Here is a 115,343-nt window from a genome sequence, read left to right as displayed (position 1 = left end):
GTCCCAAGAGCGGACGCAGAGCGTCCATTGAGGCATTCCCACGCGGAGCGTGGGAACGATCATCGGCCAGGCTTCACCACCGCATCCGCACCCCCAAACTGCCAATCAACCCGTTCAAATCATTGTCATCCACATCGCTGCTGTAATCGGCGCTGATGTACAGGCTGACCAAAGGCGTCACTCTGGCTACCAGCCCCAAACCCACATCCACCGTCGAGGATTTGCGGCTGCTGCTGATTTTGTCGACCTGATCCAGACTCACGGTATTACCGGTGTATACCGTGTGCCACACGTTGGTGCGCACATAGGGTTCGACCGGCAGGCCATTGATATCGTAACTGCCTTTCAAGCGTGCACCGACCCGACCGCTCCAGGACGACATATCGCTGGAGGAGCCGTTGCCGGAGCCGGCATAGGGCGTATCCAGCGTAATGCGTTGATTGATTAACTGCGCCTGGGGTTCGATCACCCAGTTATTACCCAGGCCAATCGGGAAACCACCTTCCACCGACAGCGTCACCGCGCTGCCTTCGGTGGCTTGTCGCGCGCCTTGGTCATTGCGACTGTAGCCGTTGACCCGGCCGCCGCTGGCGCTCAAGTCTACGTGCCAGCCTTGCGGTCCGGTCAGGCTCCAGTAGGCGCCGAGACTCTGGCCTTGAAGGTTGAGCGTGTCATGGCCGGGATCGGCGAGGGCGCGACTGGTCAGCAGACCGTTGTCATTGCCCTGGAATTGGGTAGTGCCGCCGATCAGTCCGACCCGCTGGGTATGGCCGCTGTTGCTTTGCACGGTCAGCAGCGCCGGGCCTTTGAATTCGCTGGCGCCGGGGATGGAAGAACCCTGGGCCAGATAGTCGGTTTGGGCCTGCCGTGAGGTCTTTCCATAGACGTGGTCCCAAGCCGAAGGCGCGGCGTCTTCGACCGTCAGGCGTGAGCTTTGTAAGTCTGGATTGACGCGAGAACGACCGGGATACGTGGCGGAGCCAGTGGGCAAGGTAAGGGTCGGCAGTGCCTGGTTATACCAAAGCGTTGGTTCATCCTCGGCAGACGAGGCCCGCACCTCCATGGATGAGCACAGCAGGAGTGAACCTGTGACCGTGCAAAAAGTGATTTTGATCTCTTGTGAGGTGAATGAAGTTTTCATGGGGGTCTACCTTGCAATCGCATGCGTATCTCGCTTTGGCGTCTCTCCTACCCCGAATGAGGGGCGACCGAATGGATTGAGGCAAGGTCAGACCCGCCCGTTTTTACAGGAGTCTGGTGGCTTGCCCCTGATGGATTTCCGGGGGTAGTAAGCACTAGCTAAGAAGACTGCTGGCGCTGCGTCAAGAAAGTGGCCGATAAGCGGTATGGCTATTTTAGGTGTTGTAAGTGACTGATTTTTGGCGCGTATATAAGTTGTTGTTTGTGCGAAAAATCATCCAGAAAGGCGCGGGCCAGACGCGTTGGGTAGGGGGCTATCGGTTGTTTGGTGGATGATCCAGTGCAGGATAAACAAACGGCGTCGGCGCGCCATTGCTGTCATTTTTTCTGTCAGAGTTGGCAGTCCTTGGCGACTGTCATTTGACGGTGTTACAGGCGCACTTCCACCGCCAGCGGCAAATGGTCCGACAGATGCGTCCAGGGTTTGTGGCCAAGTATTCGCGGTTCATGACTGCTGGCGTTACGCAGGTAGATCCGGTCCAGGCGCAGGAGGGGAAAGCGTGCCGGGTAAGTTTTCGCCGGTCGGCCATGATGGCGTTCGAAGGCTTCATGCAGGTAGTCGCGTCGGGCGAGGGCTGCGTTGCCTTGCAACTGCCAGTCGTTGAAATCGCCGGCAATAATCACCGGGGCGTCATCGGGCAACGATTCGAGCAACAGGCAGAGCAACTGCAGTTGCAGTTGTCGATGGCTTTCCAACAGGCTCAGGTGCACGCAAATGGCATGCACTTCGGCATGCCCTGGCACATCCAGTACGCAATGCAACAACCCGCGCCGCTCGGGGCCGGTAATCGAGACGTCGAGGTTGCGAAATTCGCGGATCGGGTATTTCGACAGCAGGGCATTGCCGTGGTGGCCGTCGGGGTAGACCGCGTTGCGACCGTAAGCGAAATCGCTCCACATGCTGTCGGCCAGGAACTCGTATTGCGAGGTCTGTGGCCAGTCGTTGTAGCGGGAAGAATGCCGGTCGTGCTCACCGACCACTTCCTGCAGAAACACCAGGTCTGCCGACGTGCTGCGTACCGCTTCACGCAACTCCGGGAGGATGAAACGCCGGTTGAGGGCAGTGAAGCCTTTATGGGTGTTGACCGTCAGCACTCTGAGTCGATGAACCGCCGCAGGCGTGTTCGGTGGCATAGATTCGACGGCCTGTCGTTCGGCATCGCTGGTCACGTTCACTCCTCTGAATCAGGCTGATGTATGCATGCGACTGGTGCATGGGCGTGCAGTTCAGTTTGAGCGACGCCAATCCAATGTGGGAGCGGGCTTTTGTGGCGAGGGGGCTTGCCCCCGTTCGGCTGCGAAGCAGTCGCAAAGCTTTTGGGGCCGCTTCGCGACCCAACGGGGGCAAGCCCCCTCGCCACAAAAGCCCCCAGCCACAAAAGACATTCCTCGAATGATTCAGACAAACACAATTTCATACGGCAAACGCATGCGCTCCAGCAGTACCCGGGGCACTGACGGGGAGGCGCCGATTATCGGCTCACCGTCGAGTTGGCTGGCGTAGGCGTAGGTGGCATGGCTTTTACGCGCGACGGTCCAGGTGTCGAGGCGTACCTTGCGCGCGCGATGCCAGGGGATCAGCCCATGGTCACGTGTCGGCCAGTGCCAGGCCCAAACCGGTATTTCGTTGAGCGTCGCACCGACCAGCGCTGCGGCCCTGGCGCTGGCGCAGCCGACGGCGTCGTGGTCCAGGTGGCCGTCTTCGCGCCAGGTGGTGAACACCACATCGCCGGGGCGCAGGTAGCGGACGATGAATTGGGTCAGTTCAGACTCCCGTTCGGCCAGCCCGCTGTCGGTGAAGCCGGCGCGAATCCACTTCAGGCTGTGCATCGGCACTCCGAGCCGGCGCAAGGCTTCGACGCTTTCCTGGGGGCGGAATACGCTCAGGCGTTTCTGTGACCACTGTCGCGAACCAAAATGACTGTAGCTACCGTCGGTGATCGAGATCAATTGCAGAGGATGACCAAGGGCGCACAGCTGTTGCAGGAGGCCGCCGCAGGTCACCACTTCATCGCCAGGATGCGGCGCGATCACCACTGCGCGAGCGCCGGCCGGGACCAGGGTTTCGGTATCGATGACAGGGATGTTGTCCAGTTGCTGGGCGCTGTTCCAGATCTGCGCGGGCAGACCACTTTCGCTGATGGAAACCGTTTTCATAGGCGCTACGTCCTTGTTCTGTCTGGCCCTCAGTCGTGCGCAATGCTTGCGAGGGCGCAAGCCTGGCAGACCCGTGAAGGCGGGGTAAATAGCAATTGCAGCGCTCCGAACCCTGGATTGCCGCGGGCAGAGTATTGCTCATGGATCGCTATTCGTCGCCTCAGTCTTTGGTCTGATGCGGTTTTTTTAACCCAGGCTGTGTCAGGCTTCGCAAATAATCAGCGAAACCGTCCCTACGGATTTCATTACGGCTTGCCCCCGAGAGCCCCGTTCACTCTTCTTCTTCGCGCTGCAATTCGAACAGCAGCAGCGAGCGACCGGTGACCGAATATTGGTGACCGAACTCGAAGCGTTCCTGGCCCCGAATCGACGGTTGATTGGTGTCGATCATGCAGGTCCAGAAACCGCCGTCAGGCACTTCCGGGAGCAGGAAGTTGACGATGTCATGGTGGGCGTTAACCACCAGCAGCAGGGTCGCGTCGGCGCCCTTGCGGCGAATGCCGGTTTCCTGGGCGCGGCCATCGAGCAACATACCCAGGCAACGACCGTGGCCTTCTTCCCATTGTTCGATGGACATTTCGCTGCCGTCCGGGGCCAGCCAGGTCACGTCCTTGACGCCGATGTCTTCGTTGTAGTTGCCCACCAGGAAGCGCCCGCGACGCAGAATCGGATAGGTCAGGCGCAATTTGATCAGGCGTTTGACGAACTTGAGCAGAGCCTTGCCGTCTTCGCTCAGGTCCCAATTGACCCAACCGATCTCGCTGTCCTGACAGTAAGCATTGTTGTTGCCTTCCTGGGTGCGGGCGAATTCGTCGCCAGCCACCAGCATCGGCGTGCCCTGGGACAGCAGCAACGTGGCGAAGAAGTTGCGCATTTGCCGCTGGCGCAGCTCATTGATCTCGGGATCGTCGGTGGGGCCTTCGACACCGTGGTTCCAGGACAGGTTGTTGTTGCTGCCGTCCTGATTATTCTCGTCGTTGGCTTCGTTGTGTTTGTCGTTGTACGACACCAGGTCGTTGAGGGTGAAACCGTCGTGGGCGGTGACGAAGTTAAGCGACGCATACGGCCGGCGCCCACGCTGGTTGAACATCTCACCGGAGGCGGTCATGCGGCTGGCGAAGTCGGCGAGTTGGCCGTCGTCGCCTTTCCAGAACGCACGCACGGTGTCGCGGAATTTGTCGTTCCATTCGACCCAGCCCGGCGGGAAATTCCCGACCTGATAGCCGCCGGGGCCGCAATCCCAGGCTTCTGCGATCATCTTCACCTGGCGCAGCACCGGGTCCTGGCGGCAGGCCACGAGAAAGCTGTGACGCTCGTCGAAACCGTCGTGATAACGGCCAAGAATGGTCGCCAGGTCGAAACGGAAGCCGTCCACGTGCATTTCCGTGGCCCAGTAACGCAGGGAGTCGGTGACCATTTGCAGCACGCACGGGTGACTCAGGTCCAGGGTGTTGCCGGTCCCGGAATCGTTGATGTAGTAGCGCTTGTCGTCGGGCATCAAGCGGTAGTAAGAGGCGTTGTCGATGCCGCGCATCGACAGGGTCGGGCCTTGTTCGTTGCCCTCGGCGGTGTGGTTGTAGACCACGTCGAGGATCACTTCCAGATTGGCCTCGTGCAGGTGCGCGACCATCTCCTTGAACTCGGCGATCTTGCCGCTGGCCAGGTAGCGCGGGTCCGGGGCAAAGAATGCAATGCTGTTGTAACCCCAGTAGTTGGTCATGCCTTTGTGCAGCAGATGCTGGTCATTGACGAAGGCATGAATCGGCAGCAATTCGACGGTCGATACACCGAGCTTGCGGATGTGTTCGAGCACGTCATCGACCATCAACCCGGCGAAGGTGCCACGCAGGTTCTCGGGGACGGAGGGGTGACGCATGCTGAAACCGCGTACGTGTGTTTCATAAATGATCGTTTTGTCCCACGGCACGCTGACGCGATGGTCATGACCCCAGGTGTGAGCCGGGTCGATCACTTTGCATTTGGGCACGAAGGGCGCGCTGTCCCGTTCATCGAAACTGAGGTCGGCGTCAGGGTGGCCGATGGTGTAGCCGAACAACGCTTCAGACCATTTCAATCGACCGACCAATTGCTTGGCGTAGGGATCGATCAGCAGCTTGTTGGGGTTGAAACGATGACCATTGGCCGGGTCGTAAGGACCGTACACGCGATAGCCGTAGATCAACCCCGGGTGGGCGTCAGGCAAGTAGCCGTGGTAGATCTCGTCGGTGTATTCCGGTAACTCGATACGCTCGAGTTCCACCTCGCCGGAATCGTCGAAGATGCACAGTTCGACCTTGGTCGCGTTAGCTGAAAACAGCGCGAAATTGACCCCCAGGCCATCCCAGGTCGCGCCTAGCGGGAAGGGCAAGCCTTCACGGATTCGCGAAGCCTCGGCACGAGGTTCGGGCGCGGTTTTCTTTGGACTGCTCATAGTTGCTCCTGCATGGGGTGACGGTACTCGGCTGCGATGAACCGTGGCTCTGGTTTTTTTCGAGGGCGAGCGCGCCCTCGGTGGCGAGAGAGACGCCACAAATCAAGCGAGGCAAGGCGATAAACGCGTCAGGTCGTTGGCGGTTTGCGCGCAGCGCGTGGCTTTTTCTCGACGTTTTTTTCGCCAAGCGGGGTCACTGTCGAAGCAGAGGGTTTGGCTTTGGCTTTGGCCTTGGTTTTGGGTTCGACGCCTTTGGCATTGAGCTTGCCGTCGGGCTTGCCGACCGCGGACTTGGCACCGATGCTTTTGCTGCCAGCTTTCGATGACTTGCCGGGCGCCAGCGCTTTGGCTTGGGCTTCAGCGTCGGCCAGTTTGCAGGCCATCTCCCAATGGCGTTTTTCCTGGCCCGTGGGTTTTCCTTCGGATTCCCAGATTTGATAGGCAAATTCGCGGATGCGTTTATCGTCGGTACTCATCGCAATGCTCCTGAACTGAACTCAAGCTTGGGTCGTTTGGATAAAGAGATTGACCGGGAAATTCCCCAGCGCGGTGCTGACCAACAGTTCCCTGTGTTTTGTGACTATGACGCTTGTAAAAAGTCCCTTCAGATTTTCTTCAGGGGCGGCGAACGGCAACTTGACCCGTGTATCGCCCCAGAGCGGCGCATCAATCTGTGGTTCGGCACTGTTTTCCAGCAGTTCGGCACAGCGGATCGGTACTACCACGATAGCCCGTTTTCCCTGCCATTCACGAGCAAACGCCAGTACCCGGTGAGCCTGGCTGCCAAGGACTTCAAGGGCTTGATAAGTCCCTTTTTGAAACAGCCCTGCATGCTCGGCACGCCGGTGTAACGTCTGGGCGATCAGGGTTTGTTTGATGCGCCCGTCACGCCAGTTCACCAACAGATCGGGCAGGTCCAACCGTAGGTTCATGGCCTGCTGACGGCTGGCGTAATCCACCGGCCGACGGTTGTCCGGATCGACCAGTGTGAAGTCCCAGAACTCGTTGCCCTGATAGAGGTCCGGTACCCCCGGCACAGTCATTCGCAGCAAGGTTTGCGCCAAGCCATTCAATGCACCCGGTGCGGCGATGCTCTGCGCCGCCGCACCGATGGCCGTGCGCAGTGGCTGGCCTTCGGGGCTGAGCAGCAAGCGTTCGAGAAACCCATGGGTCGCCTGTTCATACCCCTCGTTTGGCGCACTCCAGCTGCTTTGCAACTTGGCTTCGCGCAGGGCTTTCTGTTGCCACTGCCAGAGGCGTTTGGCGTAGTCCTCGAGCGCCACTTGATCGTTGCTGTGCAGCTCCAGCGGCCAACTGCCGAGGATCGCTTGATAAAGAATCAGCTCGTCACCCGCCGAAGGCGCGCCGGGTTCAATGCGCAACTCATCGGCCAGGGTTCGCCAGTGTTCGACCTGTTCGGCATACCAGGCGCTGCGTTCGCTCAACACCGCCAGCCGCGCGCGGGTGTCTTCGCCGCGTTTGTGGTCGTGGGTCGCGGTGGCCAGCAGGTTGTCGGGGAACTCGGCGAGGCGATTGACGCAGGCAGCATGGAAGTCAGCTACCGGAGCGCTGAATTGCTCGGTGTTGTAGCCGACATCGTTGCGCGACAGCAGCACCGCCGAGCGATAAAGCGCGGTGTCTTCCACTGCCTTGGCCGCCGCCGGTGAGGTCAGTTGCTGGAAGCGCACGCAGGCATGCTTGAGCAGTTTGCGTGGGCGGCCCACCGGGTGTTTGCGCCAGGGTTGACCGCCGAGCCAACCGGACAGGCAATCGAGCACGGGCCAGTCGGCCTCGCCGAGGGTTTGCCTTGCACCGTCCATGGCCTGCTGGAAAAACACCTCGTCCTGGGCGCAGTTTCGGCCCAGCGGGCTGATGTAAGTGCGATACACCGGGAAGTGCACGATCAGTTCCTGCAAGGCCCGACGAATCGCGCCGAGGGTCAGGTCCCGGGTCATCAGATCGTCCCGGGCCACTTGCAACAGAGCGTGGGCGACACTTTCGAAATCCCCGGCGAGGGAGCCGTTGAGAATCTGCTGGCGCGCCAGTTGCGCTTCCTGACGAAAATCGGCGGGCCGTTCGCTGTGCCGGCTCCAGAGTTCACCCAGGGTCTGGGCGCCTTCGGGGTCGTGTTGCAGCAATGACAACTGGTTCATGAATTCGTAACCGGTGCTGCCATCGACGGACCAGTCGCGGTGCAAGGTTTCACCTTCGCCGAGGATCTTCTCGACGTAGATCGGCAGGTGCCTGCCCGGTGCCAGGCTATCGACTCGACGGCGCAATTTGCGGCAGTAACCACGCGGGTCGGCGAGGCCATCGATGTGATCGATGCGCAGCCCGTCGACAAGACCCTCGGCCACCAGCTCGAAGATTTTTGCATGGGTCGCCTCGAACACCGCCGGACGTTCGACGCGCAGGCCGCCCAGTTCATTGATGTCGAAAAAGCGCCGCCAGTTGATGTCGTCCGCCGCGGTGCGCCAACTGGCCAGGCGATAACTCTGGCGCTCCAGCAGGTTATGCAGGCGCTGGAAACCTTCGGGGGTGAGCGAGTCGTACGTGCCGAGCGTGTGCTGGATGGCGTGAAGAATCGCCGGATCGCTGGCGAGTTCATGCAGCTCGGTTTTCAGCGCAATTGCCAGGCTGTGCGCGTCGGTCTGGTAACTCAAGGTACTGAAGCGGTCTGCCAGGGATTTGAGCTGCTCGACCTGCTCGGCATTCAATTGATCATCGGCTTTGAGCAATTCGCCGTAGTTGGCGGGGCAAATCGGGAAGTGATGTTCGTAGTGCTCGACATAAAAAGCGCCGCGCCGGGCATCGAAACGCAAGGGAAGGGTGCCGTCCTGCAAGGCGATGCCGTAATCGCTGCCCAAAAAAGGCAGCAGCAATTGGCCCTCCATCAACGGGTCGGGCGAGTGCCATTGAATGTCGAAGAACTCGCCGTAAGGGCTCAGTCGCCCCCATTCGAGCAAGTCGAGCCACCAAGGGTTGTCGCCACCGCCGACGGCCATGTGATTGGAGACAATGTCGAGGATCAGCCCCATGTTCTGTTCGCGCAATGCAGCGACTAAACGGCGCAATGCAGCTTCGCCACCCAGTTCAGGGTTGACCGTGGTCGGGTCCACCACGTCGTAGCCATGCATGGACCCTGCGCGGGCGGCGAGCAGCGGCGAGGCATAGACGTGGCTGATGCCCAGGCTGGCGAAGTACGGCACCAGCGGCACCGCCTGATCCAGAGTGAAACTTTTATGAAATTGCAGCCGCAGAGTCGCCCGCAGCGGTTGGTTGAACAGTTGATTCATTGGTCACGCTCGGCCGCCTGAAGTCGCGCACAGGCGAGCAGTTCCAGGCGCCGGGCGGCGTCCGGATCATCGAGCAGGGCTTCGCTGTCGCCGGGCAGCCTGCGGGACCAGTTGGGATGGGTGTCGGTGGTGCCGGGCAGGTTGGCCTGCTGTTCGATACCCAAGGCATCTTCCATTGGCAACAGTACCAGCGGCGCGCGGGTATGGCCGAGGAAGCGGATCGCGGCGTCGAGCACCTGATCGGTTTCGTGGGACTCTTCGCGGAAATTCTGCGGGTCCTGGCTCAGCACCCGGCGCAAACCTTCGCGCTCGCGTTCACGGTGTTGGCGCCATTCGATTTCCCCTGGGGCGTCGACCAGATTCAAGCGCGCGCTCCAATCGATATCGCGGCCATGCCACCAGCCATTGAGCGTCGGCAGGTCGTGGGTGCTGGTGGTTGCCAGGGCGTTGTCCGGCCATTCGAGAATCGACTTGAAGTGAGTGTTGTCCTGTTCGAACAGCAGCACGCGCATGCCGAGAATCGAGCGCGCGATGAGTTTCTCGCGCAGCCCCTCGGGCACGGTGCCGAGGTCTTCGCCGAGGACGATGGCCTGATGTCGATGGGATTCGAGGGTCAGCAAGCGCAGCAGGTCGTCCACCGGGTAATAGAGGTAGGCACCGTCGCGGGGTTGTGCGTCGTTGGGGATCACCCACAGTCGTTGCAGCCCCATGACGTGATCGATACGCAGGCCGCCGGCATGGGCGAAGTTGGCCCGCAGCATTTCGATGAACGCGCGAAAGCCGTTGCGCACCAGGCCTTCGGGGGAGAACGCGGAAATACCCCAGCCCTGGCCGGAACGGTTGAGGATGTCCGGTGGCGCACCCACGGTCAGCGAGGTGAGCAATTCGTCCTGACGACTCCAGGCCTGGCTGCCGCCGCCGTCGGCGCCCACCGCCAGGTCGGCAATCAGGCCGATGCCCATGCCGGCACCGCGGGCGGCGGCTTGGGCGCGTTCCAGGCTGCGCGCGATCAGCCATTGGCAAAACGCGTAGTAGCCGATGCGGGTCGAGTTTTCTTCGGCAAAATGCGCCAGGGCGGTGCTGCGCGGGTCACGCCATTGTTCGGGCCACTCGCGCCAGTCGAGGCTTTCACCGCGCCTCGCACGGGCTTCCTGGATGGCTTCGAAGCGGCAATGATTTTCCAGCGCTTCGCCACCGGCATGGCGGAAGCTGCTGAAATCCGGGTGCAAGGGGTGTTCGCCGTGGGTGAATCCTTCATACAAGGCTTCAAGCAAGCGATGCTTGGCTTCGGCGGCGGTGGGCCAGTCGATCAGCGGCAGTGCTTCAAGGTGCTTGAGCTCAGCGGCAAGGCCGGTGGCGTCGATCGCGGTGCGCAGGGCACGCTCACCGAGAATCGCACCGGGCGCCGCGTACAGGCTATTGAGGAACAAGCGGCTGGAGGGCGAGTAAGGGCTGTAACGCTGGGTGTCGCCGCTGAACATCGCATGCAGCGGGCTGATCGCCAACGCTTCGGCGCCTCGTTCCCCGGCCACCCGGGCCAGATCTTCGAGGGCCTGGGTATCGCCGAAACCGCCATCGCCGGGACGGCGCAGCGAGTACAGCTGCACGCTCAGGCCCCAGGCGCGGGGGTTTTTACTATCAACCGCGTCGCCGACGCTGTAGCAGCGCTGGGGTGCCACCGCCAGGGTGAAGGATTGATCATCGATGCTGACGTGCTGATAACCCACCGGCACCAGCCCGGGCAACACAGCGTTGTCATCGAGCTTCAAGTTGATCCGTGAGCCGTCTTCGAGATGGATTTCACACGGGGTTTGCGGTTCGAAGTAGTGGGCCAGGTCCAGGCCGACGCCCACATCGCAGGTCAACAGCGGTGGCAGGTGCCGGGTTTGTTGCACTTCCTGCAATTGCAGCAGGCTGGCGTCGATCTCCTGGGCAGTGTTGGCGGGATGGCCAAGCCCGCTGAGCACCGAGCGCAACACCGCCGGGGTGACTTTCTGTGGACGGCCATTGGCATCGATCCAGTCGACGGCCAGGCCTGCTCGGCTGGCCAGTATTTCCAGTTGCGCATTGCTCATGGGCGCTCTCCATCCGGGGGTAGCAAAGGGGCTGCGGCCGTGAGGCTGACTAGCGCGCAATACGGGGCAAGTGTGCCCTGATTCAACAGACCGGCCGATTGTGGCGGGTGTTCGAACAGCAATGTCGCGTCGGCCTGTGGGGTGTGGACCACGGGCGCATCGCTGAGGTTCAGGTCAATGCGCAACTGACTGCCATCGCCCAACCGCCAGCGCGCCGACACCGCGCCCGCGGCCAGTACCTGCGCACCCAGCGCCTGGGCGCCGGGCAGGTGCGGGATGATGTGTTGATGGCGGATCTTCAGCAGTTGGCGATACAGCTCATAAACCGGCGATTGGCGGCTGGCGCTCAGTTTCGGCCGTGAAGCTTCGAAGGTCTGCGTCGCGTTCGGGTCGGGAATCTGCTCGCGTTTGTGCGGATCGGCAAAGGCGCTGAACGCCGCGAATTCATTGCGTCGTCCTTCGCGCACCAACTCCGCCAGTTCACCGTGGTGGCTGGTGAAAAACAGGAATGGTTGCTCGGCGGCGAATTCGTCGCCCATGAACATCAGCGGGATCATCGGCGACAACAGCAGCAACGCGGTGGCGGCGTAAAGGGCATCAGGATGGGCCAACTGATGCAGACGCTCGCCAAAGGCGCGATTGCCGATCTGGTCGTGGTTCTGCAGGAACAGCACGAAGGCCGTGGGCGGCAAGTGACCGCTCGGCTCACCGCGCGCCGTACCGTGGCGGGTGATGTGGCCCTGAAACACGAAGCCCTGGCTCAGGCAACGGGCGAGCTGTTCGGTGGGCTGCCGGGCATAGTCGGCGTAATAGGCATCGGTTTCACCCGTGAGCAGAACGTGCAGGGCGTTATGGCCGTCATCGTTCCACTGAGCGTCGAAACCTTGCTCCAGCAGGCTGGCCTGGTTGTGTTCGTTTTCCGCCATGAGCCACACGTGTCGCGCCGGATCGGTTTGCCGCCGCACCCGTTGCGCCAGCTCCTGAAGGAAGTCCGGGTCTTCGATGGCATGCACCGCGTCCAGACGCAGGCCGTCGAAGCGGTACTCCAACAACCACATCAGCGCGTTGTCGATAAAGAAGTCGCGCACCTCGCGCCGCCGGAAGTCGATCGCCGCGCCCCACGGGGTGTGTTTGTCTTCGCGGAAAAAGCCTTCTGCGTAGCGATGCAGGTAATTGCCGTCGGGGCCGAAATGGTTGTAGACCACATCGAGAATCACCGCCAAACCATGGCCGTGGGCCGTGTCGATCAGGTGTTTGAGTTGTTCGGGCGAGCCGTAGGAGGCTTGAGGCGCATAAAGCAAAACCCCGTCATAGCCCCAGTTACGTTCGCCGGGGAACTGCGCCAGCGGCATCAGTTCGATGGCGGTAATCCCCAACTCAACCAGGTGCGCCAGGTGTTGTTCGACCTCGCTGAAGCCGCCGAGTGCGCCGACGTGCAATTCGTAGATCACCGCCTCATTCCACGGTCGACCTTGCCAGGCGCTGTGTTGCCATCGATAGGCGAGGGGATCGACCACCACGCTGTGGCTGTCGATATCGCCCGCCTGGGCGCGGGACGCCGGGTCCGGCACCGTAAGCTCGCCATCGATGTTGTAGCGGTAGCGGGTACCCGCGGGGCAGCGGGTCTTGATCACAAACCAGCCATCGGCCTGAGGCAGCAGTGGCAGGGATTGTCCATCTTCCAGTTCGAGACTGACAAAAAACGCATCTGGCGCCCACAAGGCAAAACGCGTGTGTTCTGCGTCCAGCATGATTGCGCCGTGGGGCCAGGTCTCAAGGGTCCGTAACGGCATCGTTGAAAGCCTCTTACTGTTTGCCCGATTTTCCCAGCGCTTTAGCCACCAGTTGTTCGTAGAGTTCGGCGTAGGGTTCGACTGCCTTGCACCAGTTGAACGGCGCCGCCATGGCTCGGCAACGCATCGCGTTGAGCAGGCCGGGGAAGGCGAACACCTTGAACGCGCGGCTCAAGGCTTCGCGATAACTTTCCACCGTGGATTCGTCGAAGAGGAAACCGGTCACGCCGTTTTCAATGGTGTCGGCCAGGCCGCCGGTATTGCGGGCCACCGGCAATGAGCCGAAGCGCTGGGCGTACATCTGGCTCAGGCCGCAGGGTTCATAACGCGAAGGCATCAGCAGGAAATCGCTGCCGGCGAACATCCGGCGGGCGTCGGTTTCATTGAAGCCGATGTGCACGCCGACTTGCCCGGGGAAGCGCAGCGCCAGTTCACGCATGGCTTGTTCTTCTTCCGGTTCGCCACGGCCGATGATCGCGATCTGCCCGCCGTTGGCGACAATGTATTCAGCCACTGCTTCGGTCAGGTCCAGGCCTTTCTGGTAGACCAGCCGCGAGACCACGGCGAACAGCGGACCTTCGGAGTCGTCGAGGTCGAACAGCCGGCGAACATGCGCGGCGTTGACTGCTTTGCCGTCCCAGTCGCCGATGCCGAACGGGTGGAACAGGTGCGGATCGGTCGCTGCATCCCAGCTTTCATCGATGCCATTGGGAATCCCGCTGAGCAAGCCTTGCTGGGTCTTGGCGGCGAGAAAACCGTCGAGACCGCAGCCAAAGGCCGGCGTGGTGATTTCCTGGGCATAGGTCGCGCTGACGGTGGTGATGTGGCTCGAGTAGGCCATACCGGCCTTGAGGAACGACATCTTGCCGTAAAACTCCATGCCTTCCTGTTGCAAGGCATGCATGGGGATACCGAGTTCCGGGCACGAACCGAGGCTGGTGACACCTTGGTACGCCAGGTTGTGAATGGTGAAAAGGGTCGGGGTGCGTTGGCCACGCCAGTGCATATAGGCCGGCGCCAGGCCCGCGGGCCAGTCGTGGGCGTGCACCAGGTCCGGGCACCAGTGAATTTGGGCGAGGTTGGCGGCGATATCGGCTGCTGCGAGGCCCAGTCGGGCGAAACGAATGTGGTTGTCCGGCCAGTCGCGGCCGTTGTTGGCGCCGTAAGGTGAACCTTCGCGCTCGTACAATTCAGGGCAGATCAACACGTAAATGACCAGGCCATCGGGCATGTCCATGCGCCCGATCTTGCAGGGCGGCAACGCTGCGTGCCCGCCCAGTTCACCGATGATATGAATCGGGTTTTCGCTGTTCATCACTTGCGGATAACCGGGGATCAGCACACGCACATCGTGCAGATGCGCCATCGCCCGGGGCAGTGCGGCGGAAACGTCGCCAAGACCTCCGGTCTTTACCAGGTCGGCAATCTCCGAGGTGACGAACAGGACTCTCTTCTTGTTGGGATTCTGACTGACTACCGGTGCCAGTGTCTTGGGGACCGGCGCTTTGACCGATTTGGCATTGAGGACACCGACGGTGCTCGTTTCCCCGACCTGCTGATGAGCACGTTCTCCCTGGATATCTAAAGCCGCACTGATCATATGAATCTCCCGTGTTGTTGATCTAATTCTAGGCCTGGCACAAACGGTGTTCGTGGCCAAATCCTGTGGCCGGGCGCAAACGCGCTACGCATCGGTGAGCAAGTGCTGCCCATGCGCTGAAGCAGAATGGGTGAAGTGGCTGTTGCAAGGAATGCACCAGTCGCTGTGGCCCTACCTTTAACCTGACACGAGGCCAGCACCAAAAGTTTCTATTTTTTTCACCGAATGACCAGCCGGTTTTACTCCGCGAAAATCAGTCTAGGCCAGAACTTAGAGCGGGGGCGGCCAACGGGTGAAATTGTTCGACAATCGGTCAAAAGAGGGTACAGGCATAGCGCTTTGCGGGGAGGCGCACCGACGAAGGGCAGGTTTATTTTCTGGTGCGGGTCAAATCGGGACCAGGAAGTTCTGGCGATGGGCACGGAGGGGTAGGTGTTTGCACCGTTGTGGTGCGTGAAATTTAGGGGGAGGTGGTGGGTTTGAGGGCCTCATCGCGAGCAGGCTCGCTCCCACATTTGGATCTGCTTCGTCACACATTCTGTGTACACCCAAGATCCAATGTGGGAGCGAGCCTGCTCGCGATGAACGATAACTCGGTTTCAGCCCAGCAGCCGGATCGGCGCTCCCGCCGCCCAAGCTTGAATGTCCTCGATCATTTGCGAAAAGAACAGTTGGTAGTTCTGCCGGCTGACATACCCGATATGCGGCGTGGCCAGCACATTGTCCAGCGTTCTGAAAGGATGATGGCGGGGTAACGGTTCGTGCTCGAACACATCCAGCGCCGCGCCCGCCAAGCGTTTTTTTTGAAGAGCCTTGATCAATGCCGACTCATCGACAATGGGCCCGCGGGCAGTGTTGACCAACCATGCCGTGGGTTTCATCCAGTCCAGTGCCTGAGTGTCAACCAACCCTCGGCTGCGCTCGCTGAGCACCAGATGGACCGACAGCACATCGGCCTGCTCGAACAGTTCCTGTTTGCTGACATAGGTGACGTCGACCTCGGCAGCCCGTTCGGCGGTCAGGTTTTCGCTCCAGGCAATCACCCGCATGCCGAACACCTGCCCGAACCGGGCTACCCGTTGACCAATGCTGCCCAGACCGAGAATCGCCAAGGTCTTGCCCTGCAGGTCGCCGCCCAATCCTTGTTGCCATTGACCGGCGCGCAAGGCGTTGGCTTCGGCCACCAGGTTGCGGGTGGCGGCCATGATCAGCGCCCAGGTCAGTTCGGGGGCGGCGTGTTTGTAGCTGTCGGTGCCGCACACCTGAATGCCCAGCGCGGCGGCGGCTTTCAGGTCCAGGGCGGCGTTGCGCATGCCGCCGGTGACCAGCAGCTTGAGTGTGGGCAAGCGGCGCAGCAGGTCTTCATCGAACCGGGTGCGCTCGCGCATCACGCAGATCACCTCGAATGCGCCGAGCCGTTCGGCCAGGGTTTCGTTGTCGGCCGGGTAGTCATGGATAAAACTCACCTGGCCGATGCTGTCCAGCACCGACCAGTCCACCACATCGCGAGCCACGTCCTGCCAATCATCGATCACCGCAATCTGCACCGCCATCAGCCTTACCTCATCAACGAACGGGATTTGTTTTGTTTAGCCAGTCGAGTAAAGCCTGATGGAATTTGGCCGGTTCCTCCATCTGCGGCGCGTGGCCAAGGCCCGGGAATTCAATCAGTGTCGACCGGGGAATCAGTTTCGCCACTTGCTTGCCGAGTACGTCGTAATGACCGATTTTCGCCTTGACCTCGGGCGGTGCGATGTTCTTGTTGATGGCCGTGGTGTCGCGGGTGCCAATCAGCAGCAGGGTCGGCACTTTCAGGTCCTTGAACTCGTAGTACACCGGTTGGGTGAAGATCATGTCGTAAATCAGCGCCGAGTTCCAAGCCACCGCTGTTTTTCCTGGCCCTTTGGCCAGGCCCGCGTACATGTTCACCCAACGATCAAACTCCGGCTTCCAGCGGCCGTCGTAATAGGTGTTGCGTTGGTAGTCGTGGATACCCTGCGCCGTGACTTTCAGCTCGCGCTCATACCATTGATCAACCGTGAGATAGGGCACGCCAAGGGCTTTCCAGTCCTCCAGGCCGATTGGATTGACCAGGGCCAACTGTTCGACTTGATCGGGGTATTGCAACGCATAGCGGGTCGCGAGCATGCCGCCGGTGGAGTGGCCGAGCAGGGTGGCCTTCTGGATGCCCAGGGTTTTGAGCAGTTGCTGGGTGTTGGCTGCCAGTTGCTGGAAACTGTATTGATAGTGGTCCGGTTTGCTGGAGGTGCAAAAACCGATCTGGTCCGGCGCGATGACCCGGTAACCGGCCTCGCTCAGCGCCTTGATCGAGCTGTCCCAGGTCGCGCCGCAGAAGTTTTTGCCGTGCATCAGCACCACGCTGCGTCCATTGACCTTGCCTTGGGCGGCAACGTCCATGTAACCCATCTGCAGGGGTTTGCCTTGGGACTCAAAGTCGAAGTACTTGATCGTGTAGGGGTAATCGAAGCCCTGAAGTTGCGGGCCGTATTCCGGCGTTTCGGCCTGGTTCTGGTTCTGGTTCTGGGCGTGAGCGAGAACGGGCAGAGCCGCTGTCAGCAGCAGGCCGGGTAACCAGCGGGAGAGGATGGGCGACATGGGTAAAGCTCCACAGGAAATCCGCCGATGCTGGACCGGCATGATTAGGGTGACATTAAACATAGGTCATGGCCGCAATGCCGAGCGAAATCCATGTGGGAGCGGGCTTGCTCGCGAAGGTGGTGTGCCAGACAACATTAATGTCGACTGACACTCCCTCTTCGCGAGCAAGCCCGCTCCCACAGGTTCCGCGCCGCCATGGCCCTGATCATTCAACCCATCCATCCCAGCGTAGCCACGGCCAACACACCATAGCGGGCGCCCTTGGCGAGTGTCACGATCACCAGGAAACGCCCCAGCGGTTCGCGCATGACGCCAGCCACCAGCGTCAGTGGATCGCCGATGATGGGCACCCAACTGAGTAGCAACGACCAATGGCCATAACGCTGGTAGTGCTTTTGGGCTTGCTCGAGATGGCGAGGGCTGACCGGAAACCAGCGCCGCTCGCGAAACCGCTCGATGCCGCGCCCCAGCCACCAGTTCAGTAACGAGCCCAGCACATTGCCCAGCGTAGCGACTGCCAACAACGACCAGAGCCAATCCTGATTGCTGAGCAACAACCCCACCAGCACTGCTTCGGATTGCAGTGGCAGCAGCGTCGCGGCACCGAACGCCGCGAGAAACAGCCCGATGTAGGCGCCGAACATCAATGGGCGGGGTAGTCCGCCACCACCACGTCAGTGCCGTCCTTTTTCAAACCGATCACTTGATAGGCATCACTCATGCCGTCCATTTCCATGCCGGGCGAGCCCATGGGCATGCCGGGTGCGGCAACCCCCAACAAATCGTCACGCTTGCTCAAGGCCAGTACTTGATCGGCCGGCACGTGGCCTTCGACGAATTTGCCGTTGATAAGGCCGGTGTGACACGACGCGAGCCGAGGTGGCACACCGTGTTGTTGCTTGAATTGGCTCATGTCGGCTTCAACATGGTCTGCGACCTTAAAACCGTTGGCTTCCAGATGGCTGACCCATTTTTTGCAGCAACCGCAGTTGGCATCGCGATGAACTTCGATGGGAATCAGCTCAGCAGCCTGGGCCAGGGAAGAGATGAAAAGGGCGCTCAGGGCGGCCAGACGCAGGTGGGTTCGCATGGGGATCTCGTCTCGGGTTGTGGCCAAAAAGATGCATTTTGACCATTTTCTCTCGCGAAGAGGAGGCGGATTGTTTCGAAGTAATACAGCATGAGTAACGCATTGTGGCGAGGGAGCTTGCTTGCGCTTGGCTGCGAAGCAGTCGCAAAACCAGACGCTCGTATTCGATCCGGATCCCCACGTTGGCAGATTCGGGGCCGCTGCGCCCCAGCGGGAGCAAGCTCCCTCGCCACAGGTACGATGTTTCTCTGGCTGGCATCAGGGCAAGCCCCTCACCGAAGGGCATGCCTTGCTTTTGCGATCAACGAACCTTGAAACGCCCCATGATCGTGCTCACCCGGTTATTGGCTTCCAGCAGTTGCTGAGTGTTGAGCTCACTGGCCTGGCCGCTTTTCACCAGCTCATCGACCATATGGCGGATCTGCACCATGCTGCGATTGATCTCTTCGGTCACGGCGCTTTGCTGCTCGGCGGCGGTGGCGATCTGGGTACTCAGACTGTTGATGTGGCTGACGGAGCCGGCCATTTCATCCAGGCCGGAGTTGACCCGGGCCGTGGCGTCGGCAGCCGACTGACAGCTGACCTGGGTGTTTTCCATGGCGCTGACCGACGAACTCACGCCTTGGGTCAGGCGGGTTAGCATTTCGTTGATTTCCGAAGTGCTGGCCTGGGTGCGGGCGGCGAGGGCGCGGACTTCGTCGGCGACCACCGCGAACCCGCGGCCTTGCTCACCGGCCCGGGCTGCTTCGATCGCGGCGTTCAGTGCCAGCAAATTGGTTTGCCCGGCGATGGCGCCAATCACCCCGAGAATTTCGGTGATGCGTTGGGCGTCCTGTTGCATGTTTTCGACTTTATGGGTGGCACTTGCTACTTCATCGATCAACGCCACCACACTGCTCGACGCTTCGCCGACCACCACGCGGGAGCGATCCGCGTGCTCGTTGGCGCGTTGCGTGAAAGCGGCGGTTTCGGCGGCGTTCTGCGCGACGCTGTCGGCGGTCGAACTCATCTCGGTAATGGCGGTGACGGTCTGATCGGTTTCCGAAGCATGACGCACCAGAATCTGGCTGGTGTGAGCGGAAGTCCGTTGCAGATTCTCCAGGCTCGACGCCATTGCGCCCGTCGCCTGAGTAACTTCGCCGATCATATTCTGCAAGTAGGCGATAAAGGTGTTGACCGAATGACCGATGGCGCCGAGTTCGTCTTCGGCGCGGATGGTGATGCGCTTGGTCAGGTCGGCATCACCCGTGGACAAGGCGTCGATATTGGCTTTCAGGGCTTTCATGCGCTGGATCAGTTGGCGGATGGCATAGACCTGCAGCAACACCAGCAGAATCACCATCGGAATCTGCAACAGGCTCAACGTGTTGAGCACATCGTCACGCTGGGCCGTGATCAGTGTGGTCGGCAGGGCGGTGGCGAGGAACCACGGCGTACCTTCGATCGGGCGCATGAAGAAGGTGCTGGTTTCGCCGTTGTTATCGAACTCGACCCGTTGCAGCGATTGGTCCCGCTGTGCCAGCCCGGCCTTGACCTGAGCGGCAAACGGCGACTGGCCGGCCAGTTCAGCGATGTTTTTCAATACGATCGGCCCGCTGATTCGCGAGCTGTTGCTGATGATCTTGCCATCGGCCTCGACGATCAGCATCTCGGCACCCAGGTCTTTTTCCTTGCGCGCCACCAAGTCATTGAAGAAGCCTAGTGTCACGTCAATGGTCGAGACACCGTACGCCGCGCCATTTTTCTGAATGGCCATGGCGCAGTTGGTGCGCGGTTCGGCGCTGGCGTCATCTTTATAGGCGGCGGCCCAGGCACATTGGCCGCGCGGAGTCTGCATACCGCCCTTGTACCAGGTCTGGTCGTAATAGTTGGGCGCGGCGTCGCTGTTCCAGAACGTATTGACCGCCAGTTTTCCCGAGGCATCGCGGTGCCAGAAGGTGCTGAACTTATTGCGCCCGGCTTCGCGCTGACCGGGCAATGGCCAGATCCCGCCACCGAAGACTTTCAGTTCACCGTACTGATCAACCAGGCCCGGCAGGACCGTGTCGATGGCGGCGCTGTCGAGCAGGGGAATGGTTTGAGTGATGCTGCGCTGCTGGGCTTGCACCTTGTTCAGTTCACCCTGGATCTGCTCGGCCACTTCGGCGATGCGATTGAGGGCTACCTGTTCTTCGGTATGACGCAGTTTTGGCGCGACCAGCTGACTGATGCCAACCACGGTCAGGACGGATAAAAGCAGGATGAACAGGACCAGAAACAGCGTGTAGCGAGCCTGAATGGTACGAAATGCGGGCATGGGACCGGTCCTTGCGCAGCGTTTTTATTATGGGGGTGTGGGTTTGAAAATCGGGGCATCGAAAGGGTATCGGCTCACGAATGTCGAGCTTTAGGTACGATCGTGCAAGATTTGCCTGGGGTGACGAACGGCGGGAAGGGACGTGTCCATATCGATACAAACAAACTAACCAAGACGTGCATAAGGGCTTGATTAGTTATCTGCGCCAATATCGAAAAGTTCGTATTGGCCAATGAAACAAGGGGCTTTTTGGTATGTGTCGTAAATGTACAAGAATTGTAAAAAGCGGAAATATTTGTTGGTGACGCTGAAGCGTGCATCGATACTCGCCCGCACTTAACTCGGATAAACAAGGAACTTTTATGGTCGCCTCACAAGGACGTCTGTGTGTTTTGGATGATCGGCATCCCGTCACGCAGTCGGGAGCCCGGTCATGACAATCGGCTATACAGGCGCATGGACGAGCAAGGCAGGTTTACTGGTCAAGGATACCGGCAGCGGCAAGCCTGTTACCCACAGCGCCAGGGTCAAGCAGATGCTGGCATTGGTGGGAAGCAATCCCAATGCGCTGAATACGGCGAAAATGGATGAACAGAAACTGCACAGGAACATCAAGGGCTTCGATCCGGAAAATGTATCCGCCAAGCAACTGGGCAATCTCAGTGCCTTCTTGAGAGGCAAAGGCCTGATTTCCGATATTACTTCGATGACCTTGCTTAATGCCGGTGACAAGTTTGATCGTTTTGGCGTACAGAAAGACCCGGATGCGAAGTTCAATGCGCTGGAGTATTTCGCCACGCAACTGGACACCATTCAGAACAACAGTATCAAGGGTGACAAGTACGCCGTTGGCCTGATCCCTGAATACAAGACGGCGATCTACGTACTGCAGAACTTGCAAGCTTACGGCAAGGGCAACGGTACGACGGTTCCTAATGACAAGGGCGTTAACGCCAAGGCGTGATGTTTGGCAGCGCTGGCCCGCTCTAACCATCGAACGGGCCGGGCACCTGTTATCGGTCAAGCAACTTCATGACTTCTTCCGGATAACGCAGCCCTGCCGTGGCATTGGCCGGGAATATCGCTTCCAGGGCCTGCAACTCTTCGCGGCTCAGCTTCACGTCCAGCGCGGCCACATTTTCTTCCAGGTATTTACGCTGTTTGGTGCCTGGAATCGGGATCAGGTAATCCCCTTGGGCCAAGACCCACGCCAACGCCAGTTGTCCCGCCGTCACACCTTTGTCAGTGGCCAGGGTCTGCACTTGCTGCACCAGCAACAGGTTTTTAGCGAAGTTTTCCCCTTGAAAGCGTGGACTGAAGCGACGGTAGTCGTCGGCTGCGAAATCATCCGGACTTCTTAGAGCACCGGTCAAAAAGCCCCGGCCCAACGGACTGTAAGGCACAAAAGCAACACCCAGACGCTGGCAAGCTGCCAGGCAGCCGTTCTCCTCTTGGTCGCGGCTCCATAGCGAGTATTCACTTTGCAGTGCGCTGATCGGGTGAACCTTGTTCGCTCGCTCCAGCGTGGCGGCCGATGCTTCACTCAATCCCAGGTAACGCACCTTGCCGGCCTTCACCAGTTCTGCCATGGCGCCGACGGTTTCCTCGATGGCCACCTGCGGATCGATGCGGTGCTGGTAATACAAATCCAGGGTCTCCACACCAAGACGTTTGAGGCCGCCTATTACCCGCGTTGCGTGCGGCTGCTGGCGGATCTGGAGGAAACCGAAGCGGTGTTTTCCGCTGCTCGCCAAAACCCCAAAGGTCTGCTGCGAGTGGATATGCCTGCGGGAGTGGGACGTTTGATCGTGATTCCGGCATTGCCGCAATTCACTGCCCGGTATCCCTTGATCGAACTGGAAATCGGGTTGAATGACCGGCCAGTGGATCTGATCCGCGAAGGTGTCGATTGCGTGTTGCGGGGTGGCTCGGCCCAGGACGATTCTCTGGTGGCAAGGCCGCTGGTCATGATGGACCAGGTCACCTGCGCGAGCCCGCAATATTTGCAACGTCACGGAACGCCTCAGTGTCTGGCCGATCTCGACGGCCACCAGATGGTGGAGTATTTCTCCAGCAGCACCAGCAAGCGTTACGGGCTGGAGTTTGTGGTTGATGGTCAGGTGCAGCCGATCGATCTGCCCAAACAGGTTTCGGTCAACAGCGCCGATGGATATCTCGCCGCTTGCGAAGCGGGCTATGGTCTGGTCCAGACCCCGTATTATCACGTCGCCCGACAACTGGACGAAGGCCGTTTGTGTGAAGTGCTAAAGGCAGTGCCGCCACCGGCGTTTCCGTTGACGGCGCTCTATCCACCGCACCGCCAGTTGTCTCGACGGGTGAGGGTGTTTGTCGATTGGCTGGTGGAGCTTTGCGCGCAGCCGAGCGGTGACTTTTATAGAAAACACTCAAGCGGCTGAGCGGGAACCGATACGGGCGTTGACGTACCGGTGGGGTCTCGTGGCATTTGCGTTTTGCTGTAAGTCGTCATGCAATCGTTGCATGTGCGCGCAGTGCAGGTTGAGGGGGCGAGACTGGACGCCTCGATGAAACAGGGCGAACCAGCCATTATCATCTGGCGTGGGCATCAAGCCGGTGAAGGCGAAGCCCAGAGCCGAAAAACTCAGCATGTCCCGGGCAAAGTGCCGGGACAGTTCCAGCCGTGCCGAGATCAGCCAGTGCAGGGGTAATTGGCTGATCTGCTCAAGCAAACGTCTGTTCAAACGCTGAATGACAATGTCGAACCGATGCTGATGTTGTTTGATTTGCAACGGCATCGCGGGTCGTGACGCCTTGTCCTGGCAGGTTCCGAACACCGAGCACAGGTGCTGCATGAATGCTCGGCAGCTTTCAGGCCAGGGGATATCGGGGAGCGGGCGCGTGTGTCCTTCGATCATGTGACTGCCCATCACGATGGTTTCCGGGAGCGATTCACCGAATGGCGAAGGGACGTAATCGGGAAGCAGTCCAGTGCTGTGAAAACCGATATTCTCTGCCATGCGTTGAGTGTAGGGATGGTGGGTCACTTGCTTGATCGATACGCTCCGGATCCCCAGAGAACCCGACAACATCAATAACTCTCGGCTCAGGCGCGTCGCGATATGCTGTCCCTGGGCGACGGGATGCACCACGCTGAGGGCCAGTTCCGCGGTATTCGAAGCCGTGTCGTGGCACAACGCGGCATGCCCGAGTACGCGAGCGTCATCCACGGCCAGCATGGATTGCCAACGGCCTTCGGTGTTGTGCTGACTGATCATGTCCGGCAGGTAAACATCCGGCTGAGCGTAAAGATCGCCGTAGACCTCTCGAAACAACCGGCTCAGGGCATCTGCGTCGGAAGGACGGTAGGGGCGAAGTATCAACCGGGTCATTGCGCGGGCTCCTGCGAGCAAACGTCATACACTCGCAAATCCCGCACTCGCAATTGTTTGCCCGAGCGAGGGTGAAGCTGCAGGTCTGTGGCTGCGCAGGAAAGTACTCGAAACTCCAGCAGACCCTCGCGGCTCAGGTCGTCGATGGCAGGGTAGTGGGCAAGCAAAGCTTCACGCAATGCGCGCAGTACCGGCTCGACGGTTTGTGACTGAGGTTCGGGCACCCACTTCACGCTCAACAGATCCTTGGAGCCGGTCTGTTCGATCAGCAATTGCCATTGCTCGCTGTGCGCTATGCGCTGAATGATCTCGTGTATTTCTTCGGTAAACAGCGACAGCACGCCGACTCGTACCCGCTGACTGTGGGCGCTACGCCCCTTTAGGGCGAATTTACGCCTCGGGGTTGCGGTCGGCTCACGCCAACATGCACGGTCGCCCACCGGGTACCGCAGCAGCGGCATGAGCCGGCGTGTCAGATTGGTCTGCACTAGCATTCCGATACGATCGCATTCTTCAATCACTTCACCGGTGTGTTCATCGATGATTTGCAGCAAGGTTTGCTGTTCGAATACCCGATGCTCGCCCAATGCGCAGTCGCGAGTGCTGGCCCCTATGAGCCCGGCGTCTACGCTGGCGTAGCCGATAGAGGCAATACGGGCGTTGGGGAATACTTCACCGAGGATTGCCAGCTGCGGGGCAAACAGGCTTTCGCCGCCATACAGCAGCGTCTCGACCCCGCACAGCACACGCCGATGCTGCGTCAGGTAGGCCGCGAATCGAAGCAACTGTGCGGGCACCCCGGCCAGAACATTGATTCGATGTCGTGCGATCGCATCCGCCAGTACGTCCGGTTCGATGTCTCCGGTAAACGGAAACTCACAGATGGATCGTCCGACATGGGCCAGGGAATCGTGGACAAACAGAAAACTGGCGTAGAGATCCCCTGAAAAGAACAGATTGGCGACGCGGTCGCCATTGTTCAATTGAGAAGAGAGACTGTTTCCGAATGTACTGACCAGTGTTTGCCATTCCTCGTAGGAGTAAACCGCAAGTTTTCCCTGGCTGGTCGAACCTCCGGTTTTAAACACCAACGCATCATCAACATTTCCCGTCAAGACCGACCAATGATTCAAGTCATTGCTGCCGGTCCAATAGTTGGTCACATTGGTTAACGGTAAATCTTTTAAAGTAATACCTGTGGTGGGTAAATGTTTCAGATGCGCGCTGTAGTAGTTTGAGTGTTGTCGTACAAAAGACACGAGTTGTTCGAGCGAATGAATTGATTTCACTGGATTCTCTTTCTAATCAGGCATTTTGGTTTGAAAAGCACGGCCGTTGAAACGTTCTGTTTTTATATTCTTCGATCGACAATCAGTGGGACTTTTCCGCTGTGCTTGTTTTGTATGAATTCATGTTCAGCACATGCGATTACTTCAACAACTAACAGGGCAGCGGCTATGGCATTTGCCAATGCTTCATGGGTCAGCAATTTTTCTCGTACCCAAGTGATATCGGCATCCGTTCGAACTTGCATTCGTTCGACGCCACTGGCGGTGTAATCCAGAACAACTTGAATGGGGACTCCTACGCTGTGTTCCAGCGCCGAAGGTGAGATGAACTCCGTGCCAATTCGCACCAGTTTGCCGTGCCGCTGCAGCAGTTCGAATCGCGGCGTTTCCAGTCCACAAGGGCAGGCTCCGGGGAGCCAGCGGCCGGTATCGCCGATGTCATATCGGTGAACGCGCTGACCTTGCCGGGCGCGGGAGGTAAATAGCAGACGGCCGATCTCATTGGCTTGCACCGGCACATCCTGTTCGAACTGAACGATCTCCAGATACTGGGTTTCGCACATCAAGTGAAACACGCCGTCTGCGGTAGCCCGGCAGGCATGACCCAGTGGGCCTGCATCGACGGATCCGTAGAGAGCAGAACGAATCGTCGACACTGCGCAACTTTCCATCAAGCTTCGACTGGCCTCGCCCGGATGCTCGCCGCCAAGGAGTACTTTGCCAATACCGGCATAGTCGCGAAGTCGGGCCTGCTCCTTGAAAAACAGGCGATGCAGCGTACTGGGCATGCCAATCAGCACGGTGACTCGTTGCTCCACGATCAGTCGGGCGATTTCGCTGAAGTCGTCGTCCTGGGGAGCCCCCATAGGCAAATGTGCAACGCCCATCTGTTCAAGAATGCTCGAAAAGCTGAAAAAACCACCGTACAGGTTCCCGCCATAGAACAGGTTCATCACCCGGTCCTGTGACGGATCGAGCCCGACAGCGAACATGCCATCAGCCGCGGCGCGCATTTGTCGTTGGAAGTCTCGGTAGCTGAAACCTGCCAGTGCCGGAGTGCCGCTGCTACCGCCGGAGCGAAAATACAGCTGTGCCGTGGGGCTGATCGGCTGGGTCGTGAAGGTGTCTTTGTCCATGATCGGGCCACGGGCTGTGTCAGGGGCAGGCGGCACCGGGTCGAGCGTTGAGCGGCCAATCGAGACATCAGCGGCCAGGCTCACTGAGAGGCGGCGACTCAGACGCGACAGCGCATAAACACCATCGTGAGGCTCGCCAGCGTAGCCATCATGAATCGTCTCGCAAGGAGCAATGCGAGTGACGCCGGCGTTGACCAGTGTACGAACAAGCTCGGGTGTCCCTGCCGGGGAGGCTATCAGTGCGCAGCTTTGCAGGACGTTTCGCCAGGGCAACAGTGATTCGGCAAGCAAGTGCTGTGGGACTGGCTTGAGCAGTACTGTACGAAACAGAGGCGATGGCGCGAGCGTCTGATGATGCTCCCAGATGACACGCCACCCGGAGCCGGTCCACACCTGGCCGGTCTGATGGGTAAAGCACTGATCAAGCTGCGCCATGGCAGTGCGTGTGGTGATTTCCGAAGCTTCCTGATCTGTCGGCATTAGCGCCGGCCACTGTGGGGCGCGACGTTTGAAGGCTTCGGCCAGACGCTCTCCGAGGTCGTGCAGGACCGCCGGATCGTTGCTGTCCACCAACACCCATTGAGGGCTGGAGCACGCTTGTTGATCCAGCCGACAGACTTCATCTGCCAAGGCATCGAGCGCGGCGGGCTCTGCCGCTTCAGGTGACAGATAGGCGAAGCTGATCTTGTGCCCCCAATCGATCCAGCGGCATCCCGCAGGAATCTGCTGACGAATCGCCTTGAGCGCTGCTACACCACCCCAGGCCGATACTCCGTCTGCCGTGGCGCAAAGTTGAGCTATCCGTGAGGTGTCAACCGGCAGTACTGCTACGAATTCGGCCAGCCTGCCGCTGCTGTCGCATTGCACAAGGGCGGCCAGCAACTGTGCGGTCAACCCCTGATCGCTGGCACTGGGGCGCAACCAGTTGATATTGCCGGCCAGCAGGCTTTCGAGTATTGCGCAGAACGCCAGTAACGGCGCATTGCCTGGGGTGATATGCACCACCAGTCCTAATGGATGCCAGCTTTCGAAACATGGCTGTCGATAGTCGATACGTCGCAGCGAACGCGGTTGCAGGCCCAGCTCTCGCTCAAGTTTTGTGTTCAGGTTGCTGCGCTGGCAGAAATCGATCAGCCCCTGATATTGCTCATCGTCAAGGGGCAGATCCTGGCTACGAGATTGCAACTTCGTGGCGAAGCGGACAGCAGACTCGATAACGGTCTCACTATCGATCGGTGAAGAAAGCAACCGGGGCAATGGTTTTTTAAGGAGTTCGAGGGCACTTTCCGGGGTGATGTCATCACGCAACTGGCCATTGATCAGGTACATATCAAGCGCCTCCGATCAGTTCGGAAGCGGCCATGGCACAACTGCGACTGGCGGAGGTGCCGGCACGGCCATGGAGCTCGAACCAATCGGTTGGCAGACCGCATCCGCAACTGGTGCCAGGATGTAATGTTGCCAGATCGCCCATGACCACGGCATGGGCAGGGCTCGACGAAATGTACGGCGAGACGAATTCCAGCAAGCCGCGCTGGCCGTATGGCTGGACAGTGAAATCGGATGGGTTACGCACGAAAACCTTCGAATAGATCGGTACATGAAAATGATGGTGGGCACACTGGATATAAGGCACTGCATGCTCTACGGCGCCATAGCCGTCCCGACAGCGGGGCAGTTCGATACCCAATTGCCGATTGATCCGGGCATACAACTGATGCAGGGGAATCTCCTGTGCCGCCTGGGTTTTCCAGCCTCCCCCCAGAAACACCAATGATTGGGCGGGCAATTGCAAATCAGCCACGCCGGTGTCTTCCATGCATTGAAGGGCATGCGAAAGGAACGCCGGAAAACCGAGAATGCGAACGGGTAATCCTTCCTCGGCAAATTCTTGCAAGGCTCGAATCACACCAAAAAGATCGAACTCATGACCTTTGCCGGTGAGGCGCAAGCCGTAAGCGACACGGTTGACGGGGGCGTAGCTGCAAAGAAACTGATCGGTATAGGCAGTGCCCAGGGTGATGGCTGCCTCGGGCTCATAGCTCAGGAGCAGATAGTTGCAGGGGCTGTCCGGTGTATCCCAGCCGTAATGCCGGAAAATGTGGTTCACCATGCCTTGTGCCGCGGCCATGCTGCGGTGGTCGTAGCGCATGCGACTCTTTTGGCCGCTGGTGCCGGATGATGTCAGCTCCAGCGCGCCTTCGCCTGTGGGACCGAACACCAGATGACGTTTGAAGTAATTGGCGAAAATCGGCGGCAACCTTGACCAGTCATCCAGCGACTCCAGGGCGTTGGCGTCAAGATCATTAGCATTCAACCAGCGTTCGTATCCGGGAGTGTGATGACAATGAAACAGGCTGATTTCGCTCATGGCCCGGTCGAACAGACCGTCCGGCACGGAATCCAGGCAATAGGGTTGCGTTAACGCACAAAGCGCATCGGTATGGGGTAGATGGATCATCAAAAGACCTACTGGTTGGTGTCAGATCGCAAGCGGGAGGTGAGAACGACGCAGAAACAGTCTCAAGGGCGCCAGGCACAATAGCCCCATGAGACAGGCCATCAGAGCGAAGGCCTCAAGGCTGTCACCGGCACCCAGGGCCGCGATAATCGAGCCACCACCACCCATGACAGCGATGGAGATCATGCCGATCGCGGCTGAGACCAGCCCTTTACTGTCATCACTGGAAAACAGCGCGAGCCGGTACAGCGCGGCGTTGCTCATGCCAAGACCGATGGCGTAAAGCGACAGGCAACTGACCAACAGGAGCGTCGAGGCTCCGGTGAAAGTAATGGCGGCCAATGCGATGAGCCCACCGCAAAACGGCCAGAGCGCGTATCGAATCAGTTGGGGCAGTTCAGTGTTGGCAATCAATCGGTTGAGTATCAGATTGCCGAGAATGACTGCCGCAAATACCGGGATCTGCCACAGGCCGTACTGCAGGGTGGAAAGTCCCTGGTTCTGGATCAGCAAGAGCGGTGCCAGCCCGATCCAGGCAATCAACGGCAGGCTCATCAGTCCCAAGGCGACGGTGGCGCGCAGGAATTGCGTGTTGGTGAGCAAAGCGGCGTAGCGGCGCACCGTGCCGCCCCATTCAAAGGGTATGGCAGCCAGTCGCTGACCGTCCTGACGCAAGGTGCCCACCGTTTCCGGCATGTACCAATAAAGCCCCAACCAGACCATCGCACCGCCGACCCCTAACAGTAAAAACAGCTCCCGCCAGGAGAGCCATTCCAGCATCAGGCTGCCGAGCAACGGACCCAGCAGCGGGGAGAGCAGTGCCACGTTGCCCAGCAATGCCATGATCTTTACTGCGTCGGCTTCACAGAAGACTTCTTGCAGGGCTGGATAACTGACCGCGATGACAAATCCCAATCCCATGCCCTGAATCAGGCGCAAACCATTGAAGACAAAGATGCTCTGCACGTAAAACGCCGCAGCACAGGCTAGAGCGAATACCGCACTACCGATGAGCAGCATTCTGCGACGACCGAAATGATCGGACAGTGGACCGATAAACCACTGCAAAAGAATGCCCCCTGCCAAATAAAGATTGAAGGCGTAGGGAACATGACTCGCACTGGCATTCAATTGATGGGTTACGGTCAGCATGGCCGGCATGATCATATCGCTGGCCATGTAAGTCAGAAGTTCAAAAAGAGTGATTGCAAGGCAAAAGCCAAGGAGTCGGGACGAACTTATATCTATTAACGGTTTGTGCATGATGTTCCTGTTGGTGCCGGAAGTTTGATAAGACGGCAGTACAAGAATATCCATGGCTCATGACGAATTTCATGTGCTTGTTTGAGGCAAAAAGTTTCAGTGCTTTTTTATTGTGTGTCAGATTTTGAACCTTTAGGGAAAAGAGGTTGTGAGTTCGTAATAAATTCCCAGCTGGATCAGAATTGTCCTACACGAGAAATGCCTGCTATAACGCGTGCCTTTGTATTGGCGCTTGTAGGATAAGTTTTCGGGGTGAATAAATAATTCAGTTGTATAACCGCTCCGGCAAACTATTGAATGTTATCGAGGCGCATCATAACCGGGTGCCATAGCCATAACGGCGATCGCTATGCCACCCAACCATAGGGGCAAGACGATGCAGCCACTCAATGTCAAGGGCGTAAGCAAAGGAATCAGCTGTGTGATTCGACGAAACATTGCAAAATCTTCATGGTTATAGCCGCAATGAAGTCAAATTTCGTCATCGGTTGTAACATACGATCTCGCTTGCAGCCTCACTCCCGCAGATCGGTAGTGGCTTGGCATGCAATCGAATACAAGTCGGATACATTTTTTGGTTCAGGAACCCGCAATGACCCAGTCGCAACGTTTGAAATATTCGATACTGATTTCCCTGGTGGTACTGGGGATCATGTTCGGCCTTTCCTGGCTGCAAAATGCAGGGATCATCACAGAGCAGCTGTTCCAGTACATCGCCATTGGCGTGGCGGTGCTCGTGGTGGTGATCAATGGCGTGATGCGTCGCAAGGTCAAGCCTTGAGCGACGCCCCATGGCCGGATTACTCGCTGAACAGGACGGCGGCAGCCTGTGGATGCAGGCTGTAGCTTTTGTCCGGATTGAGGGTGATCACGCCTTCACCGCATAAGCGTTTCAACACTTCACGGACACTGAGAAAGGACAGGGGAATGTCCAGGTCCAGCAAGTGACTGTGCACGCCACGCACACCCAGGCTGCGGTCGCTTTGGGCGGCCGTCAGCAAGGCGTCGATCACTTTCAGGCGAATCAGACTGGTTCGCAGGCCAAAGCTCTTGAGCAGAAACCTGATCCGTTCGTTGCCGTGGCGTTCGGCTGGTTGATTGAAAACGCCGGAGCCCAGAGTGCTGGCCTTTGGCGCATGGCTACCGTCCGTTGGCAGTTGCGGGTTGTACATGCAAAAACTCCTTTTCAGAGCCTGATCAGGAAAAATGTGATGGGTGCTCTCAATCAATAAGACGAACGAGCCAGGCAAATAATGAAGACCCGTATGTAGAAAATTTGTCGCCAGTACGTCAGCGGCCCGTGAGCCGGGCGTAGGGGCACCCTCAAAGGCTTAAATTTTTGCTGTTTGCTTCGTTTTAAGGGGAGGCGCATTGCGTGTCATACGTCTTTTCGATCAGGAGCGAGCGTGATTATTTCCAGGCAGTTAACCAGGTTGAGCCTTACGGGTGTGTTGCTGGGGCTGAGTCTTGCGGCAAACGCGCGCAGCCAGCCAGAGCAGGCGACAGCCGAAATTCGTCGAACCAGTTTCGGCGTGCCGCATATTCGTGCCGACAACGAGCGCGGCCTCGGCTATGGCATTGGCTATGCCTACGCTCAGGACAATCTGTGCTTGCTGGCCAATGAGATTGTCACCGTCAATGGCGAGCGCTCCCGGTATTTCGGCCCGGACCAGTTTACGGTCGAAGAGCGAGGGAACCTGGCCAGCGATCTGTTCTTCAACTGGTTGAATACGCCGCAGGCAGTCGGCGCTTTCTGGCAGGCGCAAACGCCTGAAGTTCGTGAGCTCATCGACGGTTATGTGGCCGGTTACAACCGTTCGCTGACAGAGCGCCAGGCCCAGGGTTTGCCGCAGCAATGCCAGGGCGAATGGGTGCGCGCGATCACTGCGCAGGATCTGGTCAAGCTGACCCGACGTCTGCTGGTCGAAGGCGGCGTGGGTCAGTTTGCCGAAGCGTTGGCCGGCGCTACCCCGCCGAAAGCCGTTGCCCATATGGCAGGCGAACCCGTGTCGTTCCAGCTGGCGGCTTCGCGCATGCAACGTTTCGCTCTGGATCGCGGCAGTAACGCCGTGGCGGTCGGCAGCGAACGTTCGTTCAACGGACGCGGGATGCTGCTGGCCAATCCGCACTTTCCTTGGGTTGGTGGGATGCGTTTCTATCAGATGCACCTGACTATTCCCGGCAAACTGGACGTCATGGGCGCCGCGTTGCCCGGCCTGCCCATGATCAATATTGGTTTCAACCAGCACCTGGCGTGGACCCACACGGTGGATTCGTCCAAGCACTTCACGCTGTATCGTCTGCAACTCGATCCCAAGGATCCGACCCGTTACCTGCTGGATGGCAAGTCCTTGCCGATGAAAAAGCAGACGCTGGCGGTGAACGTGAAGCAAGCCGATGGCCAGACCCGGCAGATTTCCCATGTGGTCTACAGTTCGCAATTCGGCCCGATTGTGCAATGGCCTGGCAAGCTGGACTGGAACAACCAGTTCGCCTATAGCTTGCGCGATGCCAATCTGGATAACGACCGGGTCTTGCAACAGTGGTATGCGATGAACCGTGCCGCCAGCCTCAAGGATTTGCAGGCATCGGTGCACAAGATTCAGGGGATTCCGTGGGTTAATACCCTGGCGGTGGACGATCAGGGGCAGACGCTTTACATGAACCTGTCGGTGGTGCCGAACGTCAATGCCGACAAGCTGGCCAAGTGCAGCGATCCTCGGGCCGGTTTACAGATGATCCTGCTCGACGGTTCCAACAGCGCCTGTGCCTGGGACATCGACCCGAACGCTGCGCAAAAAGGTATTTATGCGGCAGACAAGTTGCCACAACTGTTGCGCAAAGACTTTGTGCAGCATTCCAACGATTCGGCCTGGATGGCCAACCCGGCACAACCGCTTACCGGCTTCTCGCCGTTGGTCAGTCAGGACAATCAACCGTTGGGGCTGCGTTCGCGCTTTGCATTGGAGCGTCTGGGGAATTTGAGCAAGGCCGGCCCTGTCGCTGCGGCAGATCTGCAACACATGGTGATGGACGACCAGGTGTATCAGGCGACCCAGGTGATGCCGGACCTGCTGCAATTCTGCGCCGCGGATCTTGGCGCCGATGCGCCGACGCTTACGCCGTTGTGTGCCAGTCTCAAGGCTTGGGATCGCCGGGTGAATCTGGACAGTGGACTGGGCTTTGTGCATTTTCAAAATGTCATGGAGCCGTTGCAGCAAATCCCTGGCGTCTGGCGTGTCGCGTTCGATCCGAAGGATCCGCAACACACACCGCGTGGCCTGGCAATTGAACGGCCAGACGTCGCCAAAGCGATTCGGGCGGCGATGCTGGCCTCGGTCGAACAGGTAAAAACCCTTGGCCTGAAGCCCGATAGCCGCTGGGGCGATATCCAGGTGGTCAGCAGTGGCGGGCAGCAAACGCCGATCCATGGCGGGCCGGGCACGCTGGGTGTGTATAACGCGATCCAAAGCGTGCCGAGAACCGACGGCAAACGCGAGGTTGTCAGTGGCACCAGCTATTTGCAGGTGGTGACTTTCGATGACAAGGGGCCGCAGGCTCAAGGTTTGTTGGCATTCTCATTGTCCAGTGACCCGGCATCGAAGTACTCCCGGGACCAGACACTGGCCTTTTCGAAGAAGCAGTTGAGTGTGTTGCCGTTCACCGAGCAGCAGATCACGTCCGATCCGCAGTACCAGGCTCAGACGATCCGCGAGCAGGATGAGAAAGCAGGGAAGATCGCCGCGCAGCAATAGCAATAGCGATAGCGATAGCGTTCGAATGAAACATGAAGGCCGCACCCCGCAAGGGTGGCGGCCTTCAGCTTTTTGGGGCTTGTTGCGGAATTGAATTGAGGACCGGACTACCGTCCTTGTTGCGGGTCAGATAGACCGGCAGCACCTTGGGCAACGAAGCCACCAGGCTATTGAGCTCTTTGATGTTGTAGACACCACCGAGGCGAATCGAGCCGGTGCTGTGGTCCGCGATCATGACGGGCTTGTTCAAATAACGATTGATCAAGGGCAGGGCATCGGTCAGCGTCAGATCATCGAGCACCAGTTTGCCGCTGCGCCACGCCAGCGAGTGGTCATCGGCAGATACCTGGCTGATTTGCGGCGTGAAGTCGCCGTGTCGATAACGTGCCTGCATGGCAGGTTCAAGACGTGAACCTTCGCCGGGCAGGGCACCGTTGCTGGTCACCAGTACGGACCCTTCGATCAGGTTCACGCGTACCTGGTCTTCATACATCCAGACGTTGAATCGGGTACCGGTGACGCGAATTCTGCCATCGGCTGCCTTGACGATAAATGGATGCTGCAGGTCATGACTGACGCTGAAGAAGGCTTCGCCTTTTTTCAGCGTGACACGACGCTGATCCTTGTAATTGCTGAACATCAGTTCAGTGCCCAGATTCAGCTCCACCTGACTGCCGTCGCTCAGCGTGACCTGACGAACATTATCGGTCGCCTCGAAATGCTGATAGGCATTGGGCAGCCAACCCAGGTTCCATCCGGTATAGGCCGCCAGCGGCAACGCCAAGGCGCAGACGGTGGCGGCAATGCCGAAAGTGCGCCAAGGCATTGTCGGTTTGCCGCGAACAGCCGGCGCGGGAGATTCGGGACGAGGCAAATCGCCCGCAACCTCCCAGATTTCCAGCATGGCTTCGTACTCGAAAGCGTGCAGGGGATGGGCATCACGCCATTGCTCGAACGCCTGACGCTCTTCGGCTGTGCAGTCGATGGCATGCAAACGCATGCACCAGTGCGCAGCGGCATCGGTGATGGCGTCGTATTGTGCTTGGGAGAGAGAGTGGTCGGTCATTGACTCATCCTGATTTCCTGCATTCTAACCTTGAGGGGAAGTCTGCGAGAACAACCGTCATGGCATTTGCCCATCAAAGAACAACTTATTTTCACATGGAGACATCAATGGAGTGAAAAAATGGTCAAGGCCTCCAGGACTGATCCCGCCGTAGCAGCCTCGCTGGAGCTCGACAGCTGCTACGGCCGAATATCAGGCAGTGGGCGGGGCTGGCACCGGATCCAGTTGTCGACCCATTTCACAGATCAAGTGAGCGATCGAGTCGGCGTTGCGCAAAATGATGTCGGCTCGCAGGTCTACCTTCCGTGGATTCAGGAAGGCGTTGCGAGCCTCATCCATCGTTTTGCAGCTCGTCGTTTTGAGGATGTCCTTACCCACATGCTCCAAACCCTCAATCGAGTCCAGACTGATCCATGACTGCAATGTTTCGTTCCAGCGGGCAAACAGTTCTTCCCGCGGGGTCTCCAGGGACAGTGCCTCTCGCTGGAAGTCCTGCTGAGTCTGTTTGGTTTGCGTACCGAAACCGATGACGGTGGCGATCAGATCGGTGAACGGACGCCTTGCCTCAAGCGTTGCAATATCTACGGTGTTTGAAAAAATATGGGAGAACTCATGAATCAGGGTAGCGGCCCGGGCATGGTCGTCGACGTCGAAAGGTTCAGTCAAACAGGACTTGTACCAATCAAGTTGCGGGTCAAAAAACATCTCCGTGAAATGCACACGCTTCTGTGCATCGTCATGCACAACAAAAGCGATCGTGCTATTGGTCTCGTATTTGTTTGAACCGACCACAAAACGTTCGGTGTTCATCAAGTCCTCGTTTGGGTTCACCAGCGCTGTGCAAATGGGAACGATGACCTTTTTGATTTTGTCCAGGAGGCTGGCGTCGAGGTGGTCAGCATCAAAAAAGGCTTTAAGAAAGGTATCCAGCCGCGTCCCCGGATTCAGGTGTCTGAGCTGCGCCAGATTATGCAGACTGTTAAACGCGTAATAGCGAGCCAAGTCTATGGCCTGCACGATCATGCGTGCTTTTTCCGGGTGTTTTGTCCGAATGTCTTCCATTCCCCGGGCTTCGATATTCAGAATGTCTCGAGCCGTGCGATCAACAACATATTGATTGTGCATTTTCGACAGGGCTTTGCCGTAATGGACCGTGTGGATGTCCGGATCGATCACTAGCTGCTGACCGGAAGCCGCCAGCAACGCGGGACCCTGCTGTCGGTCTTTGATCATTCGCCAGACCGGCCCGGTTTTGACCACGGGGTAAACCTTTCCCTCAACGGGGGCGTACGTACGATTGCTGGTCGAGTCCACGTAAGTTCCATTGGTGCTGCTCTTCTTCAGATCCTTTAATGCAGCGTCCGAGGCCTCGAAAGGCTGCAACACCGTGCGCATCAGAGCCGTCGGTTTCACTTTTGACCATTGCAAGGCGGCCACCGGTTTGGCAACAGGCGCGGTGGAGGTTGCTTGCGCAGGGGGCGCTGAAGCCTCGAGCGACAACTTGCCCAGCGTCACCATTTGCGCGGTGCCGGCAATAAACGCCTGCAATGCCTGTTTCCAGTGATGATCCTGCAGCGCTTCGGCGGAGTTCTTGAAGTCCTTGTAGCTTTGCCACAGTAACTGCCCATAGGCGAGTTTGCCCGGCAACAGGCCCGAAATCAGTCTGATACCGGCGCTGAACAGGTTTTTGGCGGTTTCCCAGTCGGCCTGGCCGGTGATCTCTGACTGGCTGCCCAGCATTTTTGATAGAAGGCCGACATTATCGCTGAACAGTTGTGCAAGCAGGTTGCCGTTAATGGGAGTGGACGCGAGGGTGATTTCGCTTTGTTGTCCGACGGTGGACTTGAGCAGGTTGCCGAACAAGGTTTGCTCGCCCTCGGGGAGCCGACGAATGATCAGATTCTGCAGTACCCCTGGCGCATTGATCGCAGATATAACGCTGGCTTGGTTCTCGAATTCGGTGAACACGGAGCCTGTGTGGTAGGGCGCATACAGGATTTGCGGCCCTTCATGTCCGACACCGGGGCCGATCAGGTACAGACCCAGGGTTTTAACGGCCGCGGCGCCTGCGGTCTTGATCAGTTCCAGCGGCCTGACGATGGCGTGGGCACCTGTTACAGCCGCGCGGGCAATGGCGTCCGGCATGTCGAGAACCTGCCAGATCAAGTCGAAAGCGCTGGCACTGAGATGTTGCTGCAGTTTCAGTGCATGAGCGTGTTGCAACAGTTGCCACGGTAGTTGCTGAATAAAACGCTGCTTTCGTTTGTCGGCATCGGTGCCGGCTTTAGTCAATGCATCCGTCACTCGCGTTGCATAATCGCTGTGGATATTCAGTGACTGCACAAGCTGGCGCACGGCGTTCTGATTCAGGCGATCGGGAAGGGCCGTCGAGGTTGTCGAGGCGATCTTGAAGCCGATGCCTTGAGCTGCGTTGACAGGGTTCAGGGCAAACTCGGTCAGGCTACGCGCCGGCCCGGCCAGGGCCAGGTTGGGCGTGATTTTGATGTGGTCGGGGTCCAGTTGCGTTCCTGTGAATCGGCTGCCGAGCAAGGACACCAATCGGTCATGCACATAGGACTTCAGGGTCTGGACCCCGTGCAGGTAGTCTTTATCGTCGGTGACACTGTTGTGGTATTGCTCCAGCAGTTCAATGTGTAACTGCTGTTCTTCGACAGGGGCCATGCCAAGCCATGCAGGCAGGGACTGCTGTCGGGTGATTGCCTGCGAGATCAACCTGGCTCTTTGCAAGTTGGTGTCGATGACCCGTTGCGTCATTTCGTTAAGCGCTTTGATCTGCTGTGCAGCGTCCAGCTTCAGGCTGCGCAGGTGTTCGCAACGGGCCAGGAAGTGGTCTATGGAGGATTGCGCAAGGCGCCGCAGGACGTTGCCCTCAATCAGTCGCAACGAGTTGAGCGTATAGCGCTGGTGGAATATGCGCTGGGCAGGGGTGAGGTTCTCCAGCAGTTCCAGGCGTTTGCTGGCGTCGAGCAGGCGCCGGTTCAATTCCGTCGTTGCGCTACTGACCGTCGCGAAGACTTCCAGCCCGGTCGCAGGCGTCCACAGAATTGCCCGGCCGGAGTGTTGAACATCGAGCCCGCCACGTTCGGTCAACAGTACGCAATTGGCCAAGGGCAGCAGATTCTTCTGCCCGGAGCACTCAAGGAGCAGTGAATAAGCGTCAGGCCTGAAACCATTGAGGGCAAGGCGCGTTTCTCGATCCGGTTGATCCGGGTTGAACACCGTATCGACAATGGCCCGGTCGGCGTTCCGCAGCGTGGCGTTGAGCACTCGAAGGCTGGCTTCTCCGCGTACACCCACGGAAAGCGCATGGGCCAGGCGCGGTTTCAGATTCTCCAGGTAAATGCGCTGCAGGGCCAGAGAGCCGATCGGCTGGGAGGCGAATTCCGCGCTGATCAGCGATTCGACATCGCTGAAGGTTTTTACGAAAGCCGCGGCTCTATCCGCCAAGACCATGGAGGGCAGCTGGTTGCCAGACAACACCGGCCGGGTACTCCAGCGTCCCTGAACATCCAGCGTCAGTAATTGATCGCTGATCATGGAGCGGATATCCAGTGCCTTGTCGAATAAGGCATGGAGGTCCACGGTGCCGTCGCTGTGACGGAAAACCTGCAGAACGTATTCCATGTTTTGCCGTTGCTTGGTGATGATCGCCTCAAACAGCGTTTTGAATATCGAGCCTGAAATCACCTCGCCGGAGACCTGAGGCTGATTGAAACCGATGAACCGGTTACGCTCCTCCAGGCTCAGCAGGCCGTAGAGCTCATCTTCGTGACCGACCGCGCTGAATTTGCTCAGCAAGGTATCTTTGAGGTCCTGATAGTCCTTCAGCACCTGAAGTCCTTGGGTGGGGGTGTAAAGAAAGGCCTTGGAATTGGCGTGGCTGATCATCAGTGCGCCCGCCAGTTCGACATAGTTGGCTGCGTGTTCCCAAAGACGCACCGTCTCGAGGCTGAGTGCCGAGGAAGTGCCCGCCGTCGGCTGAATCAACGAGCGCAAGGCCTGGCTTTGTTCAGGGCTGATGATCTCGGCCTCGCGCTTGATCAGGAACTCTGCGCGCGCCTTTTCACGGATGGCCCGGCTGAAAAAAACGCGGCGGGATGCCCCGTCAGCCGCCGCATCGTCCCAGTAGCGCTGCAGTTTCCCGGAAAGCAGGCTGATCAGTTTGCTGGAAGCGGTCTTTACCGCGGTTTCCCATTGGTGTTGGTCGGTGCTCGTCGGCTTTTTTTCCGGATGGGAGAATTCATGAGACTGCCCGATCGGCCATCGCTGATGGCGGTAATACGACAGTACCGCGTCACTCAGGGACATGGAGTTGATCCAGCGCCGGGGTGGGGCACTTTCCTGGTTGTCGTCATGGGCCGGTGCAACGGAGTAAAAGTTGAGTCGGGTGTGGCTTTGATCAAGGCCCGGGAATGGCGATTGCAGCAACTCATCAAGCAGCGAAGTGAGTGTTGGCAGCTTGAACAACTCGTCCAGCATGGCCTGCTCGTTCATTCGCTGGTTATTGGCGATGACGGTGCGCTGGTCTTCGAATACGTCGCCCTCGATGGCCTGAAAGCTCACCTGAATGTTGGCCGCAGCCGCCAATGTTTTACGCGCAGACAACGACATGAAGGCCAGCAGGTCGTCGTCCTCGGTCGCGCTCTTCAGCTGACGTTTCAGCTGTTCGATCAAGGCTGCGCGGCTGTGGAACTTCTTTATGCCGGCGTACGGGGTGTAGAGAATTTCACCGTTGTCGTCCGGAGTGAGGCTCAACACGAAGCTGCCGGCCAAGGGGATGGAGGCCAGGTCTTGCGCATTGAGCAGGATTTTTTCGGCAAACATGGGCGGAGTCTGTTGACTGCGTAACGTTTGGCTGGCCAGTTCCAGATGACTGAACCATTCGAAATCCTTGCGCGTCAGCCCATGGGTTTTACCCAGATCATTCCAGTGGCCGGGCGAGTGCAGGGCCTGGGGGAAAAATAGCGGAGCGGGAGGTGTGGACATCGTCGAGTCTCGTTCAGGGCGCTGCTGAATGCGCCTGTGGGTTGAGGCTCAAGACTAAAAGTCGCGGGTGAGTCGAAGGTGGTAGATAGTTACCGCACGGCTGCCCGGTGTTCGTGCCAACGTGCGCCAAAGCAGCTTTTCGGTTCGATCGGCTCTGGTCAGGTGCTCCGGTTCAAGCGAAAGGTTGACAGGCTGCTCGTCGCCCGTTGTTAATCGGTTGGTTTTCGTACGCTGTTGCCCCCTCCAATAATTACTCTGGAGCTTCAGATGTCTGCGCCACACGATCCTGTGTCTACTGCTATCTCGCAAAACCTGTCCTTCGAAGCGCTGACGGCGTTGCTCGAGCAGATCTTCCTGCGCCACGGCACCTCGGCCGATGTCGCCAAAACCCTGGCCCTCAACTGCGCCGGCGCCGAGCGCGACGGGGCTCACAGTCACGGTGTGTTCCGTATCCCTGGTTATGTGTCGACGCTGCAAAGCGGCTGGGTCAATGGTCAGGCCGTGCCGGTGGTCGAGGACGTGGCCTCGGGCTTCGTTCGGGTTGACGCCGGTAATGGCTTTGCCCAACCGGCCCTCGCGGCGGCGCGGCCATTGCTGGTCGAAAAAGCCCGCAGCGCCGGCATTGCGGTACTGGCCATCCGTAATTCCCACCATTTCGCCGCCTTGTGGCCAGACGTCGAGCCGTTTGCCGATGAAGGGCTGGTGGCACTGAGCGTGGTCAACAGCATGACCTGCGTGGTGCCGCACGGTGCCGATCGTCCACTGTTCGGGACCAACCCGATTGCCTTCGCCGCGCCCCGGGCTAACGGTGCTCCGATTGTCTTCGACCTGGCGACCAGCGCCATCGCCCATGGCGATGTACAGATCGCTGCCCGTAAAGGTGAACGTTTGCCTGCGGGAATGGGGGTGGACAGCCTCGGTCAGCCGACTCAAGACCCGAAAGCAGTTCTTGAAGGTGGCGCCTTGCTGCCATTTGGCGGCCATAAAGGTTCGGCGCTGTCGATGATGGTAGAGCTGTTGGCGGCGGCGTTGACGGGGGGCAATTTTTCTTTCGAGTTCGACTGGTCGAACCATCCGGGGGCGAAAACACCCTGGACGGGTCAACTGCTGATCGTGATCGACCCGAGCAAAGCGGCGGGGCAGAATTTTGCCGAGCGCAGCCAGGAACTGGTCCGGCAGATGCACGGTGTGGGGCTCAAGCGGTTACCGGGTGATCGACGTCACGGGCAGCGCGCCAAAGCCAAGGTCGAAGGCATTGTGCTTGATGCTCAGACGCTGGCCAATCTGCGGGAACTGGCCGGGCTCTGAACTTGTGTGCAATCCCTGTGGGAGCGGGCTGTTGTGGCGAGGGGGCTTGCCCCCGTCGGGTCGCGAAGCGACCCCAAAACCGTTTCCGCGCTGAATCGTGTAGAGCGCGTGAGTAGGCTTCACGACTGCTTCGCAGCCGAACGGGGGCAAGCCCCCTCGCCACATAAGCCCGCACACAGGTTCTGTACTGATGCTCAATGGCTTAACGCCGTCCCAACAACAGCCCCACCACCAAACCGAATCCGGCGGAAATAGCCACGGTTTGCCAGGGATGACCGCCGATGTAGATTTCACTGGCCTCGACCGCGGGCCTGGTCCGGTCACGCATACTGGAAACTGAACCCCGGGCCTGCTGGAGTTTCTGGGCGATTTGCCCTCGAAGGGTGTCCGCTTCTTCACCGACCAGTGAAGCACTGCTTTTCAGCAGTTTTTCCGACTCTTCGATCAGGGCCTGAAGTTCGCTGAAGACCTGATCCTTGATTTGATCCTCGGCGACTTGATCGATGATTTTGCGGGCCATTAGAGTACTCCTTGCAGATAAACGGGCAGTGAACAATGGAGTATGGCGCCATGGCAAAAGTTGCAGTCATTTTGCGTGGCGACTCCACCCTGAAGAAAAATCCAGGGCAGGACATTTCCTCCTACAGTGTAAGATGTCGCCTATTTTATGCAGCAGGTAACTCCCATGAGCTTCAATCTGGCCGACAAACCCCTCGCCGAGCGCGCGGCGCTTGAAGATGAAAAATCCCGTCTGTTCGAACTCTGGCAAAACAACCTGGGTAAATCCAAGGGCGAAGCCGCACGGTTGTTCGGTGAGCGTGCCAAGCGCAAAGGCAAATGGGCCGAGTGGGTCCGCGCCGAACTCGACGGCATGTCGCCCCCGGAATTCGCCAACATGGTGCGCAGTGAAGTCAATCGCCTGATGGCGGCTAAATAAACGTCCAGACACCATTCCCCTACGTTTGGGAAAAGGTCGCGATAATCGCCTCGCGCACTTTCAGCACCACCGGATCGAGCTGCGTGCTGGTACGCCAGCCCAGCTCGATCGGATAGCGTGGCAGCGCCAAAGGGCAGGGCAGCAGCGCCAATCCGCTGAGCGCGGCGATACTTCGAGCCGCATGGGCTGGAATAGTCGCCACTGCCTGACTGCCCTTGAGCAGATGCGGCAACGCGGCAAAGTGCGTGGTTGACGCGCATACCCGTCGACTCAGCCCCAACGCCGCCAGGCCTTCATCGGTAATCCCGATAAAACCGCCCGATGACACCAGAATGTGTTCGCGGGCGACGAACGCCTCAAGGCTGAGAGTCTCTTGTCCCTCGGCCAGACTGAGGGGGTCCACCAGGCACAGATAATCGCCTTCACCCAGCACCTGACGACTGAGCAAACGCTCGGCAAACCCGCCTGCCGTGATCGCCAGATCGATGCTGCGTTCCATCAAGGCCTGGGCGACGATCTGGCTGTGGGTCTGGCGAAAGATCAGCCGCAGTTTCGGCGCGCGGTCCGCGATCTCTTCAATCAATCGTCGCCCGTAGGCGATTTCGAAATCATCTGACAAACCCACCGTTACCGAACGTCCGTCATAATGATTCGCCGCCGGATCGACCATCGCCAAACTCTGGCGGCATTTGTTCAGCGCATCGCTGACCACCGGTTTCAACTGGTTGGCCTTGAGCGTCGGCGCAAGACCTCGGCCGGTACGCACGAACAATTGATCGCCATACACCTCGCGCAATCGACGCAACGCCGCGCTGACCGCCGATTGCGTCACGCCCAGACGTAGTGCGGCACGGCTGGCGCTGGATTCCTCATGCAGGGCTTCGAAGACTTTGAGCAGATTGAGATCGACGGTGGCGATATTCATTTGGTTCATATCATTCAGCATTGAGTCGGGCTTTATTCATGATCCTGTGGCGCCGGAGAATGAGCAACACCTCATTACTGACGGAGTCATCGCGATGCCCAAGTCCATCGTTGCTGCGCTGCAAATCGGCGCCTTGCCCGGCGGCAAGGCTGAAACCCTCGATCAAATCCTCTCTTGGGAAACCGCCATTATCGAATCCAGTGCCGCGCTGGTGGTCATGCCGGAGGCATTGCTCGGCGGGTACCCCAAGGGCGAGGGCTTCGGCACGCAACTCGGCTATCGACTGCCGGAAGGTCGTGAAGCGTTTGCGCGGTATTTCGACAACGCCATAGACGTGCCCGGTGCCGAGACTGAAGCCTTGGCCGGGTTGGCTTCACGCACTGGCGCCAATCTGGTGATCGGCGTGATCGAGCGCGCGGGCAGCACGTTATATTGCACCGCGTTGTATTTCGACCCGCAGGCCGGACTGGTCGCCAAGCATCGCAAGCTGATGCCCACCGGCACCGAACGGCTGATCTGGGGCAAGGGCGATGGCTCGACCTTGCCGGTGATCGACAGTCAGGTCGGGCGAATCGGCGCCGTGGTGTGCTGGGAAAACATGATGCCGCTGCTGCGCACCGCGATGTACGCCAAAGGCGTGGAGGTCTGGTGTGCGCCGACCGTGGACGAGCGGGAAATGTGGCAGGTGAGCATGCGCCACATCGCCCATGAAGGACGCTGCTTTGTCGTCAGCGCCTGTCAGGTCCAGGCCTCACCGCAAGCCTTGGGCGTGGACATCGCCAACTGGCCGGCGCAGCGCCCGTTGATTGCCGGCGGCAGCGTGATTGTCGGACCCATGGGCGACATTCTCGCCGGGCCGCTGCGTGACGAGGCGGGTTTGCTGACTGCCGAAATCGACACCGACGACCTGATCCGCGCCCGTTACGATTACGACGTGGTCGGGCACTACGCGCGCCCGGACATATTTGAATTGACGGTGGATGAGCGGGCCAAACCGGGCGTGCGGTTCAACGCATAATCCGTCGGGGGGTGTGATTGTCGTCTAGTCTCCAGGCGTTCACACCCCTGTCAACGGATGGACTGTCCATGAGTTTGTTACTCGGCCCGATTCTGCAATTTCGTGGCATCAACAGTAATGTCTATAACGTGTCTGCTCTAGTGGTTTTACCCTTGGGCGGGTCATCACCCAGCGTAAAAGTACCCGGCGGTGTCACTGCCGGCAAACCGTTGGCCATCGCCGATATCCCGTTGCTAAGTCCTCAGTACCGGGTCTGGCGCATCGATTTAAAAGCGCTGCAAGACCAGGCTGTTGCCAGCACTTACACGATCAAGATAGAGGGTGCGCAGGCCAACTTCGTCGTTCCGGCCGAGGGGCAGTCGCCGCGCATGGCCTATGTGTCGTGCAACGGCTTTTCGGACCCCAAGGACATGGAGAAGGTGGACAGGAACCATGAGCGCTGGGAGCACATGTGGGGGGCTCATCAAAGCAAGCCCTATCACCTGTTGTTGATGGGGGGCGATCAGGTTTACAGCGATGACATGCGCAGCAATCTGTCGTCGATGAAAACATGGTTTGCCAAACCCTTCGCCGAGCGCCGAAAGGCGGTCTACAGCAAGGTGATCGAAGCCGACCTGGACAAGTTCTTCGCCAGACTCTACCTGGAGCGCTGGAAACAGCCTGAGGTCGCGAAGCTGCTCAGCGCCGTGCCGACGGTGATGATGTGGGATGACCATGACATCATCGATGGCTGGGGTTCCTACGATGAGATATTGCATTCAAGCCCGGTGTTCCAGGGGCTGTTTGCCACGGCCAAACGCTATTTCAGGATTTTCCAGCAGCAACTGATCCAGACTCATCCGCACCTCAAACCGTCCGCTGATACCCACCCTTGTGCGATTCCCGATACCGCTGACGGCTTTCACCTGGGGTTTACCGGCTTGGGTGAATTGGCATTGCTGGTTCCCGACTTGCGCAGTGAACGTGCACCGGATTTGACGACTGCGCCGGCTCGGCAAACCCGGATCATTTCGCCCGTCAGTTGGGATGCGATTTACGCCTGGCTGGGCAAGGTCAAGGGGCATAAGCACTTGCTGCTGATGTCGAGTATTCCCGTGGGTTACCTTGATTTGCAGGCGGCGGAAAAGGCACTGGACCTGATTTCGGGGCAACAGGAACTCGAGGACGATTTGCGCGACCATTGGCGAAGCCTGCCTCACCGGGACGAACGCAAGCGGTTGATCATGCGATTGCTGGATTTCGCCCACGCCGAGTCATGCAAGGTCACGCTGGTGTCCGGTGATGTTCATGTGGCAGGGGCCTGCGTGATCGAATCGACGTTGTCCCGGCATCGCAATGATGGTTCGGGATTGATCTACCAATTGATTTCGACCGGGGTCGTGCATCCTGCACCGCCGGTGTTGGCTGTGCAGTTTCTGGAGTCCATTGGCAAGCACCAGGAACAGATCGACTACGCCATCACCGGAACCATGTTGCCCATCGGTGCACGGGGACGTTACCTGATCGCCGCTCGAAACTGGCTGGCGATAGAGCCGGACGAAGACAGCACCGGCAAAAGTCGGCTGTGGGCCAACTGGCACATAGAAGGCCTCAAACATTGTGTGACCCAGGTGATCGATCCAGTTAAGCCGCGAGCCGAGCCGTGAGCATTACCACGTGTCGGTAGTCGGCTCCGGCAGGCGGAGTTTGCCGCGATCAAGGAAACGCATCGTGCCGAACACGCCACCAGCCAGTTTGCCCCGAAGCACGTACGGCAGATTGTTCAGTGTCTGCGTCTGACCCAGCCCGAGGGTCTGACGCAGCACCGAGAAGGCCGAAACGCTCACCGGCACCACGATCACCGCTTCGGAAAACCGCGGAATCGAGCCCGACTGGTCGCTGACACCGGAGGCGAGTGATTGGCCGTTCACCTCCAGATCCAGGGCTACGCCGTTGTAGGTGATCGCCGTTTCATTGGGGTTTTGCACGCGCAGTTTTACCGCGAAACGCACTTCCAGTTCCTGGCTTGGCAGTGGCTCGATACCGACCACGTTGATGTTCAGCGGGTCGTGTTGGGGGAACAGGGCGCAAGCGCTCAGGGAGAGCAACAGGAGGGACAGGGACAGGGCAAACAATCTGCGCATGGACAGGTTCTCGTAAAGAAAAAGGCCGAGCCGCTCGTGGCTCGGCTCTTGAGCATTACGCACGGTCTAACTGTGCGACAGCCGCAGGTGAGACGGGTTCACCCTTGGCCGCAACATCCGGGTTCTGCATCACCTGAAGCACCGAGGCCTCCGGGTCGAACTCGTCTTCTTCCAGCTCGATGAATTCTTCGGGCAGGAAGATATTCAGCACGATAGCGCACAACGCACCGACGGTGATCGGTGATTCGAAGATGTTGTGCAGCGCCTTCGGCAACTCGCGCAATACTTCAGGCACTGCCGCGACGCCCAGGCCCATGCCGAGGGAAATCGCCACGATCAGCATGTTGCGCCGATGCAGGCCGGCCTCGGCGAGAATCTTGATCCCGGCCACTGCCACGGTGCCGAACATCACCAGTTCGGCGCCGCCGAGCACCGGTTTCGGCATCAATTGCAGCACCGCGCCGATCATCGGGAACAACCCCAGCACTACCAACAGGCCAGCGATGAAAAACGCCACATAACGGCTGGCCACGCCGGTGAGCTGAATCACCCCGTTGTTCTGGGCGAAGGTCACCATCGGCATGCTGTTGAACACCGCAGCCATCGCCGAATTGAGACCGTCGGCCAGCAACCCGGATTTGATCCGGCGGATATAAATGGGGCCTTTGACCGGTTGCCGGGAAATCATTGAATTGGCGGTCAGGTCACCGGCAGCCTCCAGGGGCGATACCAGGAAAATCACCGCCACCGGCACAAACGCCACCCAGTCGAATGAGAAACCATATTTGAACGGTACGGGCACACTCATCAGCGGCACGGCGGGCAGGCTGGTGAAATCGACATGGCCCATGAACCACGCGACGGCATAACCGAGGGCCAGGCCGATGACGATCGCGCCCAGGCGCAGGAACGGCACATCCACCCGGTTCAACACCACGATGGTCCCCAGCACCAGTGCCGCCAGCGCCAGATGGCTGGCCGCGCCGAGATCCGTCGCACCGAAACCGCCGGCAATGTCGGTCATGGCGACCTTGATCAGCGACAGGCCCATGAGGGTAATGATGGTGCCGGTCACCACCGGGGTGATCAGCATCCGCAGCTTGCCGATGAACTGGCTCAGTACCACTTCGATGAACGCGGCGAAAAAGCACACGCCGAAAATCGTCGAGAGGATTTCATCGGTGCCACCGCCGCGCGCCTTGACCATGAACCCGGCGCTGAGAATCACGCTGATAAACGAGAAACTGGTGCCTTGCAAGCACAGCAAACCGGAGCCGACCGGGCCGAACCGCCGCGCCTGCACAAACGTGCCCAGCCCCGAAACGAACAGCGCCATGCTGATCAGATAAGGCACTTCACTTTGCAAGCCAAGGGCACTGCCCATGATCAGCGTCGGCGTGATAATGCCGACGAAACTCGCCAGTACGTGTTGCAGGGCGGCGAAGACCGTGGCGGTCAGGTGGGGGCGATCGTCGAGGCCGTAAATGAGGTCGTTGTTGCGTGGGGAGGCGGTTATTTCAGAGGCGGTCATGGTGATTTGCGTGCCGAAAGGCGGGCCGGGTCAGAAAATGGAGGCGCAGGATGCCAGCCGCGGGCAGTGAGGGCAACGCTAAACGGTACGGAGGAGCAACGCTAAACGGTACAGAGAGGGCATACACAAAACCTGTGGCGAGGGAGCTTGCTCCCGCTCGGCTGCGCAGCAGTCGCAAACCCGGCACACGCGGTTTAACTGGAATACCGCGATAGCCGATTTTGGGGCCGCTTCGCAGCCCAGCGGGAGCAAGCTCCCTCGCCACAGAGTGCGCCGGGGATTAAACGGGCGCCGCAAACGCCCCAAGCAAATCCTCTTCAAAGGCTTTTTGCGCATCCCCCGGCACCTGCGCGCGATGGCGGGCCAGATGGAACGCCACCTCAAAACTCATGTCGCCCTGGCGCACGGCGTGCAGCAACCCTTTGTCTTCCCAACTGCGGGCGAAGTGATCGGGCAGGTAGCCAACGTGCTTTCCGGAAAGAATGAAGGCGAGGGTGCCTTCGACCTGCTCGGAACGCGCCGAACACATCTTCCCCTGAAACGGCTCGTCGCTGCGCAGGAAGCGGTAGGGGTGATCGACCCGGTCGCAGGCCTGAAGCGCCTGATCGTCAGGCGCCTCATCGGTGAACAACGGATGCCCCGGGGCGCAATACAGGTGCTGGGTTTCCGTGAACAGTTCGCGGTAGTCAAAAGCGCTCTGCACCTGTGAGAAATAGCCGATCGCCAGGTCCAGCCGTTGTTGCAGCAACAGCCGCTCCATTTCGCCGGGCATGGCGCTGATCAACTCGATACGCACCGACTCGTCCCGTTCGCGAAAACGCCGGATCGCCTCGGCAACCCGTTGCAGCACCGATTGATCAAGTGCTTCGGACAAACCCAGGCGCACTTCGCCGATCAAGCGTCCTGCCACGCCGTTGGATTGATGACGGAACGCTTCGATCGACTCGAACAGTGTGCGGATGGAAAGAAGCAACTGTTCGCCCTTGGGGGTGATTTTGAACCCGCCCTTGCCGCGACTGCACAGCCGATAACCAAGCCGGGTTTCGAGCCTGGCCATCTGCTGACTGATGCTTGACTGGCTCAGCCCCAGCTCACCCTGAGCCGCGCTGAAACCACCGCATTCCACCACGCTGACAAACAGGCGCAGCAGGTGCAGGTCGAGGTCATGAAGTTGACCGAGCATCAAACATTACTCCGCAATAAAGTCAGGATAATTAACTTGGTATTTTTTCAATGTAACCGACGACGCATCCTGCAACCACTTCCTCCGGTCAGGTGTTCGTCATGGCTCCGCTCTTCAAGCTGTGTTTACCCGCACTGTTCCTCGCCATGGCCGTGCCGGCCCAGGCAGAGGAAAAAGCCCTCAATCTCTACAGTTGGGCCGATTACGTGGCGCCCGAAACCTTGCAACGGTTCGAAAAGGAAACCGGCATCCACGTGCGCTACGACACGTTCGATGCGCCGGAAGTGCTGGAAACCAAACTGCTCACCGGCGGCAGCGGTTATGACGTGGTGGTGCCGTCGTCCAGTGTGCTAGCCCGTGGGCTGGCGGCGGGTGCGCTGAAGGAAATCCCTCACGATGGCCTCAAGGGTTACGCCAACCTCGACCCGGACATGCTGGAAAAACTGGCGGCGGTCGACCCTGGTAATCGGTATGGCGTGCCTTACACCTGGGGCACGCTCGGGTTGGGGATGAATGTCGAAGCAGTGCAGCAGCGCTTGCCCAGCGCACCGCTCAACAGCCTGGACCTGTTGTTCAAGCCCGAATACGCCAGCAAGCTCAAAGACTGCGGCATTGCGATTCTCGATTCGCCCCAAGAGGTGATCGGTCTGGCGCTGCACTATCTGGGTAAAGATCCCTACAGCACCGACAAGGCTGATCTGACAGCCGCCGACGCCCTGTTGCGTCAGTTACAGCCGTCGGTGCTGTACGTCGCCACCGGGCGGCAGATCAACGATCTGGCCAATGGTAGCGTCTGCCTGGCATTGACCTACAACGGTGACGCGAGCATGGCTGCCGACCAGGCGCGCAAGGCCAACAAGCCGTTCGAAGTGGCTTACCGCATTCCGCGCGAAGGCACGCTGGTGTGGCAGGACAACCTGGCGATCCCCAAGGACGCGCCGCACCCCGAAGCCGCCCGGGCCTTCATCGAGTTCATGTTGCGCCCCGAATCTGTCGCCGCGCTGACCAATACGCTGTTCTTCGCCACGGCCAATCGGGCGGCGACGCCATTGGTGGATGAGGCGGTGCGCAGCGATCCCGACATCTACCCGCAGAGCGAAGTACGTGAGCGGCTGTACGCCGACCGCAGCATGAGCCTGAAGGACATGCGTCAGCGCACCCGCTTGTGGACCACTTTCCGTAGCCGCCAATAAGCCAATAACAAGGAATACACCATGGACGTCCCTGCACATAACGATCAGGCCATGACCCGTGACAGTCTTTACGGGACTGCCGCCGAAAGCACCTACGCCGGTATCACCAGTTTCATGCGCCGCCGCTACAGCCGCGACTTGCGTGGCGTCGACGTGGTGGTCAGCGGCGTGCCGTTCGACACCGCCACCAGCAACCGCCCCGGCGCGCGTTTCGGACCGCGCGGCATTCGGGCGGCGTCCACCGGGATCGCCTGGGAGCGCCATTGGCCGTGGACGTTTGACCCGTTCGATCACTTGGCGGTGATTGACTACGGTGATTGCGCCTTCGATTACGGCACGCCGCAGTCGGTGCCGGAAAGCATCGAAGCCCACGCCGAGCACATCCTGAGCGGCGGTTGCGCGATGCTGACGTTTGGCGGCGATCACTTCATCAGTTATCCGCTGCTCAAGGCCCATGCCCGTCAGCATGGCCCGTTGTCATTGATTCACTTCGACGCCCACAGCGACACCTGGCCGGATGAGGAGGGCAAGCGCGTCGATCACGGCACGATGTTCTGGCATGCGGCCAAAGAAGGGTTGGTGGATCCGTCGCGCTCGGTGCAGATCGGGTTGCGTACCACCAATGACGATCATCAGGGCTTTCAGGTGCTCGATGCGCGGCAGGTGCATCGGCAAGGGTGCGAGGCAATCGTCGAGGCGATTCGTGCCCGGGTCGGTGATCACCCGGTGTACCTGACCTTCGACATCGACTGCCTCGACCCGGCCTTCGCGCCGGGCACCGGAACGCCGGTGTGTGGCGGCTTGAGCACGGTGCAGGCGCTGGAGATTCTCGGCGGTTTGCGCGGGATCAACCTGGTGGGGATGGACGTGGTGGAAGTGGCGCCGGCCTACGACAGCGCGGACATTACCTCACTGGCAGCGGCGACATTAGCCATGGAGATGCTGTGTTTGTATGCGGCCAAACACAAGGTCGATCGGTAACACACAAGCCAATGTGGGAGCGGGCTTGCTCGCGAAAGCGGAGTGTCAGCCACCAGAAGTGTTGAATGTTAAGCCGTCTTCGCGAGCAAGCCCGCTCCCACATTTGATCTGTGCCAAGCCATCGAGCGATAGTCTTATCGCTCCTGCCAGTTTCTGGCAGCAGCCTCTGCTAAGCTCCGACGACTTTTCAGGAAAGAGCCTGCCGACCGTGTCGCGAACCAGCCGTTTACTGACTTTGTTACAAGTGCTGCGGGGCAAAAGTCGTCCGGTGACTGCCGCGACATTGGCCAGCGAACTGGAGATTTCCGAACGCACGCTGTACCGCGATATCGCGGAACTGACCGCGCTCGGTGCGCCGATTTTTGGCGAGGCGGGGATCGGCTATGTGTTGCGCAGCGGCCTGTTTCTGCCGCCCTTGATGCTCAATGCCGATGAGACCGAAGCCATCGTGCTCGGCTTGCGCTACGTGGATCAGCGTGGCGATGAGGTGTTGGGCAAAGCCGCGGCCGATGCCCTGGCAAAAATCGCTGCGGTACTCGACCCCGCCGCCCAGGAGGCCTTGCGCAACCCGACGGTGCTGCCGGGGCCGCCGGGTTATGGCTATCCGCAAAATACCGTGCCTTTGAACGTGTTTCGCCAAGCCATCCGCGATCAGGCCAAGCTGCACATCGACTACGCGGACGCCAATCAGGTGCCGAGTCAGCGGCTGATCTGGCCACTGGCCCTGGGTTTTCTCAACGAGGTGCGGATCATCGTCGCCTGGTGTGAGTTGCGCAGTGCCTATCGCACCTTTCGCACCGACCGGATCTCAGCCGCCAGCGAGCAGGGTGAGCGCTATCCGGGGCGGCGCAGCGACCTGTTGCGCACCTGGCGCAAGCAGATGCAACTGGACGAAGCAGGGCGTTTCACTCCTGACAAGAATTGACACAGGCTTGTTTTAGCATGGCTCCAGAATCAACTCACAAGGAGCCGTAAACATGTCCAATCCAGCCTCTTCACTGGCCCCCGCCATTGCCGCCTACATTGCTGCTGCCAATGCTCGCGACACGTCGAGGGTTGCCAGTTTTTTCGCTGAGGATGCCAATGTGTTCGATGAGGGGCAGCATCAGGTCGGCACACAAGCCATCGCCCAATGGATGCAAGACACCGCACAACGTTATCAGCCCCGGGTCGAGGTGCTCGACGTTCAACTGCGCACCGGCAAAGTGCTGGTGCACAACCTGATCTCCGGCACATTCCCTGGCAGTCCGCTGGAACTGCGCTACATGTTCCGCCTCAATGAGCAGGGCAAGATTGCCCGGCTGGACATCTCGCTGTAACCCGGGCTATGTCGCGCTGCTTAACCTGTGGGAGCGAGCCTTTGTGGCGAGGGGGCTTGCCCCCGTTCGGCTGCGAAGCAGTCGTAAATCCTTTACATACGGTTAACTTTGAAATGCTGGGGGCGCTTCGCACCCCAACGGGGGCAAGCCCCCTCGCCACAAAAAGCCCGCTCCCACATGGATTGCGTTTTACCTATACTGCCGCGCATGAATGTCGACTCTCCCTTAAGCGCCTGGCAACACGCCATCGAACAGAAGGGCTTCGTCCAGGACGAAGCCCAGGAACACGCTGTGTGGGCGCTGCAAAAATGCCATGAAGCCTTGCATGAAGACCGCACGCCCGTCACCGGCGTGTACCTCTGGGGGCCGGTGGGGCGGGGCAAGACCTGGTTGATGGATCAGTTCTACCAAAACCTGCGCGTCCCGGCCCGACGTCAGCACTTTCATCATTTCATGGGCTGGGTGCATCAGCGCTCCTTTCAATTGACCGGCACCGCCGACCCATTGAAAGCGCTGGCCCGCGAGCTGAGCCAGGAAGTGCGCGTGCTGTGTTTCGATGAACTGTTCGTCAACGACATCGGTGACGCGATCATTCTCGGACGTTTGTTTCAGGTGATGTTCGAGCAGGGCGTGGTGGTGGTCTGCACCTCCAATCAACCGCCGGATCAGCTGTATGCAGATGGCTTCAATCGTGATCGGTTCGTGCCGGCTATTGCTGCAATCAAACAACACATGCAGGTGATAGCGGTGGATGGCGGGGAAGATCATCGCTTGCATCCTGGCGCCAGTCTGCAACGTTACTGGGTGAACGTACCGGGTCAGCCCGGCGCCTTGAACGAGGTGTTCAAAGCCTTGACCGTCGGCCAGTCGCTGTCCAGCGATCCGGTCAAGATCGGCTACCGTTCGGTCAATGTCATGCAGGCCAGTCAAACCGTGCTCTGGTGCCGTTACGCCGAGCTCTGCGAGCAGCCATTTGCCGCGATGGACTTCATGGCCCTGTGCGACACTTTCAGGGCTATTCTGTTGAGCGACGTGCCCAACCTCAGCGCGCAAAAACGCGAAGGGCGCATCGCCCGCGGCACTGAAGACGGCGTCGAACGGGTGGCGGCGGGGGATCGCGAGTTGCCGCAGTTGTCGGTGCACGACGACGGCGTGCGCCGGTTCATCGCCCTGGTGGACGAATGCTACGACCGCAAGGTGCCGCTGTACCTCGAGGCGCAGGTGCCGATGGAAGCGCTATACACCGAGGGCTATCTGGAGTTTCCGTTTCGCCGCACCCTCAGCCGCTTGCAGGAGATGCAGCTCAAACGTTTCGCCGAGGCTTGATATCCGGGAGGAGCGAACATGAATCAGCCCTTGTCCCACCATTTGCTGACCATGGCCTATCAGAACGCCTGGGCCAATCACCGACTGGCCAAGGCCTGGCTTCAGCTAAGCCCGGCCGAACTGGCAGCGCCGCGAGTCAGTTTTTTTCCCAGCCTCAGCGCGACCCTCAATCACATTCTGACCTGTGACTGGTTCTATGTGGACGCACTGGAGCGGGAGTTGCGCGGTGACGAACCACATCCCGATTGCTACGTGTTTTTCAACGAAGACGAGCCGTTCGCCCACGGCGCCGATCTCAAGCGCGAGCAAGCCCTGGTGGACCGTCGACTGATTGCCTACTGCGAGCAACTGCGCGACGCAGACCTCGGACGGCTCGTGACCATCGCGCGCGACACCCCACAACATGACAGCCGTTTGCGCATGCTGTCCCATTTGTTCGAGCATCAGATTCATCATCGCGGGCAGGTTCACGCGATGCTCAGTGGCACCTCGGTCACGCCGCCGCAACTGGACGAGTTTTTCTGTGCCGGTGAGGCAAAACTGAGGGCTGAGGATTTTGCCGAGTTGGGATGGACCGAGGTAATGATCTGGGGCGTTTGAGAGAGAACGATCACAACAGGATCCGGTTGTCGGCACCCCGGCACTCGCGATAAGGTCGTCAGACCTTTCAGCGCGCAAGAAGCGAGCTGGGGCAACTTGTGTGATTGAGGATGGAAATGGAATCCGCAGAAATTCTTGTGCTTCAGGCCAGCTACACCAACCCGGTGCATGCCGAGGCGATTGGCCTGGTGTTGAACCATTACGCCGAAGACCCAATGGGCGGCGGTCACCCGTTACCCGCCGATAGATTGCGACAACTGCCGGGGGAACTGGCCAAACGTCCCCATGCCTTCAGCGTACTGGCGTTTGTCGGCGGCGAGCCGGCAGGGCTGGTCAACTGCTTTGAAGGTTTTTCGACCTTCGCCTGTCGGCCGCTGGTCAACGTGCATGACGTGGCAGTGGTGTCGAAGTTTCGCGGGTTGGGGCTGAGTCAGAAGATGCTGCACAAAGTCGAGGACATCGCACGCCAGCGCGGCTGCTGCAAAATCACACTGGAAGTGCTGGAAGGTAATGCAGTGGCTCAGGGGGCCTACGGCAAATTCGGTTTTTCACCAGGCATGTTCGACCCGGCGCACGGGCGGATGCTGTTCTGGATCAAGGCGCTTTAATTCGCAGTCCACTGCGTGGCAACGGGGCTTCTGTGGCGAGGAGGCTTATGTGGCGAGGGGGCTTGCCCCCGTTCGGCTGCGAAGCAGTCGTAAACCCTGTACATGCGGTTTAACTTTGAAATGCCGGGGGCGCTTCGCACCCCAACGGGGGCAAGCCCCCTCGCCACACAAGCCCCCTCCCACAGGATCCGCGCCAAAATTACTGCTGAACGACTGCCGGCGTGATAGGTGCGCCCTTGGGTTTCATCAGGCTGAAGTCGATCAACGGCCTCTGCTTACGTGCATAAGGGTCGCCGATCATCAATGGCCGAGGCTTGAAGCTGTCGCTGACCAGGCTTTTGCTGCGGTCCAGTTCATCGAAACTCAGGCCTGCCAGATCCGCCCAGGTGTGAATCAGCTGAGAACTGCTGTACGGCCGGCTCAGATCGCCAGCAAAACTCCAGTCATGGGTTTCGCGCCATTTCGGCGAAGCCCAGGCCATGAACGGAATGGTGTACATCGGCGCCGTCGGCTTGCTCTCGTTGCGGCCCAGGGTTTTATGGCCAACGGAGTCGAAGACGTCTTCGCCATGGTCTGAGAGGTACAGCAGGAAGCCGTTCGGATCAGACTTGGCGTAGTCCTTGATCAGGCTCGACACCACGAAGTCGTTGTACAGCACCGCGTTGTCATAGCTGTTGTACGTCGGCACCTGATCGTCACGCACGCCGTCCGGAACGCCTTTGCGGTCAGTGAACTTGTTGAATGTCGGCGGGTAACGGTACTGGTAGCTCATGTGCGTGCCGAGCAAATGCACGACGATCAGCTTGCGTGGTGCCGCATCGGCCAGGGCCTTGTTGAACGGCTCGATCACGTCGCCATCGTACTGGGCGGCGTTCTGGTTGCGGTTGTTGTTCAGGTACACCTGCTCGTCGGCCTGCTCGGAGAACGTTGTGAGCATGGTGTTGCGCTTGGTCATGGTCTGCTGGTTGGTGATCCAGAAAGTCTTGTAACCCGCCTGTTTCATCATGCTCACCAGGGACGGTGTGGACAGGTAAAGGTCGGGGTTCTCTTCGTCGGCGAACGTCAGTACCTGCTGCAACGCCTCGATGGTGTAAGGGCGCGGGGTGATGACGTTATCGAAGACCGCCAGTTGATCCTTGAGCTTGTCCAGCTCCGGCGTGGTTTGCCGAGGGTAGCCGTACAGGCTCATGCGCTGACGGTTGGTGGACTCGCCGATCACCAGCACCAGGGTCGCCGGCTGATTGGCCATCGAATCGGAGAGGTTCTTGAGTGGCGCAATCTTGCTGGCGCTGTCGAGCATATCTTGCATGCCGGCCAGGGTATCGAGGTAACGGTGATAGGCCACGGCCATCTGCCAAGGCACGGCGGGCTCGATGCGGGTTTCGAACTTCTCGAAGCCGCCCGCCAGGCTGCCGCTGCGTGCGGTGTGCTTGATTAGCGGGTAACCGACCACGGCCAGTAGAATCGCCGTCGCCGCGACCAATGCCTGGCCGCGTGGCAGGTACACCGGACGCAAGCGGGTCCAGAGGAAATACGCGAACGCGGTGTGGGCGAGGAATGCCGCCACCATCCACCAGGCAAAATACTGGGTCATGTACTCGCCGGCTTCAGACACGTTCGATTCGAACATGATGAAGATGACGCTCTGGGAAAATTCCTGCTGATAGATGAAGAAATAACCGAGGCTGGCCATCGAACAGGCCCACAGCACCACGCCGATCAGTGCGGCCATCACCCGTGTTTGTCTGGGGAACAGCAGCATCGGCGCGAGCCAGATGGCGCTCATCACAAAGGCCTGACGGAACCCGGAAAAACCGGAAGTACCTGTCAGTTGAATCAGCAGTTGGGTGATGCCGGAAAAATACCAGAAGAACAGAAATAACCAGAGAAATCCTGCCCAATCAAAACCTTTCGCAGACGTTTTGCTGCGTTTAAACAAAGCCATTCAGCACTCCAGCCTGATAATTACTTCGGCCGTCGGCACTCTCCTTGTCGCAGACGAACGGGCGCCGCGTGGATACCGAGCGGCCACAATGAGCCGGAGTATCAACAAGAAGGTGTGAAAACTTTGTGAGTTGCCAGAGCTGGCAGGGTTGCAGCGAGCCGGAAACAGCAGAGGCTGCTTCCGAGTCAAACGAGGGGTCAGGCGTGGGGGGCGCGTTGGGTGACGGGCAAGGGCTGAGCTTGATTGCCTTGGGTCAGCAGGCGCAATTGGGCGACTTCCCGCTTCAACTGGTCGCGCTCATCTTTCAACTGGCGCAGTTCATCGCGACGGATCGTGACGTAAAGGGTTTGTGCTGGCAGTGCTGTGTGTACGGTGCCCATTGCTCACCTCGCAAATGGCTGTCTCAACTGTAAGTTCGCTCCCGATTTCGGGTGCTCACTTACTATCGGCGCCGATTTTGATTTCTTTTGCCCCTGAAGGGAACTTTTTTATTTTTCATGGTCGTTGTGTCTTCGGTACGATTCCCGGCGTTATCAGTCTGGATCGGGCACAATGCCCGGAAACTATGTGCCAGCGCTCTGGACTAACCCTCATTAGTCGCGTTGGGCTATAACCTTTGACACACTTTATTTGTAGTAGGGAGCATCAGTACATGCAACTCGGGATTATTGGACTGGGCCGCATGGGCGGTAATATTGCGCGGCGCCTGATGCTCAACGGACATACCACCGTTGTTTACGACCGCAATAGCGCCTTTGTCGATACCCTGGCTGAAGAAGGCGCCACCGGTGTTGCCGACTTGCCAGCCCTGGTCGCTGGCCTGGCCAAACCACGCGCGGTGTGGGTCATGCTGCCCGCGGGCGCACCGACCGAAGACACCATCGACACCCTGAGTACCTTGCTTGAAGCGGGCGATACCATCATCGATGGCGGCAACACCTTCTATAAGGATGACATCCGCCGGGCCAAAACCCTGTCGGAAAAAGGCCTGCACTACATCGACGTCGGCACCTCCGGCGGCGTCTGGGGCCTGGAGCGTGGCTACTGCATGATGATTGGCGGTGATGCCGACACCGTTAAGCGTCTTGACCCGCTGTTCGAAACGCTGGCCCCGGGCATGGGCGATATCCCGCGCACCAAGGATCGCCAGTCCGATGACGATCGCGCCGAGCGCGGTTACATCCATGCAGGCCCGGCCGGTTCTGGCCATTTCGTGAAAATGATTCACAACGGCATCGAATACGGAATGATGCAGGCCTTTGCCGAAGGCTTTGACATCCTCAAGACCAAAGCCAGCACCAACCTGCCGGAAGACCAGCGTTTCGACCTGAACGTTGCCGACATCGCCGAAGTCTGGCGTCGTGGCAGCGTGGTGTCGTCCTGGCTGCTTGACCTGACCGCCGACGCACTGGCCAGCGATCCGAAGCTCGACGGCTACTCAGGCTCGGTGGCTGACAGCGGCGAGGGTCGCTGGACCATCGAAGCGGCCATGGAGCAATCGGTACCGGTACCGGTGCTGTCGAACTCGCTGTTCTCGCGCTACCGTTCGCGCGGGCAAGGCACCTTTGGCGACAAGATTCTCTCGGCCCAGCGCTTCGGCTTCGGCGGCCATGTGGAGACCCCGAAAAAATGACCCATGTGATCCGCAGGAAATCCAAGGCAGAACCCGCACCGCCTACCACGCTGTTTCTGTTCGGTGCCCATGGTGATCTGGTCAAGCGCCTGCTGATGCCGGCGCTGTACAACCTGAGTCGCGACGGTTTGCTGGGGAATGGACTGCGGATCATCGGCGTTGATCACAACGCTATCAGTGACGAAGCCTTCGCCAAAAAACTCGAAGATTTCATTCGGGAGGAAGTGGCGGCCAAGGTCGGCAAGGGCGATCAAGCCCTTGATCCGGCGTTGTGGGCCAAACTGGCCAAGCACATCAGTTATGTCCAGGGCGACTTCCTTGACGAACGCACCTACGAAGCGCTGGCGGCGAAAATCGCCGACAGCGGCACGGGCAATGCGATTTTCTATCTGGCCACCGCGCCACGCTTTTTCAGCGAAGTGGTGCGGCGTCTCGGTGCTGCCGGATTGCTGCAAGAAACCCCCGATGCCTTCAGAAGGGTGGTGATCGAAAAGCCTTTTGGCTCCGATCTGCATACCGCAGAAGCCTTGAACGCGTGCTTGCTCAAAGTGATGACGGAAAAGCAGATCTACCGGATCGATCACTATCTGGGCAAGGAAACCGTGCAGAACATACTGGTCAGCCGGTTTTCCAATAGCCTGTTCGAAGCCTTCTGGAACAACCATTACATCGACCACGTGCAAATCACCGCCGCCGAAACCGTCGGCGTGGAAACCCGTGGCAGTTTTTATGAGGTCACCGGCGCCCTGCGGGACATGGTGCCCAATCACCTGTTCCAATTATTGGCGATGGTGGCCATGGAACCGCCGGCCGCGTTTGGCGCCGATGCGGTACGCGGCGAAAAAGCCAAAGTTGTCGGCGCGATCCGCCCCTGGTCGACCGAGGAAGCGCGAGCCAACTCGGTGCGCGGCCAATACACCGCCGGCGAGATTGGTGGCGAGCCGCTGCCCGGTTATCGCCAGGAAGCCAACGTGGCGCCCGACAGCACGACCGAAACCTATGTCGCGCTCAAAGTCATGATCGACAACTGGCGCTGGGTCGGCGTGCCGTTCTACCTGCGCACCGGCAAGCGCATGAGCGCGCGCGACACCGAGATTGTCATTTGCTTCAAACCGGCGCCGTATGCGCAGTTCCGCGACACCGAGGTCGATGAGTTGCAGCCGACTTACCTGCGGATCCAGATTCAACCCAACGAAGGCATGTGGTTCGACCTGCTGGCCAAGCGGCCGGGGCCGGCGTTGAACATGGCCAATATCGAGCTGGGTTTTGCCTACAAGGATTTCTTCGAGATGCAGCCATCGACCGGCTATGAAACCCTGATCTACGACTGCCTGACCGGCGATCAGACGCTGTTCCAGCGCGCCGACAACATCGAGAACGGCTGGCGCGCCGTGCAGCCATTCCTCGATGCCTGGCAGCAGGACGCAACGGTGGAGAACTACGCGGCCGGCGAAGACGGACCCAAGATTGCTGATGAACTGCTCACCCGCGATGGTCGCGTCTGGCACAGCGTCGGATGAGTGAGATAACGCAACAGCCCATCCGTTTTCTGCTCAGCGACATGGACGGCACGTTACTGCTCCCTGATCACAGCCTCAGTCAGCGCACGATCGAAGCGGTCCGCGCCTTGCGCGAGGCTGGCGTACTGTTCAGCCTGGCCACCGGACGTCCGCCAAAAGCCATGCTGCAACAGATCGAAGCCCTGGGTGTCGATCTGCCGACGGCGGCCTTCAATGGCGGCACCCTCGTAAACCCGGACGGCAGCGTGCTGGTTGCACATCATTTGCCAGCAACGGCGGCGCTGACGGCGCTGACGCTGTTTGCCGATCAGCCGGACATTGAAGTCTGGGTGTTCAGTGGCGGCGACTGGCTGTTGAAAGATCCGTACGGCCCGATGGTCCCGCGAGAGCAGCACGGCCTGGGTTATCCGCCGGTGGTGGTCGAGAGTTTTGAGCCTTGCATGGCACGTATCGACAAAATCGTCGCCGCCAGCAGCAACACCGAACTGTTGATCGAACTGGAAGCGCAGTTGCTGTCCAAGGTTGAAGGGCAGGCGCAGGTCTCGCGTTCACAACCGATCTATCTGGACGTGACTGCGATGAAAGCCAACAAGGGCGAGGCATTGGCGACACTGGCCGAGTTTCTCGGGGTGCCATTGGAGCAGACCGCCGCCATGGGGGACGGTGGCAATGACCCGGCGATGTTTCACCGGGCCGGGTTGTCGATCGCCATGGGGCAGGCGGAAGAGGCGGTGAAGCGTCAGGCCGACGTGGTGACCGGAGCCAATACCGAAGACGGCGCGGCCCAGGCGATCGAGCAATACATCCTCCCTCGATAACGACACAAAACCAATGTGGGAGCGGGCTTGCTCGCGAAGAGGCCGTCACATTCAACATCGTTGTTGAATGACACATCGCCTTCGCGAGCAAGCCCGCTCCCACATTTGGCCGGTGTTACAGCCAGTAACTCACCGCATACCAGCCCAACACGCCCATCACCACGGTGTAAGGCAGGGCCATCCATACCATCCGCCCGTACGACAGGCGAATCAGCGGGGCAATCGCCGAGGTCAGCAGGAACAGGAACGCCGCCTGACCATTGGGCGTCGCCACGCTCGGCAGGTTGGTGCCGGTATTGATCGCAATCGCCAGGGTTTCAAACTGTTCGCGGCTCATGTGGCCGGAGAGGAACGCCTGTTTCACTTCGGTGATGTAAATGGTCGCCACGAACACATTGTCGCTAATGGCCGATAGCAAGCCATTGGCAATAAACAACATGCCCGGCTGTTGACTTGTCGGTAGAGCCAGCACCCACTGGATCAGCGGTGTGAACAGTTGCTGATCTTGAATCACTGCCACCACTGCGAAAAACACCACCAGCAGCGCCGTGAACGGCATGGCATCCTTGAAGGCGTTGCCAAGGCGATGCTCATCGGTAATGCCCGTGAATGCGGTGATCAGCACGATCACCATCAAACCGATCAAGCCGACTTCGGCGACGTGAAACGCGAGGCCGGCAATCAGAATCAGCGCTGCCGCGCCCTGAACCATCAACGCAGCGCGCTGACGTGCAGTGCGTGCGGCGTTGTCTTCGGCGGCGTAGTTGGCCAGCACCGTACGCACGTTGTCCGGCAGCAGCGTGCCATAGCCGAACCAGCGCAGTTTCTCCAGCAGCACGCAGGTCACCAGGCCCGCAGCCAGCACCGGCAACGACACTGGGGCGATCTTCAGAAAGAACTCGGCGAAGTGCCAACCCATTTCATGGCCGATCAACAGGTTCTGCGGCTCGCCAACCAGCGTGCACACACCGCCCAACGCGGTGCCGACGGCACCGTGCATCAGCAGGCTGCGCAGGAAGGCGCGGAACTGTTCGAGGTCGGCGTGATGGAGCGTGGGCAAGTGCCGGTCATCGCCGATTTCGCTGTCCTGACGCGGATCGCCGCCCGAGGCGACACGGTGATACACCGAATAGAAACCCACCGCCGCACTGATAATCACCGCAGTCACGGTCAACGCATCGAGAAATGCCGAGAGAAACGCGGACAGGAAACAGAACATCAACGCCAGCAGGGCCTTGGAGCGAACCCCCAACAACAAGCGCGAGAAGAGAAACAGCAGCAGGTCTTTCATGAAATAGATGCCTGCCACCATAAACATCAGCAGCAAGATCACCGGGAAGTTGTGCACCAGCTCATCATAGAGCGCCTGGGGCGTGGTCATTTTCAGCAGCAATGCTTCGACCAGTAGCAACCCGCCAGGCATCAACGGATAACACTTGAGCGCCATGGCCAGGGTGAAAATAAACTCCAGCACCAATAACCAGCCGGCCGCCACCGGACCGACTGTCCACAACACCAGAGCGTTGAGAATCAGGAAGCCGACAATGCTCGCCTTGTACCAACGAGGTGAGTGCCCGAGAAAATTATGCGCGAAGGCCTGGGCCATTGAACCAGACATCGGCTACTCCTTGTTTTAAGAAGCGCGCAAGTTGCCGTAAGAACAACAGAAGATCAAGTGTGGAAAATGACGTTGGCCTAACACCGATAACGCGCGACGACCGCGCGGCAGTTACCGTCCAGTGAATAGCCGCCTATGACAATGCAACCGTTGGCCTGAATGGCCAATGAAGTAGCAGTATGCGAACCGCGACTCAGGTGTGTGCGACACCAGCCGATGCCCTTGGCAAAACTGCGATCCAGCTGCCCACTGGGTAAATATCGGGCAAAAACGAGATCAGCTTCGACCCCGCCGACCGTCCCTCCGACTGTCAGCACTCGCCCGTCCGGCTGAACCCCGGCGGCGGTCCAGTGGCAGTCGCTGCGGTCGACTCCCAATAGCTTTGGCTGGCCACCGTTGCAATGAATATCCGGCCGGCCATTACTGTGAACTTTCAGAGAAAGGCAGAGCATCGGGTCGCGACTGCTGCCAAAGCAATGCAAGTCACCGTTTTCATGCTGGACGATCCGGCAGACCCGAGCGCTGTGCTCGCGTGCCTTGAAGGTCATGAAACCATCCACGGCGAAGCGGTCGTCCAGCCGGCCATCCGGGTGATAACGCGCCAGCAGACCTTCCTCGGGAACATTGATTGTTCCGCTCACCAGGATCCGGCCATCGCGCTGCACCATCAAGCTGCAGAGCCAGGTGTTCATTAACAGGTGCCGGACCATGACGAAGCCACGGCCGTTGAAACTATCGTCCAGCGAACCGTCGGCATTGAGTCGTATCAGCATGCCGGCGTGATCGGCCAGGTCGAAGTGATGATTGGCCAGCAGCAGGATTCGACCGTCGTCCTGCACGCAGACATCACAGGCTTCAGTGCCAGGCATGCCGCGCGGTAACCAGGCGTCGCGAGCGCCCCGGGAAAGATCACCCGGCAGGCGCACCACGCAGTATCCATTGTCGCCAAAACCCTGGACCGGGCAGCCTTGCTGATCGAACATCGCCAGGGCAGGCAGCGTACGGTGAGCATTTTCGTAATGCAGGCCGGCCACCAGAATGTGCCCGTCGGCCAACACCCGCACCTTGCCGGCCATGGCCTCGAAGCCGTGGGCGAACTGCCCGCTGATGCTGCCTTGTTTGCCGAATGCCAGATCCGCCGAACCATCTGCAAGCAGGCGGGCCAGGCCGAAGCGATGGCCGCCCGGCGTACCGACTTTTGCCGCCACCAGCAACCGGCCGACAGGGTCAATCGCAATGTCATTGGCCATGCTGGAGAGACTGCCGGAAAAATACACTTGAGTCTTGCCGGTGCCAGCGAAACTCGCATCGAGCCGTTCGGCGCCATTCACGGTTGCAGGTAAGGCAAAAGCAGTCTGGGGTGACATGCATGCATCTCCTTGCCAGTCGTCCTGATCCGGGTGCCCGGAAGGTGACTGCCTGAGCAAAACATTCAATCCCTGAATGACTCGGCGCACAACTGTTTTCATGGGCCGGAGGGGGGGCGTTTTGTGCCAGAACAGTGTCTTTTCGAACCACTGAAAAGCCTGCCAAGTAATCCGGCGGCTAGAAGTTGAAACAGGTGAGTGGTGTCGCGCAGCTGACTGTAGAAAATCGTCAACTAAGAGGAAGTGGGGGCGCGGATTACCGAGCGGTAATCCGCGAAAATAATTAGTGCGGCATGGACCATGATTGCAGCTTGTAACCTTCCTGGCTCAACTCGGCACGGGCTTCTTCCAGCACGTGTTCGAGTTGCTCTGGATCGGAATAGGCGCTGCTTGGAATTTGTTTGCGGCTGATGCGCGTGTTGGTGCGATCAATGATGGCCAGGCTTAGTTCGCTACCGTCTTGTAGAGCCCAGGCCACGCATTGAAAGGGTTGGAATGCGCTGTCGGCAATCAAAAGTGCTTCGTTGATACGGAGCGGGGCGTTCATGGGATCTTCTCTCTATATGCCCAAACAAGTGATGTGCCGTCGGTTGGGCTTACCGTTCGGCTGGTTACTTGTACTGATGTCCGCAACCGGGGTTTAGGTCACACACAATCGAAAGAAATTTTAACTTTCTTTGATTGATTCGATATTCAGGCCACTTCTGAAAGCTGAATGAAAGGTTTAACCCGTTAGGCAACTAACCAACTGACTTCTTATAACTAATAAGCAAACAACCCTATAAGCAATCGATACAAGCTCGCGTCAAAATCTTGCTAGTGTTACATCGAAGCCCGCCAAATGACTGTTTTTACTAATATTTCCTAAATTTGGCGTCAAGGAACAGTCATGATCGAAGCGCCTGCCTTACGACGTCTTTTAGTAGTGGATCCTTGCGACGACTGCCACCGCTTGTTGCCGGGTTTACGCGCCGTTGGATGGGATGTTGACAGCTGTACCCTGGAAAACGCCACTGAACGAACTTGCGATGTCGGCCTGTTGCGTTTGCAGCCATTTCATCTGGAGCGCCCGGAAGCCGTCAAGGAATTGATCACCCGTAGCGGTACCGAGTGGATTGCGGTGCTTAATCAAGAAGTCTTGCGATTGCAAAATGTCGGGGACTTCGTCTGCGAATGGTTTTTTGACTTCCATACCCTGCCGTTCGATGTCTCACGGGTTCAGGTCACCCTGGGCCGAGCGTTCGGTATGGCACGCCTACGCGGCCAGGGCCCGGTTCATATCGATGAGCCTGAACATGAACTGCTCGGCGACAGCAAACCGATTCGCGAACTGCGCAAACTGCTGAGCAAACTGGCACCCACCGAATCTCCGGTGCTGATTCGCGGCGAAAGCGGGACCGGCAAGGAGTTGGTCGCCCGCACCCTGCATCGACAATCCCAGCGTCACAGCAAACCGTTCGTGGCGATCAACTGCGGCGCGATCCCCGAACACTTGATCCAGTCCGAACTGTTTGGCCACGAGAAGGGCGCCTTTACCGGCGCTCATCAGCGCAAGGTCGGGCGGATCGAGGCGGCTAACGGCGGAACGCTGTTTCTCGATGAAATCGGTGATCTCCCCCTGGAACTGCAAGCCAATCTGCTGCGCTTCCTGCAGGAAAAACACATTGAGCGTGTAGGGGGCCACCAGCCTATTCCGGTGGATGTGCGGGTATTGGCGGCAACGCACGTCGACCTTGAAGCGGCCATTGAGAAGAAACTCTTTCGCGAAGATCTGTATTACCGCTTGAACGTCCTGCAAGTCATTACTGTGCCGCTGCGTGAACGCCATGGCGATCTCTCGATGCTGGCCAACCACTTTTCCCATTTCTACAGCCAGGAAACCGGCCGTCGCCCACGCAGCTTCAGTGAGGACGCGCTGATCGCCATGGGCAAGCACGACTGGCCGGGCAATGTCCGCGAGCTAGCCAACCGGGTACGGCGCGGGCTGGTTCTGGCCGAAGGACGGCAGATCGAGGCGCGAGACCTGGGGTTGCTCAGTCAACACGCCACCGCTTCGCCGATGGGCACCCTTGAAGACTACAAGACCCGCGCCGAGCGTCAGGCGTTGTGCGATGTGTTGAACCGGCACAGCGATAACCTGAGTGTCGCCGCCAGAGTTCTGGGGGTGTCACGGCCGACTTTTTACCGATTGCTGCATAAGCACCAAATCCGCTAGGGCGGGTGAAACGAAAAGGCCCGCTGCGACTTCCATCGCAGCGGGCCTTTTCCATGGGGGGAAACGGTTAGAAGTAGTACGGGAATTTCAGGCTGAAGGAAAAGTCTGGCGAGTCGTCGGTCAGGCCGATGGCCAGGTTGGGAACGATCGTCAGGTTATCGGTTGCGGCCAGGGTCATGCCGATGTTGAAGTTGGCCGAGTTGTAATCGCTGTTGGAAATCGATTGCCAGTCGCCACCGTCCGGCTTGATCTTGCTCTTGCTGGCGAACTGATCGGTGAACGAAAACGACATACTCATCTTCTCGTTCAAGGCGAATGCAATGCCGGCGCCGACCTGCCAGGAATCGCCCAGTTTTACGTCCCCGGGCACCTTGGAGTTGACCTGAGGGCTGATGTCGCTGAAAGAGTCTTCCATGTTGTAGGTGTAGGCCAGGCTGCCGAACAGCACGGCCGGGTCGAAGCTCTTGACCAGCGAGAGGCCCGGGGTGATCGACCAGACACCATTGCCGGTCGGCAAGTCCTCGGGTACCGAGAGGTTATCGTTGTTCGGGTCATTGACCAGCTTGATGCCGTAAGGGTCCTTACCGGTCGGCGCCTTGACGCGCAACGTAAAGACTGCGTCGGGCAGATTGGCCGACTCATCCAGAAACTTGTAGGCAACGCCAACGTTCACATCGCCGATGGTCGGGTCGCGGGTCACGGTAGCGTCCGACGTCACCGGGCCGGCACCACCGGCACCACCGGAGGAATACGTTGATTCGCGATAAACCACGGGGACGTTGATGTCGAACTGCCAACGTTGGGCCACGTTGTAGCGGGCGGTCAGGTCCAGGGTCCAGTTATCCGCCTTGATGCGGTCGAGGTTGATGTTACCGAGGAAAATCGCGTCCAGTGCCAGGAAGCCGTTGAGCACCAATGCACGGGTATCGTAGTGCGTGTAGGTCAGGCCGGTTTCGACGCTGAACTTGCCGCCACCGAAGAAGCCGCTGGCTTCGTCATACAGGTTGGAAACGCTTTGCGCAGGCTCCGAATCATCCTTGAGCGACTGGCCGTATGAACTGCCTGTGGTTCCCGGCGCACCGGCAGCCACCGTCTGGCCACTCCTGGGCGTTTCGGCGGGGGATTTGGTCAGGCGTTTGGGAGCGGGTGTCGCAGGTGTTTCTTCGACTTGGCGAACGCGTTGCTCGAGTACCATCAGCGCGTTCTGTTGTGCTTCGTACCGCTGTTTCAACTCCATGAGTTCTTGTTTTAGTGCTTCAACCTGGGGGTCCGTTGCTGCGTGCAGCAGTGTGACCGGGGCCAGGCTACTCAAACAAACGATTGCTCTAAACGTCAACGATCGGTGCATGGGTTAGCCGTCCCTTCTGACTACATCGGGTGACACTGAGCGTAGATCAGAATCCGAGAGTGCGAAGACCTCTTAGCTGGTCCAGGTTGCCGTTCAGCGACCCGGCTGTTGCGTTGTCACGCAGCACGACATTGAAGGATGTGAGGTTGTTGACCTGGTTGCCACCGCCGAGCAACGTCGTATTCTGCATCAGCCCACCCTGGGCCAGGCGTTGTACGGTACTGCCCTGGTTGTTGTTGGCGACGATGTTGAATTGCACACCGGTACCGGTCGAGGAAACGCTCAGCGAACCCGCGCCATTGGCGCCGACCAACGTCGAGCCTGCGACCAATGCCTGGCCCTGCTGTTGCGTTGCTGGCGCTTGGCTAGCCTTTGTGACGTTGATATCAACGTTGTTGTAGGCAGTGTTATGGTCGCCGGCAGCACGCACGACTTGAGTGACGCCTTCGGTGCTGTTGAGCCCGTTGCCGCCAATGACGGTGCCGGTGCCTTGCGAACTCGTTGCGCCATTACCTTTTTCATTGATCATCGATACATAGAACTGTGGCTTGATGGTCGATTGTTGAATTTGCATCGAGGACGTTGCCCCGATCACTTCACCGTTGGCATTTTGCCAAGTGCTGGTCATGACAATGCCGAAACTGATGATCCGCCCCGGCATGACATATCGGCCTCGCAGGGTCGCCAATTCCTGATCCTTCAGTTCAATGGGTTTGAACGTCTGTGCCTGGGTCGGCAGGCTGGCGGCCAGGCAAACCATGGCTAGCCAGAGTGGAGTCTTCATTGGATGCTCCCGGAGCGTCGTGCTCCTTGTCATTAGAAGAAGTCGCTTTGGATGAATCCGAAATCCATCAACTCTGCGTCTCGCACCGGGGTGAAGGTGTTGATGCGGTTCTTGGCAGTCAGTGGCAAGGGCGGGTCGAGCAACGCATTGGTTTTGTCGTAGCCCTGACCGATCACGGCAAAGATGATGCCGTTCCAGCCTTTTACAAAGTCGTCGACTTTGTAGCGTTTATGACCGAGTACCGGGTCTCCGATATAGACCCAGCCCTCATGGACTTTTTGCATGACCACAAAATGTTTGTAGCCACGGATATCCAGGAGTACCACAACCGGAATTCTGATTTCGCTCAACGTTTGCGGCGCTACCCGGTAGCCACGGGCCCGCATGCCGATACTTTCCACGTAACGCTTCATGTCGAGCATGGAGAAGCCCTGGACGCGGACAAGATCTTGATCGGAGTGTGCCAGCATGCCTTCGATGATCTGTTCTTCATTCACGTCCAGCCAATAGGCCTGGCGCAATATGGTTGCCAGCGCAGCTGCGCCGCAACTGAAGTCGGTTTTCTGTTGCACCAGGTCGGCAAATTTACGCTCGCGCATGCTCTGGATCGGCTTATACACCACCGCGCCGCCCGGCAGGACGGAAAGCGGCATTTGTGCAGCCGCGACCACACCGCCCACGCAAAGGATCACACTGGCCACGCAAAGCAAAAATGCCACGACGATAATGCGCATGGAAGGACGCCTTCTGGTTGTGTTGAAACAGGCCCCCGTGAGGGGGCCTCCAGAGACAGCAATTAGAACGAGTTGTTGGAAATGGCCAACGAGTTGCTTTGTTGGTTGCCCACACCCGCAGCCACGTTGACGCCCAGGTTGCCACTGCCGCCATTCACCGAACCGTTCAGGGTTGCGGTGTTGGTCACAGGGTTGGCCCAGCCAGTTGGAGTCAGCACTTGATAGGAATAGGTGTTGCTCAAATCAAAAGAACTGCTCTCGCTGTAGCTTTTCGATTTGTCGTACGAAGATTCGGACTCTTTACTGCCCGATTTTTCGAACGAGGAGGCCGACGAGCTCTCCCACGACTTATCGAACGATCTTTCGAACGAGGAGTCGCTCGATCTTTCACGCGATGCGTCGAAATCTGCATCGATCGATGCGTCAACCGATGCGTCGACAGTCCTGGTGCGGGTGCGATCGCCATTGCCATTGTTCCAGGTAACCGTTCTGGTGGCATTCGCAGACGCGTCCAAAGCAGCACTCAAAGAAGCACTGCGGCTGGAACTGCTGTCCGAGCTTCTGAAGCCGCTCGCATCGGAGCTTCTGGAACCACTCGCATCAGCGCTCCTGGAACCACTCACATCGAAGCTCGAAGAAGCGCTTTTATCAACGCTCAAATCGGAAGACTTATCGCGAGAGGAGCTACCGCTGGCCGTTCTGGTAAATGTGAACGTATCCTGGCGGTACGTCCGATCGGCGTTGTTATTTACGACCAGGCCAGGACCCTGTTGATCGGCAGAGGCGGTGGCTGTTGCGTTACCGAGCGGGGCATTGGTGTTGGCAATGGCCATGGTGTTTTTCTGTTGGTTGAGGTCGCCGCCAGCAATGTTGATACCCATATTGCCGCTGCCGCCATTCCCCGATCCGTTCATCACGGCAGAGGCTGTGCTGCCGAAGTTGTTGACCCTGTTGTTGTTGCTGTATTGCGTGACGTCGGCGGTGGCTTCGGCAGTGCCGAACACGAAGCTGTTGTCCTGACTGGAGTTTGAGGCAGCATTGGCGATGGCGGACGCGTTGTCTTGTTGGTTGCCACTACCTGCCGCCACGTTGACGCCGACGTTACCGCTGGCGCCTGTGGCAGAGCTGTTCATCTCGGCTTCGTTGACCGTCCCCTCGTTACGGATGCGGTTGCCGGTACTGCTCTGGTTATCCCACGCATTGGCCGTCGCATAGACAGGGATCTTTGTTGGAGGAGGGGGTTTATGACCATGGTGGTGGTCATTGTCACGCCAATCGTTCGCTTGTACAGCAACAGCCATGACCGCAGCAATTGCGAAAACCAGAGGCTTGAGTGCCATCGAAGGTTTCATGGTGATTCTCCGTACTTATTTTAGGTTAAGTGTTGTTTCTACCTGTTTGGATCAATCCGTGACCCGTACGCTCAGGGTGTTGGCCATTCGGTTTCCCACCCCGGAGCTCTGATTCAACTGGATCACCCCACGGCTACCGGTGAAGGCCTGATCGCTGGTAGCGACCTGGCGATTGCCTGGTGCAGAGTCAGTTGGATCGGAGTTGTTGATCAGCGTCACGTTCTGCTGCATGAGGACGCTGTCGTCGATACTTTGCGGTTGTGTACTGATACTTATCCGCAGGGCATTGGCTTGCTGGTTGCTGGCGCCCGCGCTCTGGTTGACGCCCAGTACACCGTTGCCGTGGCTGAAGGAGTCGCCTTGAATGCTGGATCGAGCATCGATCCTGGGGTCGACCTGCGTACGCAGTCGTTGGCGAATCTGTGTGGTGGCGCTGGCGTTGTTGCCAATGGCGATGGCCCGGGCGTTGGCCTGTTGCTGCTGATCGCCCGCCGCCTGGTTGACCGAGAGGTTGCCTTGGTGCTGCATGCCCGAACCGTCGATTTCAGCGTTATTGATGATGGGAGGCTGGGCAAAGGTCGATGCACTGCAAAACATGGCCACCATCAGCAGCGTACGATTCATCTCAACGGTCTCCCGTTACAACTCTCAGAGCGCCCAGACCTTGCTGGACATTTGAATTGACCATGTTGGCAATACCGTTGCCCGAGTTTCCCGAACGTCCAGCGGGGAGGTTGGAAAGCTGGGTCTGGTTGGTGATATTGCCGCCCAGGTTGTTGTTGGTGCCTTGAGTGACCAGGCGGGAGATACCGGCACCACTGGCGACGTTGGCGAAGTCGCCGTCGCTCAACTCGTTCGTTTGCCTGAGGACTTGTCTGGACGGGTTGGCATTGGCGGTCGTGGGGCTAGGGTCGGGAATCACCGGTGCACGCGTTGCCATGCGCGGTTGGACATCACGTTTGATAATAATGATGCCGTTGTCAGCCTGTACGGGCAGGCTGACACTTGAGCCCAGTACACATCCGATCAGTAGGAGGCTAAAGATGCTGTTATCAAATGTCCCCACGGCGGCAATTCCTTCTTTGTTGTGGGCTGGTCCCGGTCAGCGTTGTGAAGGAGTGAGCGAAAGCTGTGCCGGTTTTTGATTATTGTTTTGATTCATAGGGTTATCGATCAACGCTAGTGGATCGATGAAAGGGTGTTTCAGGTCTGAGACAACCGCCGGGACGGCAATATTGATAAGAGATCGCAATAGCACTGGATCCAAGCTTTGTGCAGGATGTATCAGCGCTCTAACACATCGCATGACAAGAAGATGACCAGCGTTGAAACAGGCTGTTCGAGAGGGAGGGGGTGTTTCAGAAACGGACGCATTTGCAAAAATACTGCAACAAATGGACTGGAGGAGAGAGCCAGCCAGTCAAGCGCAATCCCTGTGGGAGCGAGCCTGCTCGCGATAGCGGTCTGACCGTCAACATAGATGTTGAATGTGATGGCCCAATCGCGAGCAGGCTCGCTCCCACAGGTCCCTCCGAAATAGAGAGGTCAGCGCTCGAGCAGCAGCGTGACGGCTTGCAATGCCTGAAGCCGGCGTTCGGCCCAATTGCCCTGAAGCACTTGAACAGGCTGTCGATGCTGCACCAGCCATGCCTGAGTCGCGTTGAAAAAAGCCCGGCGTTCCTCCAGCCCGGGCTGACAGCGCTGACCGTCATCGGTCCAATCGACTTGTTCGGGAGACAGCAGCAAGTGCAAGTCATAGTGCCGAGCCAGCAGTGCTTGCTCGAGCCAGGCCGGGCAATCGCCAAACAGGGTTTCGCTCCAGAGCATATTGCTCAACAAGTGAGTATCGAGAATCAGCAACGACGGCCCAAGGTCGCGAGCTTCGTCTTCCCATTGCAGCTGACCGCGAGCGATTTCTGGGATATCGGCCGGGCACGTGTCGCGCGCCTTCTGCTCAATGAACCAGCGCACGTATTCGCCCACCAAAGCACCGCCGAATTGCTGTTGCAGTTCGGCGGCCAGCCAGCTCTTGCCACTGGATTCAGGCCCCGTCAGTACCAGAACTTTCATGTACGCAACGCCGGGTCGACGCGCCATGTCCGCCAGCCGTGCACCGCCAGCAGTGCGAACACCCCATAGAGGCCGGCGGTCAGGTACAGCGCTTTATAGATGAACAGGCCAACAAAGATGATGTCCAGTGCGATCCACAGCGGCCAGCATTGCAAACGTTTTTGCGCCATCCATAACTGCGCCACCAAACTGAAACCGGTCAGTGCCGCATCGAGCCAGGGCTGCGCGGCATCGGTCCAGTGGGCCATCGCGGCGCCCAGCAGCAAACTGCCGACGGCGCCGACGGCCAGTCCGAGCGCAATGGATTTGCCATCGAGCAGGCTGACATGCCGCTTGCCATGAGTTGCGGTCCCCTGGGTCCACTGCCACCAGCCGTAGATCTGCAAACCGGCGTAGATCACTTGCAGCAGCATGTCCGAATACAGCTTCACTTCGAAAAAGATCCAGCTATACAGCAGCACCATGACCAGACCGATCGGCCAGCACCAGGGGTTCTGTTTGACCGTCAACCAGACGGCAATCACGCCGAGGGCGGCAGCAAACAGTTCAAGCCCGGACATGGAGGTTCCTTGGTGTCGTGAAAATGAGGGGGAGCGAATTGTACCCGGAAAAATCGCGTCATCGTTCATCGCGAGCAGGCTCGCTCCCACAGGAGATCTTTAGAGGACACAGGTTTTGTGTTCGACAACGATCCAATGTGGGAGCGAGCCTGCTCGCGATGGGGGCGACTGGTGTTCCGGGCTGGCCGGGCCAGTTGCCCCTACTGAATTGATCAGACCCGAAACTGCTTCAGTAACCCGTTCAACTGCTCGCTCAATTCCTTGAGATGAACGCTGGCCACGCTCGACTGCTCGGCCGCCAGTGCCGTGCTGTGGGACAAGCCTGCGGCCTGGGTCACGTTCTGGTTGATGTCTTCCACCACGTGGGCCTGTTGCAAGGTCGCGCTGGCAATCGAAGCGTTCAACCCATTGAGATTGCGCAAGGCCTGGCCGATGGCATTCAGGCTGGCGCCGGCCAGGCCGGCCTGCTCGATGGTCAGTTGCGAGGCACGGCTGCTGTCGCCAATCACCTTGACCGCCGCTTCCGAATGGCTTTGCAGGCGTTCGATCATCGACTGGATTTCCGCCGTCGATTTTTGAGTACGCTGGGCCAACAGGCGCACTTCATCGGCGACCACCGCAAACCCGCGACCTTGTTCGCCGGCTCGGGCGGCTTCGATGGCTGCGTTGAGGGCCAGCAAGTTGGTTTGCTCGGCGATGGAGCGGATCACTTCCAGAACGCTGCCGATTTGCGTACTTTCGGCGGCCAGCGTACGAATCACTTCAACGGCTTGATCGATGGTCGCAGACAGCTTGTCGATCTGCTGCAAGCTGCCATCGATATTGACCTGTCCCTGCTGCGCCTCAGACTCGGCATTGCGCATTTCACTGGCCGCGTGTTCGGCGTTTTTGGCCACATCCTGCACGCCGTAGGTCACTTCGTTGATCGCGGTCGCCACCAGTTCCATCTGTTGCGACTGCTGCTGGCTGCGTTGCTGGGCTTGCGCGGCATCGTTGCCCAGTTCGCTGGAAGACTGGCCGAGCGCGCCGGCGGACACCTGCAACTGACTGATCACCAGGCGCAGTTTCGCGGTGAAGGCGTTGAAGTGCCGGGCCAGTTGCGTGACTTCGTCCTGACCGTGGGTATCGAGGCTGCGGGTCAGGTCGCTTTCACCGCTGGCAATGTTGGCCATGGCGTTCACGGTTTCCTGGAGCGGACGCACGATGCTGCGGGCAATCATGATCACCAGCAGGGCCATGATCAGCGCAATGACCAGACCCACAAAAGAGGCCTTCCAGACTTGGGCATAAAACTCGGCCTGCATGTCATCGATGTACACGCCGGAACCGATCACCCAACCCCAGGGCTCGAACAGTTTCACGTAGGAGGTTTTTTCCACCGGCGCGCTGGCGCCCGGTTTCGGCCAGCGGTAATCGACCATGCCGGCACCCTTGGCCTTGGCGATGGCGACCATCTCGTTGAACAGCGCGAAACCGTCGGGGTCGCGGATCGTCGAGAGATTCTGACCTTCAAGTTTCGGATTGGTCGGGTGCATGACCATGACGGGCGTCAGGTCGTTGATCCAGAAATAATCGTTCTGGTCGTAGCGCAAACCGCGCACGGCGGTCAGTGCCTGTTTTTGCGCGGCATCGCGGGTGAGGGTGCCGGCAGTTTCCAGGCCGTGATAGTAGGTGAGGATCCCGCTGGCGGTCTGCACCACGTGCTGGGTCTTTTGGGCCTTGGCCTGATAGAGGTCGTCGTGAATCTGCTTGAGCATCAACACGCCCAACGTCAATAGCATCACCACGGCCACGATCAAGATGAGCCACAAGCGTCGGCTGATCGACACACTGCGCAAGCTGTTCATAACGCGGTTACTCCGGTTTCTTGTTCTTGTAATAAACGATCGCCAGCATCCAATCACACTTTGCCGATCGGGCCTATCCGACTCAGGTCCTATTACGCGGCAGCGTAAACGAGGCTTGTCTGATAGGATTTCGGCCCCGCGCGGGAAAACCTGAGCCCAAGTCTTTTTTCACGCAATTTTTACCGTTTTGCGTGGATCTTGTGCGCGCGGGGATTCAGCTAAGGTTGATCGCAGTTAACGCTTATAAATTATTAACGGAGCATGCCTGGGGGCATTGTTTCTTGGGGGATTGATGGATCTTTGGACGGCCTTTCAGGCATTGATTTTAGGCGTGGTAGAAGGGCTGACGGAGTTCTTGCCCATTTCCAGTACCGGGCACCAGATTATTGTGGCGGACTTGCTCAATTTCGGCGGCGAGCGGGCCATGGCTTTTAATATCATCATTCAGCTCGGCGCGATCCTGGCGGTGGTCTGGCAGTTTCGCCGCAAGATCTTCGACGTGGTCATTGGCTTGCCGACGCAGCCCAGCGCTCGGCGTTTTACCGCGAACCTGTTGATCGCTTTCCTGCCGGCGGTGGTGTTGGGGGTGATTTTCGCCGACTTGATTCACGAGTACCTGTTTAACCCGATTACCGTGGCTACCGCATTGGTCGTGGGCGGGGTCGTGATGTTGTGGGCCGAACGTCGTCAGCATGAGGTGCATGCTGAAAGCGTCGATGACATTACCTGGAAAGACGCTCTCAAAGTCGGCTTCGCCCAGTGCCTGGCGATGATCCCCGGGACTTCGCGTTCCGGCTCGACGATCATTGGCGGCTTGCTGTTCGGGTTGTCGCGCAAAACGGCCACCGAATTCTCGTTCTTCCTCGCCATGCCAACCATGGTCGGTGCCGCGGTGTACTCGGGCTACAAATACCGCAACCTGTTCGTGCCGGCTGATTTTCCGGTGTTCGCCATTGGCTTCATCACTGCCTTTGTCTTCGCGATGATCGCCGTTCGGGGCTTGCTCATCTTTATTGCCAGCCACAGCTACGCGGCATTCGCCTGGTATCGCATTGCGTTCGGTCTGGTGATCCTGGCCACCTGGCAATTCGGCTGGGTCGACTGGACCGCGGTCAAGCCATGAGCGATTCCAGTGCGCGCAACAACAACCCCGGGCGCAAGTCCGGGGGCGCCATGCAGAACCTGCGGCTGAAACTGCTGGTGTTCGTTGTGCTGTGCGCAGTGCCGTTGTTTGGCTCGGTGTCGATGTGGCTGCGCGGGGTGTCGGTGATTCCCCTGGCGGCCTACGGCATCGTCAGCGTGCTGGCGTTTTTCCTGTACTGGAGCGACAAGCACAAGGCCCGCGCCGACCGTTGGCGCACGCCGGAGAACATCTTGCACGCGGTGGAGCTGGCGGGTGGTTGGCCGGGCGCTTTGCTGGCCCAGCAAGCGTTTCGGCACAAGACCCGCAAAGTCTCGTTTCAGTTGGTGTTCTGGCTCATCGTGCTGATGCATCAGGTGTTCTGGATCGATCAGCTGTTTCTGGGCGCTAACCTGTTTGCGTTGTTTTAAAGCGCTTCAAAGCAATAAGCCGACCTGTGTGCGCTTGGGCAACTTGCTCACCACCAATTGGTGGGAACGTTGCAGCAAGCCTTGCAGTTCTTCGGTGCCCAGCGGGTAGGGCGTTTCCATGATGACCCACTGGGCCCGGGCCAGATACGGTGCCGGGTGAATGCCCGGGCGGTCGCAATGGCCCAGGAACAGGTCCTTGTCGACCTTGAAAGCCAGGGACTGTCCCCGCAGGTTCTGCAAGGCAAACATCTTGTTCCCCGCAATCGAAAACACCCGCACGCCACCCCACTTGTAATCCTCCCGCGCGCCGGGCAACGCCAGGCAGTATTGCGCGACATCCTCTTCGCTCATTCGTCCCGCTTTCATAACAGTCTGTCCCCGCAAACATTGAATGATTCGATCAAATGGTCGATCCAGGCGCGCACCGCCGGCATCACCCCGCGTCGATGAGGGTAGACGGCTTGCAGCCAGCCGCCCGGCAATGACCAGTCGGGCAATAGTTGCACCAGCGAACCGTTTTCCAGCTCTTGCTCGCAATACATCATGGGCAGCATGGTAAAGCCCTGGCCGCTGAGTGTGCAGGCTTTACGCACGATGAAATCTTCGCAGCCCAATCGCGCCTCGAGGCTCAGGTCGTAGCTTTTGCCCTGTTGATCAAGCATGCGGATGTGCACCATGCGATCGGCCTCCAGAGCGCCGAGCACGGGCAAATTTTTCAGGTCTTCGGGGTGATTGATTTCATGGCCGAGCAAAAATGCCGGGCTGGCAACCATCAGCATCTGGGCCTGACGCAGGCGACGGGTCACCAGCAATGGATCTTCATCACCCAGATCCCGCACTCTCAAGGCAACGTCGATGCCCTCGTTGATCAGGTCAACCCGACGATTGAGCAGCATGACTTCCAGTTGAACCTGAGGGAATTTCTCCAGGAAGTTACTGATTACTCCAGGCAGCATTTGGTGGGCCAACCCTACGGGGCAGGACACTCGCAAGCGCCCCCGGGGTTCGCTGGACATGCTGGCCACCGCTTCGTCGGCCATTTCGGCCTCCAGCAGCATCGCCTGACAATGGCGCAAGTAGCGCTCGCCCACGGCGGTGAGGTTGAGTTGGCGGGTTGTGCGTTGCAGCAGGCGCGCGCCGAGGCGTTCTTCCAGCTCAGCAATGCGTCGCGACAATCGCGACTTGGGAATCCCCAGCAAACGCCCGGCTGCAGCAAAGCCACCGGCTTCGACCACTTTGGCGAAATAGTAGAGGTCGTTGAGGTCTTGCATCGATTTAATACTCGACTGTTCTATCAGTGGGACGAACTATCGCATTGTTACCGACTAATCAGCCATTGCTTTCGTCGGTAGGATTGTCTCCATCAGATCGCCCGGTGGCGATCCTCACCTTGGAGATCCCACATGAAATTACTGCATATCGATTCGAGCATTCTGGGTGACAACTCGGCTTCCCGTCAGCTGAGCGGCGAAGTCGTCAAAACCTGGCAAGCTGCCGAGCCTGGCGTTGTGGTGACTTACCGCGACCTGGCCGCCGATGCCATCAGCCATTTTTCCGCCACCACCCTGGTTGCCGCCGGCACTGCCGCAGAGCTGCGCAACGCCGCGCAACAGCACGAAGCCGATCTGAGCGCGCAGGCCCTGGCCGAATTCATCGCCGCCGATGCCGTGGTGATTGCCGCGCCGATGTACAACTTCACCATCCCGACCCAACTCAAGGCCTGGATCGACCGCATCGCCGTGGCCGGCCAGACTTTCCGCTACACCGAAGCCGGCCCTGAAGGGCTGTGCGGTGGCAAGAAAGTAGTCATCGTTTCGACGTCCGGCGGTTTGCACGTTGGTCAACCAACCGGCACTGCTCACGAAGACTACTTGAAGGTGTTGTTCGGTTTCCTCGGCATCACCGACATCGAGTTCGTCCGCGCCCATGGCTTGGCCTACGGTGATGAAGTGCGCACTAAAGCCATGAGCGACGCTCAGGCGCACATCAGCGAGCAACTGTTCGCCGCTGCGTAAGGCTTGCGTAAAGTCGTAAACAGCTCGGGCAATACCCTTGAAACTCTGTATTCTGGTCATCGTGATGGCCAGGTACGGAGTTTTTTGTTTCTGGCGGTGATCAGTTTCTGGCCCAGGTTATGCACCCGAGGCTTTACATCTGCGGTCAGGTAACAAGGTGGGGCATCCCATGGTGCGTCTTTGTGCAACGCTACTGATTTGCCTGCTCGGCAGCCTGAATTCAGTGCACGCCGCGCCTGCGCCGCACCCTCATTGGAGCGTCGGCTTCCATGAAATGACGTTCCTCGATCCGCTGGACCTGCAGCCGATGCGTGCCATCGCCTTTTACCCGTCCAGTGAAAAGGAACATTCCAGCACGCTCGAGGGCTACACGGTCGAAGCGGGTGAAGACACCAAAGTCGCCATCGGACGTTTCCCGATGCTGATGCTGTCCCACGGCAACACCGGAACCCCGCTGGCCCTGCACGACCTCGCCACCTCATTGGCGCGCAAGGGCTTTGTGGTGGTGGCGGTGATCCATCCCGGCGACAACTCCAAAGACCATAGCCGCCTCGGTACCTTGAGCAACCTTTATGGTCGGCCGATCCAGATATCCGAAGCCATTACCGCGACCTTGGGCGACCGGATGCTCGCGCCTTTCGTCAATGCCGAACAGGTCGGGGTGATTGGCTATTCGGCGGGCGGTGAGACTGCACTGATTCTGTCTGGTGCCACCCCGGATCTGGATCGTCTGCGCCGTTATTGCCAGGAGCGCCCAGATGATCACGATGCCTGCAATACGCAAGGCGAACTGATCGTCGACCGCGATGATTTGCAGCCAGTGGCGGACCCGCGCGTGCATGCCTTGTTACTGATGGCACCGCTGAGTCTGAAGTTCGGCCGCCATACCTTGGCCGACGTGCATGTGCCGGTGCTGCTTTACAGCGGTGATGGCGACAAATTGGTGGCGTTCGACAAAAACGCCGCAGCGCTTGCGCGCAAACTGCCAACCGCACCGGATTTCAAATTGCTGGCCGGGGCAGGGCACTTCGTATTCCTGGCGCCATGCAACGAAGAACAGATCGCCGCCATGCCGGCGCTGTGTACCGATGCCGACGGCGTCGACCGCAAGGACATTCACCGCAACATGATTTCCGAAGCCGGACGGTTCTTCGCCCAGGCCCTGGGCAAACCTACCCGCGCCGGGATGCAGACCGCCGATCAATAATGTGGGAGCGAGCCTGTGGCGAGGGGGCTTGCCCCCGTTTGAGTGCGTAGCACTCACAAAATTTTTGGTACATCAGAGATTTGGGGACTGCTTCGCAGCCCAACGGGGGCAAGCCCCCTCGCCACAGGCTCGCTCCCACAAGGGATTGCAGGTGTCAGGTCATTGCGCGGTGTTTCAGTAATAAGGTCAAACCGAGTCCGGTTATCGACAACATCGCCGCACTAAAGAAAATCCACGAATACCCCAGGTTCAACGCCACCGCGCCCATCAGCGGTCCGGCAATCGCCAGCGCCAGATCGAAAAACACCGCATAGGCACTCAAACCCGCTCCGCGACTGGAATTGGGCACTTGCTTGATCGCTTCCACCCCCAGCGCCGGATACACCAGCGACAGACCGAACCCGGTCAGCCCGGCGCCGATCAAGGCATAAACCGTCGAGGGCGCCAGCCACAGCAAGACCAGCCCCACGGTTTCAATGGTCATGCAGGCGATGGCTGAGGTGAAGCCACCGAAACGGCTGATGCTGGAGATGAACAACAGTCGCGCCAGAATGAAACAGACCCCGAATACCGTCAGGCAATAAGCCGCGCCGGTCCAGCCAAGGTTGACGTAATACAGGGTAATAAAGGTAGTGAGCGTGCCGTATCCGATGGACGCCAGGCTCAGGCTCGCGCCGAAGGGGGCAATGCGCCCGAACACCGCCCAGAACGGCAGGCGCTCGCCGCGAATCACCGGCACCGAAGGTTTGTTGCGGATCAACAGCAGCGCCAGCAGGGCCAGTAACGACAGCGCGATCCCGAGGCTGGCGAACCCCAGTTCAGCGACCATCACCACCCCCAGTGGCGCACCGATGGCGATGGCGCCATACGAGGCGATCCCATTCCAGGAAATCGAACGCGCCGTGTGCTCGGCACCGACCTGGCCCATGCACCAACTGATCGTGCCGACCCCGATCAATCCTTGGGCGATGCCCAGCAATAAGCGGCCAGCGATCAGGATGATCAGGCTCAACAACGGCAAACCCTGCAGTAGGGTCGATAGCAGTGTCAGCACGCCGCTCAACGCAATCCCCGACAACCCGTAAACAATCGCCCGTTTGGTACCGATGCTGTCCGACAGACGTCCGGCCATGGGCCGGCTGAGCAGGGTGGCCAGGTACTGAGAACCAATAGTGAGCCCCGCCACGATGGCGCTGAATCCCAACTGTTCATGGACATACCCCGGCAACACCGCAATCGGGAGGCCGATGCAGAGGAAGGCAATAAAGGTATAGAAAACGATGGAGACGATCTGCAGGGTGATCGCCATGGAGCTTTGCGGGGGCAGTTGCTGCACAGACATGAGAGCTCTTTCGCGGGCGGCGGTAGGAGAACTGCATCATGGCGTGGGCGGGGAATAAAAGGAAGCAGGCTAACGATACAGCTGGCGATCGTTCCCACGCTCTGCGTGGGAATGCATCCCGTGACGCTCTGCGTCACCCTTCAAAGCGGGAACGCGGAGCGTCCCTGGCGGCATTCCCACGCAGAGCGTGGGAACGATCAGCCCCGTCACCAGGACAGGGCTTTTCAATTGAACTTGCAGCCGTCTTACATCAAAACACCCTGACTACGCAGGTAGTCATCATAGGTGCCGCTGAAGTCGATCACGCCATCGGCGCTCAATTCGATGATGCGAGTGGCCAGGGACGATACGAACTCACGGTCGTGGCTGACGAAGATCAGCGTGCCCGGGTAGTTCTCCAGCGCCAGGTTCAGCGCCTCGATGGATTCCATGTCCAAGTGGTTGGTCGGCTCGTCCATCACCAGCACGTTCGGCTTTTGCAGGATCAGCTTGCCGAACAGCATGCGACCTTGCTCACCACCGGAGATGACCTTGACCGACTTGAGGATTTCATCGTTGGAGAACAGCATCCGGCCGAGGGTGCCGCGAACCAGTTGTTCGCCGCCCTGGGTCCACTGGCCCATCCAGTCGAACAGGTTGCAGTCGTCTTCGAAGTCGTGTGCGTGGTCCTGGGCGTAGTAGCCCAGTTCAGCGGCGTCGGTCCACTTCACGGTACCGGCATCCGGGGTCAGTTCGTTGACCAGGGTGCGCAGCAGGGTGGTTTTACCGATACCGTTCGGGCCGATGATCGCCACGCGCTCGCCGGCTTCAACCTGGAAGCTGAAGTCCTTGAACAGTGTCTTGCCGTCGAAGCCTTTGGCCATGCGCTCGACGATGACCGCCTGACGGTGCAGCTTCTTGGTTTGTTCGAAACGGATGAACGGGCTCACACGGCTCGAAGGCTTGACTTCGGCCAGTTGGATCTTGTCGATCGCCTTGGCGCGGGAGGTCGCTTGTTTGGCTTTCGAGGCGTTGGCCGAGAAGCGGCTGACGAACGATTGCAGCTCGGAAATCTGCGCCTTCTTCTTGGCGTTGTCCGACAGAAGTTGCTCGCGGGACTGGGTCGCCACGGTCATGTACTCGTCGTAGTTGCCCGGGAACAGGCGCAGCTCGCCGTAGTCCAGGTCAGCCATGTGGGTGCACACGCTGTTCAGGAAGTGACGGTCGTGGGAGATGATGATCATCAGGCTGGAGCGCTGGGTCAGAATGTTTTCCAGCCAGCGGATGGTGTTGATGTCCAGGTGGTTGGTCGGTTCGTCGAGCAACAGCACTTCAGGATCGGAGAACAGTGCCTGCGCCAGCAACACGCGCAGTTTCCAGCCCGGGGACACTTCGCTCATCGGGCCAAAATGCTGCTCGATGCCGATACCCAGACCCAACAGCAATTCACCGGCGCGGGATTCGGCGGTGTAGCCGTCCATTTCGGCGAATTCGGTTTCCAGCTCGGCCACGGCCATGCCGTCTTCTTCGGTCATTTCCGGCAGCGAGTAGATGCGGTCGCGCTCGGCCTTGACCTTCCACAGCTCTTCGTGACCCATGATCACGGTGTCGATCACGGTAAATTCTTCGTAGGCGAACTGGTCCTGACGCAGTTTACCCAGACGCACGTTCGGCTCGAGCATGACCTGGCCGCCGGACGGCTCGAGGTCGCCACCGAGGATTTTCATGAAGGTCGACTTGCCGCAACCGTTGGCACCGATCAGGCCGTAGCGGTTACCGGCGCCGAATTTGACCGAAACGTTTTCGAATAGCGGCTTGGCGCCGAACTGCATCGTGATGTTAGCTGTGGAGATCAATTACTTTACCTATCAATGGGTTGCGAGCTGCGCATTTGGCGCTTGGGCCATTCCTGGGACATTCTGGAGTTTCTCTCCATCTCTTCCCAGTCACCGCTAGAGTTCAACCAGCGCGCATAAGTCGAGAGCAGCATCTGGACGTTGTGTCCAAGCTGTTGGGCAAAAAAGGCGGGATTCATGCCAGACATTGCGCATATTGTCGCATATGTGTGACGGCAGTTGTACGGTGGGCGATAACGTGTCGCAGGCTTCTTCAAGGTTCGGCCCCGGTTTGTGCAGAATCGGGGCTGACTGGAAGAGGGTTCATCATGGACAGGCCGGGGAGCGTAGAGCTGCCTCGATGTTATTTTTGTTCAGCGTTGTGTTCGGGACACTTGGCGTGGCTCTGGGTAAAGTCAGCACCGCTTGCCCGGCCTCGTGTGTTTCAGATGGATTGCTGAATGGCCAGCACTTGGTCAGGGTGGGCACCTCTTCAGATTCGTCTCTCCATACCACGCGTGACAGCAGAAAGTGGGGAGGGGTCTATTCTTCTTCGTCAGGGCTCGGGTTTCCGGGCGCGCTGGCGCTTCGTCTTGCAGATACTCTTCCTGGTTCTCGCCCAGGACGCGCTCCTCGCCCGCCGTTACGCTGGAAAGCAGGCAACGTGAGAACGCAAATGGTCTCTCATCATGGGTGGGATCAAAATGAAACTGATTTTGGTGATGCTTGTTGTGGGTCTGTTGGCTTGGAAGTTTTCCCCTGAACTACAGTCCTGGGCTACGGCTCAACTATCGAATCCCAAAGGAATCGCTACAGTCGTGACTGCGCCGAAGCCTGTTTCAGCGCCATTCAAATGTGATGGGCGCAAATATTGTTCACAGATGACCTCGTGCGCAGAGGCCAAAAACTTTCTGCAAAATTGCCCAGGAATGAAAATGGACGGCGACAACGACGCAATCCCCTGTGAGTCGCAGTGGTGCCAATGACTATTTGCAGGTCAGCGACAGGCTTAGTGGTTTAATGAGAGAAATTCTTAAAGGAGAAGGTGCTATGGATAAGGCGTTTCGAAACCCGATGTTTCTGACTGGGCTACCAATGGCTATCTGCGGTCTCGCTATCACTGCGCCTGGTCTGTGGATTCCCGGCCTGGGTTTAATGGTCGTCGGCTGGGCAAAGGGGAATAAACGAGCTTGACGGTATCAGTGCTGCGGGCGTTGCTGGAGGGAAGAGGGCTGCCGTCAAAACTATTGACCGGCTAATGGATTAGTATTCCTTCCCCCCAACCCAAGGAAACATGGAAGTGAGACACAAATATGCAACAGGTTTGTTTTTTCTATTGACGATTGTAACGGCTCAATATGCTTACTCCGGCACTACAGACGAGTCCGTTGAGAACGCCTCATTGCTCTGCAAAATTCTGGATAGCAACGACGCCTTGACTCAGGCCTCCGAGTTCTCAAGCGAGGATCGTTCGGTCAACATCTCGGTAGACAGCTCTCCAGAAGAAGCCAGCAAGCTTTGCCCCGTCATCAGTGCCATCGTCGAGCATCACGACATGGTTTTTGCGCAAGGCTGGACCGTGCAGATCACCTCTTCAGGCGGTGATTATAAAGTTGTCGCTGTCTGCCCACTGTAAACAACTCGCTGGCAGCGGTTGAAAGTCTGGCATTGCCGCACGTTGAACAGCGTGCGACAAGCCGGCGACTGACCAGATCGAGACTCAGAGCAAGTAGCCAGTGGCTTGTACGAGGTGGTTGTCCTGCCCTCCGGTGATAAGGTGCAGTGGAATGTGTTGTTGGTCATCGATAGACGGGATTTCGAAACTTCCCACTATTTGAAGGTGCCGCTCACTCAGCCCGGTCGACTCTTCTTCTTTTGCCTTAGCCATTCTCGCGTGGTTCGCTGCGATTTCATTGAGAGTTGACACGTTACATCTCCCGGTGACTGACCAAGCGTATCGCTGGAGTCCTGATCGTTAATTTAATTGCCGCCGCGTCAGAATTACGTCGCTCTGGGGCTGCTAGGTCCGGCCTTTGCAAAGCCTAAGCCAGACGGGGCCGCGTATAGAGTGTCGTGTTTACATATTCGACGGATGGTGGTATGGCATGAGGCTACTATCGGGAGAGCGGTTCGCATTACCGGCCGAGCCGCGCTACTAAAATAACGTGGACACATTTTCACAGTTGAAGGTTAACTATTAGTTACAAGGTGTGGCTAAAATGCCATCTTTCGACCCCATGCCGTTCATCGGCATGGCTCAAGAACGCGCCATCGGGACGCAGTTTGTTCACTTCTGACGTGTGACGATTTTCGTGAAACTTATCATTGCCGCTATTTATGTCATCTCCGTCGCGTATGTTCACTTGCGCGGAAAGGTGCGCCACAAATTAGGCCGTCAGTTAAGCGACCACTCGACGTTTCTGGCGCCGATCAATTGCTTCCTTTATCTGTTCTCCAAAACGCCGAACAAGCCTTATCTCAATCCGGCAGACTTTCCCGACTTGAGTCCTTTGCAGGCTCATTGGGAAGAGATTCGCGCTGAAGGCCAGAATTTGCTCAAGGCCGGGGAGATCAAACGTTCCAATCAGTACGACGACGTTGGTTTCAACTCGTTTTTCAAAAGTGGCTGGAAGCGTTTCTACCTCAAATGGTACGGCGACAGTCACCCGTCCGCCGCAAAGCTCTGCCCGCGTACGACTGAACTGGTGCAAAGCATCGGCTCGATCAAGGCCGCGATGTTCGCCGAACTGCCGCCGGGTTCGAAACTGGTCCGTCACCGCGATCCGTATGCCGGTTCTTACCGTTATCACTTGGGGCTGGAAACGCCGAACGATGCCGGTTGCTACATCAACGTCGATGGTGAGAACTACCATTGGCGCGATGGCGAGGCCGTGATGTTCGATGAGACTTTCATTCATTACGCCGAAAACACCACTGCGCAGAACCGCATCATTCTGTTCTGTGACATCGAGCGGCCGATGAAGTATCGCTGGGCGGCGGCGTTCAACCGTTGGTTCAGCCATACGGTTATGGCAGCGGCGGGTGCGCCGAACGATGCGGGTGACAAGACCGGTGCGATCAACCGTTTGTTTGCCAAAATCTACAAGATTCGCCTGCGCGGCAAAGCGCTCAAGAAGCGTAACCGCACTCGCTACTACCTGGAGAAATGGGCGGTTTTTGGCGGGTTGCTGGCGATTTTTGTTTTGATCTGAGTTTTGCGTTGTGGCGCATGACGCCATCGCGAGCAGGCTCGCTCCCACCTTTGATTTTTGTCGTTCACAAGATCCAATGTGGGAGCGAGCCTGCTCGCGATGGGGCCGAGATTCACACCACCTGACTCATGGATGTCCCTGTCATCAGTCAGCCGCGAGAATGCTTCGTGGCTTTTTTGTCTGTAGTCGTTTTTGCTTTTGCTGTCGTTTTACCGCCGCCCTTGCCACCAAGACTGCGTTTGAGCAGTTCGGTCAGATCGATAACATCGGCGGTTTTACGCACCTCTTCACCCGTCACGGTTTCGACATCTTCGATCTTGCCTTCATTCGCCTTCTTCTCGACCAGCGCCATGATCTTGTCTTCGAAACTGTCGCGGTACTCTTCGGGCGTCCAGTCGGCACTCATGTCTTCCACCAGCCGTTTGGCCATCTCCAACTCACCTTTGGCCAGATCCGGCTTGGTCACTTCACTGCCCAGTTCCAATTGAGCAATGCTGCGCACTTCGGCGGGCCAGCGCAGCATCACCAGCACCATGGCTGATTCCAGCGGCATGAGGGCCGCCAGGTGCTGGCGCGAATGCAACACCACGCGGGCCAGGGCGACCTTGTCGGTTTTACTGAGGGTTTCGCGCAACAGCGCATAGACCTTGCCGCCGCGTTTGTCCGGCGCCAGGTAGTAGGGCGTGTCGATGTTTTGCAGGGGGATCTGCTCGCTGCCGACAAAGGCAAAAATGTCGATGGTTTGGGTCGACAGTGGATGAGCCGAGCGAATCTCCTCTTCACTGAGCACCACGTAACGTCCTTTTTCGTACTCGATCCCTTTGACGATGTGCTCTTGGGTGACTTCCTTGCCGGTGGCCTTGTTGATGCGCTTGTAGCCGACCGGGTCCATGCTGCGGCTGTCGAGCCAGTTGAAATCGATCCCGTGCGAAGACGTCGCCGAAACCAGCGCCACGGGGATGTGCACCAGACCGAAACTGATTGCGCCTTTCCAGATTGCCCGTGCCATCGTCGTGACCTCGTCGTTGATGTTCAGGTGACCTGTGGCCAAGGGCAAAAGTTTCAGTCGGCGGCGGCCCGGTCCTGCTGGCGGATCGGCGGTGCGGTCAACTCGTGTTACATGTTGTGGGGGAGGTTTTAGTTAACAAATCCGAACCCTGGGCGTAGCGTGGCTCTATTCATCCATGAAGCATGGCACGCTCATTTAGAGAGGTCCCCCATGAACCGATGTGTGCTCGGCGTCATCGCGCTGGCATTGAGTGGCGTGCTAAGCCCTTTGGCTCTGGCAGACGCCGCATCGTCGTCTTCGCCCTTGCTGCTGGCGCAGAACCTGCCGGGAAGCAACAACAATCCCTACAACAGCCCGATTCGCCGGGCCAATCCCAACAGCATGCAAGGCACGCAACCCAATATCCCGGTAATCCGCGGGCCAAACACGGTGCCTGTGCCACGACCGCCAACGCTCGATAACGGCGGCATCGGCAATCGCTATCCGCAAGATCGACAGGCTCCCACCGGCCAACCGAAATTCATTCCCAATCCACCACCCCGGGGCTCGGACCGCAACTACCGTTGAACGGCGAGACAGAAGTCTTGCCAGCTCTATTGACGACAAAAGGAATCGTGCATGTTGCGTAAAACCCTCTTGGCCACTTTCTGTGCCAGCGCGTTATTAACCGTCACGGCGCCCGCCTTTGCAGCGCCAACACAGGATTTTAAAAGCGAGCAGGGCACCCTTGAGCTCACGCCGATCGTTAAAGGCCTGGACCACCCTTGGGCGCTGGCGTTTCTGCCCGACCGCCAAGGGATGCTGGTGACCGAACGGCCCGGCAACCTGCGGCTGGTCAGTGCCGAGGGCAAACTCTCGGGTCCGCTCAATGGTGTGCCTCAGGTCTGGGCCAAGGGGCAGGGCGGATTGCTCGATGTGGTGTTGTCGCCCGATTTCAAGCAAGACCGCATGGTCTATCTGTCTTACGCCGAAGGGGGCGGTGAGGGCGGCAAGGCCGGCACGGCGGTCGGTCGCGGACGGTTGTCGGAAGACCTGACGGCGATCAAGGATTTCAGGGTGATCTTCCGTCAGGAGCCCAAGCTCTCCGTCGGCAACCATTTCGGCTCACGACTGGTGTTCGACCGTGACGGTTATCTGTTCATCACCTTGGGCGAGAATAACGACCGGCCCACGGCGCAAGATCTCGACAAGCTGCAAGGCAAGATCGTGCGGCTCTATCCGGATGGCAAGGTGCCGAAAGACAATCCCTTTGTCGGGCAAAAAGGCGTTCGCCCGGAAATCTGGTCTTACGGCCAACGCAACCCGCAAGGCGCGGCACTCAATCCCTGGAGCGGCACGCTGTGGGAAAACGAGCACGGCCCACGGGGTGGCGACGAGCTCAACATCATCGAGCGTGGCAAAAATTATGGCTGGCCGATGGCAACCCACGGCATCAACTATTCCGGCCTGCCAATCCCGGAAGCCAAGGGCGAAGCCGCCGAAGGTACCGTGGGCCCGCACCATGTCTGGGAAAAATCCCCTGGCCTCAGCGGCATGGCCTTCTATGACGGCGATCGCTTCAAGGCCTGGCAGCACAACGTGTTTATCGGGGCGCTGGTGAGTCAGGAGCTGATTCGCCTGCAGTTCGAAGGCGACAAGGTTGTTCACGAAGAGCGGTTGCTGGGTGAGCTCAATAAACGGATTCGTGATGTACGGCAGGGGCCGGATGGTTATCTGTATTTGCTGACCGATGAAGATGACGGGGTGCTGTACAAGCTTGGCCTGAAGTAATACGCATAACCTGTGGCGAGGGGGCTAGCCCCCGTTCGGCTGCGCAGCAGTCGTAAAATCGGCAAACGCCGTACGCCTGAAAGAATGAGGTCGCAGGTTCAGCGCCGCTTCGCAACGCAACGGGGGCAAGCCCCCTCGCCACAATGGGTCGCACCCGTTTACTTACTCACGCCGATAGAGAATCACCGCAGCCCGCAGCTTGCCTCGTCCGAAACTGCACATTTTGTCGAATTCCCCATGGCTGACAGGCAAGTGCTGGCAGTCCATCGGCTGACGATGCTGGCTGTGATCCACATCCGGATCGTGCAGATAGACAAACTCTTCATCGCAATCGGTGACGATCACCCAGTGCGGCGCCTTGGAACGGGTCAGGCGATAGCTGCTGATCAATACCAGCGGCTGTCCGCCATCGTGCAGTAACCGTGGCAGATCCAGTGGTCCGCCGATCATTCGTTCCACGTCGGTGGCTTGCAACTGCGCCGTGAACGCCTCGTGTACCAGGCGCATTACGTCTTTTTTATGCGCATCGCGCACGCCGTCGAGAAACAGCGGCCCGGCCATGCTCAGTTGCAGCCGCACCCGAAAACCACGCCGCCACGCTGCCAGCGCCAGACCTTGAGGGCTGCAGCCACCGTGGCCAGACGTCATGAACACCGTGGTCGCCTCGCGCCAGATTTGCAGTTCTTCGCCGCGCTCCAACGCTCGATCGTCTTGCAGCGCGCCCATGGCCATCAGCAGGCAGGCCGGGCCACAGGTGAACTCGGTGGTCTGCGGGTAGTAAGGCACCTTGATGTTGCGTGAATCGCGGTGCTGGAGGATACGTTTTTCCAGGCGCAGCGCATCGGCATGGTCCTGGTAATAGTCGTGAATCAGCGCAAAACGCCGGTAGCCGTTACGCTCATACAGAGCAATCGCCGTTGGATTGTCGATGCGCACTTCCAGCCGCAGGTAGGCGCAGTCATGCTCAATGGCGCAGGCCTCGACACGTTCGAGCAATTGCTTGCCCAGTCCACTGCCGCGAGCATCAAGGGCTATCGCAATCGAGTACAGGCGCGCCAATGAAGTGCCCCGGTGAAACAGCACCACCGCATAGCCCACCAATTGCTCGCCTCGTTGGGCCACCAGCAGTTGCCCGTGAGCCCGAGTAATCATCCATTGAAAACTGCGACTGTTGAGCCGGTCCGTGGTGAAACATTGCTGTTCGAGTGCCAGCAGTGACGGTATATCTTCAACTACCGCCAAGCGAAAAACAGGATTCATATAACCGCCGTAAAAGTTGCGTAACGAAACGGGACTTTCGAAAAAGTTCGTGCTTAATAGGAAAGGTCTAGTTCTTCAATGGATCAATCACTATGTCAGCGGTACAAGGTCATTGGCGCGAAGTATCTGAGCAAACGTTACCGACAGCAATAACTTCCACAAACTATTTAAATGGCTCGATCAGAACTTCCAGCCAGTTGATGATCATCGTCGAACGTAAGGAAGACTGGGCCTCCTATTTCCCCAGTGAAGACATCGTCACCGCCCAGGAGTACCTCGAACAGACCCGCGACAACGAGCAGGGTAAGCGGGTTCAGGTGATCAACCTGTGCCGCAGCTACAAGTACCTCGGGCACGGTTATTACTGCTCGCTGCTGGCAGAAGCGCGGGGGCACAAGGTTATTCCGTCGGTGCGGACCATCAGCGAACTGACTCGTAAATCCCTGTATGGCCTGGCCCTGGATGATCTGGATAAAACCCTGGAAAAGGCCCTCAGCAATCACCTTTACAGCGATACCGAAGGGTTTACCCTGACACTGTACTTCGGAAAAACCACTATCGAGCCATTACAGGATCTGGCTCGACAATTGTTCGAAGTCTTTCCTTGTCCGATATTGCTGGTTGAGTTTCGTCGAACTAACGGTTGGCACATCGAAGGTGTAAAGTTTGGCGCCTTGCATAAGTTGCGTGAAGATCAGGAAGATCAATTCGCTAATGCGCTCGACAGTTTCAGTCGCAAGATCTGGCGCATGCCGCGCTCCAGGCGATTGGCTCGTTATGACCTGGCCATTCTGCACGATCCGCAAGAAGCATTACCGCCCTCCAATCCCAAGGCTTTGGACAACTTCGTCAGGGTTGGCAAGACGCTAGGCATCGACGTCGAGCTGATTGAACGCAAGGACTACGCCCGAATCGCCGAATACGACGGGCTCCTGATCCGCGAGACAACGAGCGTCGACAACCACACCTACCGCTTCGCCAAAAAGGCCGAGAGCGAAGGTTTGGTGGTGATGGATGACCCGGCGTCGATCCTGCGCTGCACCAACAAGGTTTACCTGACTGATTTGCTCAAGAGCCATCAGCTGGGCATGCCCGCCACTGAAATCCTCTACAAGGAACGACCGGAAGATTTCGAGCGGGTAGGCGAGCGTCTGGGGTTTCCACTGGTGCTGAAGATCCCCGACGGTTGTTTCTCAAAGGGCGTCATCAAGGTCGAGAGTCAGCAAGCCTTGCTTGAAGCCACCGCCGAACTGTTCGAACACTCGGTATTGCTGCTGGCCCAGGAGTTTTTCTACACCGAATACGACTGGCGCATTGGCGTGCTCAACCGCAAACCGATCTTTGCCTGCCAGTACTTCATGTCCAAGGGCCATTGGCAGATCTACAACCACAAAGCCAAAGGCCAGGACATCAACGGCGAATGCCGCACCCTGGCGGTTCACGAAGCGCCGCGAGCGGTGGTTGAACTGGCGGTGAAAACCGCGAATCTCATCGGCGACGGCCTCTACGGCGTCGACCTCAAACAGTCCGGCGACAAAGTGGTGGTGATCGAAGTCAACGACAACCCGAACATGGACGCCGGCATCGAAGACGCCTACTTGCAGGACGATTTGTATTCCTTGGTGCTGGAAGAGTTTGTCCGTCGGCTGGAGCTCAAGCGCCGCGACCAGGCCTGGTGAGCGGCCGATGATCAAAAGCTTTGAACTGAGCCACGGCGCCCTGCATGCGGTCGAACGGCTGGACGCCGACGTGATGCTGTTCAGCAACCCCGATGCGGCCGAGCGGGATCTGTTGCACAGCCATTTCAAACTCGATGAACACGCTCTGGCCTCAGCCCTGGACCCCGACGAGGTGTCGCGCATCGAGTTCCACCCCGACAACCTGTTCCTGATCTGGAAACGCCCGGAAAACTACTCCGGCGGCGGCAGCCTGGCCTTCGAAGTGTCATCCTGCGGCTTGTTGTTTTCCCCGGGGCGTCTGCTGGTGATTGCCACCGACGACTCGCCGCTCAGCGGCCTCGGCACGCGGCAGTCACTGAAGACACCACTGGATGTGTTGCTCGACCTGTTGTTCAACAACATTCACCACTATCTGGGGCACCTCAAGGTGATCAAGATGGTTGCCCGGGAGCTGCAACAAAAATTCAATGCCTCGATGCAGAACCAGCATCTGGTCCAGATGTTCAACCTCAGCGAAAGCCTGATCTATTACATCAACGCCATTCACAGCAACGGCGCGGTCCTGACCCGGCTGCGTAATCATGCGGCGAAGGAACACTTCAGCCCTGAAGCCATCGGTTTGATCGACGATCTGATTATCGAGAACAACCAGTGCTACAAGCAGGCAGAAATCTACTCCACGGTGTTCTCCGGGCTGATCGACGCGCGCGGCAACCTGATGAACAACAGCATGAACAACCTGCTGCGCAAACTGACGTTGATCAACGTGGTGTTTCTGCCGTTGAACCTGGTTGCGAGCATTGGCGGCATGTCCGAGTTCAGCATGATGACCGCTGGCACGCCGTGGTGGATTTCCTATCCGTTGTTTCTGACGGCGATGATGCTGGGGGCGGGGGTGATGGTGCTCGGGCTCAAGCGCCTGGCGAAGTGACTACGGCGGCTGTCAGATCGCCTTCGCGAGCAGACTCGCTCCCACATTTTGATCCGGGCTGCCCCAACTTCCGAGTCCCGCGCAGCCCTCCCTGTGGGAGCGAGCCTGCTCGCGATAGCTATCTCAAAATCAGACCCATTCTGGATCATGCTTGTTGAGTGGCATCGATGGAGTTCTTGCGGCGTTGAATACCCCGCACCACCAGGTACAACAACGGCCCGATAGACACAAAAACCGCCGTCACCACCAGATAGGGAATCACCGACAACCCCGACTGCCCACGCTGGCGCGCATCCTTGTACATCCAGATACCGGCAAGCGTCGCCAACAGGTATAAATCGATCACCACTTGCGCGGTATCGGGCCGCGACATCAGGCTGATGCCGAAGTCGAGCAACGACTGCTCCGCCTGCAGCATCACCGAAACGGTGTAGCCGGCGAAAGCGATCAGGGCGATGAGGGGCAGGGCGACAGACTTCATGGTTTCCTTCCTTGGACAATGAGCAGAATCGCCAGCCTACAGCGGCCTTTGAAAATTGGCCATTGACTTGCCATCAGCCTCCGGCTAATTTCCAGCCATGACTTCCACCGTATTGCGCTGCCAGCCAAGCATTATTACCGCCATTCCTTATTTGGCGGGCTAGCTCACGACTGCAGCACCCAACCCGCCCTAGAGGCGGGTTTTTACTTTCTGTCTCTTGGGTTTTGAGCTTACCGGGCGCATGCAGCTCCTACGCCGACCGCGTAAACCCGGATACCAAGGAGACGACCATGAACAGTACGCCCGCCCAGCAGAGCTTGCTTGAGCACTACGTGAAAAAAATCCTCGCCGCGCCGGTTTACGAACTCGCCGTGCGCACGCCGTTGCAAGCGGCGCCGGCCTTGTCCGAGGCGTTGGGCAATCAGATCCTGCTCAAGCGCGAAGACTTGCAACCGACCTTTTCTTTCAAGATCCGTGGCGCCTACAACAAACTGGTGCACCTGAGCGATGAACAGAAGGCTCGTGGCGTAATCACGGCCTCGGCGGGCAATCATGCCCAAGGCGTTGCATTGGCGGCCCGCGAGCTGGGGATCGGCGCAACCATCGTCATGCCCTGTACGACGCCGGAATTGAAGGTACACGGGGTTCGCAGCCGAGGCGCCGAAGCGCTGCTGCACGGCGAGAGTTTTCCGTTTGCCCTGGAATACGCGTTGAGCCTGGCGCAGCAAACCGGCCGCACCTTTGTCTCGCCCTTCGACGACCCGGACGTGATCGCGGGGCAGGGCACCGTCGCCATGGAAATCCTGCGCCAGCACCAGGGGCCGCTGGATGCGATCTTCGTTCCGGTGGGCGGCGGTGGCTTGATCGCCGGCATCGCCGCGTACGTCAAATACCTGCGCCCTGAAATCCGCATCATCGGCGTCGAGTCGGAACATTCCGCCTGCTTGCAGGCTGCATTACAGGCAGGCGAACGTGTCGTACTGCCAACCGTCGGCACCTTCGCCGATGGCGTGGCCGTCGCTCAGATCGGCGCCCATGGTTTCGAGATCTGCCGGTTTTGCGTCGATGAGGTACTGACCGTCAGCAACGACGAACTCTGCGCCGCGATCAAGAACATCTACGACGATACCCGCTCGATCACCGAACCTTCCGGCGCCTTGGCCGTGGCCGGGATCAAGCAGTACGTGGCACAAACCGGCGCACGGGGTCAGACCCTGGTGGCTATCGATTCCGGAGCGAATATCAATTTCGACAGTTTGCGGCATGTGGCCGAGCGCGCCGCGATGAGCGGCGCCCTGGTGTGAGGGACGAGCCGGTTATTCCTGAACGGCTTTCTCGACATGGCTCGACGCCGACCAGATCCGGTAGCGCACTTCGACGTCCTTGGGCACGTAGAGCACGATTGGCAGCTTGCTGTTGCAACGCAGCCTGAAACCGTCACCGACCACCGGCACGAAGTCCTTTTTGCGCTTGCCATCCGGGCAGGCCATCAGCGTGCTCATTGGGCCGGTGACTTTTTCCAGCCGGTAGAACGGGTAACCCCAGCCCTCAAGGTTCTTTTCTTCAAGCATGCCGCCCAGGCGCTGACGGTTGCAGTCCACGGTCAGGGTCTTGCCGGCAAGAATTTCGACCTGATAACCGTCTTCCTGTTGTTGCGGGGCGAGGTGAATGACCTGGCGGGTAAAACCGCTCTCAGGCTTGGGATACGGCGCGACGTCCTCGAGGGTTGCGGCGTGGGCTACGGACGACAAAATGGAAACTATCAGCCCGACGGTCGTGTTAAGCGGCAAAGCACCCATGATGCCTCCTTGCGTGTGTGTGGGGTCAGCGGATACTGAATGGATGGGCCGCATTCTCACTGCCGTCCTCAGCCAATGCAAACCCGCCATCGGGGTGTTTGCAAAATGCAGGTCTTGAAGCAGACCTTTCTTGCATTTTGCATGACGCGATGTGTTGCCATTTCTCCCAAAGCCTTGATTTGCCGACGAGGCGCAGGGCGAAATCCTGAGCATGTTTTATGCTGTAGCTGTCTTGAGCTGACCGTGATTCCTGCCCAGTCAGTGCTAACACAAGAAAACGGTCGGACGTTGGAACAATGAAGCCCGCACAGAAGAAAAAGAACGGGCGATTTGAGCTCCGACCGACATTGATTTTTGATTGGCAATCTCACAATACCGAGAGGGTGGCCATGTTTCTTTCTGCCTTGGAACTACGCAATATCATTGAGAGCAGTTTTCTCCCGAAACGCTGTCAATGCACGCTGTCGCCGGACCTGTCGATGACCGTCAAGGTGTATTCGGACGGCGAGACTGATCATCTCGACCTGTTCGTCACCGGCATAGACGCCCATCACCTCAACGGGTGCCGGGAAATCAATAATCTGATCGCCGAGTTACGCAGCGACCTTGGGGACAACAACAAGCACAGCGAGCTGTTGCACCCAACGTCAAAAGCCCATTAACCGGCCGTTTCACCCAGTTCGACCGATACGCGCCGGGTCTGGATGAACCCCAGACCCAGCGCCAATTCCACCAGGATCGCCAGCAAAATGCCCGGCCCGGCATGTCCATAGAGCCATTCGCCGAAGCCCAGTGCCGCCAAACCGAAACACCCCACCATAAAGCCGTTGCACATCGCGCTTCGCGCTGCCGAGGGCGGCGCCTGCCGCACCAGATAAAACATCACCCCCAATGCGCCGAACAGCACTGCGCTGCGCCTGGCGATAAAGCCCGCCGCGGACGAGTACTCGATACTCCAGATCGCCAGCAACCCTTGCGGCATCAAACCCCAGACCAGCGCCAGCACAAAACAAAGTGCGGCGGTGAACGTCGACAGCGTGCGAAACGAGAACTGCATGGCGAATCCTTGCGGCAGTGAGGGAAGCGCCAGAGCTTAGCGCCAGAACCCTCACAAGCCTACTGTCAGTTCTGATAGCTGCATGCGTCAGACAGTTTTTGGTACGTAATCTGCGCAGGCTTACCCGATGTGTCGATGTACTTCATGTTGGCCGTCACCACTTGGCATTCCTGCGTTTGCGGTTCAGTCAGGGAAATGACCTTGGCCACCCGCAGTTGCATGCCGTAGTGATAAGGCACGGCCTGGGAGGACGACGTCTCGTTTGCCTGAGCAAGCCCGGCGAACGCGGTGCAGGCGAGGGCGGTGGTTATCAGCAGTGTTCGCGTGTTCATGGTGAATCTCCAGTGCAGAGGGGAAATCAGTTCGACTGAAGAACGTCGAACCTGCCGCACTGGGCGTCAGAGGAGCTGAGGGCGTGCGGTCCAGTAAAGTTTTGGACCATGGGGTTAAGCGATGGTTAACCGGGTTGTATGCCGCCTGTCGCGAGAACGAGTTTCGGCTCTTCCTGACCGCCCCACGCCCCGGCATTCACCAGATTAGCCGGCCGCTCCCCAGCCAAAGCCGCCAACAGATTATCCACCGCACACCGGGCCATCGCCTCCCGCGTCTCATGCGTCGCCGACCCGATGTGCGGCGTCGCCACCACGTTGTTCAACTGCAATAACGGCGAGTCATTGCCCAGCGGCTCACGCTCAAACACATCCAGCCCCGCCGCGCGAATCCGCTTCTGCCGCAACGCCTCGATCAGCGCCGGCTCATCCACCACCTTGCCCCGGGAAATATTGATGAAGATCGTTTCGGGGCGCATCAGGGCGAACTGTTCAGCGCCGATCAACCCTTCGGTTTCAGCGGTCAACGGCAACGTCAGGCAAACGAAGTCGGCCTGCTGCAGCAGATCGCTCAAGCTGCGGTATTGCGCGTTGAATCGCTGCTCCACCGCCGGTTTTGGCGAATGGCTGTGATACACAACCGGCATGCCAAAACCGAAATGCCCGCGTTGCGCCAGCGCCTCACCGATCCGCCCCATGCCAATAATGCCCAGCGTCTTGCCGTGTACATCGCTGCCGAAATGCGTCGGGCCAATGTTTCGGTTCCACTGGCCGGCGCGAACCATGTTAGCCAGCTCCACCACGCGTCGGGCGGTGGCCAGGATCAGCGCGAAACCGGTGTCGGCAGTAGTTTCGGTCAACACGTCAGGGGTATTGCTGAGCAGGATCCGCCGCTCGGTCAGGTAATCGATGTCGTAGTTGTCGACGCCGACGGACACGCTGGCAATGGCTTCCAGGTTCGGCGCCAGATCCAGTAAACCGGCGTCCAGTTTGAGACTGGCGCCGAGCAATCCTTGGGCACGGGGCAGGGCCCGGCGCAGTTGCGCCAAGCCCTCTGCGTCGAGGCTGTCGATCAGCGTCACCTCGGTGTGCTCATGCAAGCGAGCCATCAGCAGCGGCGAGAGTTTCTTGTACAGCACAACCTGCTTTTTCATCGTTGTGATCTCTATATCAAATCAAGAATGAGCCGCCACCGGCCGCGCCACAGCGATCCGGTCACTGGCGCCGGGCTTGAGGAAAATCGTCAGCACCACCGACAGCAGCAACGCGCCGCTCATCAGCAGATAAGAGGCACCGGGCGATCCGGTGGAGCTGTTCAGGTAACCCACCAGATAAGAGCCGCCAAACGAGCCGAGCGCGCCCATGCTGTTGATCAACGCCATGGCGCCACCGGCGACGTTTGCCGGGAGGATTTCCGGGACGATGGCGAAAAACGGCCCGTACGGGGCGTACATGCAGGCGCCGGCAATCACCAGCAGCGTGTAGGACCACCAGAAGTGTTCAGCGCCCAAGGCGTACGAGCCATAGAACGCAATCGAGGCGATCAGCAGCGGTGGCCACACGAAGCGTTTGCGTTTTTGCAGTTTGTCCGAGCCCCAGGACACCAACAGCATGGCGATCACTGCCGCCAGGTACGGCAAGGCCGACAGCCAACCGGCTTCGATCATGTCCATTTTCGCCCCAGCCTTGAGGATCGACGGCAGCCACAACACGAAACCGTAGACGCCGATGCTCCAGCAGAAAAACTGCAAGGCAAGGATGATCACTTTTGGCGAGCGGAAGGCTTCGGCGTAGTTTTTCACCGCTTTGATGCCGACCTGTTCGGCGGCCAGGGCGCTTTCCAGATCCTGCTTTTCCTGGTCGCTCAGCCACTTGGCCTGAGCCGGACGATCATCGGCCAGCCGCCACCAGATAAACGCCCACAGCACCGCCGGCAGGCCTTCGATGATGAACATCCAGCGCCAGCTGAAATGCTGGATCAGGTAGCCCGACACCACCGACATCCAGAGCATGGTCACCGGGTTGCCGAGGATCAGGAACGTGTTGGCGCGCGAGCGTTCGGCACGGGTGAACCAATGGCACAGGTACACCAGCATCGCCGGCATCACGGCGGCTTCGACCACGCCGAGCATGAAGCGAATCACGATCAGCCAGTAGGCGTTGGAGACGATCCCGGTCAAGGTCGCCAGGCCACCCCAGAGGATCAGGCTGACGAAAATCAGTTTCTTCACGCTGTGCTTCTGGGCGTAGATCGCGCCCGGGATCTGGAAGAAGAAATAACCGAGGAAGAACAGCGCGCCGAGCAAGGACGACAGCCCGGGGGTGATCATCAGGTCTGCAGCCATTCCGGAGGCAGCAGCGAATCCATAGTTGGCGCGGTCCAGATACGCCAGGCTGTAGGTGATGAACACGATCGGCATGATGTACCACCAGCGGCGGGTGGCCAGTGTTGCGGTTTTCATAGTGATGCTCCTGAGCTTGTTGTTTTTGTCGCAGCAGGTAACGGTTTAGATCTTCGGTGACTATGCAGGCCTCTTCGCGAGCAAGCCCGCTCCCACACTGGAATCTGTGTCGGACACAATATGTGGGGACGAATCCGATTGAATGTGGGAGCGAGCCTGCTCGCGATTGGCGGCCCCGAATTCGGCATCCATCTCGGCCCGATTGGGCAACCCCTCCATATCCCCACGGCTCTGCACCGCGCGGCTACCGATCCAGTTGGCACGCTGCACCGCTTGGGCAACGTTGTGGTTTTCCAGCAGGGCGCTGATCAGGCCGACGGCAAACCCGTCGCCGGCGCCGACCGTATCGACCACCGTTTCCACCGGCACGCCTGCAACGAAACCTTCATCCAGATGGGTTCGGTAATACGCGCCGTGCGGTCCGAGTTTGATCGCCACGGCTTCAACGCCTTGGTCGAGATAAAACGCCGCGATGTCGGCGGCGTCTTCGAAACCGGTCAGCAAACGCCCTTCGCTCAAACCCGGCAGCACCCAATGGGCGAGGGCGGCCAGACGGTTGATCTCGCGGATCATCTGTTGCTCGCTGGCCCACAGACTCGGGCGCAGGTTGGGGTCGAACGACACGCTGCGCCCGGCATTACGCATGCGGGTCATCAGCTCGAAAGACATTTCCCTAGCCGACGCAGACAGCGCCGGGGGAATGCCCGTGGCGTGCAAGTGCCGAGCCTCGAGCAGTTGCGGGGCAATGGATTGCACCGACAAATGACTGGCGGCCGAGCCACGGCGGAAATACTCGACAACCGGATCGCTGCCATCGTCAGTGCGGGACTTGAGTTGAAACCCGGTGGGGTGCGCCGGGTCGATGTCAACATGGCTGCAATCCAGGCCTTCTTTCTCCAGCGTATCGATCACGAACCGACCCAACGAGTCCGCGCCCACCCGGCTCAGCCAGGCGACGTTAAGCCCCAACCGCGACAAACCAATGGCGACATTACTGTCGGCCCCGGCAATGCGCTTGTGGAAGTGGTCGACGTCAGCCAGTTCACCGTTCTGCTCAGCGACGAACATCGCCATGGTTTCGCCGAACGACAGAATATCTATCTCAGACATGAGCAGGCTCCAGGCGGGATTGACCGAGGTGGGAGAGGGCGGCGACATGCTCGGTGGTCAACTGCACCAGGTCATCGCCTTGCAGTGGATACTCCACCGCGCGCATCACGCCGTGATCCATGTGTCGTAGCAGTCGGCACCACAGATGCAGGTCGCTGGCAGACGGCGGCACCGCCACCAGTTTGCCGTCGGCCCGCCGTGCCACGGCTTTGCAATGCACATAGCCGACGTATCGACCGAGCAGCCGCGCGGCACTGGCGGCGGACTGGTCCTGCCATTGCCAGTTGCCGATATCGAAGGTCATTTTGATCGGCAGGTTGTGCTGCTCGACGTTGGCGAAGAATCGCTGGAAGGGTTCGATTCGGCCGCCGTGCAAGGTCTGGTCGTTTTCCACCAGCAGCTGCACCGGGCTCTGTTGCAACGCAAGCGCCAGCGTCTGCAGATCGTTGTTGTCGGTGAAATAGCCCAGAGAGACTTTCAGCCATTGGGCGCCGAATGCCTCGGCACGCTCCAGGGTCGAGAGCAGTTCAGGATTGGGGGCCGACTGCCCGGCCCGCCACAATTCCATCGGTGAGGAATAGATGCTTTCCAGGCCCCGGGATTGCGTGGCGCTGGCCAATTGCGTGGGGTCTTCGAGTGTCAGCAGCTCTTCGCGCCATTCAATGTGCGTGGCGCCGGCAGCGGACAGCACCTCGACAAAACTGCCTTGGCCACGTTGGCGAACGAGGTCGGCGCCGTAGCTGGACAGGCTGATGGAAACGGGTGGTTTGTTCATTGTTATTCACCTCTGAAACCGGTTTCATTTTTGGTCAAAAAAATTTGCCTTTGCGTTATGGGGTGATTCTCAGGGCCTCATCGCGAGCAGGCTCGCTCCCACAAGGGGTCTGTGTCGTTACACGAATACAATGTGCACCACAAATCCCCTGTGGGAGCGAGCCTGCTCGCGATGAGGTCAGAAATGTCACCGAGAATGTCCACCGGTCGACCCCCGCACTATCAACCGCGCCGAAAAATCCAGACTCCGCACCGGCCCGTCATCCCCACGCAGTCGCTTGAGTAAACACTCAAACGCACTCGCACCCATCTCCGCCGTCGGCTGGGCGAGGGCGGTAATCCCGCTCCCTACCAGCGGATACCAATCCAGATCATCCAGGGCAATCAACCCGACCTCCGCGAACAGGTCGCACTTCAACTCCCGCAACGAATGAGTGCTGGCCAGCGCGGCAATACCGTTGGCGCAAAACAGCGCTTTCGGGCCAGGGCCAGGCGTTTGCAGAAAGTTATTCAAACGAGCGGTCAGATCGCCGCCGGTTTCGACCACCGCGCCCGAGAGCGCCGGAAGCCGCTCGATCTGCGCCTTGAAACTGCTGACCCGCTCGATCCGCGAACTGGTGCCGTCATACGGTTCGGTGACCATCAGCACATCGCGATAACCGCGTTCTTCAAGGTGGGCAACGGCCATCTCGACAGCGGCCGGATTATCCAGCCCCACCAGATCGCTCTCGAGCTGATCGACCTTGCGATCCACCAGCACCATCGGCATTTCCTGATGCAGTTCGCGCAGCTCATCCCGGTGATGGCCGAGGGTGTTCACGATCAAGCCTTCGATGTTGTACGAGCGCAGCAACGCCAGGTGTTGACGCTCTTGCTCGTCATCGCGATCGGTGTTGCACACCACCAGGCTGTAGCCGTGCTGACGGCAAGCGGTTTCCACCCCGTGCATCACGGCAATCGAATAAGGGTTACGGATATCCGCCACCAACATGCCGATCAGGCGAGTGCGCCCACGTTTCAGGCCGCGGGCCATCTGGTTCGGGCGATAGCCCAATTCGCTGATCGCCTGCTCGATGCGCAGGGCGATGGCATCGGAGAGCAGGGCGCGGTCATCGCCGATGAAGCGCGAGACGCTGGCCTTAGACACGCCGGCGCGTTCGGCGACGTCGAGCATGGTCACGCGGCTGCGCTGGGCGGCGGAGAAATCGTTCATGGGGCGATCTTCTTATTGGGCTACTCGACAGGTCACATTGCTTGGTGATGAAACCGGTTTCAGAAGACAACATTACCCTAAGGATCGTCAAGTTTTTTAGACAGCCGCGAAACAGCGTACGGCGATAAGACCGACGAACGGTCGAAAAACCTGTCAGATATGACAGTAGGCGGAAGTGGCACAAGGGGGTCTAATTTCCCTCAGGGCTGAAATGGCGCTCTTTCGGGGAAATGGATATGTCTTCAGTTACAGAAATTCCGGTTGGTTTATTTGCTGTGCCTCTGGAGATCGAAGGGGTTGGCGCTGATGGCGTACTTCCGCCGGCAGCTTCGACCGATGGCGCCAGATTGCTGATCCCGATGTGGGCTGCGCCATCCATTGAAGACGGTAAAAGCGACTTGCTGGAGATCTGGGTAACGGAGCCGGGTGCGACGACTGAAACGCGGTTTTACAGCAACTTTTTTCCAGTCCCGGTCACCATTCCGCCATTCTTTTTGTTGCCTGCGCAATATCTGCAACGTGACGGCGACATTGTTCTGCGCTATCGGGTCACCATCGGCGATAACGGCAATGAAGATACTTCGCTGCCACAGACTTTTATTGTTCGTCGCCCTGTACCGATAAACCTTGAAGAACCGACATTTCCTTCTGCGACATTGTGGGGGTATCTCAACTGCAATTCGACTCCGAAGTTGTGGGAAGAATTGTGGATCGGTGTCGAGGCTCAACCCGGTCGATTCGAAGCCGGTGATGTATGCGTGCTGGATTGGGAGGGCTTCGATAGTCTCAACGGAACTAAACCGATTCCGGGAACAAAGTTACAAGTCAGAAAAGTACTGACAAAAACACAAGCTGACAATGGAACGTTTTTTATTCTCGGAAGCGATAAATACGAGCAATACATAAAGCCGATGGAAAGAAATTCGTCCGCATTGGCCAGTTACACCCTGTATCGAAATGGCATTCCCCTGGGGCGCTCGGAATCAGCGTTGGTAAAAATTGATAGAGTCATTCCGGGCAGTAGTCAAACTTGCAGTCCCCCGCCTCGGTCCGGAGGATTAAGTTCAACCGCTGTAAACACTGAAGTAATAAATGATGTGCAAAGCAGTAAAACGTTAGTGCCGGGAACTTGCAGCCTGCTGTCGCACGATTCTTCGTTTGGCAATAACGCAGACAGTTCGAACACACACTCACTGATGGAGAGTACGAAGATGAATATGCCTGTAGATCCAAGCGTTAAAGACAGCAAGGTGGCGAGTGACGTCGGAGCACTTGCCGAGCCTCCGAAAATTGTTGATCAACTGCCCGATGGTCGACTGACGTACAAGCAGCTTAAAGAGGACAGGATTGTAAAAGTCCAGTTGACGGAAATTGAAGATGCAAGTGGCGACGGCGGAGCAAGGGTTGAACTGCACAAGCTTTTTCTTCGTGGCCTTGACCCAGTTCCTTACGATCCAATCACTTTGGTTGGGACGAAAAGCAAGCCTGCCGGTGGTTGGGGGTTCCCGATCGAATTCGATGTGCCTACCACTGCCCTGGTTGACGTGTTCGACGAGGAGGGTGAATACGCCCCGTATTATTTCGTGTTCCTCATTTTTGACATTTTTGATAACCCCGACACGTCTAGCCCGCTCGAAGTTCTGGTCGACCTGACCGCGCCCTGGCAATCACAGCCAGGCAGGGGGAATGTTACGGGACCGCGGCCGCCCCTTCTGACGCTGGGCGGAACCGTACCGGTCGAAATCAATGACGCATGGCTGAACGACCCGGCGAACGCCGGGGGGCTTGATCTGACTATCCCCACCGGCTATAAAAAGTTCGAGGCGGGTTTGGATTCCGTCAACTTTTATATCTCACAGCAGACCACCTTTGCGCTGATGCAGGGTGAAACCGAGGCGTTCAGTGGTCCGCTGGTCGCCGGTGGCATTATCAATGTTAAGCTGGATTTCCTCAGGGCACTGCCAGAGGGTACGTATTACTACTCGTACAACCTGACTGACCTGCCAGGCAACATCAGCAACAACGCCGCGATCACTAATATGTTCAGAAGGTTTGTCGCACCGAAACCGGTCCTGAATGTTCCAAAAATTCCGCTCCCAGAAGGTGTTACGTCGATCACCTTGCCGACCGTGAAATCCCCTTCAAAGACCATCATGGAAATCAGCTACACCGCCGCCTCCAACTGGTTGCCAGGTGACCGGATTATCCCGTACATCCGCAATACGGTCACACAAGATCAGATATCGCTTCCAGAGCAGTCGGTTCCACCGCCCGGTACAGTTGGCAAACTAGAGTTCCTGGTGGATTACGACACATGGGCAGATGTCTTTGGCGATCCGAATCGTGCCGATCAGGTGGAGTTCGAATACTGGTATGAACTGGAGCGTACGACCATTACGCCCAACGGGACCTCTCCGCTCGCCGTCGGCGTTCTTGATCTTTCTTATGCAGGGCCGGAACAGCCAAATCTGCCGGAGCTGGAAAACCCCAACATTGCTCCAGTCGTTGTCCAGGGTGTGGGTACGCCAACACCGGCTCCCAATACACTGACTCCCGCGCAGTCCGGTTTTGATGCGACGATGATCTGGCCTCTGTGGACTGAAGCGGCCCGGCCGATTACGGGGCGTGAGGTCGTCACGTTCTACTACCAGGGTAAACAAGTCGGTGCACAGATACCGGTGCGTAGCGGCGATACCCGGGTCACCACCACGTTGCCCTGGGAAACCATCAGGACCGAAGGCAACGGCACGGGCGACAATGCCCGTAAAGCCTACATCACGATCGGTTATCCCGGCAGCCCTACTGTCATGTCACAAATGCCTCCGACCGATGTTCAGGTCACGGCCATCGTGATCAATCTGCCGGTGCCGCAACTCGTGCTCTCGAGCTACAGAACTTCGACGGGAAGCACGATAGCGGAGCGTATTGCGAAGACAATCAACTGCCCTAGCTTCAACCATCCGGTTGTGCCGAATGGCCCGATGCCGCCTTACCAGACTCGCCGTCTGCGCATCCGTATTCGGCCCGATAGCAATATTCCGGCCGGCGCAACGGTCAATCTGGAGTTCGAAGGTCGCACCAGCGATGCAGTGGGTGCCCCGGCCATTCCCGGCACGCTGATCACCCGTTCCGGCCTGATGCCGGCCTCGGGAAACCTGGAGTTTTTCCTCACCGAATACGACCGGATCAAGATCATTCAACTGCCACCTGTTGGCAACTCGCGGCCTGCGACTCGTTACGCGCGTATCGCTTATACGGTCAATGGTGTCACGGCGGAGACCACTGTGCAGGTGGCACTGCTGAACTCCAGTCTGGTGTATTGCGAGATAGAGCGCCCTGAAGTGCCTGGAAATCTGTAGTCCGTATGAGTCTGTGAATGGGGACGAAAGAATTTTCGTCCCCATTCCCGGATCGCGAAGTCGTTTACGTTCAGATACGGAACGTCGCACATATTAAAGGGACAAGTCGTACGCACCTACGGACTTATCCTACATATCGTTGAGAGGTTAATCCGTAGTCTGGCGACCATTAATTGTCCGACTTGAGCAGTTCAGGTCGGCAACTCGTTCCTGACGGAATGCAATCGAGTGAGACTCCAGTCATGTCGCCAAAACCGTTTTTTGCTTTTCCCAAATCCCCGATCAGTGTCTGCCTGTGGTCCTTGGCGCCGCTGCTGATCCATTCCTCCCTGACCCAGGCGGCCACCGTCCCGGCGGGCACCACGCAGACCATCAATGCCGGCACTGCGCTGGACAACTGGCAACTCCAGACCAATGCCATCCTCAATGGATCGGGTTCTACCACACTGAGTATTACCGGTTCGGCGGGGAGTCTGGTCGACCTGAGCAACTCCACCATCACCTCGGCCGGCGAGGGCGGTATTGAACAGGGTATTTTTCTAACCAACGCCACCGCCACCCTGAACAATTCGACCGTTACCAGTGTCAACGGGATCGGCATTTCTGCCGTGCGCAACGTTGGCAGCGTCGGTGGCTCCTCCGTCAACCTGAGCAACAACAGTGTGGTGCGCGGCCTGCAAGGCGGGATCGCGGGCAACCGTTTCAGCAACCTGAACCTGCAGAACTCAACCGTAGAAGGCACGGGTGCGACGAGTTTCGGCATCCGCCTGCTCGAGGGTTCGCTGACCGCTACCGGCAGCACCATTCGCGGCGGCCTCAACGCGCTGAGCGTAGGAACCGACACTCAGGTAACGGCGGTCATTCCCTCAACCATCGTGCTGGACAGTTCCCGAGTGGAGAGTGGCACCGGCTCGGCAATCGTTGTCGGCATCAACGCGCCAAACTTTCCGACTGTCGCCAACATTCAGGTACGTAATGGTTCCAGCGTGGTCGCCGGCAACAACACCTTGCTTGAGGTGCGTACAGGGGCTTCGGCCAACCTTCTGGTGGATGACAGTGACCTGGCCGGCAATGTCACGGTGGTCCAGGGCAGCACGGCCAATGTGACCTTGCAGAACACCGCATCGCTGACCGGCGACATGCTAAACGTCACCACAGTCGCGCTGAACAACCAGGCGCGCATGACCGGTAATGTGCTGACCGCTTCGAGTGTGTCGCTGGACAACGCCTCGACGCTGACCGGCAACCTTCAGGATGTGGCCAATGTATCGATCAACAATCGCAGTGCGATGACCGGCGATGTGTTGCGCTCCTCCAGCGTAATCCTGGACAACGGCTCGACATTGAACGGCAATCTGCAGGATGTCGCCAATGTGCAGGTCAACAACCAGAGTGTTATGAGCGGCAATGTCACGGGTGCGGTGGACAGTGCTACCAGTCTGACCCTGGACAATGGCGCCAGTCTTACCGGGCAGGTCAACAACGTCACTAATTTCGCCATCAACAACCAGGCGCTGTGGCAGATGACAGACAGCCAGTCGGTGAACAACCTGTCATTGAATGGCGGCCGCGTGCGGTTTGGTGGCAATCAGGATTTCTTTCAGTTGGACGTGGCGAGTCTCGCCGGCAGCGGTACGTTCGAAATCGGCACCGACTTCAACCAGGGCCTGACCGATTTGCTCAACGTCACCGGCAATGCCGCTGGCAGTCACCAACTGTTGGTGTCTAGCAGCGGTGTCGATCCGGTCAACGACACACCGATCAAAGTCGTCCAGACGGTCGGCGGCGATGCGCGTTTCGGCCTGCTCAACGGCCCGGTCGATGCCGGCGCCTTCACTTACCAATTGGTCAAGACAGGCGAGGATTGGTATCTGCAGCCCGATAAAGAGGTAGTGAGTACACCGACCCGTTCGGTCATGGCGCTGTTCAGCACCGCGCCGACGGTGATCTATGGTGAAATGGCTTCGCTGACCAATCGTATGGGCGACTTGCGCGTCAACGGTGGTCAGTCGGGTGGCTGGGTCCGTAGTTATGGCAACCGCTACAGCATCGACAACAACGCTTTCGGCGATGGTTACAGCCAGAACCAGTACGGTATTGCAATGGGCGCCGACACTCCGGTACAGATCGCAGGCGAGCAAGTGTTACTGGGTGCATTTGTCGGCTATAGCAAGTCGGACCTGGACTTGCACCGCGGCAGCTCCGGTGAGATTGGCAGCACATCGGTCGGTGTCTACGGCACCTGGCTGGGTGACAGCGGTTACTACCTGGATACCGTTGCCAAGCTCAACCATTTTCGCAACGAAGCCAAAGTGGCACTGAGTGATGGCACCCGCACCGAAGGCGACTACAACAACTGGGGCGCCAGTGCGTCGGCCGAGTTTGGCAAACACATAGACATCAAAGATGGCTACTACGCCGAATTGTTTACCCAGTGGCAAGCGGCATCGATTCAGGGTAAGGATTTCACGCTGGACAACGGTCTGCGGGCCGACGCCGATACCACGCATTCACTTCTCGGCAAGGCCGGTGCAACCCTGGGTCGCAGCATGACCATGGCCAATGGCAGCATCGTACAGCCGCATATCCGCGCAGCGGTGGTGCATGAGTTTGCGCAAAGCAACGAAGTTCGAGTCAACGATAACAAGTTCAACAACGATCTCTCCGGTACGCGTTTTGAAGTAGGCGCAGGTGCATCCTGGACGTTGAATGATCGTTGGCAGTTGCATGCCGAGCTCGATACCAGCAAGGGCGATGGCGTTACCAAGGACTTTGGTTTGAATATGGGGGCACATTACAAGTTTTAAGCGCCACTGCAGGCGTCAATAAAAAAGGGAAGCCAGGCTTCCCTTTTTTATGTGTGCTGGTGGATCAGCCCGCTTTCAGTACCTGGAAACGCGCTTTAAGCGCAAAGGTTTCTCCCTCTGAGCCCGGCACGTCAAGATCGGCCTTGATTTCACCTTTGACCACGTTCCCCTCCGAGGGCAGGATCTTGAGCGTACCGGAGGACGCTTCAACGACCTTACCTTTAGCGTCTTTGAAACTGAAGCTGGTGCCGTCAGTGCCTTTGAGCTCATATTCGCCGATCGCAAGTTCGATCGGAAGCGAAATGGTCAACTCCCGAACGCTGGTATGGCCTGCGCTGGTGCGAGGAGGAGTGCGTTCGATGGCGGTGATTTTCACCACGTCGAGTTTCTTCAGTCCGGCCTTCAATCTATCGATAAGTCGGGAAGTGGCGTTGAATGCCTCAAAGGAAAACGTTCCACCGGTGAACGCATCGCCGATGAAATAGTTGCCTTCTGCAAAACCACTTCGTTTGATCACAGGATTAATGATGCTCATGGACGTAGTCTCCGTTACTTTGAATAAGAGTATCCAAAGGCCTTTACTGGCCCTACGTCTGGATGAGCTATGGAAGCCTGTTTCTGCTCCCCCTGTATACTGTCATTGTTGACAGTTTACAGGGCTGGGCAACCGTGGTTGCAATAGGCACGCTGGGCGATCCCCGTCTTCAGACCAGCAGTGGCTGCCACGCCGAACACAACAGTCTGCACACAGAGGTCAGCCAAACAGTCCCGCAGCAATGTTGATCGAGAACCCCAAAATCGCTGTATTGAACACAAACCCGATCAACGATTGCGCCAACACGATCTTGCGCAACTCCCGCGTGGCCACGCCGACATCCGCTGTCTGCACCGCCACACCGATGGTGAATGAGAAATACAGAAAGTCCCAATAATCGGGGGTTCTCAAATCTTCGGCAAAACGCAGTGCCGGTTCTTTGCCGTTCCAGGTGTAATACAGCCGGGCATAGTGCACGCTGAAGATCACCCCGATCAGCAGCCATGAGCCGATCACCGTCAACGCCGTGACGCCGTAGCGCAGCAATTTGCGGGTGGTTTCCAGATCCCGGCTGCCGGCGAGTTCGAAGGTGATGGTGGCGAGGCTGGCCAGCGCCGCGATGCTCACCAGCAGCAACACCAGACCGGCATTTTCATCTTCTACCTCGGCAATGCGTTTGACGTCCGGGGCCTTGGCTCGCATGGTGAGCCAGAGCATCAGCACCAGATAGGTCCAGACCCCGGTGTTCCAGCCGATGAGGATTTTGCTGATGATCGAGTCGGCGGGGGCCAGAATGCCCACCGCGACGCCGAGTGTGGCCGCGGCGGACAGGCGAGGGTGGGTGCGGGCGAGTAGGGGCATGGGAACTCGATGGGCCTGGGTGTCTAAACACCTTAGCCCAGCGCAATCCGTTGTGACCACAAAACTGAATCCAATGGGGTCGAATGTGGGAGCGGGCTTGCTCGCGAAGGCGGCGTGTCATCCAACATCAATGTTGAATGTGACGGCCCTTTCGCGAGCAAGCCCGCTCCCACAGTTGATTGGTGTTGTTGGTTAGATGTCTTTATGGCGCTTGCGCACCAGTTTCATCACCACCACAAAAAACACCGGAACAAACACCACTGCCAGGGTCGCGGTGATCATCCCGCCGATCACGCCGGTGCCGATGGCTTGCTGGCTCGCCGAGCTGGCCCCGGTGGCAATCGCCAATGGCACCACGCCAAGGATGAATGCCAGTGACGTCATGACAATCGGCCGCAACCGCAGACGCGCGGCTTGCAGGGTGGCGTCGATCAGGTCGTGGCCTTCGTCGTACAGGCGCTTGGCGAATTCGATGATCAGGATCGCATTCTTCGCCGACAGGCCAATGATGGTGATCAGCCCGACCTTGAAGAACACATCGTTGGGCATCCCGCGCAGGGTCACGGCCAGCACCGCGCCGAGCACACCCAGCGGCACCACCAGCAACACCGAGGTTGGAATCGACCAACTCTCATACAGCGCCGCCAGGCACAGGAACACGATCAGCAACGACAACCCAAGCAGGATCGGTGCCTGACTGCCGGACAAACGTTCCTGCAACGATAGCCCGGTCCATTCCTGACCCAACCCCGCCGGCCCTTGCGCCACCAATCGCTCGATTTCCGCCATGGCTTCGCCGGTGCTGTAGCCGGGCGCCGGTTCGCCGGAAATGCTGATGGCCGGGTAGCCGTTGTAACGGGTTAATTGCGCCGGGCCCTGGGTCCAGTTGGCCCGAACGAAAGCCGACAACGGCACCATGTTCTCGCCGTTGTTACGCACGTGAATCTTCAGCAGGTCCTCGACCTGACTGCGCTGATCGCCTTCAGCCTGGACCACCACTCGCTGCATCCGTCCCTGATTGGGAAAGTCGTTGATGTAGGCCGATCCGACGGCGGTGGACAGCACGTTGCCGATGTCGGCAAACGAAATACCCAAGGCGTTGGCTTGCTTGCGGTCGACTTCCAGTTGCACCTGCGGCGCTTCGGCCAGGGCGCTTTCGCGCACGTTCATCAGGATCGGGCTCTTCTCGGCAGCGGCCAGCAATTGGCTGCGCGCCTGCATCAGCGTGGCGTGGCCAAGGCCGCCCCTGTCTTGCAGGCGGAACTCGAAACCACTGGAAGTGCCGAGGCCATCGACCGGCGGCGGCAGGACCGCGAAGGCCATGGCATCCTTGATCTGGCTGAGCGCGATGTTGGCGCGGTCGGCAATCGAACTCGCCGAGTCATCGCTGCCCCGATCCGACCAATCCTTGAGCGTGGTGAACGCCAGTGCGGCGTTCTGCCCGCTGCCGGAAAAACTGAAACCGAGAATCACCGTGCTGTCGCCGACGCCCGGTTCGGTGGCGTTGTGCGCTTCGATCTGCTCGACCACCTGCACCGTGCGATTCTTGCTCGCGCCCGGTGGAAGTTGAATGTCGGTGATGGTGTAACCCTGGTCTTCCACCGGCAGGAACGAGGAGGGCAGACGACTGAAGCACAGCCCCAGACCGATCAGCAGCACGCCGTAGATCAACAGGTAACGCCCGGTGCGTTTCAGTGCATAGGCGACCCAGCCCTGATAACGCTCGGTCAGTTGTTCGAAGCGCCGGTTGAACCAGCCGAAGAAGCCGCCCTTGGCGTGATGTTCACCCTGAGCAATTGGCTTGAGCAGCGTCGCACACAGCGCCGGGGTCAAGGTCAGGGCGAGGAATGCCGAGAACAGGATCGACGTGGCCATGGAGAGCGAGAACTGCTGGTAAATCACCCCGACCGAGCCCTGCATGAATGCCATCGGAATGAACACCGCCACCAGCACCAGGGTAATGCCGATGATCGCCCCGGTGATCTGTTTCATCGCCTTGCGCGTCGCTTCCTTGGGCGACAGCCCTTCGGTGGCCATGATCCGCTCGACGTTTTCCACCACCACAATCGCGTCGTCCACCAGAATGCCGATGGCCAGCACCATGCCGAACATGGTCAGCACGTTGATCGAGAAGCCCAGTGCGAGCATGGTCGCGAAAGTGCCCATCAGCGCCACCGGCACCACCAGGGTCGGGATCAGCGTGTAGCGGATGTTTTGCAGGAACAGGAACATCACCGCAAACACCAGCACCATCGCCTCGATGAGGGTGTAGACCACCTTGGTAATCGAGACTTTGACAAAGGGCGAAGTGTCATACGGAATCTTGTATTCCACGCCGGCCGGGAAGTAGCGCGCCAGTTCATTCATTTTCGCCCGCACCAGCGTCGCAGTGCTCAGGGCATTGGCGCCTGGCGACAGTTGCACGCTGACGGCGGTCGACGGTTTGCCGTTCAGGCGCGTGGAGAATTGATATTCCTGGCTGCCGATCTCGACCCGCGCCACATCGCCGATGCGCACCGTGGAGCCGTCAGGATTGGCCTTCAGGACAATGTCGGCGAATTCTTCAGGTGTCGACAGCTGGCCTTTGACCAGAATAGTCGCAGTGATTTCCTGGGTGGTGCGGGTCGGCAAGTCGCCGATGCTGCCCGCGGAAACCTGAGCATTTTGCGCAACGATGGCGGCGTTGACATCGGCCGGGGTCAGGTTGAATCCGATCAACTTGCGCGGGTCGATCCAGATCCGCATCGCCCGTTCGGCACCGTACAACTGGGCCTTGCCGACGCCGTCCAGACGCTTGATCTCGTTCATCACGTTGCGCGCCAGGTAATCGCTGAGCGCCACGTCGTCGAGCTTGCCGTCACTGGAGGTGAGGGTGATCAGCAACAGGAAACCGGCGGAGACTTTCTCAACCTGCAAACCTTGCTGAGTCACCGCTTGCGGCAAGCGCGACTCGACCACCTTGAGGCGGTTTTGCACGTCGACCTGCGCCATTTCCGGGTCAGTGCCTGGTTGGAAAGTCGCGGTGATGGTGGCGCTGCCGAGGCTGCTCTGGGATTCGAAATACAGCAGATGATCAGCGCCGTTGAGCTCTTCCTCGATCAGGCTGACCACGCTTTCGTCTACGGTCTGCGCCGATGCGCCGGGGTAGGTGGCATAGATTTCGACTTTCGGCGGCGCAACGTTCGGGTACTGCGCCACCGGCAACTGCACAATGGCCAGCGCACCGGCCAGCAGGATGAACAAGGCGATCACCCAGGCGAACACCGGGCGGTCGATAAAGAACTGCGGCATAAAAAGCGTCCTGCTTACTGACCAGAAACCTGGGCAAGGGGAAGAGGGGTGTCATCTATCTGGACTTTTTCACCGGGGCGCGCGTGTTGCAGGCCTTCAGTGACGATGCGGTCACCGGGCTTGAGACCGTTGGTGACGATCCAGCGATCGTTCTGCACTGCGCCCAGTTCGACCGGTTGCTGGCCGACCCGCTGTTCGGCGTCGAGCACCAGCACTTGGGCGATGCCGGCACTGTCACGCTGGATGGCCCGTTGCGGCACGCTGATGCCTTGCTGATTGAACGCTTGCTCCAGGCGCACGCGAACGAAGCTGCCCGGCAACAAGTCGAGGTCCGGGTTGGGGAACTCGCTGCGCAGGATGATCTGGCCGGTGCCCGGGTCGACGGTGATGTCGGTGAACAGCAACTTGCCCGGCAGCGGGTAGAGGCTGCCGTCGTCCTGAATCAATGTGGCTTTGGCCTGGCCCTGGCCCACTTCCTTTAACTGGCCGGAACGGAACGCGCGGCGCAGGTCGTTGAGTTCACGGGTCGATTGCGTCAGGTCAGCGTGGATCGGGTTCAACTGCTGAATCAGTGCCAGCGGCGTGGTTTCGTTCTGCCCGACCAGCGCGCCTTCGGTCACCAGCGCTCGGCCGATGCGCCCGGAAATCGGCGCGGTGACGGTGGCGTAACCCAGGTTCAGTTTCGCCCGCTCCACGGCGGCTTTGTTGGCGGCGACATCGGCGGCGGTCTGCCGGGCATTGGCCCGGGCGTTGTCATAATCCTGACCGCTGATGGCGTTGCCTTCGATCAACTGGGCGTAGCGCTGTTCTTGCAATCTGGCCTGGAATACATTGGCCTCGGCCTTGCGCAATGCGGCTTCTGCGCTGTCCAGGTCGGCCTTGAACGGCGCCGGGTCGATACGGAAGAGAACGTCGCCTTTTTTTACGTCGCTGCCTTCACGGAAGGCCTGCTGCAACACCACGCCGGCGACTCGGGCGCGCACTTCGGCGATGCGTGGCGCGACAATCCGCCCGCTCAGCTCGCTGCTGATCGACAGCGGCCGGGCTTCGACGGTTTCAACCCGCACGGTGGCCAGCGGCGCCTGTTCTTCGGCGGTCGAGGACTGATCACAAGCGCTCAGCGTCAATGCCAGTGCAATCAGGCTGAGCCGGGCAAGCAGATTCTTTGACATGTAGGTACCCCAATATTGACCCCCGTATCCTACGGGGGGCCGACGAGGGTAGCGGTGAAGCTTTGTAGGCGCTGTGTGAAATTGTGTAAGGGTTTTGCTCGCGCGGGCGTGAGGGCGTATATCCTTGGCGGCTTGATTCCTTTGCGCCTGGTAAATCGCTATCGCGAGCAGGCTCGCTCCCACAGTGGTCCGGTAGTGTTCACAGAATTTGTGTCCACATGAAATTCCTTGTGGGAGCGAGCCTGCTCGCGATGACGATTTATCCGGCGCCACTGCACTTTCTGGAAACACCATGCCCAACATCCTCCTGGTCGAAGACGACTCCGCGCTCTCCGAACTGATTGCCAGCTACCTGGAACGCAACGGCTATTGCGTCAGTGTGATCAGCCGTGGCGATCTTGTGCGCGAACGGGCGCGGCTCAATCCTCCGGACCTGGTGATTCTCGATCTGATGCTGCCGGGGCTCGACGGTTTGCAGGTCTGCCGCTTGCTGCGAGCCGATTCGGCGACTTTGCCGATCCTGATGCTCACCGCCCGCGATGACAGCCACGATCAAGTGCTGGGCCTGGAAATGGGCGCCGACGACTACGTCACCAAACCTTGCGAACCACGGGTGTTGCTGGCCCGGGTGCGCACCTTGTTGCGCCGCAGCAGCCTCAGCGAACCGATGACCGCCAACGATCGCATTCTCATGGGCAACCTGTGCATCGACCTGTCCGAGCGCACCGTGACCTGGCGCGAGCAACTGGTCGAGCTGTCCAGCGGTGAATACAACTTGCTGGTGGTGCTGGCCCGGCATGCCGGCGAAGTACTGAGCCGCGATCAGATTCTGCAACGCTTGCGCGGTATCGAATTCAACGGCACCGACCGCTCGGTGGACGTGGCCATCTCCAAGCTGCGGCGCAAGTTCGACGACCATGCTGGCGAGGCGCGCAAGATCAAGACCGTGTGGGGCAAGGGCTACCTGTTCAGCCGCTCCGAGTGGGAATGCTGAGTCGATGTTCAGAATCCTGTTTCGCCTCTATCTGGTGACTATCGTCTCGTTCAGCGCGGCGATCTACCTGGTGCCGGATCTGGTAATCCAGGTTTTCCATGAGCGTTTTGTCACCTACAACCTTGACTACTCCCGAGGTTTGCAAACGCTGATCGTCAAGCAGTTTCGCGCGGTGCCTATTGAGCAGTGGCCGGCGCTGGCAGACGAAATGGACAAGGAATTCCAGCCGCTGGACATTGTGCTGGCCCGTAACGATGACGCCGAATTTACTCTGGATGAACGTGCGCGCTTGCAGCGCGGGGAAAACGTCGTGCGCATCGGCGATTGGGGCTGGCGCACCTTGGCCGTGGCGCCGTTGAGCGAGCAACTGGTCGTGAAGATGGTCGTGCCGCCGGACCCGACGGACGTCAGTTGGTTGTACTGGAGCATCAACGTGCTGATCGGCGCGACCATGCTCGCCTGTCTGTTGCTGTGGTTGCGCCCGCACTGGCGCGACCTGGAACGCCTCAAAGGCACCGCCGAACGCTTCGGCAAGGGCCACTTG

The 115,343-nt window shown here is 58.7% G+C and carries 95 protein-coding genes and 4 pseudogenes (1 of these 99 only partly in view); 36 read left to right on the top strand and 63 right to left on the bottom strand.

What is annotated here, in order from left to right; all coding sequences use genetic code 11:
• Positions 1 to 73 precede the first annotated feature (73 nt).
• From ACZ9IM_RS16080 to ACZ9IM_RS16015, 14 genes are all read right to left on the bottom strand, one after another.
• Positions 74 to 1,141 (bottom strand): autotransporter domain-containing protein, encoded by a 1,068-nt coding sequence (locus ACZ9IM_RS16080; RefSeq protein WP_427627857.1) that lies wholly within the window; start codon positions 1,139 to 1,141, stop codon positions 74 to 76.
• Between the two features lie 428 nt (positions 1,142 to 1,569).
• The gene (locus ACZ9IM_RS16075) at positions 1,570 to 2,370 is read right to left on the bottom strand and encodes an endonuclease/exonuclease/phosphatase family protein (RefSeq protein ID WP_192342896.1); all 801 of its coding nucleotides are present in this window, start codon (positions 2,368 to 2,370) and stop codon (positions 1,570 to 1,572) included.
• Positions 2,371 to 2,598: 228 nt separating this feature from the next.
• On the bottom strand, positions 2,599 to 3,357 hold the full coding sequence (locus ACZ9IM_RS16070) for a PIG-L deacetylase family protein (protein ID WP_427626178.1): 759 nt from the start codon (positions 3,355 to 3,357) through the stop codon (positions 2,599 to 2,601).
• 271 nt (positions 3,358 to 3,628) lie between these two features.
• Positions 3,629 to 5,788 (bottom strand): glycogen debranching protein GlgX, encoded by a 2,160-nt coding sequence (gene glgX / locus ACZ9IM_RS16065; RefSeq protein ID WP_476224445.1) that lies wholly within the window; start codon positions 5,786 to 5,788, stop codon positions 3,629 to 3,631.
• Positions 5,789 to 5,916: 128 nt separating this feature from the next.
• Positions 5,917 to 6,264, bottom strand: a complete 348-nt coding sequence (locus tag ACZ9IM_RS16060; protein ID WP_008069174.1) for a DUF2934 domain-containing protein — start codon at positions 6,262 to 6,264, stop codon at positions 5,917 to 5,919.
• A 21-nt stretch (positions 6,265 to 6,285) separates the two neighbouring features.
• Positions 6,286 to 9,084 carry a malto-oligosyltrehalose synthase gene (locus ACZ9IM_RS16055; RefSeq protein ID WP_476224444.1) on the bottom strand — a complete coding sequence of 933 codons (2,799 nt, stop codon included), beginning with the start codon at positions 9,082 to 9,084 and terminating at the stop codon, positions 6,286 to 6,288.
• A complete protein-coding gene (malQ, locus tag ACZ9IM_RS16050; protein ID WP_476224443.1) occupies positions 9,081 to 11,159 on the bottom strand; it encodes a 4-alpha-glucanotransferase in 2,079 nt (692 codons plus the stop codon). Before malQ ends, ACZ9IM_RS16055 begins: the two co-directional genes overlap by 4 nt.
• The gene (treZ, locus tag ACZ9IM_RS16045) at positions 11,156 to 12,952 is read right to left on the bottom strand and encodes a malto-oligosyltrehalose trehalohydrolase (protein ID WP_476224442.1); all 1,797 of its coding nucleotides are present in this window, start codon (positions 12,950 to 12,952) and stop codon (positions 11,156 to 11,158) included. Before treZ ends, malQ begins: the two co-directional genes overlap by 4 nt.
• Positions 12,953 to 12,965: 13 nt before the next feature.
• Positions 12,966 to 14,552 carry a glycogen synthase GlgA gene (glgA, locus tag ACZ9IM_RS16040; protein WP_476224441.1) on the bottom strand — a complete coding sequence of 529 codons (1,587 nt, stop codon included), beginning with the start codon at positions 14,550 to 14,552 and terminating at the stop codon, positions 12,966 to 12,968.
• Between the two features lie 599 nt (positions 14,553 to 15,151).
• Positions 15,152 to 16,105, bottom strand: a complete 954-nt coding sequence (locus ACZ9IM_RS16035; protein WP_427626172.1) for a D-2-hydroxyacid dehydrogenase family protein — start codon at positions 16,103 to 16,105, stop codon at positions 15,152 to 15,154.
• Positions 16,106 to 16,118: 13 nt separating this feature from the next.
• The gene (locus ACZ9IM_RS16030; protein WP_476224440.1) at positions 16,119 to 17,168 is read right to left on the bottom strand and encodes an alpha/beta fold hydrolase; all 1,050 of its coding nucleotides are present in this window, start codon (positions 17,166 to 17,168) and stop codon (positions 16,119 to 16,121) included.
• A gap of 212 nt (positions 17,169 to 17,380) precedes the next feature.
• Entirely contained in the window at positions 17,381 to 17,815 is a 435-nt protein-coding gene (locus ACZ9IM_RS16025; RefSeq protein WP_008069184.1) for a YqaA family protein, read from the bottom strand.
• Positions 17,815 to 18,261, bottom strand: a complete 447-nt coding sequence (locus tag ACZ9IM_RS16020; protein ID WP_008069185.1) for a DUF411 domain-containing protein — start codon at positions 18,259 to 18,261, stop codon at positions 17,815 to 17,817. Before ACZ9IM_RS16020 ends, ACZ9IM_RS16025 begins: the two co-directional genes overlap by 1 nt.
• Before the next feature lie 301 nt (positions 18,262 to 18,562).
• Positions 18,563 to 20,557, bottom strand: coding sequence for a methyl-accepting chemotaxis protein (locus tag ACZ9IM_RS16015; RefSeq protein WP_476224439.1), 1,995 nt, complete (start codon positions 20,555 to 20,557; stop codon positions 18,563 to 18,565).
• 433 nt (positions 20,558 to 20,990) lie between these two features.
• Between ACZ9IM_RS16015 and ACZ9IM_RS16010 the strand changes: the two genes are divergently transcribed.
• On the top strand, positions 20,991 to 21,521 hold the full coding sequence (locus tag ACZ9IM_RS16010; protein ID WP_008069187.1) for a hypothetical protein: 531 nt from the start codon (positions 20,991 to 20,993) through the stop codon (positions 21,519 to 21,521).
• Positions 21,522 to 21,570: 49 nt separating this feature from the next.
• On the opposite strand, the pseudogene ACZ9IM_RS16005 reads toward ACZ9IM_RS16010, so the two are convergent.
• A pseudogene (locus ACZ9IM_RS16005) lies at positions 21,571 to 22,239 on the bottom strand (aldo/keto reductase); the annotation flags it as partial.
• Here ACZ9IM_RS16005 and ACZ9IM_RS16000 point away from each other — a divergent pair.
• Positions 22,234 to 22,974 (top strand): annotated as a pseudogene (locus ACZ9IM_RS16000) (LysR substrate-binding domain-containing protein); the annotation flags it as partial. The pseudogenes ACZ9IM_RS16005 and ACZ9IM_RS16000 sit on opposite strands and share 6 nt — an antisense overlap.
• Here the strand turns inward: ACZ9IM_RS16000 and ACZ9IM_RS15995 are convergent.
• The 5 genes from ACZ9IM_RS15995 to ACZ9IM_RS15975 form a co-directional block, all read right to left on the bottom strand.
• The gene (locus ACZ9IM_RS15995; protein WP_476224438.1) at positions 22,963 to 23,925 is read right to left on the bottom strand and encodes a GNAT family N-acetyltransferase; all 963 of its coding nucleotides are present in this window, start codon (positions 23,923 to 23,925) and stop codon (positions 22,963 to 22,965) included. The pseudogene ACZ9IM_RS16000 and the gene ACZ9IM_RS15995 overlap by 12 nt on opposite strands.
• The gene (locus ACZ9IM_RS15990; protein WP_476224436.1) at positions 23,922 to 25,214 is read right to left on the bottom strand and encodes a phenylacetate--CoA ligase family protein; all 1,293 of its coding nucleotides are present in this window, start codon (positions 25,212 to 25,214) and stop codon (positions 23,922 to 23,924) included. Before ACZ9IM_RS15990 ends, ACZ9IM_RS15995 begins: the two co-directional genes overlap by 4 nt.
• A 62-nt stretch (positions 25,215 to 25,276) precedes the next feature.
• Positions 25,277 to 27,679, bottom strand: coding sequence for an aldehyde dehydrogenase family protein (locus ACZ9IM_RS15985; protein WP_427626165.1), 2,403 nt, complete (start codon positions 27,677 to 27,679; stop codon positions 25,277 to 25,279).
• 1 nt (position 27,680) lies between these two features.
• Positions 27,681 to 28,811, bottom strand: coding sequence for a LuxE/PaaK family acyltransferase (locus tag ACZ9IM_RS15980; RefSeq protein ID WP_476224435.1), 1,131 nt, complete (start codon positions 28,809 to 28,811; stop codon positions 27,681 to 27,683).
• A gap of 21 nt (positions 28,812 to 28,832) precedes the next feature.
• The gene (locus ACZ9IM_RS15975) at positions 28,833 to 30,074 is read right to left on the bottom strand and encodes an MFS transporter (protein WP_476224434.1); all 1,242 of its coding nucleotides are present in this window, start codon (positions 30,072 to 30,074) and stop codon (positions 28,833 to 28,835) included.
• Between the two features lie 592 nt (positions 30,075 to 30,666).
• Between ACZ9IM_RS15975 and ACZ9IM_RS15970 the strand changes: the two genes are divergently transcribed.
• The gene (locus ACZ9IM_RS15970; RefSeq protein ID WP_007901365.1) at positions 30,667 to 30,855 is read left to right on the top strand and encodes a hypothetical protein; all 189 of its coding nucleotides are present in this window, start codon (positions 30,667 to 30,669) and stop codon (positions 30,853 to 30,855) included.
• Positions 30,856 to 30,874: 19 nt separating this feature from the next.
• Here ACZ9IM_RS15970 and ACZ9IM_RS15965 read toward each other — a convergent pair whose 3' ends face one another.
• Entirely contained in the window at positions 30,875 to 31,246 is a 372-nt protein-coding gene (locus ACZ9IM_RS15965; RefSeq protein ID WP_192342916.1) for a fe2+ zn2+ uptake regulation protein, read from the bottom strand.
• Positions 31,247 to 31,480: 234 nt separating this feature from the next.
• Between ACZ9IM_RS15965 and pvdQ the strand changes: the two genes are divergently transcribed.
• Complete coding sequence (pvdQ, locus tag ACZ9IM_RS15960; protein WP_476224433.1) at positions 31,481 to 33,829, top strand: bifunctional acylase PvdQ; 2,349 nt, start codon at positions 31,481 to 31,483, stop codon at positions 33,827 to 33,829.
• A 64-nt stretch (positions 33,830 to 33,893) separates the two neighbouring features.
• Here the strand turns inward: pvdQ and ACZ9IM_RS15955 are convergent, their stop codons facing one another.
• Both ACZ9IM_RS15955 and ACZ9IM_RS15950 read right to left on the bottom strand, forming a co-directional pair.
• The gene (locus ACZ9IM_RS15955) at positions 33,894 to 34,895 is read right to left on the bottom strand and encodes a FecR family protein (protein WP_427626161.1); all 1,002 of its coding nucleotides are present in this window, start codon (positions 34,893 to 34,895) and stop codon (positions 33,894 to 33,896) included.
• Positions 34,896 to 35,087: 192 nt separating this feature from the next.
• On the bottom strand, positions 35,088 to 39,902 hold the full coding sequence (locus tag ACZ9IM_RS15950) for a dermonecrotic toxin domain-containing protein (RefSeq protein WP_476224432.1): 4,815 nt from the start codon (positions 39,900 to 39,902) through the stop codon (positions 35,088 to 35,090).
• 267 nt (positions 39,903 to 40,169) lie between these two features.
• On the opposite strand from ACZ9IM_RS15950, the gene ACZ9IM_RS15945 reads away from it, so the two are divergent.
• Entirely contained in the window at positions 40,170 to 41,210 is a 1,041-nt protein-coding gene (locus ACZ9IM_RS15945) for an Ldh family oxidoreductase (RefSeq protein WP_427626159.1), read from the top strand.
• 202 nt (positions 41,211 to 41,412) lie between these two features.
• Here ACZ9IM_RS15945 and ACZ9IM_RS15940 read toward each other — a convergent pair whose 3' ends face one another.
• Entirely contained in the window at positions 41,413 to 41,730 is a 318-nt protein-coding gene (locus ACZ9IM_RS15940; RefSeq protein ID WP_305449598.1) for an ElaB/YgaM/YqjD family protein, read from the bottom strand.
• 165 nt (positions 41,731 to 41,895) lie between these two features.
• On the opposite strand from ACZ9IM_RS15940, the gene ACZ9IM_RS15935 reads away from it, so the two are divergent.
• Positions 41,896 to 42,147, top strand: coding sequence for a hypothetical protein (locus ACZ9IM_RS15935; protein ID WP_007897387.1), 252 nt, complete (start codon positions 41,896 to 41,898; stop codon positions 42,145 to 42,147).
• A gap of 19 nt (positions 42,148 to 42,166) precedes the next feature.
• Here ACZ9IM_RS15935 and ACZ9IM_RS15930 read toward each other — a convergent pair whose 3' ends face one another.
• Positions 42,167 to 43,081, bottom strand: a complete 915-nt coding sequence (locus tag ACZ9IM_RS15930; protein ID WP_476224431.1) for a LysR family transcriptional regulator — start codon at positions 43,079 to 43,081, stop codon at positions 42,167 to 42,169.
• A gap of 85 nt (positions 43,082 to 43,166) precedes the next feature.
• Here ACZ9IM_RS15930 and ACZ9IM_RS15925 point away from each other — a divergent pair, with 85 nt between their 5' ends.
• Together ACZ9IM_RS15925 and ACZ9IM_RS15920 are read left to right on the top strand one after the other, a co-directional pair.
• The gene (locus tag ACZ9IM_RS15925) at positions 43,167 to 44,090 is read left to right on the top strand and encodes a carbon-nitrogen hydrolase family protein (RefSeq protein WP_427626157.1); all 924 of its coding nucleotides are present in this window, start codon (positions 43,167 to 43,169) and stop codon (positions 44,088 to 44,090) included.
• Positions 44,091 to 44,158: 68 nt separating this feature from the next.
• Positions 44,159 to 45,736 (top strand): alkaline phosphatase D family protein, encoded by a 1,578-nt coding sequence (locus ACZ9IM_RS15920; protein WP_476224430.1) that lies wholly within the window; start codon positions 44,159 to 44,161, stop codon positions 45,734 to 45,736.
• 3 nt (positions 45,737 to 45,739) lie between these two features.
• On the opposite strand, the gene ACZ9IM_RS15915 is transcribed toward ACZ9IM_RS15920, so the two are convergent.
• The 3 genes from ACZ9IM_RS15915 to ACZ9IM_RS15905 form a co-directional block, all read right to left on the bottom strand.
• Positions 45,740 to 46,213, bottom strand: a complete 474-nt coding sequence (locus tag ACZ9IM_RS15915; RefSeq protein ID WP_476224429.1) for an LEA/WHy family protein — start codon at positions 46,211 to 46,213, stop codon at positions 45,740 to 45,742.
• 55 nt (positions 46,214 to 46,268) lie between these two features.
• Positions 46,269 to 47,744: a nucleobase:cation symporter-2 family protein gene (locus tag ACZ9IM_RS15910; RefSeq protein WP_476224428.1), complete on the bottom strand. Its 1,476-nt coding sequence runs from the start codon at positions 47,742 to 47,744 to the stop codon at positions 46,269 to 46,271.
• A gap of 280 nt (positions 47,745 to 48,024) precedes the next feature.
• On the bottom strand, positions 48,025 to 48,927 hold the full coding sequence (locus ACZ9IM_RS15905) for a LysR family transcriptional regulator (protein WP_476224427.1): 903 nt from the start codon (positions 48,925 to 48,927) through the stop codon (positions 48,025 to 48,027).
• Between the two features lie 101 nt (positions 48,928 to 49,028).
• Here ACZ9IM_RS15905 and ACZ9IM_RS15900 point away from each other — a divergent pair, with 101 nt between their 5' ends.
• The 7 genes from ACZ9IM_RS15900 (at position 49,029) to ACZ9IM_RS15870 (ending at position 54,954) form a co-directional block, all read left to right on the top strand.
• A complete protein-coding gene (locus ACZ9IM_RS15900) occupies positions 49,029 to 50,120 on the top strand; it encodes a polyamine ABC transporter substrate-binding protein (RefSeq protein ID WP_476224426.1) in 1,092 nt (363 codons plus the stop codon).
• Positions 50,121 to 50,141: 21 nt separating this feature from the next.
• Positions 50,142 to 51,101 (top strand): agmatinase, encoded by a 960-nt coding sequence (gene speB, locus ACZ9IM_RS15895; protein ID WP_427626152.1) that lies wholly within the window; start codon positions 50,142 to 50,144, stop codon positions 51,099 to 51,101.
• Positions 51,102 to 51,309: 208 nt separating this feature from the next.
• The gene (locus tag ACZ9IM_RS15890) at positions 51,310 to 52,026 is read left to right on the top strand and encodes a helix-turn-helix transcriptional regulator (protein WP_427626151.1); all 717 of its coding nucleotides are present in this window, start codon (positions 51,310 to 51,312) and stop codon (positions 52,024 to 52,026) included.
• Between the two features lie 52 nt (positions 52,027 to 52,078).
• Entirely contained in the window at positions 52,079 to 52,420 is a 342-nt protein-coding gene (locus ACZ9IM_RS15885; RefSeq protein ID WP_007897370.1) for a nuclear transport factor 2 family protein, read from the top strand.
• A gap of 207 nt (positions 52,421 to 52,627) precedes the next feature.
• Positions 52,628 to 53,746 carry a cell division protein ZapE gene (gene zapE / locus ACZ9IM_RS15880; RefSeq protein WP_427626150.1) on the top strand — a complete coding sequence of 373 codons (1,119 nt, stop codon included), beginning with the start codon at positions 52,628 to 52,630 and terminating at the stop codon, positions 53,744 to 53,746.
• 18 nt (positions 53,747 to 53,764) lie between these two features.
• A complete protein-coding gene (locus tag ACZ9IM_RS15875; protein ID WP_427626149.1) occupies positions 53,765 to 54,346 on the top strand; it encodes a DinB family protein in 582 nt (193 codons plus the stop codon).
• Positions 54,347 to 54,462: 116 nt separating this feature from the next.
• On the top strand, positions 54,463 to 54,954 hold the full coding sequence (locus tag ACZ9IM_RS15870) for a GNAT family N-acetyltransferase (protein ID WP_427626148.1): 492 nt from the start codon (positions 54,463 to 54,465) through the stop codon (positions 54,952 to 54,954).
• Between the two features lie 199 nt (positions 54,955 to 55,153).
• On the opposite strand, the gene ACZ9IM_RS15865 is transcribed toward ACZ9IM_RS15870, so the two are convergent.
• Positions 55,154 to 56,899: a phosphoethanolamine transferase CptA gene (locus tag ACZ9IM_RS15865; RefSeq protein ID WP_427626147.1), complete on the bottom strand. Its 1,746-nt coding sequence runs from the start codon at positions 56,897 to 56,899 to the stop codon at positions 55,154 to 55,156.
• Positions 56,900 to 57,096: 197 nt separating this feature from the next.
• Positions 57,097 to 57,279 carry a DUF6026 family protein gene (locus ACZ9IM_RS15860; RefSeq protein ID WP_008069248.1) on the bottom strand — a complete coding sequence of 61 codons (183 nt, stop codon included), beginning with the start codon at positions 57,277 to 57,279 and terminating at the stop codon, positions 57,097 to 57,099.
• A gap of 272 nt (positions 57,280 to 57,551) precedes the next feature.
• Between ACZ9IM_RS15860 and gnd the strand changes: the two genes are divergently transcribed.
• Genes gnd through ACZ9IM_RS15845 form a run of 3 tightly spaced genes read left to right on the top strand, consistent with a single transcriptional unit; the run spans position 57,552 to position 60,870 of the window.
• Complete coding sequence (gene gnd / locus ACZ9IM_RS15855) at positions 57,552 to 58,532, top strand: phosphogluconate dehydrogenase (NAD(+)-dependent, decarboxylating) (protein WP_123496772.1); 981 nt, start codon at positions 57,552 to 57,554, stop codon at positions 58,530 to 58,532.
• Complete coding sequence (gene zwf, locus ACZ9IM_RS15850; RefSeq protein WP_427626146.1) at positions 58,529 to 60,052, top strand: glucose-6-phosphate dehydrogenase; 1,524 nt, start codon at positions 58,529 to 58,531, stop codon at positions 60,050 to 60,052. The genes gnd and zwf overlap by 4 nt, the downstream gene beginning before the upstream one ends.
• Positions 60,049 to 60,870 carry a Cof-type HAD-IIB family hydrolase gene (locus tag ACZ9IM_RS15845; protein WP_427626145.1) on the top strand — a complete coding sequence of 274 codons (822 nt, stop codon included), beginning with the start codon at positions 60,049 to 60,051 and terminating at the stop codon, positions 60,868 to 60,870. Before zwf ends, ACZ9IM_RS15845 begins: the two co-directional genes overlap by 4 nt.
• 115 nt (positions 60,871 to 60,985) lie before the next feature.
• Here ACZ9IM_RS15845 and nhaB read toward each other — a convergent pair whose 3' ends face one another.
• The 3 genes from nhaB to ACZ9IM_RS15830 form a co-directional block, all read right to left on the bottom strand.
• Positions 60,986 to 62,488, bottom strand: a complete 1,503-nt coding sequence (gene nhaB / locus ACZ9IM_RS15840) for a sodium/proton antiporter NhaB (protein ID WP_427626144.1) — start codon at positions 62,486 to 62,488, stop codon at positions 60,986 to 60,988.
• A gap of 77 nt (positions 62,489 to 62,565) precedes the next feature.
• Positions 62,566 to 63,855 carry an NHL repeat-containing protein gene (locus tag ACZ9IM_RS15835; RefSeq protein ID WP_427626143.1) on the bottom strand — a complete coding sequence of 430 codons (1,290 nt, stop codon included), beginning with the start codon at positions 63,853 to 63,855 and terminating at the stop codon, positions 62,566 to 62,568.
• A gap of 283 nt (positions 63,856 to 64,138) precedes the next feature.
• Positions 64,139 to 64,402: a hypothetical protein gene (locus ACZ9IM_RS15830; protein ID WP_427626142.1), complete on the bottom strand. Its 264-nt coding sequence runs from the start codon at positions 64,400 to 64,402 to the stop codon at positions 64,139 to 64,141.
• Between the two features lie 342 nt (positions 64,403 to 64,744).
• Here ACZ9IM_RS15830 and ACZ9IM_RS15825 point away from each other — a divergent pair, with 342 nt between their 5' ends.
• Positions 64,745 to 66,070 carry a sigma-54 dependent transcriptional regulator gene (locus ACZ9IM_RS15825; protein WP_427626141.1) on the top strand — a complete coding sequence of 442 codons (1,326 nt, stop codon included), beginning with the start codon at positions 64,745 to 64,747 and terminating at the stop codon, positions 66,068 to 66,070.
• Between the two features lie 67 nt (positions 66,071 to 66,137).
• Here ACZ9IM_RS15825 and ACZ9IM_RS15820 read toward each other — a convergent pair whose 3' ends face one another.
• The 9 genes from ACZ9IM_RS15820 to ACZ9IM_RS15780 all read right to left on the bottom strand — a co-directional run bounded on the left by ACZ9IM_RS15820 (position 66,138) and on the right by ACZ9IM_RS15780 (position 74,765).
• Positions 66,138 to 67,418 carry a coiled-coil domain-containing protein gene (locus ACZ9IM_RS15820; protein ID WP_427626140.1) on the bottom strand — a complete coding sequence of 427 codons (1,281 nt, stop codon included), beginning with the start codon at positions 67,416 to 67,418 and terminating at the stop codon, positions 66,138 to 66,140.
• 46 nt (positions 67,419 to 67,464) lie between these two features.
• A complete protein-coding gene (locus ACZ9IM_RS15815; protein ID WP_476224425.1) occupies positions 67,465 to 68,202 on the bottom strand; it encodes a hypothetical protein in 738 nt (245 codons plus the stop codon).
• Between the two features lie 32 nt (positions 68,203 to 68,234).
• Positions 68,235 to 68,936: a C39 family peptidase gene (locus ACZ9IM_RS15810; RefSeq protein ID WP_427626138.1), complete on the bottom strand. Its 702-nt coding sequence runs from the start codon at positions 68,934 to 68,936 to the stop codon at positions 68,235 to 68,237.
• A 62-nt stretch (positions 68,937 to 68,998) separates the two neighbouring features.
• Complete coding sequence (locus ACZ9IM_RS15805; protein ID WP_476224424.1) at positions 68,999 to 70,288, bottom strand: heme utilization protein; 1,290 nt, start codon at positions 70,286 to 70,288, stop codon at positions 68,999 to 69,001.
• A 51-nt stretch (positions 70,289 to 70,339) separates the two neighbouring features.
• Positions 70,340 to 70,912 (bottom strand): adhesin, encoded by a 573-nt coding sequence (locus tag ACZ9IM_RS15800; protein WP_427626136.1) that lies wholly within the window; start codon positions 70,910 to 70,912, stop codon positions 70,340 to 70,342.
• A gap of 1 nt (position 70,913) precedes the next feature.
• Complete coding sequence (locus tag ACZ9IM_RS15795) at positions 70,914 to 71,354, bottom strand: hypothetical protein (protein ID WP_427626135.1); 441 nt, start codon at positions 71,352 to 71,354, stop codon at positions 70,914 to 70,916.
• 479 nt (positions 71,355 to 71,833) lie between these two features.
• On the bottom strand, positions 71,834 to 72,358 hold the full coding sequence (locus ACZ9IM_RS15790; RefSeq protein WP_476224423.1) for an AAA family ATPase: 525 nt from the start codon (positions 72,356 to 72,358) through the stop codon (positions 71,834 to 71,836).
• Positions 72,355 to 72,918 (bottom strand): nicotinamide riboside transporter PnuC, encoded by a 564-nt coding sequence (pnuC, locus tag ACZ9IM_RS15785; protein WP_427626133.1) that lies wholly within the window; start codon positions 72,916 to 72,918, stop codon positions 72,355 to 72,357. Before pnuC ends, ACZ9IM_RS15790 begins: the two co-directional genes overlap by 4 nt.
• A 212-nt stretch (positions 72,919 to 73,130) precedes the next feature.
• A complete protein-coding gene (locus ACZ9IM_RS15780; RefSeq protein WP_427626132.1) occupies positions 73,131 to 74,765 on the bottom strand; it encodes a methyl-accepting chemotaxis protein in 1,635 nt (544 codons plus the stop codon).
• A 292-nt stretch (positions 74,766 to 75,057) separates the two neighbouring features.
• Here ACZ9IM_RS15780 and ACZ9IM_RS15775 point away from each other — a divergent pair, with 292 nt between their 5' ends.
• Both ACZ9IM_RS15775 and ACZ9IM_RS15770 read left to right on the top strand, forming a co-directional pair.
• The gene (locus tag ACZ9IM_RS15775; RefSeq protein ID WP_476224422.1) at positions 75,058 to 75,888 is read left to right on the top strand and encodes an undecaprenyl-diphosphate phosphatase; all 831 of its coding nucleotides are present in this window, start codon (positions 75,058 to 75,060) and stop codon (positions 75,886 to 75,888) included.
• Positions 75,885 to 76,316, top strand: a complete 432-nt coding sequence (locus ACZ9IM_RS15770; protein WP_476224421.1) for a DUF1294 domain-containing protein — start codon at positions 75,885 to 75,887, stop codon at positions 76,314 to 76,316. Before ACZ9IM_RS15775 ends, ACZ9IM_RS15770 begins: the two co-directional genes overlap by 4 nt.
• A 6-nt stretch (positions 76,317 to 76,322) precedes the next feature.
• On the opposite strand, the gene ACZ9IM_RS15765 is transcribed toward ACZ9IM_RS15770, so the two are convergent.
• Positions 76,323 to 76,682 (bottom strand): MmcQ/YjbR family DNA-binding protein, encoded by a 360-nt coding sequence (locus tag ACZ9IM_RS15765; protein ID WP_008069285.1) that lies wholly within the window; start codon positions 76,680 to 76,682, stop codon positions 76,323 to 76,325.
• A complete protein-coding gene (locus ACZ9IM_RS15760; RefSeq protein ID WP_427626129.1) occupies positions 76,679 to 77,587 on the bottom strand; it encodes a LysR substrate-binding domain-containing protein in 909 nt (302 codons plus the stop codon). Before ACZ9IM_RS15760 ends, ACZ9IM_RS15765 begins: the two co-directional genes overlap by 4 nt.
• Before the next feature lie 132 nt (positions 77,588 to 77,719).
• Here ACZ9IM_RS15760 and ACZ9IM_RS15755 point away from each other — a divergent pair, with 132 nt between their 5' ends.
• Together ACZ9IM_RS15755 and ACZ9IM_RS15750 are read left to right on the top strand one after the other, a co-directional pair.
• On the top strand, positions 77,720 to 78,331 hold the full coding sequence (locus tag ACZ9IM_RS15755; protein ID WP_427626128.1) for an FMN-dependent NADH-azoreductase: 612 nt from the start codon (positions 77,720 to 77,722) through the stop codon (positions 78,329 to 78,331).
• Between the two features lie 169 nt (positions 78,332 to 78,500).
• On the top strand, positions 78,501 to 79,538 hold the full coding sequence (locus tag ACZ9IM_RS15750; RefSeq protein WP_476224420.1) for an alpha/beta hydrolase family protein: 1,038 nt from the start codon (positions 78,501 to 78,503) through the stop codon (positions 79,536 to 79,538).
• A gap of 154 nt (positions 79,539 to 79,692) precedes the next feature.
• Here the strand turns inward: ACZ9IM_RS15750 and ACZ9IM_RS15745 are convergent, their stop codons facing one another.
• From ACZ9IM_RS15745 to ACZ9IM_RS15735, 3 genes and pseudogenes are all read right to left on the bottom strand, one after another.
• On the bottom strand, positions 79,693 to 80,880 hold the full coding sequence (locus ACZ9IM_RS15745; RefSeq protein WP_476224419.1) for an MFS transporter: 1,188 nt from the start codon (positions 80,878 to 80,880) through the stop codon (positions 79,693 to 79,695).
• Positions 80,881 to 81,125: 245 nt separating this feature from the next.
• Positions 81,126 to 82,715: an ABC-F family ATPase gene (locus ACZ9IM_RS15740; protein ID WP_081499236.1), complete on the bottom strand. Its 1,590-nt coding sequence runs from the start codon at positions 82,713 to 82,715 to the stop codon at positions 81,126 to 81,128.
• Between the two features lie 5 nt (positions 82,716 to 82,720).
• Positions 82,721 to 82,954: pseudogene (locus ACZ9IM_RS15735) on the bottom strand (integrase); the annotation flags it as partial.
• Between the two features lie 444 nt (positions 82,955 to 83,398).
• On the opposite strand from ACZ9IM_RS15735, the gene ACZ9IM_RS15730 reads away from it, so the two are divergent.
• Positions 83,399 to 83,680 (top strand): excalibur calcium-binding domain-containing protein, encoded by a 282-nt coding sequence (locus ACZ9IM_RS15730; protein WP_476224418.1) that lies wholly within the window; start codon positions 83,399 to 83,401, stop codon positions 83,678 to 83,680.
• 308 nt (positions 83,681 to 83,988) lie between these two features.
• Positions 83,989 to 84,330, top strand: coding sequence for a hypothetical protein (locus ACZ9IM_RS15725; RefSeq protein ID WP_476224417.1), 342 nt, complete (start codon positions 83,989 to 83,991; stop codon positions 84,328 to 84,330).
• A gap of 84 nt (positions 84,331 to 84,414) precedes the next feature.
• On the opposite strand, the gene ACZ9IM_RS15720 is transcribed toward ACZ9IM_RS15725, so the two are convergent.
• Positions 84,415 to 84,621 (bottom strand): hypothetical protein, encoded by a 207-nt coding sequence (locus ACZ9IM_RS15720; protein ID WP_427624674.1) that lies wholly within the window; start codon positions 84,619 to 84,621, stop codon positions 84,415 to 84,417.
• A 385-nt stretch (positions 84,622 to 85,006) separates the two neighbouring features.
• Between ACZ9IM_RS15720 and lpxO the strand changes: the two genes are divergently transcribed.
• Entirely contained in the window at positions 85,007 to 85,906 is a 900-nt protein-coding gene (gene lpxO, locus ACZ9IM_RS15715; RefSeq protein ID WP_476224416.1) for a lipid A hydroxylase LpxO, read from the top strand.
• A 148-nt stretch (positions 85,907 to 86,054) separates the two neighbouring features.
• Here lpxO and ku read toward each other — a convergent pair whose 3' ends face one another.
• Entirely contained in the window at positions 86,055 to 86,915 is an 861-nt protein-coding gene (gene ku / locus ACZ9IM_RS15710) for a non-homologous end joining protein Ku (protein ID WP_427624672.1), read from the bottom strand.
• Between the two features lie 210 nt (positions 86,916 to 87,125).
• Between ku and ACZ9IM_RS15705 the strand changes: the two genes are divergently transcribed.
• Both ACZ9IM_RS15705 and ACZ9IM_RS15700 read left to right on the top strand, forming a co-directional pair.
• Positions 87,126 to 87,482: a hypothetical protein gene (locus ACZ9IM_RS15705; RefSeq protein WP_427624671.1), complete on the top strand. Its 357-nt coding sequence runs from the start codon at positions 87,126 to 87,128 to the stop codon at positions 87,480 to 87,482.
• A 51-nt stretch (positions 87,483 to 87,533) separates the two neighbouring features.
• On the top strand, positions 87,534 to 88,685 hold the full coding sequence (locus ACZ9IM_RS15700) for a PQQ-dependent sugar dehydrogenase (RefSeq protein WP_476224415.1): 1,152 nt from the start codon (positions 87,534 to 87,536) through the stop codon (positions 88,683 to 88,685).
• A 162-nt stretch (positions 88,686 to 88,847) separates the two neighbouring features.
• Here ACZ9IM_RS15700 and rimI read toward each other — a convergent pair whose 3' ends face one another.
• On the bottom strand, positions 88,848 to 89,945 hold the full coding sequence (gene rimI / locus ACZ9IM_RS15695) for a ribosomal protein S18-alanine N-acetyltransferase (RefSeq protein ID WP_218394782.1): 1,098 nt from the start codon (positions 89,943 to 89,945) through the stop codon (positions 88,848 to 88,850).
• A 200-nt stretch (positions 89,946 to 90,145) separates the two neighbouring features.
• Between rimI and ACZ9IM_RS15690 the strand changes: the two genes are divergently transcribed.
• Together ACZ9IM_RS15690 and ACZ9IM_RS15685 are read left to right on the top strand one after the other, a co-directional pair.
• Complete coding sequence (locus ACZ9IM_RS15690; RefSeq protein WP_476224414.1) at positions 90,146 to 91,624, top strand: RimK family protein; 1,479 nt, start codon at positions 90,146 to 90,148, stop codon at positions 91,622 to 91,624.
• A gap of 7 nt (positions 91,625 to 91,631) precedes the next feature.
• A complete protein-coding gene (locus tag ACZ9IM_RS15685; RefSeq protein WP_218394784.1) occupies positions 91,632 to 92,555 on the top strand; it encodes a magnesium transporter CorA family protein in 924 nt (307 codons plus the stop codon).
• A 145-nt stretch (positions 92,556 to 92,700) separates the two neighbouring features.
• Here ACZ9IM_RS15685 and ACZ9IM_RS15680 read toward each other — a convergent pair whose 3' ends face one another.
• Positions 92,701 to 93,036 carry a DUF2834 domain-containing protein gene (locus ACZ9IM_RS15680; RefSeq protein WP_476224413.1) on the bottom strand — a complete coding sequence of 112 codons (336 nt, stop codon included), beginning with the start codon at positions 93,034 to 93,036 and terminating at the stop codon, positions 92,701 to 92,703.
• 290 nt (positions 93,037 to 93,326) lie between these two features.
• Between ACZ9IM_RS15680 and ilvA the strand changes: the two are divergent.
• Positions 93,327 to 94,322 (top strand): annotated as a pseudogene (gene ilvA, locus ACZ9IM_RS15675) (threonine ammonia-lyase, biosynthetic); the annotation flags it as partial.
• Positions 94,323 to 94,352: 30 nt separating this feature from the next.
• On the opposite strand, the gene eco reads toward ilvA, so the two are convergent.
• The gene (gene eco / locus ACZ9IM_RS15670) at positions 94,353 to 94,835 is read right to left on the bottom strand and encodes a serine protease inhibitor ecotin (RefSeq protein ID WP_476224412.1); all 483 of its coding nucleotides are present in this window, start codon (positions 94,833 to 94,835) and stop codon (positions 94,353 to 94,355) included.
• 389 nt (positions 94,836 to 95,224) lie between these two features.
• On the opposite strand from eco, the gene ACZ9IM_RS15665 reads away from it, so the two are divergent.
• Positions 95,225 to 95,497 carry a DUF1652 domain-containing protein gene (locus tag ACZ9IM_RS15665; protein ID WP_476224460.1) on the top strand — a complete coding sequence of 91 codons (273 nt, stop codon included), beginning with the start codon at positions 95,225 to 95,227 and terminating at the stop codon, positions 95,495 to 95,497.
• Here ACZ9IM_RS15665 and ACZ9IM_RS15660 read toward each other — a convergent pair.
• The 7 genes from ACZ9IM_RS15660 to ACZ9IM_RS15630 all read right to left on the bottom strand — a co-directional run bounded on the left by ACZ9IM_RS15660 (position 95,494) and on the right by ACZ9IM_RS15630 (position 101,780).
• Positions 95,494 to 95,892: a hypothetical protein gene (locus ACZ9IM_RS15660; protein WP_476224411.1), complete on the bottom strand. Its 399-nt coding sequence runs from the start codon at positions 95,890 to 95,892 to the stop codon at positions 95,494 to 95,496. The genes ACZ9IM_RS15665 and ACZ9IM_RS15660 overlap by 4 nt on opposite strands.
• 65 nt (positions 95,893 to 95,957) lie before the next feature.
• On the bottom strand, positions 95,958 to 96,224 hold the full coding sequence (locus tag ACZ9IM_RS15655; RefSeq protein WP_476224410.1) for a DUF2790 domain-containing protein: 267 nt from the start codon (positions 96,222 to 96,224) through the stop codon (positions 95,958 to 95,960).
• A 125-nt stretch (positions 96,225 to 96,349) separates the two neighbouring features.
• On the bottom strand, positions 96,350 to 97,375 hold the full coding sequence (locus ACZ9IM_RS15650; protein WP_476224409.1) for a 2-hydroxyacid dehydrogenase: 1,026 nt from the start codon (positions 97,373 to 97,375) through the stop codon (positions 96,350 to 96,352).
• Positions 97,376 to 97,396: 21 nt separating this feature from the next.
• Entirely contained in the window at positions 97,397 to 98,683 is a 1,287-nt protein-coding gene (locus tag ACZ9IM_RS15645) for an MFS transporter (protein WP_476224408.1), read from the bottom strand.
• Positions 98,684 to 98,743: 60 nt separating this feature from the next.
• The gene (locus ACZ9IM_RS15640) at positions 98,744 to 99,793 is read right to left on the bottom strand and encodes a sugar kinase (RefSeq protein WP_476224407.1); all 1,050 of its coding nucleotides are present in this window, start codon (positions 99,791 to 99,793) and stop codon (positions 98,744 to 98,746) included.
• Complete coding sequence (locus ACZ9IM_RS15635) at positions 99,786 to 100,568, bottom strand: sugar phosphate isomerase/epimerase family protein (RefSeq protein ID WP_476224406.1); 783 nt, start codon at positions 100,566 to 100,568, stop codon at positions 99,786 to 99,788. Before ACZ9IM_RS15635 ends, ACZ9IM_RS15640 begins: the two co-directional genes overlap by 8 nt.
• 186 nt (positions 100,569 to 100,754) lie before the next feature.
• Positions 100,755 to 101,780, bottom strand: a complete 1,026-nt coding sequence (locus ACZ9IM_RS15630) for a LacI family DNA-binding transcriptional regulator (RefSeq protein ID WP_476224405.1) — start codon at positions 101,778 to 101,780, stop codon at positions 100,755 to 100,757.
• Between the two features lie 236 nt (positions 101,781 to 102,016).
• On the opposite strand from ACZ9IM_RS15630, the gene ACZ9IM_RS15625 reads away from it, so the two are divergent.
• On the top strand, positions 102,017 to 105,139 hold the full coding sequence (locus ACZ9IM_RS15625) for a hypothetical protein (RefSeq protein WP_476224404.1): 3,123 nt from the start codon (positions 102,017 to 102,019) through the stop codon (positions 105,137 to 105,139).
• Positions 105,140 to 105,381: 242 nt separating this feature from the next.
• Complete coding sequence (locus ACZ9IM_RS15620) at positions 105,382 to 107,946, top strand: autotransporter outer membrane beta-barrel domain-containing protein (RefSeq protein WP_476224403.1); 2,565 nt, start codon at positions 105,382 to 105,384, stop codon at positions 107,944 to 107,946.
• A gap of 64 nt (positions 107,947 to 108,010) precedes the next feature.
• On the opposite strand, the gene ACZ9IM_RS15615 is transcribed toward ACZ9IM_RS15620, so the two are convergent.
• From ACZ9IM_RS15615 to ACZ9IM_RS15600, 4 genes are all read right to left on the bottom strand, one after another.
• The gene (locus ACZ9IM_RS15615; RefSeq protein ID WP_476224402.1) at positions 108,011 to 108,481 is read right to left on the bottom strand and encodes a hypothetical protein; all 471 of its coding nucleotides are present in this window, start codon (positions 108,479 to 108,481) and stop codon (positions 108,011 to 108,013) included.
• A 219-nt stretch (positions 108,482 to 108,700) separates the two neighbouring features.
• Positions 108,701 to 109,342, bottom strand: coding sequence for a DUF1345 domain-containing protein (locus ACZ9IM_RS15610; protein WP_427624648.1), 642 nt, complete (start codon positions 109,340 to 109,342; stop codon positions 108,701 to 108,703).
• 192 nt (positions 109,343 to 109,534) lie between these two features.
• Positions 109,535 to 112,633, bottom strand: coding sequence for a multidrug efflux RND transporter permease subunit (locus tag ACZ9IM_RS15605; protein WP_476224401.1), 3,099 nt, complete (start codon positions 112,631 to 112,633; stop codon positions 109,535 to 109,537).
• 14 nt (positions 112,634 to 112,647) lie between these two features.
• Entirely contained in the window at positions 112,648 to 113,805 is a 1,158-nt protein-coding gene (locus ACZ9IM_RS15600) for an efflux RND transporter periplasmic adaptor subunit (protein ID WP_476224400.1), read from the bottom strand.
• Positions 113,806 to 114,097: 292 nt separating this feature from the next.
• On the opposite strand from ACZ9IM_RS15600, the gene ACZ9IM_RS15595 reads away from it, so the two are divergent.
• Both ACZ9IM_RS15595 and ACZ9IM_RS15590 read left to right on the top strand, forming a co-directional pair.
• Entirely contained in the window at positions 114,098 to 114,799 is a 702-nt protein-coding gene (locus ACZ9IM_RS15595; protein WP_427624646.1) for a response regulator, read from the top strand.
• Between the two features lie 4 nt (positions 114,800 to 114,803).
• Positions 114,804 to 115,343, top strand: the 5' end (the start) of a protein-coding gene (locus ACZ9IM_RS15590; protein WP_427624645.1) for an ATP-binding protein. 762 nt of this gene lie beyond the right edge of the window; only the first 540 of its 1,302 coding nucleotides appear in the window; it begins with the start codon at positions 114,804 to 114,806; the stop codon falls past the right edge of the window.

It is taken from the genome of Pseudomonas sp. TE12508 (assembly GCF_056279485.1).
The sequence above is the reverse complement of the archived record's forward strand: the minus strand, read 5'-3'. Positions and strand labels throughout refer to the sequence as shown.

Coding starts and splice junctions, on each gene's coding strand:
- ACZ9IM_RS15930 (WP_476224431.1), bottom strand. CDS start 43,081: ATGAACCAAATGAATATCGCCACCGTCGATCTCAATCTGCTCAAAGTC.
- zwf (WP_427626146.1), top strand. CDS start 58,529: ATGACCCATGTGATCCGCAGGAAATCCAAGGCAGAACCCGCACCGCCT.
- glgX (WP_476224445.1), bottom strand. CDS start 5,788: ATGAGCAGTCCAAAGAAAACCGCGCCCGAACCTCGTGCCGAGGCTTCG.
- ACZ9IM_RS15940 (WP_305449598.1), bottom strand. CDS start 41,730: ATGGCCCGCAAAATCATCGATCAAGTCGCCGAGGATCAAATCAAGGAT.
- ACZ9IM_RS15805 (WP_476224424.1), bottom strand. CDS start 70,288: ATGAAACCTTCGATGGCACTCAAGCCTCTGGTTTTCGCAATTGCTGCG.
- ACZ9IM_RS15865 (WP_427626147.1), bottom strand. CDS start 56,899: ATGGCTTTGTTTAAACGCAGCAAAACGTCTGCGAAAGGTTTTGATTGG.
- ku (WP_427624672.1), bottom strand. CDS start 86,915: ATGGCACGGGCAATCTGGAAAGGCGCAATCAGTTTCGGTCTGGTGCAC.
- ACZ9IM_RS15965 (WP_192342916.1), bottom strand. CDS start 31,246: ATGTACAACCCGCAACTGCCAACGGACGGTAGCCATGCGCCAAAGGCC.
- treZ (WP_476224442.1), bottom strand. CDS start 12,952: ATGCCGTTACGGACCCTTGAGACCTGGCCCCACGGCGCAATCATGCTG.
- ACZ9IM_RS15955 (WP_427626161.1), bottom strand. CDS start 34,895: ATGACCGACCACTCTCTCTCCCAAGCACAATACGACGCCATCACCGAT.
- ACZ9IM_RS15730 (WP_476224418.1), top strand. CDS start 83,399: ATGAAACTGATTTTGGTGATGCTTGTTGTGGGTCTGTTGGCTTGGAAG.
- rimI (WP_218394782.1), bottom strand. CDS start 89,945: ATGAATCCTGTTTTTCGCTTGGCGGTAGTTGAAGATATACCGTCACTG.
- ACZ9IM_RS15750 (WP_476224420.1), top strand. CDS start 78,501: ATGGTGCGTCTTTGTGCAACGCTACTGATTTGCCTGCTCGGCAGCCTG.
- ACZ9IM_RS16010 (WP_008069187.1), top strand. CDS start 20,991: ATGACAATCGGCTATACAGGCGCATGGACGAGCAAGGCAGGTTTACTG.
- gnd (WP_123496772.1), top strand. CDS start 57,552: ATGCAACTCGGGATTATTGGACTGGGCCGCATGGGCGGTAATATTGCG.
- ACZ9IM_RS15770 (WP_476224421.1), top strand. CDS start 75,885: ATGAGCGATTCCAGTGCGCGCAACAACAACCCCGGGCGCAAGTCCGGG.
- ACZ9IM_RS16025 (WP_008069184.1), bottom strand. CDS start 17,815: ATGTTCGGCGCCTACATCGGGCTGTTTCTCGCGGCGTTCGGTGCCGCG.
- ACZ9IM_RS15595 (WP_427624646.1), top strand. CDS start 114,098: ATGCCCAACATCCTCCTGGTCGAAGACGACTCCGCGCTCTCCGAACTG.
- ACZ9IM_RS15985 (WP_427626165.1), bottom strand. CDS start 27,679: ATGTACCTGATCAATGGCCAGTTGCGTGATGACATCACCCCGGAAAGT.
- ACZ9IM_RS15790 (WP_476224423.1), bottom strand. CDS start 72,358: ATGAAAGTTCTGGTACTGACGGGGCCTGAATCCAGTGGCAAGAGCTGG.
- ACZ9IM_RS15910 (WP_476224428.1), bottom strand. CDS start 47,744: ATGACCGCCTCTGAAATAACCGCCTCCCCACGCAACAACGACCTCATT.
- ACZ9IM_RS15875 (WP_427626149.1), top strand. CDS start 53,765: ATGAATCAGCCCTTGTCCCACCATTTGCTGACCATGGCCTATCAGAAC.
- ACZ9IM_RS15885 (WP_007897370.1), top strand. CDS start 52,079: ATGTCCAATCCAGCCTCTTCACTGGCCCCCGCCATTGCCGCCTACATT.
- ACZ9IM_RS15825 (WP_427626141.1), top strand. CDS start 64,745: ATGATCGAAGCGCCTGCCTTACGACGTCTTTTAGTAGTGGATCCTTGC.
- ACZ9IM_RS15650 (WP_476224409.1), bottom strand. CDS start 97,375: ATGAAAAAGCAGGTTGTGCTGTACAAGAAACTCTCGCCGCTGCTGATG.
- ACZ9IM_RS15645 (WP_476224408.1), bottom strand. CDS start 98,683: ATGAAAACCGCAACACTGGCCACCCGCCGCTGGTGGTACATCATGCCG.
- ACZ9IM_RS16070 (WP_427626178.1), bottom strand. CDS start 3,357: ATGAAAACGGTTTCCATCAGCGAAAGTGGTCTGCCCGCGCAGATCTGG.
- glgA (WP_476224441.1), bottom strand. CDS start 14,552: ATGATCAGTGCGGCTTTAGATATCCAGGGAGAACGTGCTCATCAGCAG.
- ACZ9IM_RS16060 (WP_008069174.1), bottom strand. CDS start 6,264: ATGAGTACCGACGATAAACGCATCCGCGAATTTGCCTATCAAATCTGG.
- ACZ9IM_RS15820 (WP_427626140.1), bottom strand. CDS start 67,418: ATGCACCGATCGTTGACGTTTAGAGCAATCGTTTGTTTGAGTAGCCTG.
- ACZ9IM_RS15870 (WP_427626148.1), top strand. CDS start 54,463: ATGGAATCCGCAGAAATTCTTGTGCTTCAGGCCAGCTACACCAACCCG.
- pnuC (WP_427626133.1), bottom strand. CDS start 72,918: ATGTCCGGGCTTGAACTGTTTGCTGCCGCCCTCGGCGTGATTGCCGTC.
- ACZ9IM_RS15780 (WP_427626132.1), bottom strand. CDS start 74,765: ATGAACAGCTTGCGCAGTGTGTCGATCAGCCGACGCTTGTGGCTCATC.
- ACZ9IM_RS16015 (WP_476224439.1), bottom strand. CDS start 20,557: ATGCCCGCATTTCGTACCATTCAGGCTCGCTACACGCTGTTTCTGGTC.
- ACZ9IM_RS15760 (WP_427626129.1), bottom strand. CDS start 77,587: ATGCAAGACCTCAACGACCTCTACTATTTCGCCAAAGTGGTCGAAGCC.
- ACZ9IM_RS15755 (WP_427626128.1), top strand. CDS start 77,720: ATGAAATTACTGCATATCGATTCGAGCATTCTGGGTGACAACTCGGCT.
- ACZ9IM_RS15690 (WP_476224414.1), top strand. CDS start 90,146: ATGATCATCGTCGAACGTAAGGAAGACTGGGCCTCCTATTTCCCCAGT.
- malQ (WP_476224443.1), bottom strand. CDS start 11,159: ATGAGCAATGCGCAACTGGAAATACTGGCCAGCCGAGCAGGCCTGGCC.
- ACZ9IM_RS15705 (WP_427624671.1), top strand. CDS start 87,126: ATGAACCGATGTGTGCTCGGCGTCATCGCGCTGGCATTGAGTGGCGTG.
- ACZ9IM_RS15635 (WP_476224406.1), bottom strand. CDS start 100,568: ATGAACAAACCACCCGTTTCCATCAGCCTGTCCAGCTACGGCGCCGAC.
- ACZ9IM_RS15615 (WP_476224402.1), bottom strand. CDS start 108,481: ATGAGCATCATTAATCCTGTGATCAAACGAAGTGGTTTTGCAGAAGGC.
- ACZ9IM_RS15745 (WP_476224419.1), bottom strand. CDS start 80,880: ATGTCTGTGCAGCAACTGCCCCCGCAAAGCTCCATGGCGATCACCCTG.
- ACZ9IM_RS15620 (WP_476224403.1), top strand. CDS start 105,382: ATGTCGCCAAAACCGTTTTTTGCTTTTCCCAAATCCCCGATCAGTGTC.
- ACZ9IM_RS16055 (WP_476224444.1), bottom strand. CDS start 9,084: ATGAATCAACTGTTCAACCAACCGCTGCGGGCGACTCTGCGGCTGCAA.
- ACZ9IM_RS15685 (WP_218394784.1), top strand. CDS start 91,632: ATGATCAAAAGCTTTGAACTGAGCCACGGCGCCCTGCATGCGGTCGAA.
- ACZ9IM_RS16030 (WP_476224440.1), bottom strand. CDS start 17,168: ATGTCGCCCATCCTCTCCCGCTGGTTACCCGGCCTGCTGCTGACAGCG.
- ACZ9IM_RS15995 (WP_476224438.1), bottom strand. CDS start 23,925: ATGACCCGGTTGATACTTCGCCCCTACCGTCCTTCCGACGCAGATGCC.
- ACZ9IM_RS15800 (WP_427626136.1), bottom strand. CDS start 70,912: ATGAATCGTACGCTGCTGATGGTGGCCATGTTTTGCAGTGCATCGACC.
- ACZ9IM_RS15950 (WP_476224432.1), bottom strand. CDS start 39,902: ATGTCCACACCTCCCGCTCCGCTATTTTTCCCCCAGGCCCTGCACTCG.
- ACZ9IM_RS15920 (WP_476224430.1), top strand. CDS start 44,159: ATGAGTTTGTTACTCGGCCCGATTCTGCAATTTCGTGGCATCAACAGT.
- ACZ9IM_RS15810 (WP_427626138.1), bottom strand. CDS start 68,936: ATGCGCATTATCGTCGTGGCATTTTTGCTTTGCGTGGCCAGTGTGATC.
- ACZ9IM_RS15725 (WP_476224417.1), top strand. CDS start 83,989: ATGGAAGTGAGACACAAATATGCAACAGGTTTGTTTTTTCTATTGACG.
- ACZ9IM_RS16035 (WP_427626172.1), bottom strand. CDS start 16,105: ATGGCGGTGCAGATTGCGGTGATCGATGATTGGCAGGACGTGGCTCGC.
- ACZ9IM_RS15605 (WP_476224401.1), bottom strand. CDS start 112,633: ATGCCGCAGTTCTTTATCGACCGCCCGGTGTTCGCCTGGGTGATCGCC.
- ACZ9IM_RS15630 (WP_476224405.1), bottom strand. CDS start 101,780: ATGAACGATTTCTCCGCCGCCCAGCGCAGCCGCGTGACCATGCTCGAC.
- ACZ9IM_RS16020 (WP_008069185.1), bottom strand. CDS start 18,261: ATGCGAACCCACCTGCGTCTGGCCGCCCTGAGCGCCCTTTTCATCTCT.
- ACZ9IM_RS15680 (WP_476224413.1), bottom strand. CDS start 93,036: ATGAAGTCTGTCGCCCTGCCCCTCATCGCCCTGATCGCTTTCGCCGGC.
- ACZ9IM_RS15815 (WP_476224425.1), bottom strand. CDS start 68,202: ATGAAGACTCCACTCTGGCTAGCCATGGTTTGCCTGGCCGCCAGCCTG.
- ACZ9IM_RS15935 (WP_007897387.1), top strand. CDS start 41,896: ATGAGCTTCAATCTGGCCGACAAACCCCTCGCCGAGCGCGCGGCGCTT.
- ACZ9IM_RS15600 (WP_476224400.1), bottom strand. CDS start 113,805: ATGTCAAAGAATCTGCTTGCCCGGCTCAGCCTGATTGCACTGGCATTG.
- ACZ9IM_RS15775 (WP_476224422.1), top strand. CDS start 75,058: ATGGATCTTTGGACGGCCTTTCAGGCATTGATTTTAGGCGTGGTAGAA.
- ACZ9IM_RS15845 (WP_427626145.1), top strand. CDS start 60,049: ATGAGTGAGATAACGCAACAGCCCATCCGTTTTCTGCTCAGCGACATG.
- ACZ9IM_RS15905 (WP_476224427.1), bottom strand. CDS start 48,927: ATGCTCGGTCAACTTCATGACCTCGACCTGCACCTGCTGCGCCTGTTT.
- ACZ9IM_RS15625 (WP_476224404.1), top strand. CDS start 102,017: ATGTCTTCAGTTACAGAAATTCCGGTTGGTTTATTTGCTGTGCCTCTG.
- ACZ9IM_RS15655 (WP_476224410.1), bottom strand. CDS start 96,224: ATGAACACGCGAACACTGCTGATAACCACCGCCCTCGCCTGCACCGCG.
- zapE (WP_427626150.1), top strand. CDS start 52,628: ATGAATGTCGACTCTCCCTTAAGCGCCTGGCAACACGCCATCGAACAG.
- ACZ9IM_RS15915 (WP_476224429.1), bottom strand. CDS start 46,213: ATGCGCAGATTGTTTGCCCTGTCCCTGTCCCTCCTGTTGCTCTCCCTG.
- ACZ9IM_RS15860 (WP_008069248.1), bottom strand. CDS start 57,279: ATGGGCACCGTACACACAGCACTGCCAGCACAAACCCTTTACGTCACG.
- ACZ9IM_RS15975 (WP_476224434.1), bottom strand. CDS start 30,074: ATGCACAAACCGTTAATAGATATAAGTTCGTCCCGACTCCTTGGCTTT.
- ACZ9IM_RS15900 (WP_476224426.1), top strand. CDS start 49,029: ATGGCTCCGCTCTTCAAGCTGTGTTTACCCGCACTGTTCCTCGCCATG.
- eco (WP_476224412.1), bottom strand. CDS start 94,835: ATGGGTGCTTTGCCGCTTAACACGACCGTCGGGCTGATAGTTTCCATT.
- ACZ9IM_RS15660 (WP_476224411.1), bottom strand. CDS start 95,892: ATGCAGTTCTCGTTTCGCACGCTGTCGACGTTCACCGCCGCACTTTGT.
- nhaB (WP_427626144.1), bottom strand. CDS start 62,488: ATGTCTGGTTCAATGGCCCAGGCCTTCGCGCATAATTTTCTCGGGCAC.
- ACZ9IM_RS15640 (WP_476224407.1), bottom strand. CDS start 99,793: ATGTCTGAGATAGATATTCTGTCGTTCGGCGAAACCATGGCGATGTTC.
- ACZ9IM_RS15665 (WP_476224460.1), top strand. CDS start 95,225: ATGTTTCTTTCTGCCTTGGAACTACGCAATATCATTGAGAGCAGTTTT.
- ACZ9IM_RS15980 (WP_476224435.1), bottom strand. CDS start 28,811: ATGATCCATCTACCCCATACCGATGCGCTTTGTGCGTTAACGCAACCC.
- ACZ9IM_RS15765 (WP_008069285.1), bottom strand. CDS start 76,682: ATGAAAGCGGGACGAATGAGCGAAGAGGATGTCGCGCAATACTGCCTG.
- ACZ9IM_RS15925 (WP_427626157.1), top strand. CDS start 43,167: ATGCCCAAGTCCATCGTTGCTGCGCTGCAAATCGGCGCCTTGCCCGGC.
- ACZ9IM_RS15610 (WP_427624648.1), bottom strand. CDS start 109,342: ATGCCCCTACTCGCCCGCACCCACCCTCGCCTGTCCGCCGCGGCCACA.
- ACZ9IM_RS15945 (WP_427626159.1), top strand. CDS start 40,170: ATGTCTGCGCCACACGATCCTGTGTCTACTGCTATCTCGCAAAACCTG.
- speB (WP_427626152.1), top strand. CDS start 50,142: ATGGACGTCCCTGCACATAACGATCAGGCCATGACCCGTGACAGTCTT.
- ACZ9IM_RS15830 (WP_427626142.1), bottom strand. CDS start 64,402: ATGAACGCCCCGCTCCGTATCAACGAAGCACTTTTGATTGCCGACAGC.
- ACZ9IM_RS16080 (WP_427627857.1), bottom strand. CDS start 1,141: ATGAAAACTTCATTCACCTCACAAGAGATCAAAATCACTTTTTGCACG.
- ACZ9IM_RS15835 (WP_427626143.1), bottom strand. CDS start 63,855: ATGTCACCCCAGACTGCTTTTGCCTTACCTGCAACCGTGAATGGCGCC.
- ACZ9IM_RS15700 (WP_476224415.1), top strand. CDS start 87,534: ATGTTGCGTAAAACCCTCTTGGCCACTTTCTGTGCCAGCGCGTTATTA.
- ACZ9IM_RS15970 (WP_007901365.1), top strand. CDS start 30,667: ATGACCCAGTCGCAACGTTTGAAATATTCGATACTGATTTCCCTGGTG.